General features: G+C 55.1%; 115 protein-coding genes, 3 tRNA genes and 1 riboswitch (1 of these 119 cut by a window edge). Of the genes, 61 read left to right on the top strand and 57 right to left on the bottom strand.

Going from position 1 to position 111769, the window contains the following annotated elements; genetic code table 11:
* On the top strand, positions 1 to 1678 hold the 3' portion of the coding sequence (gene rne / locus F153LOC_RS18980; protein ID WP_102105541.1) for a ribonuclease E. Its footprint begins 1490 nt before the window's first position; only the last 1678 of its 3168 coding nucleotides appear in the window; its start codon lies beyond the left edge, outside the window; it ends in the stop codon at positions 1676 to 1678.
* Positions 1679 to 1731: 53 nt separating this feature from the next.
* Here the strand turns inward: rne and F153LOC_RS18975 are convergent, their stop codons facing one another.
* Positions 1732 to 2664 (bottom strand): LysR family transcriptional regulator, encoded by a 933-nt coding sequence (locus F153LOC_RS18975; protein ID WP_102105542.1) that lies wholly within the window; start codon positions 2662 to 2664, stop codon positions 1732 to 1734.
* A 109-nt stretch (positions 2665 to 2773) separates the two neighbouring features.
* Between F153LOC_RS18975 and F153LOC_RS18970 the strand changes: the two genes are divergently transcribed.
* Positions 2774 to 3988 (top strand): MFS transporter, encoded by a 1215-nt coding sequence (locus F153LOC_RS18970; RefSeq protein ID WP_102105543.1) that lies wholly within the window; start codon positions 2774 to 2776, stop codon positions 3986 to 3988.
* Between the two features lie 80 nt (positions 3989 to 4068).
* Here F153LOC_RS18970 and flgL read toward each other — a convergent pair whose 3' ends face one another.
* From flgL to flgB, 11 genes are all read right to left on the bottom strand, one after another.
* The gene (flgL, locus tag F153LOC_RS18965; protein ID WP_102105544.1) at positions 4069 to 5022 is read right to left on the bottom strand and encodes a flagellar hook-associated protein FlgL; all 954 of its coding nucleotides are present in this window, start codon (positions 5020 to 5022) and stop codon (positions 4069 to 4071) included.
* Positions 5023 to 5036: 14 nt separating this feature from the next.
* Entirely contained in the window at positions 5037 to 6680 is a 1644-nt protein-coding gene (flgK, locus tag F153LOC_RS18960; protein ID WP_100780595.1) for a flagellar hook-associated protein FlgK, read from the bottom strand.
* A gap of 74 nt (positions 6681 to 6754) precedes the next feature.
* Positions 6755 to 7708: a flagellar assembly peptidoglycan hydrolase FlgJ gene (gene flgJ, locus F153LOC_RS18955; protein ID WP_102105545.1), complete on the bottom strand. Its 954-nt coding sequence runs from the start codon at positions 7706 to 7708 to the stop codon at positions 6755 to 6757.
* The gene (locus F153LOC_RS18950; RefSeq protein ID WP_100780597.1) at positions 7708 to 8805 is read right to left on the bottom strand and encodes a flagellar basal body P-ring protein FlgI; all 1098 of its coding nucleotides are present in this window, start codon (positions 8803 to 8805) and stop codon (positions 7708 to 7710) included. The genes flgJ and F153LOC_RS18950 overlap by 1 nt, the downstream gene beginning before the upstream one ends.
* Before the next feature lie 12 nt (positions 8806 to 8817).
* Positions 8818 to 9516 (bottom strand): flagellar basal body L-ring protein FlgH, encoded by a 699-nt coding sequence (gene flgH / locus F153LOC_RS18945; protein WP_100780598.1) that lies wholly within the window; start codon positions 9514 to 9516, stop codon positions 8818 to 8820.
* Between the two features lie 55 nt (positions 9517 to 9571).
* Positions 9572 to 10354 carry a flagellar basal-body rod protein FlgG gene (gene flgG, locus F153LOC_RS18940; protein ID WP_064325681.1) on the bottom strand — a complete coding sequence of 261 codons (783 nt, stop codon included), beginning with the start codon at positions 10352 to 10354 and terminating at the stop codon, positions 9572 to 9574.
* 11 nt (positions 10355 to 10365) lie between these two features.
* Positions 10366 to 11121, bottom strand: a complete 756-nt coding sequence (locus tag F153LOC_RS18935) for a flagellar basal body rod protein FlgF (protein WP_100780599.1) — start codon at positions 11119 to 11121, stop codon at positions 10366 to 10368.
* Between the two features lie 20 nt (positions 11122 to 11141).
* Positions 11142 to 12350, bottom strand: a complete 1209-nt coding sequence (gene flgE / locus F153LOC_RS18930) for a flagellar hook protein FlgE (protein ID WP_100780600.1) — start codon at positions 12348 to 12350, stop codon at positions 11142 to 11144.
* 26 nt (positions 12351 to 12376) lie between these two features.
* On the bottom strand, positions 12377 to 13087 hold the full coding sequence (flgD, locus tag F153LOC_RS18925) for a flagellar hook assembly protein FlgD (RefSeq protein ID WP_100780601.1): 711 nt from the start codon (positions 13085 to 13087) through the stop codon (positions 12377 to 12379).
* A gap of 11 nt (positions 13088 to 13098) precedes the next feature.
* Positions 13099 to 13503: a flagellar basal body rod protein FlgC gene (gene flgC, locus F153LOC_RS18920; protein WP_102105546.1), complete on the bottom strand. Its 405-nt coding sequence runs from the start codon at positions 13501 to 13503 to the stop codon at positions 13099 to 13101.
* Positions 13504 to 13506: 3 nt separating this feature from the next.
* Positions 13507 to 13923 carry a flagellar basal body rod protein FlgB gene (gene flgB, locus F153LOC_RS18915; protein WP_100780603.1) on the bottom strand — a complete coding sequence of 139 codons (417 nt, stop codon included), beginning with the start codon at positions 13921 to 13923 and terminating at the stop codon, positions 13507 to 13509.
* A gap of 158 nt (positions 13924 to 14081) precedes the next feature.
* Here flgB and flgA point away from each other — a divergent pair, with 158 nt between their 5' ends.
* From flgA to flgN, 3 genes are all read left to right on the top strand, one after another.
* Entirely contained in the window at positions 14082 to 14741 is a 660-nt protein-coding gene (flgA, locus tag F153LOC_RS18910; protein ID WP_100780604.1) for a flagellar basal body P-ring formation chaperone FlgA, read from the top strand.
* 92 nt (positions 14742 to 14833) lie between these two features.
* Complete coding sequence (gene flgM, locus F153LOC_RS18905) at positions 14834 to 15127, top strand: flagellar biosynthesis anti-sigma factor FlgM (RefSeq protein ID WP_100780605.1); 294 nt, start codon at positions 14834 to 14836, stop codon at positions 15125 to 15127.
* A 4-nt stretch (positions 15128 to 15131) separates the two neighbouring features.
* Positions 15132 to 15554 carry a flagella biosynthesis chaperone FlgN gene (gene flgN / locus F153LOC_RS18900; RefSeq protein ID WP_100780606.1) on the top strand — a complete coding sequence of 141 codons (423 nt, stop codon included), beginning with the start codon at positions 15132 to 15134 and terminating at the stop codon, positions 15552 to 15554.
* A 64-nt stretch (positions 15555 to 15618) separates the two neighbouring features.
* Here flgN and murJ read toward each other — a convergent pair whose 3' ends face one another.
* The 4 genes from murJ to rimJ form a co-directional block, all read right to left on the bottom strand.
* Positions 15619 to 17154, bottom strand: a complete 1536-nt coding sequence (gene murJ / locus F153LOC_RS18895; protein ID WP_102105547.1) for a murein biosynthesis integral membrane protein MurJ — start codon at positions 17152 to 17154, stop codon at positions 15619 to 15621.
* A 120-nt stretch (positions 17155 to 17274) separates the two neighbouring features.
* Positions 17275 to 18198: a Gfo/Idh/MocA family protein gene (locus F153LOC_RS18890; protein WP_100780608.1), complete on the bottom strand. Its 924-nt coding sequence runs from the start codon at positions 18196 to 18198 to the stop codon at positions 17275 to 17277.
* 2 nt (positions 18199 to 18200) lie between these two features.
* A complete protein-coding gene (locus F153LOC_RS18885) occupies positions 18201 to 18851 on the bottom strand; it encodes a YceH family protein (protein ID WP_100780609.1) in 651 nt (216 codons plus the stop codon).
* A gap of 9 nt (positions 18852 to 18860) precedes the next feature.
* Positions 18861 to 19445, bottom strand: coding sequence for a ribosomal protein S5-alanine N-acetyltransferase (gene rimJ, locus F153LOC_RS18880; protein ID WP_100780610.1), 585 nt, complete (start codon positions 19443 to 19445; stop codon positions 18861 to 18863).
* Between the two features lie 289 nt (positions 19446 to 19734).
* Here rimJ and mdtH point away from each other — a divergent pair, with 289 nt between their 5' ends.
* The 9 genes from mdtH to F153LOC_RS18835 all read left to right on the top strand — a co-directional run bounded on the left by mdtH (position 19735) and on the right by F153LOC_RS18835 (position 26494).
* On the top strand, positions 19735 to 20943 hold the full coding sequence (mdtH, locus tag F153LOC_RS18875; RefSeq protein ID WP_102105548.1) for a multidrug efflux MFS transporter MdtH: 1209 nt from the start codon (positions 19735 to 19737) through the stop codon (positions 20941 to 20943).
* 138 nt (positions 20944 to 21081) lie between these two features.
* Positions 21082 to 21642: a lipoprotein gene (locus tag F153LOC_RS18870; protein WP_100780612.1), complete on the top strand. Its 561-nt coding sequence runs from the start codon at positions 21082 to 21084 to the stop codon at positions 21640 to 21642.
* 142 nt (positions 21643 to 21784) lie between these two features.
* The gene (pyrC, locus tag F153LOC_RS18865) at positions 21785 to 22831 is read left to right on the top strand and encodes a dihydroorotase (RefSeq protein ID WP_102105549.1); all 1047 of its coding nucleotides are present in this window, start codon (positions 21785 to 21787) and stop codon (positions 22829 to 22831) included.
* Between the two features lie 74 nt (positions 22832 to 22905).
* The gene (dinI, locus tag F153LOC_RS18860; RefSeq protein ID WP_100780614.1) at positions 22906 to 23151 is read left to right on the top strand and encodes a DNA damage-inducible protein I; all 246 of its coding nucleotides are present in this window, start codon (positions 22906 to 22908) and stop codon (positions 23149 to 23151) included.
* Between the two features lie 271 nt (positions 23152 to 23422).
* Positions 23423 to 23677, top strand: coding sequence for a biofilm formation regulator BssS (gene bssS, locus F153LOC_RS18855; protein WP_095281565.1), 255 nt, complete (start codon positions 23423 to 23425; stop codon positions 23675 to 23677).
* Positions 23678 to 23794: 117 nt separating this feature from the next.
* A complete protein-coding gene (solA, locus tag F153LOC_RS18850; RefSeq protein WP_102105550.1) occupies positions 23795 to 24913 on the top strand; it encodes an N-methyl-L-tryptophan oxidase in 1119 nt (372 codons plus the stop codon).
* 59 nt (positions 24914 to 24972) lie between these two features.
* Positions 24973 to 25086, top strand: coding sequence for a YceO family protein (locus F153LOC_RS18845; protein ID WP_100780616.1), 114 nt, complete (start codon positions 24973 to 24975; stop codon positions 25084 to 25086).
* Positions 25087 to 25347: 261 nt separating this feature from the next.
* Positions 25348 to 25914, top strand: coding sequence for a cytochrome b (locus F153LOC_RS18840; RefSeq protein WP_102105598.1), 567 nt, complete (start codon positions 25348 to 25350; stop codon positions 25912 to 25914).
* Between the two features lies 1 nt (position 25915).
* On the top strand, positions 25916 to 26494 hold the full coding sequence (locus F153LOC_RS18835) for a YceI family protein (RefSeq protein ID WP_102105551.1): 579 nt from the start codon (positions 25916 to 25918) through the stop codon (positions 26492 to 26494).
* A gap of 40 nt (positions 26495 to 26534) precedes the next feature.
* On the opposite strand, the gene F153LOC_RS18830 is transcribed toward F153LOC_RS18835, so the two are convergent.
* Positions 26535 to 27584, bottom strand: coding sequence for a rhodanese-related sulfurtransferase (locus tag F153LOC_RS18830; RefSeq protein WP_102105552.1), 1050 nt, complete (start codon positions 27582 to 27584; stop codon positions 26535 to 26537).
* A 220-nt stretch (positions 27585 to 27804) separates the two neighbouring features.
* On the opposite strand from F153LOC_RS18830, the gene F153LOC_RS18825 reads away from it, so the two are divergent.
* The 3 genes from F153LOC_RS18825 (at position 27805) to F153LOC_RS18815 (ending at position 30546) form a co-directional block, all read left to right on the top strand.
* Positions 27805 to 28731: a Kdo(2)-lipid IV(A) acyltransferase gene (locus tag F153LOC_RS18825; protein WP_102105553.1), complete on the top strand. Its 927-nt coding sequence runs from the start codon at positions 27805 to 27807 to the stop codon at positions 28729 to 28731.
* Positions 28732 to 28858: 127 nt separating this feature from the next.
* Entirely contained in the window at positions 28859 to 30085 is a 1227-nt protein-coding gene (mdtG, locus tag F153LOC_RS18820; protein ID WP_100780620.1) for a multidrug efflux MFS transporter MdtG, read from the top strand.
* Positions 30086 to 30171: 86 nt separating this feature from the next.
* Positions 30172 to 30546 (top strand): MysB family protein, encoded by a 375-nt coding sequence (locus F153LOC_RS18815; protein WP_100780621.1) that lies wholly within the window; start codon positions 30172 to 30174, stop codon positions 30544 to 30546.
* 6 nt (positions 30547 to 30552) lie between these two features.
* Here the strand turns inward: F153LOC_RS18815 and F153LOC_RS18810 are convergent, their stop codons facing one another.
* The 3 genes from F153LOC_RS18810 to mdoG are packed head-to-tail and all read right to left on the bottom strand — an operon-like array spanning position 30553 to position 34892.
* On the bottom strand, positions 30553 to 30780 hold the full coding sequence (locus F153LOC_RS18810) for a YceK/YidQ family lipoprotein (protein ID WP_100780622.1): 228 nt from the start codon (positions 30778 to 30780) through the stop codon (positions 30553 to 30555).
* Positions 30781 to 30835: 55 nt separating this feature from the next.
* Positions 30836 to 33364: a glucans biosynthesis glucosyltransferase MdoH gene (gene mdoH / locus F153LOC_RS18805; protein WP_102105554.1), complete on the bottom strand. Its 2529-nt coding sequence runs from the start codon at positions 33362 to 33364 to the stop codon at positions 30836 to 30838.
* Entirely contained in the window at positions 33357 to 34892 is a 1536-nt protein-coding gene (mdoG, locus tag F153LOC_RS18800) for a glucans biosynthesis protein MdoG (protein ID WP_100780903.1), read from the bottom strand. The genes mdoH and mdoG overlap by 8 nt, the downstream gene beginning before the upstream one ends.
* Before the next feature lie 272 nt (positions 34893 to 35164).
* Here mdoG and mdoC point away from each other — a divergent pair, with 272 nt between their 5' ends.
* Positions 35165 to 36319: a glucans biosynthesis protein MdoC gene (gene mdoC / locus F153LOC_RS18790; protein WP_102105555.1), complete on the top strand. Its 1155-nt coding sequence runs from the start codon at positions 35165 to 35167 to the stop codon at positions 36317 to 36319.
* Positions 36320 to 36349: 30 nt separating this feature from the next.
* Here the strand turns inward: mdoC and F153LOC_RS18785 are convergent, their stop codons facing one another.
* The 6 genes from F153LOC_RS18785 to csgB form a co-directional block, all read right to left on the bottom strand.
* Complete coding sequence (locus tag F153LOC_RS18785) at positions 36350 to 37834, bottom strand: phospholipase D family protein (RefSeq protein WP_199174681.1); 1485 nt, start codon at positions 37832 to 37834, stop codon at positions 36350 to 36352.
* Positions 37770 to 38312: an O-acetyl-ADP-ribose deacetylase gene (ymdB, locus tag F153LOC_RS18780; protein ID WP_100780626.1), complete on the bottom strand. Its 543-nt coding sequence runs from the start codon at positions 38310 to 38312 to the stop codon at positions 37770 to 37772. Before ymdB ends, F153LOC_RS18785 begins: the two co-directional genes overlap by 65 nt.
* 108 nt (positions 38313 to 38420) lie before the next feature.
* Positions 38421 to 38741 carry a type 1 fimbrial protein gene (locus F153LOC_RS18775; RefSeq protein ID WP_102105557.1) on the bottom strand — a complete coding sequence of 107 codons (321 nt, stop codon included), beginning with the start codon at positions 38739 to 38741 and terminating at the stop codon, positions 38421 to 38423.
* A gap of 114 nt (positions 38742 to 38855) precedes the next feature.
* Complete coding sequence (gene csgC, locus F153LOC_RS18770; protein WP_100780628.1) at positions 38856 to 39179, bottom strand: curli assembly chaperone CsgC; 324 nt, start codon at positions 39177 to 39179, stop codon at positions 38856 to 38858.
* A gap of 60 nt (positions 39180 to 39239) precedes the next feature.
* Positions 39240 to 39692: a curli major subunit CsgA gene (csgA, locus tag F153LOC_RS18765; RefSeq protein ID WP_100780629.1), complete on the bottom strand. Its 453-nt coding sequence runs from the start codon at positions 39690 to 39692 to the stop codon at positions 39240 to 39242.
* A gap of 40 nt (positions 39693 to 39732) precedes the next feature.
* Entirely contained in the window at positions 39733 to 40188 is a 456-nt protein-coding gene (gene csgB / locus F153LOC_RS18760) for a curli minor subunit CsgB (RefSeq protein ID WP_100780630.1), read from the bottom strand.
* Between the two features lie 746 nt (positions 40189 to 40934).
* Between csgB and csgD the strand changes: the two genes are divergently transcribed.
* The 4 genes from csgD to csgG are packed head-to-tail and all read left to right on the top strand — an operon-like array spanning position 40935 to position 43280.
* Complete coding sequence (csgD, locus tag F153LOC_RS18755; RefSeq protein WP_100780631.1) at positions 40935 to 41585, top strand: biofilm master transcriptional regulator CsgD; 651 nt, start codon at positions 40935 to 40937, stop codon at positions 41583 to 41585.
* Positions 41586 to 41589: 4 nt separating this feature from the next.
* The gene (gene csgE / locus F153LOC_RS18750; RefSeq protein WP_100780632.1) at positions 41590 to 41979 is read left to right on the top strand and encodes a curli production assembly/transport protein CsgE; all 390 of its coding nucleotides are present in this window, start codon (positions 41590 to 41592) and stop codon (positions 41977 to 41979) included.
* Between the two features lie 24 nt (positions 41980 to 42003).
* Entirely contained in the window at positions 42004 to 42420 is a 417-nt protein-coding gene (gene csgF, locus F153LOC_RS18745; protein ID WP_102105558.1) for a curli production assembly/transport protein CsgF, read from the top strand.
* 26 nt (positions 42421 to 42446) lie between these two features.
* Positions 42447 to 43280 carry a curli production assembly/transport protein CsgG gene (gene csgG, locus F153LOC_RS18740; protein WP_100780634.1) on the top strand — a complete coding sequence of 278 codons (834 nt, stop codon included), beginning with the start codon at positions 42447 to 42449 and terminating at the stop codon, positions 43278 to 43280.
* 45 nt (positions 43281 to 43325) lie between these two features.
* On the opposite strand, the gene F153LOC_RS18735 is transcribed toward csgG, so the two are convergent.
* From F153LOC_RS18735 to ghrA, 4 genes are all read right to left on the bottom strand, one after another.
* A complete protein-coding gene (locus tag F153LOC_RS18735; protein WP_233210380.1) occupies positions 43326 to 43811 on the bottom strand; it encodes a DUF1097 domain-containing protein in 486 nt (161 codons plus the stop codon).
* A gap of 96 nt (positions 43812 to 43907) precedes the next feature.
* Positions 43908 to 44462 carry a molecular chaperone gene (locus F153LOC_RS18730; RefSeq protein ID WP_102105560.1) on the bottom strand — a complete coding sequence of 185 codons (555 nt, stop codon included), beginning with the start codon at positions 44460 to 44462 and terminating at the stop codon, positions 43908 to 43910.
* 20 nt (positions 44463 to 44482) lie between these two features.
* Positions 44483 to 45220, bottom strand: a complete 738-nt coding sequence (locus F153LOC_RS18725) for a phosphatase (protein WP_102105561.1) — start codon at positions 45218 to 45220, stop codon at positions 44483 to 44485.
* Between the two features lie 85 nt (positions 45221 to 45305).
* On the bottom strand, positions 45306 to 46244 hold the full coding sequence (ghrA, locus tag F153LOC_RS18720) for a glyoxylate/hydroxypyruvate reductase GhrA (RefSeq protein WP_102105562.1): 939 nt from the start codon (positions 46242 to 46244) through the stop codon (positions 45306 to 45308).
* A gap of 232 nt (positions 46245 to 46476) precedes the next feature.
* On the opposite strand from ghrA, the gene F153LOC_RS18715 reads away from it, so the two are divergent.
* Positions 46477 to 46564 (top strand) — tRNA-Ser (locus F153LOC_RS18715).
* Between the two features lie 56 nt (positions 46565 to 46620).
* Here F153LOC_RS18715 and F153LOC_RS18710 read toward each other — a convergent pair.
* Complete coding sequence (locus tag F153LOC_RS18710) at positions 46621 to 47526, bottom strand: LysR family transcriptional regulator (RefSeq protein ID WP_102105563.1); 906 nt, start codon at positions 47524 to 47526, stop codon at positions 46621 to 46623.
* Between the two features lie 111 nt (positions 47527 to 47637).
* Between F153LOC_RS18710 and F153LOC_RS18705 the strand changes: the two genes are divergently transcribed.
* Both F153LOC_RS18705 and F153LOC_RS18700 read left to right on the top strand, forming a co-directional pair.
* Positions 47638 to 48498, top strand: a complete 861-nt coding sequence (locus F153LOC_RS18705) for a pirin family protein (protein WP_102105564.1) — start codon at positions 47638 to 47640, stop codon at positions 48496 to 48498.
* 131 nt (positions 48499 to 48629) lie between these two features.
* Positions 48630 to 48717 (top strand) — tRNA-Ser (locus F153LOC_RS18700).
* Positions 48718 to 48824: 107 nt separating this feature from the next.
* Here F153LOC_RS18700 and phoH read toward each other — a convergent pair.
* The 4 genes from phoH to efeU all read right to left on the bottom strand — a co-directional run bounded on the left by phoH (position 48825) and on the right by efeU (position 53409).
* Positions 48825 to 49616, bottom strand: coding sequence for a phosphate starvation-inducible protein PhoH (gene phoH, locus F153LOC_RS18695; protein WP_174348619.1), 792 nt, complete (start codon positions 49614 to 49616; stop codon positions 48825 to 48827).
* A 498-nt stretch (positions 49617 to 50114) separates the two neighbouring features.
* Positions 50115 to 51398, bottom strand: a complete 1284-nt coding sequence (gene efeB / locus F153LOC_RS18690; protein WP_102105565.1) for an iron uptake transporter deferrochelatase/peroxidase subunit — start codon at positions 51396 to 51398, stop codon at positions 50115 to 50117.
* A 5-nt stretch (positions 51399 to 51403) separates the two neighbouring features.
* Positions 51404 to 52531, bottom strand: a complete 1128-nt coding sequence (efeO, locus tag F153LOC_RS18685) for an iron uptake system protein EfeO (RefSeq protein WP_102105566.1) — start codon at positions 52529 to 52531, stop codon at positions 51404 to 51406.
* Between the two features lie 44 nt (positions 52532 to 52575).
* Positions 52576 to 53409: an iron uptake transporter permease EfeU gene (gene efeU / locus F153LOC_RS18680; RefSeq protein ID WP_100780644.1), complete on the bottom strand. Its 834-nt coding sequence runs from the start codon at positions 53407 to 53409 to the stop codon at positions 52576 to 52578.
* Between the two features lie 251 nt (positions 53410 to 53660).
* Here efeU and F153LOC_RS18670 point away from each other — a divergent pair, with 251 nt between their 5' ends.
* Together F153LOC_RS18670 and F153LOC_RS18665 are read left to right on the top strand one after the other, a co-directional pair.
* Complete coding sequence (locus F153LOC_RS18670; protein WP_100780645.1) at positions 53661 to 54845, top strand: NupC/NupG family nucleoside CNT transporter; 1185 nt, start codon at positions 53661 to 53663, stop codon at positions 54843 to 54845.
* Positions 54846 to 54935: 90 nt separating this feature from the next.
* Positions 54936 to 55355, top strand: a complete 420-nt coding sequence (locus F153LOC_RS18665) for a DUF3574 domain-containing protein (RefSeq protein ID WP_102105567.1) — start codon at positions 54936 to 54938, stop codon at positions 55353 to 55355.
* A gap of 57 nt (positions 55356 to 55412) precedes the next feature.
* Here F153LOC_RS18665 and putP read toward each other — a convergent pair whose 3' ends face one another.
* Positions 55413 to 56921: a sodium/proline symporter PutP gene (putP, locus tag F153LOC_RS18660; protein WP_102105568.1), complete on the bottom strand. Its 1509-nt coding sequence runs from the start codon at positions 56919 to 56921 to the stop codon at positions 55413 to 55415.
* 424 nt (positions 56922 to 57345) lie between these two features.
* Here putP and putA point away from each other — a divergent pair, with 424 nt between their 5' ends.
* Complete coding sequence (gene putA / locus F153LOC_RS18650) at positions 57346 to 61308, top strand: trifunctional transcriptional regulator/proline dehydrogenase/L-glutamate gamma-semialdehyde dehydrogenase (RefSeq protein ID WP_102105569.1); 3963 nt, start codon at positions 57346 to 57348, stop codon at positions 61306 to 61308.
* 70 nt (positions 61309 to 61378) lie between these two features.
* Positions 61379 to 61774, top strand: a complete 396-nt coding sequence (locus F153LOC_RS18645) for a lysozyme inhibitor LprI family protein (protein ID WP_100780649.1) — start codon at positions 61379 to 61381, stop codon at positions 61772 to 61774.
* Here F153LOC_RS18645 and rutR read toward each other — a convergent pair.
* Positions 61771 to 62409: an HTH-type transcriptional regulator RutR gene (gene rutR / locus F153LOC_RS18640; RefSeq protein ID WP_100780650.1), complete on the bottom strand. Its 639-nt coding sequence runs from the start codon at positions 62407 to 62409 to the stop codon at positions 61771 to 61773. The genes F153LOC_RS18645 and rutR overlap by 4 nt on opposite strands.
* A gap of 289 nt (positions 62410 to 62698) precedes the next feature.
* Here rutR and rutA point away from each other — a divergent pair, with 289 nt between their 5' ends.
* The 7 genes from rutA to rutG are packed head-to-tail and all read left to right on the top strand — an operon-like array spanning position 62699 to position 68142.
* Positions 62699 to 63790 (top strand): pyrimidine utilization protein A, encoded by a 1092-nt coding sequence (rutA, locus tag F153LOC_RS18635; RefSeq protein WP_102105570.1) that lies wholly within the window; start codon positions 62699 to 62701, stop codon positions 63788 to 63790.
* Entirely contained in the window at positions 63790 to 64482 is a 693-nt protein-coding gene (rutB, locus tag F153LOC_RS18630; RefSeq protein WP_102105571.1) for a pyrimidine utilization protein B, read from the top strand. The genes rutA and rutB overlap by 1 nt, the downstream gene beginning before the upstream one ends.
* A gap of 11 nt (positions 64483 to 64493) precedes the next feature.
* Entirely contained in the window at positions 64494 to 64880 is a 387-nt protein-coding gene (gene rutC / locus F153LOC_RS18625) for a pyrimidine utilization protein C (RefSeq protein WP_100780653.1), read from the top strand.
* A 7-nt stretch (positions 64881 to 64887) separates the two neighbouring features.
* Complete coding sequence (rutD, locus tag F153LOC_RS18620) at positions 64888 to 65688, top strand: pyrimidine utilization protein D (RefSeq protein WP_102105572.1); 801 nt, start codon at positions 64888 to 64890, stop codon at positions 65686 to 65688.
* Between the two features lie 9 nt (positions 65689 to 65697).
* Positions 65698 to 66288 (top strand): malonic semialdehyde reductase, encoded by a 591-nt coding sequence (locus F153LOC_RS18615; RefSeq protein ID WP_102105573.1) that lies wholly within the window; start codon positions 65698 to 65700, stop codon positions 66286 to 66288.
* 9 nt (positions 66289 to 66297) lie between these two features.
* Positions 66298 to 66792: an NADH-dependent FMN reductase RutF gene (gene rutF, locus F153LOC_RS18610; RefSeq protein WP_102105574.1), complete on the top strand. Its 495-nt coding sequence runs from the start codon at positions 66298 to 66300 to the stop codon at positions 66790 to 66792.
* A gap of 21 nt (positions 66793 to 66813) precedes the next feature.
* Positions 66814 to 68142 carry a pyrimidine utilization transport protein G gene (rutG, locus tag F153LOC_RS18605; protein WP_102105575.1) on the top strand — a complete coding sequence of 443 codons (1329 nt, stop codon included), beginning with the start codon at positions 66814 to 66816 and terminating at the stop codon, positions 68140 to 68142.
* Positions 68143 to 68235: 93 nt separating this feature from the next.
* On the opposite strand, the gene F153LOC_RS18600 is transcribed toward rutG, so the two are convergent.
* Both F153LOC_RS18600 and F153LOC_RS18595 read right to left on the bottom strand, forming a co-directional pair.
* Entirely contained in the window at positions 68236 to 69141 is a 906-nt protein-coding gene (locus tag F153LOC_RS18600; protein ID WP_102105576.1) for a DMT family transporter, read from the bottom strand.
* A 138-nt stretch (positions 69142 to 69279) separates the two neighbouring features.
* Entirely contained in the window at positions 69280 to 69456 is a 177-nt protein-coding gene (locus F153LOC_RS18595) for a general stress protein (RefSeq protein ID WP_100780659.1), read from the bottom strand.
* A gap of 391 nt (positions 69457 to 69847) precedes the next feature.
* Between F153LOC_RS18595 and wrbA the strand changes: the two genes are divergently transcribed.
* Both wrbA and F153LOC_RS18585 read left to right on the top strand, forming a co-directional pair.
* Complete coding sequence (gene wrbA, locus F153LOC_RS18590) at positions 69848 to 70444, top strand: NAD(P)H:quinone oxidoreductase (RefSeq protein WP_100780660.1); 597 nt, start codon at positions 69848 to 69850, stop codon at positions 70442 to 70444.
* Positions 70445 to 70463: 19 nt separating this feature from the next.
* A complete protein-coding gene (locus F153LOC_RS18585; RefSeq protein WP_100780661.1) occupies positions 70464 to 70691 on the top strand; it encodes a YccJ family protein in 228 nt (75 codons plus the stop codon).
* Positions 70692 to 70724: 33 nt separating this feature from the next.
* On the opposite strand, the gene agp is transcribed toward F153LOC_RS18585, so the two are convergent.
* On the bottom strand, positions 70725 to 71966 hold the full coding sequence (gene agp / locus F153LOC_RS18580) for a bifunctional glucose-1-phosphatase/inositol phosphatase (protein ID WP_102105577.1): 1242 nt from the start codon (positions 71964 to 71966) through the stop codon (positions 70725 to 70727).
* Between the two features lie 148 nt (positions 71967 to 72114).
* Here agp and F153LOC_RS18575 point away from each other — a divergent pair, with 148 nt between their 5' ends.
* Together F153LOC_RS18575 and F153LOC_RS18570 are read left to right on the top strand one after the other, a co-directional pair.
* Entirely contained in the window at positions 72115 to 72555 is a 441-nt protein-coding gene (locus tag F153LOC_RS18575; RefSeq protein WP_102105578.1) for a helix-turn-helix domain-containing protein, read from the top strand.
* Between the two features lie 158 nt (positions 72556 to 72713).
* Complete coding sequence (locus tag F153LOC_RS18570; protein ID WP_102105579.1) at positions 72714 to 73508, top strand: SDR family oxidoreductase; 795 nt, start codon at positions 72714 to 72716, stop codon at positions 73506 to 73508.
* Between the two features lies 1 nt (position 73509).
* Here the strand turns inward: F153LOC_RS18570 and F153LOC_RS18565 are convergent, their stop codons facing one another.
* Positions 73510 to 73869 carry a helix-turn-helix domain-containing protein gene (locus F153LOC_RS18565; protein ID WP_100780665.1) on the bottom strand — a complete coding sequence of 120 codons (360 nt, stop codon included), beginning with the start codon at positions 73867 to 73869 and terminating at the stop codon, positions 73510 to 73512.
* 100 nt (positions 73870 to 73969) lie between these two features.
* On the opposite strand from F153LOC_RS18565, the gene F153LOC_RS18560 reads away from it, so the two are divergent.
* Positions 73970 to 74719 carry an SDR family oxidoreductase gene (locus F153LOC_RS18560; protein WP_102105580.1) on the top strand — a complete coding sequence of 250 codons (750 nt, stop codon included), beginning with the start codon at positions 73970 to 73972 and terminating at the stop codon, positions 74717 to 74719.
* Positions 74720 to 74866: 147 nt separating this feature from the next.
* Positions 74867 to 76384, top strand: a complete 1518-nt coding sequence (gene dgcJ, locus F153LOC_RS18555; protein ID WP_233213765.1) for a diguanylate cyclase DgcJ — start codon at positions 74867 to 74869, stop codon at positions 76382 to 76384.
* Between the two features lie 41 nt (positions 76385 to 76425).
* On the opposite strand, the gene F153LOC_RS18550 is transcribed toward dgcJ, so the two are convergent.
* Positions 76426 to 76947 carry a DedA family protein gene (locus F153LOC_RS18550; RefSeq protein WP_102105582.1) on the bottom strand — a complete coding sequence of 174 codons (522 nt, stop codon included), beginning with the start codon at positions 76945 to 76947 and terminating at the stop codon, positions 76426 to 76428.
* Between the two features lie 158 nt (positions 76948 to 77105).
* Positions 77106 to 77275: riboswitch (M-box (ykoK) riboswitch) on the top strand.
* Between the two features lie 60 nt (positions 77276 to 77335).
* On the opposite strand from F153LOC_RS18550, the gene F153LOC_RS18545 reads away from it, so the two are divergent.
* Positions 77336 to 78337, top strand: a complete 1002-nt coding sequence (locus F153LOC_RS18545; protein WP_102105583.1) for a magnesium transporter — start codon at positions 77336 to 77338, stop codon at positions 78335 to 78337.
* Between the two features lie 258 nt (positions 78338 to 78595).
* Here the strand turns inward: F153LOC_RS18545 and F153LOC_RS18540 are convergent.
* Together F153LOC_RS18540 and F153LOC_RS18535 are read right to left on the bottom strand one after the other, a co-directional pair.
* Positions 78596 to 78683: transfer RNA gene (locus F153LOC_RS18540), tRNA-Ser, on the bottom strand.
* 145 nt (positions 78684 to 78828) lie between these two features.
* Complete coding sequence (locus F153LOC_RS18535) at positions 78829 to 80457, bottom strand: ABC transporter substrate-binding protein (RefSeq protein ID WP_102105584.1); 1629 nt, start codon at positions 80455 to 80457, stop codon at positions 78829 to 78831.
* Between the two features lie 266 nt (positions 80458 to 80723).
* On the opposite strand from F153LOC_RS18535, the gene yccA reads away from it, so the two are divergent.
* Complete coding sequence (gene yccA / locus F153LOC_RS18525) at positions 80724 to 81383, top strand: FtsH protease modulator YccA (RefSeq protein ID WP_100780672.1); 660 nt, start codon at positions 80724 to 80726, stop codon at positions 81381 to 81383.
* A gap of 87 nt (positions 81384 to 81470) precedes the next feature.
* Entirely contained in the window at positions 81471 to 81800 is a 330-nt protein-coding gene (gene tusE, locus F153LOC_RS18520) for a sulfurtransferase TusE (protein ID WP_100780673.1), read from the top strand.
* Here the strand turns inward: tusE and yccX are convergent.
* Complete coding sequence (gene yccX / locus F153LOC_RS18515; RefSeq protein ID WP_100780674.1) at positions 81797 to 82078, bottom strand: acylphosphatase; 282 nt, start codon at positions 82076 to 82078, stop codon at positions 81797 to 81799. The two genes, tusE and yccX, sit on opposite strands and share 4 nt — an antisense overlap.
* A 94-nt stretch (positions 82079 to 82172) precedes the next feature.
* Here yccX and rlmI point away from each other — a divergent pair, with 94 nt between their 5' ends.
* Both rlmI and hspQ read left to right on the top strand, forming a co-directional pair.
* Complete coding sequence (rlmI, locus tag F153LOC_RS18510; RefSeq protein ID WP_100780675.1) at positions 82173 to 83363, top strand: 23S rRNA (cytosine(1962)-C(5))-methyltransferase RlmI; 1191 nt, start codon at positions 82173 to 82175, stop codon at positions 83361 to 83363.
* 60 nt (positions 83364 to 83423) lie between these two features.
* Positions 83424 to 83741 carry a heat shock protein HspQ gene (gene hspQ, locus F153LOC_RS18505; RefSeq protein ID WP_102105586.1) on the top strand — a complete coding sequence of 106 codons (318 nt, stop codon included), beginning with the start codon at positions 83424 to 83426 and terminating at the stop codon, positions 83739 to 83741.
* Between the two features lie 35 nt (positions 83742 to 83776).
* Here the strand turns inward: hspQ and F153LOC_RS18500 are convergent, their stop codons facing one another.
* On the bottom strand, positions 83777 to 84190 hold the full coding sequence (locus tag F153LOC_RS18500) for a CoA-binding protein (RefSeq protein WP_100780677.1): 414 nt from the start codon (positions 84188 to 84190) through the stop codon (positions 83777 to 83779).
* 173 nt (positions 84191 to 84363) lie between these two features.
* On the opposite strand from F153LOC_RS18500, the gene F153LOC_RS18495 reads away from it, so the two are divergent.
* Together F153LOC_RS18495 and mgsA are read left to right on the top strand one after the other, a co-directional pair.
* Positions 84364 to 85026: a DUF2057 family protein gene (locus tag F153LOC_RS18495; protein WP_100780678.1), complete on the top strand. Its 663-nt coding sequence runs from the start codon at positions 84364 to 84366 to the stop codon at positions 85024 to 85026.
* 87 nt (positions 85027 to 85113) lie between these two features.
* Positions 85114 to 85572 (top strand): methylglyoxal synthase, encoded by a 459-nt coding sequence (mgsA, locus tag F153LOC_RS18490; protein WP_100780679.1) that lies wholly within the window; start codon positions 85114 to 85116, stop codon positions 85570 to 85572.
* A gap of 42 nt (positions 85573 to 85614) precedes the next feature.
* On the opposite strand, the gene helD is transcribed toward mgsA, so the two are convergent.
* The gene (gene helD / locus F153LOC_RS18485) at positions 85615 to 87669 is read right to left on the bottom strand and encodes a DNA helicase IV (RefSeq protein WP_102105587.1); all 2055 of its coding nucleotides are present in this window, start codon (positions 87667 to 87669) and stop codon (positions 85615 to 85617) included.
* A gap of 123 nt (positions 87670 to 87792) precedes the next feature.
* Between helD and F153LOC_RS18480 the strand changes: the two genes are divergently transcribed.
* Both F153LOC_RS18480 and yccS read left to right on the top strand, forming a co-directional pair.
* On the top strand, positions 87793 to 88239 hold the full coding sequence (locus tag F153LOC_RS18480) for a YccF domain-containing protein (RefSeq protein ID WP_100780681.1): 447 nt from the start codon (positions 87793 to 87795) through the stop codon (positions 88237 to 88239).
* A 19-nt stretch (positions 88240 to 88258) separates the two neighbouring features.
* Positions 88259 to 90418: a YccS family putative transporter gene (yccS, locus tag F153LOC_RS18475; protein WP_102105588.1), complete on the top strand. Its 2160-nt coding sequence runs from the start codon at positions 88259 to 88261 to the stop codon at positions 90416 to 90418.
* Here yccS and F153LOC_RS18470 read toward each other — a convergent pair.
* The gene (locus tag F153LOC_RS18470) at positions 90375 to 91001 is read right to left on the bottom strand and encodes a TfoX/Sxy family DNA transformation protein (RefSeq protein WP_100780904.1); all 627 of its coding nucleotides are present in this window, start codon (positions 90999 to 91001) and stop codon (positions 90375 to 90377) included. The genes yccS and F153LOC_RS18470 overlap by 44 nt on opposite strands.
* A gap of 218 nt (positions 91002 to 91219) precedes the next feature.
* On the opposite strand from F153LOC_RS18470, the gene sulA reads away from it, so the two are divergent.
* On the top strand, positions 91220 to 91729 hold the full coding sequence (gene sulA, locus F153LOC_RS18465) for an SOS-induced cell division inhibitor SulA (protein WP_102105589.1): 510 nt from the start codon (positions 91220 to 91222) through the stop codon (positions 91727 to 91729).
* Between the two features lie 356 nt (positions 91730 to 92085).
* On the top strand, positions 92086 to 93141 hold the full coding sequence (gene ompA / locus F153LOC_RS18455) for a porin OmpA (protein ID WP_123429141.1): 1056 nt from the start codon (positions 92086 to 92088) through the stop codon (positions 93139 to 93141).
* 63 nt (positions 93142 to 93204) lie between these two features.
* On the opposite strand, the gene matP is transcribed toward ompA, so the two are convergent.
* Complete coding sequence (gene matP / locus F153LOC_RS18450; RefSeq protein ID WP_100780685.1) at positions 93205 to 93657, bottom strand: macrodomain Ter protein MatP; 453 nt, start codon at positions 93655 to 93657, stop codon at positions 93205 to 93207.
* 186 nt (positions 93658 to 93843) lie between these two features.
* Between matP and F153LOC_RS18445 the strand changes: the two genes are divergently transcribed.
* Both F153LOC_RS18445 and fabA read left to right on the top strand, forming a co-directional pair.
* Positions 93844 to 95604 (top strand): Lon protease family protein, encoded by a 1761-nt coding sequence (locus F153LOC_RS18445; protein ID WP_100780686.1) that lies wholly within the window; start codon positions 93844 to 93846, stop codon positions 95602 to 95604.
* A gap of 68 nt (positions 95605 to 95672) precedes the next feature.
* Entirely contained in the window at positions 95673 to 96191 is a 519-nt protein-coding gene (fabA, locus tag F153LOC_RS18440; protein ID WP_064325594.1) for a bifunctional 3-hydroxydecanoyl-ACP dehydratase/trans-2-decenoyl-ACP isomerase, read from the top strand.
* 76 nt (positions 96192 to 96267) lie between these two features.
* Here the strand turns inward: fabA and rmf are convergent, their stop codons facing one another.
* The 6 genes from rmf to rlmKL form a co-directional block, all read right to left on the bottom strand.
* Entirely contained in the window at positions 96268 to 96435 is a 168-nt protein-coding gene (gene rmf, locus F153LOC_RS18435; protein WP_100780687.1) for a ribosome modulation factor, read from the bottom strand.
* Between the two features lie 254 nt (positions 96436 to 96689).
* Positions 96690 to 97256, bottom strand: coding sequence for a membrane integrity-associated transporter subunit PqiC (pqiC, locus tag F153LOC_RS18425; protein ID WP_102105591.1), 567 nt, complete (start codon positions 97254 to 97256; stop codon positions 96690 to 96692).
* Entirely contained in the window at positions 97256 to 98893 is a 1638-nt protein-coding gene (gene pqiB, locus F153LOC_RS18420; protein ID WP_100780689.1) for an intermembrane transport protein PqiB, read from the bottom strand. Before pqiB ends, pqiC begins: the two co-directional genes overlap by 1 nt.
* 4 nt (positions 98894 to 98897) lie before the next feature.
* Positions 98898 to 100151 (bottom strand): membrane integrity-associated transporter subunit PqiA, encoded by a 1254-nt coding sequence (gene pqiA, locus F153LOC_RS18415; protein ID WP_102105592.1) that lies wholly within the window; start codon positions 100149 to 100151, stop codon positions 98898 to 98900.
* Positions 100152 to 100164: 13 nt separating this feature from the next.
* Entirely contained in the window at positions 100165 to 102072 is a 1908-nt protein-coding gene (locus F153LOC_RS18410) for an ABC transporter ATP-binding protein (RefSeq protein WP_102105593.1), read from the bottom strand.
* Positions 102073 to 102084: 12 nt separating this feature from the next.
* The gene (rlmKL, locus tag F153LOC_RS18405; protein WP_102105594.1) at positions 102085 to 104193 is read right to left on the bottom strand and encodes a bifunctional 23S rRNA (guanine(2069)-N(7))-methyltransferase RlmK/23S rRNA (guanine(2445)-N(2))-methyltransferase RlmL; all 2109 of its coding nucleotides are present in this window, start codon (positions 104191 to 104193) and stop codon (positions 102085 to 102087) included.
* A gap of 104 nt (positions 104194 to 104297) precedes the next feature.
* On the opposite strand from rlmKL, the gene F153LOC_RS18400 reads away from it, so the two are divergent.
* Positions 104298 to 105407 (top strand): YcbX family protein, encoded by a 1110-nt coding sequence (locus F153LOC_RS18400; protein ID WP_102105595.1) that lies wholly within the window; start codon positions 104298 to 104300, stop codon positions 105405 to 105407.
* On the opposite strand, the gene zapC is transcribed toward F153LOC_RS18400, so the two are convergent.
* Both zapC and pyrD read right to left on the bottom strand, forming a co-directional pair.
* Entirely contained in the window at positions 105404 to 105946 is a 543-nt protein-coding gene (gene zapC, locus F153LOC_RS18395; protein WP_100780694.1) for a cell division protein ZapC, read from the bottom strand. The two genes, F153LOC_RS18400 and zapC, sit on opposite strands and share 4 nt — an antisense overlap.
* Before the next feature lie 165 nt (positions 105947 to 106111).
* The gene (gene pyrD, locus F153LOC_RS18390) at positions 106112 to 107122 is read right to left on the bottom strand and encodes a quinone-dependent dihydroorotate dehydrogenase (RefSeq protein WP_102105596.1); all 1011 of its coding nucleotides are present in this window, start codon (positions 107120 to 107122) and stop codon (positions 106112 to 106114) included.
* A gap of 247 nt (positions 107123 to 107369) precedes the next feature.
* Here pyrD and ssuE point away from each other — a divergent pair, with 247 nt between their 5' ends.
* From ssuE to ssuB, 5 genes are read left to right on the top strand one after another with little or no spacing between them, the layout of a single operon-like run.
* A complete protein-coding gene (ssuE, locus tag F153LOC_RS18385; protein WP_102105597.1) occupies positions 107370 to 107945 on the top strand; it encodes an NADPH-dependent FMN reductase in 576 nt (191 codons plus the stop codon).
* Positions 107938 to 108888, top strand: coding sequence for a sulfonate ABC transporter substrate-binding protein (locus tag F153LOC_RS18380; RefSeq protein ID WP_100780697.1), 951 nt, complete (start codon positions 107938 to 107940; stop codon positions 108886 to 108888). Before ssuE ends, F153LOC_RS18380 begins: the two co-directional genes overlap by 8 nt.
* Complete coding sequence (gene ssuD, locus F153LOC_RS18375) at positions 108885 to 110030, top strand: FMNH2-dependent alkanesulfonate monooxygenase (RefSeq protein ID WP_100780698.1); 1146 nt, start codon at positions 108885 to 108887, stop codon at positions 110028 to 110030. The genes F153LOC_RS18380 and ssuD overlap by 4 nt, the downstream gene beginning before the upstream one ends.
* A 10-nt stretch (positions 110031 to 110040) precedes the next feature.
* Complete coding sequence (gene ssuC / locus F153LOC_RS18370; RefSeq protein ID WP_100780699.1) at positions 110041 to 110832, top strand: aliphatic sulfonate ABC transporter permease SsuC; 792 nt, start codon at positions 110041 to 110043, stop codon at positions 110830 to 110832.
* Entirely contained in the window at positions 110829 to 111596 is a 768-nt protein-coding gene (gene ssuB, locus F153LOC_RS18365; RefSeq protein ID WP_100780700.1) for an aliphatic sulfonates ABC transporter ATP-binding protein, read from the top strand. The genes ssuC and ssuB overlap by 4 nt, the downstream gene beginning before the upstream one ends.
* Positions 111597 to 111769: the final 173 nt, after the last annotated feature.

Below are 111769 nucleotides of genomic sequence, written 5' to 3'. Positions count from 1 at the left end.
CCTGAGCTACCTGCTGCCAAAACTGCATGAAGAAGAGATGGCGATGCCGTCTGATGCAGAACCGGCCGAGCGCAAGCTGCCAGAACAACCGGCGCTGGCCACCTTCATCATGCCAGAAGCCCCACCGGCTCCTGTTCAGGAAAAAGCACCGGCGAAAGCCGCTGCGCAGAAACCTGCTGAAACCAGTGATAAACCTGCTGAACCAGGTCTGCTGGGCCGCTTCTTCAGCGCACTGAAGAAAATGTTCGCCGGTGAAGAGCCTCAGCCGGAGCAGCCAAAAGTTGCGCCGAAAGAAGAGAAACAAGAGCGTCCACAGGATCGTCGTAAGCGTCAGAACAACCGCCGCGATCGTAACGATCGTGACCGTCGTGACAACCGCGATAATCGTGGCGACCGTGACAACCGTGGTGAACGCGATAACCGTTCCGACAACAACGAAGGTCGTGAAGCGCGCGAAGATAATCGTCGCAACCGTCGCGAGAAGCCACAGCAGCAGAATGTGGAAGATCGCGAAATTCGCCAGCAGGCGGGCGATGAGTCTGAAAAAACCAGACAGCGTGACGAGCAGCAGCCACGACGCGAACGCAACCGCCGTCGCAATGACGATAAACGTCAGGCGCAGCAGGAAGCGAAAGTTGTCAACACCGAAGCACCTGTTGAACAGGATGCCGATCAGGAAGAACGCGTTCAGGTGATGCCGCGCCGTAAGCAGCGTCAACTGTCGCAGAAAGTTCGCTTTGCATCTGAACAGGCCGAAGTCGCTACCGTTGCCGCCGCTGAACCGGTTGTTGAAACCGCTCAGAACACGCAGCTGGCGAAACTGGACCTGCCTGCGGTTGTCGATACGGTCGCTGAGCATGATGACAATGGCGAAGCGCGTGATAACAACGGTATGCCGCGTCGTTCCCGTCGCTCTCCGCGTCACCTGCGCGTGAGCGGTCAGCGTCGTCGTCGTTACCGTGACGAGCGCTACCCGACTCAGTCTCCGATGCCTCTGACTGTCGCCTGCGCGTCACCAGAAATGGCGTCCGGCAAAGTCTGGATCCGCTACCCGGTTGCCCGTCCTCAGGAGCAGCAGGTTGAAGAGCAAAACGTCGCTGCAGAAACCGTTGAGCCAGTCGTTGCACCTGTAGCCGCTACCGAAGCCGCCGCCGTGGTCGTTGAAGAAGCACCGCAGATCGTGGCCGAATCTCAGCCAGTTTTTGAAGCCGAGCCAGTCGCGGAACCTCAGCAGGTTGTTGAAACCGCTAAGATCGAGACAACTCATCCGGAAGTGATTGCCGCGCCTGTCGACGAGCAGCCTCAGTTCATCGCACAAGAAGATGTTGTGGTGGCTGAACAGGTTGCAGAAGACGCAGAACCGGCAGCCGAGGTGGTTGAAGAAGAGGTAGTGACTGAAGCGGTTGCTGAGCAACCTGTCGATGTTACCCCGACTCCACAAGCACCGGCACCCGCCCCGGTTGTGAAACCAGAGCCTGTTGTCGCTGTCGTTGCTGAGCATCATCATGCAACCGCACCGATGACTCGCGCGCCGGCACCGGAATACGTGCCAGAAGCACCACGTCATAGCGACTGGGTACGCCCTGCGTTCGATTTCGACGGTCGTGGTTCTGCAGGTGGTCATAGCGCCACTCACCAGGCAACGGCTCCGGCGACTCGCCCGAATCCGGTTGAATAACGCGCCGTTCTGATGAAAAGCCGACCTTCGTGGTCGGCTTTTTTTTGGCTTTTTTACGGGAGGGGTTTTCGCATTCCGACGATTTGTGGCATCACCTCACGCATCATTTCCAGAAAACGCCTCAATCGTGCCGGGTAATAGCGCGACCACGGATAAACCAGGTGCACCGGCAGCGCAGCGGGTTGCCAGCCCGGCAAAAGAGGCACCAGCCTTCCCTCGCGGATGTCCTGTTCCACGGTCCAGCTCGAGACCACCGCCACGCCTAATCCATTCAACGCCATGGTGCGCGTTACATACAGGCTGTCAGTGCTCAGACGCGGCGAAATTGCCACACGCGCAGGCTGCGGCGAAGCTCCGTCAAACAGATCAATATGCTGATGATAAAAGGTATTGAGTGCAATCCAGGGAAGCGCCGTGAGATCGTCGGGGACCTCAGGCATGGCATGACGGGACAGTAGCTCGGGCGCCGCGACCACACAGCGCGGGACTTCGGCCAGCAGCACCGATACCGTATTAGGGTCGATCTCCGCCCCTACGCGGATCGCGCAGTCGATGTTATCACTCAGAAAATCCGCCGATCTGTCATATAGCATCCAGTCGACAGAAAGCTGCGGATAGCGCATTAAAAACTGGCTCAATGGTGCCAGAAGTTGTTCCTGCCCGAACGCATGGGGCGCCCGCACACGCAAGGTGCCGACAGGTTCATCTTCCGATTGCCCCACCTCATCCTCCAGCGCGAGCCAGCTGTCGATCACTTTTCTGGCATGCTGATAGCAGCGCTCGCCGTCATCGGTGAGCTTGGTGGCGTGGGTGGTGCGTAACAGCAAACGCACGCCGAGGAGGGTTTCCAGCGACTGCAGGCGTCGGCTAACGGTCGCCTGCGTGGTCCCCAGCTGCCGTGCTGCGGCAGAGAGCGATCCCGATTCCACGATACGCGCAAAGGTGCGCATTAGTTCCACTCTGTCTATACGCTCTGTTCGCTTCATGATTATTCTGATCATACGTTTAACGTATAACCGTTTTACCACCCCGCTGGCTACCGCTTCAAGCCTGAATGCACAAAAATAGCCTCACTCCATGAATGAGGTACATCAAATGAACACTGCCCCCCTTACCCAGGCTACCAGCCGCTGGGTTATTTTTATCCTTGCCATTGGCGCCGGGTTTAGCGTTGCATCCATCTATTATGCTCAGCCGCTGTTGCCGTTAATGGGCACCGATTTACACCTCAGTATCGAAGGGATGGGACTGGTGCCGACCCTGACGCAGACAGGCTACGCCCTTGGCATCCTTTTCCTGCTGCCGCTCGGCGACCGTCACGATCGCCGAACCTTAATTCTTGTTAAAAGCGCAGCACTGGCACTCTTTCTGCTGGGCTGTAGCCTGACCGGGCAGCTTCACTCGTTACTGCTGGCCAGCCTGCTTATTGGTATGGCGGCGACCATGGCGCAGGACATCGTCCCGGCGGCGGCTATTCTTGCTCCGGAAGGCAAACAGGGAAAAACCGTCGGGACGGTAATGACCGGCCTGCTGCTGGGTATTCTGCTGTCGCGTACTGTCAGCGGTGTGGTGGGTGAAGCGTTCGGCTGGCGGGTGATGTATCAACTTGCCGCCGTCAGCATCGCCTTGATCGGCATGGTGATGTGGGCTGTGTTACCGCGTTTTGCGGTTCACTCTACGCTCAGCTATCCGGCCCTGATGCGCTCGATGGAGCACCTGTGGCGTCGCTACCCGGCCCTGCGACGTGCGGCGCTGGCCCAGGGCTTTCTCTCTATTGCCTTTAGCGCGTTCTGGTCAACGCTGGCGGTGATGCTGCTGGAACGCTACCACCTCGGTAGCGCGGTGGCTGGTGGATTTGGGATTGCCGGTGCCGCAGGTGCGCTGGCCGCCCCGCTAGCCGGAGGCCTGGCAGATAAACTCGGTGCAGGAAGAGTGACCCAACTGGGTGCCGCGCTGGTGACTATTTCGTTTGCGCTGATGTTGTTAATGCCCGCTTTGGGCACCCACGGGCAACTCGTTCTGATCGCGATTTCCGCGATCGGTTTTGACCTTGGGCTACAGTCCAGCCTGGTCGCCCATCAGAACCTGGTCTATAGCCTCGAACCCCAGGCGCGTGGGCGGCTCAATGCGCTGCTGTTTACGGTGGTATTTATTGGGATGGCGCTCGGCTCGGCGCTGGGCAGCAAAGTGTACGCCCTCGCGGGCTGGCAAGGCGTAGTGATGCTGGCAACGGTGTGTGGTGCGGCGGCGGTGCTGATCCGCTTAATAGAAAGCGCGCGGCTGGTCAGCGTGCAGGCACAAAATCGCTAAAAAAAAAGCCCAATCCGGCACGCCGGGTTGGGCAGACAAAACATATCCAGTTTCAAGACATGTTCTAAAAGGTCAAAATGTTACTTGTTCAGCTGGAACAGAGACATCCCCTGCATATCACTGAACGCTTTATAAGAGGCCTGAAGTGCTGCTTGCTGCATGGTGTAAGACGAAATCGCGGCGTTCCAGTCCACGTCCACCAGATCACTCATCTGCTGAGTCTGCCCCAGCGCGCGGTCATCACCCAGTGCATCCAGCTTATCGAGTTCGTTCAGCTTGGTGCCCAGATCGGCACGCACGGTCAGCACGTTATCCAGGGAATTACTCAGTCCACGGTTGGCTTTATCGATATTTGCCACAAGTGCATCTGTCTTAGCCTGGTCGCCGCTTACCGGTGTGTTCAGCGCAGCGATGGCGTTATCCAGAATCTTAAACAGGTTAGTTTCCTGGGCACTGCCGTCAGGCTCTGGCTTGGCATTGCTGGTAAACTTTTCAAACACTTCCGAGCCAGTATGGCTAATCTGCATATCGCGTGCAGAGTCCACCTGCTGAGTGATCGCCGTACTGCCACCGTTATAGCTGCCATCTGTCTGATCAAACGGCGCGGTGTCGGTCTTAAAGCCCGCAAAAATATAACGACCATTGCCATCGGTGCTATTGGCCAGGTTGACCAGCTGATCGCGAATACCCTGCAGATCGGTTGCCACAGACGCCCGGTCGATATCACTCAGGGAGCCGTTGTTCGCATACACGATTTTATCCTGCGCAGACTGAATTGCCGTCGTCACCTGGCTTAACACGCTCTCTTCCAGCGACACGCGCTGCGTCGCAAACGTACGCGCGAGAGCGAACTGGCTATTCTGCGACTGGGCCTGAGACAGTACAACGGCCTGCGACGCGGCAATCGGATCGTCCGACGGACGGTTCACGCGTTTGCCGGTGGACATCTGCTCGCCATACCCCAGCCATTTGCTTTGGGACTCAGTGATCCCACGCATATTTTGCTGGTACATCATTTGGGTGCTAATACGCATCGTTCACCTCGGCCTTAGCGAATATTAATTAACGCATCAAAGAGCGTACTGGCAGTCTGCAGAACCTGCGCATTCGCGAGGTAATACTGCTGGAAACGCTGCAAGTTGCCATATTCTTCGTCGAGGTTAACCCCGGAGATAGACTGCTGCTGATTGCTCAGCTGTGTCACCACATTTGTTTTGGTCGCAGCGCTGGTTTTCAGTGAAGACGTGGTGCTGCCGACGGTACTGACCAGCGAGGCATAAGCATCGTTAAAGGTCTTGTTGCCACCGACCACTTTGCTGCTTTGCAGATTCAGCAGCGCTTTCCCGTTGAGGTTATCACTCTCACCACCCGTCGCCGAACCCGCCATCGCCAGTTTGGATTCATCGCTGATCAGCAGATCCATGTTCACGATTGCGTCAACAACCGGTTTCACCGTAAAACTGTCTTTCGTGGCTGCGCTACCGCTGACATTCACGGTAACACCGTCAAACGTCATGTTGCCGCTGGCATCTGGCGTAGCCGTAAATGAGGTTTTGTCAGCACTACGGGTGACGGTCCAGTCAGTGCCGTTAAATTCAAGCTTATAATCTGTCGCCTGAACTTTAGAGCTGTCCGCGATAGAGGCCGTGACGGCCGCACCTGGCACGCTGTTTTTGCTATTGCCGGTCACCGCTGGAGAGCCGATATCGAACAATTTGCCGCCCGCATCACCATTGGCATCAAAGCCTTTCTCGTGCTGCTGGTTCATGGCGTCAGCAAACGAGAGCGCCAGCTGGTTCAGCGTATTTCGCGCTTTATCCAGGTCTTCTGCGCGGAACGTTAACAGACCGCCCAATGAGCCGGTGTTCAGCACCTTCTCGGGAATTTCGATATTACCGGCGAGGGAATCCACATACGCCACGGTGGTGCGCGCAGGATCGGCGCTCGACGGCACCGCCGCTAACTGGTTAGCCGTGCTGCCCTGAACCAGGGTGTAACCATTACCGAATGAGACGTTGTAGGTGCCGCCGTCCTGTACCGCGACTTCCACACCCACGATCTGATTCAGTTCGCTCACCAGCTGATCGCGCTGATCGAGCAGATTGTTTGGGGAAGCCCCTGCGCCCACGCCGGTCAGACGTGAAATCTGATCGTTCAGATTCGCAATCTGTTTGGCATAGGAGTTAATCTGATCCACGCTGGTCGCAACCGCAGTGTTTACCTGCTTATCCTGATCGCGCAGGTACTGGTCGGTCGTTTTGAACTGATTGACCAGGCCATCCGCTTTGCCGAGAACAGTCTGGCGCGCCGCCGGATCTTCTGCGTTACTCACCAGTGTTTGCAGGCTGGTAAAGAAGCCCTGCAGCGTGGTGGACAGGGAGTTAGTGGTATCAGACAGCACATCGTCGATTTTCGACATCTGCTGATAACGCGTGGTCAGGCCGCTGCTCTGAGTCTGTGCTGCACGCAGCTGGTTGGTGATGAACGCATCATATTCGCGCTGTACGCCCGAAACATAAACACCATTGCCAACCCAACCACCGCCGGTCAATGTACTGTTCGCTGCACCCAGCACCGTGGTCTGACGGGTATACCCGGCCACGTTGTAACTGGAAATATTGTTGCTGACGGTGTTCAGTGCCGACTGTGCCGCACTGAGGCCACTCATAGCGCTGTTAATCAAACTGGACATTGAGGTTCCTTTTTAAACTTTCAGACACGAGTCCTGATTAGGATTATCGACATCGCGCGCGCAAACTTGAGTCCTTAGAACAGATTTTCGATATCGGTGCTGTAAGCCTTGCTGACTTTCTCACCCATCGCTTTAAGCTGTTGAATCATACCGGTCAGTTTGCGGGCATACTGCGGGTCGGTGGCGTAGCCTGCGTTCTGCAACGCCTGCGCGCCCTGCTCCGCCGTCGCGGCCTGCGTGACCGCAGCGTAGCGCGGATTGCGGCTCAACAACCCGACATAATCTGACAAGGCTTCAAGATAGGAGCTGTAAACGCGGAATTTTGCTTTGACCTTCACCGCCGCACCGTTTTCAAATTCGGTGGTGGTGATCTCCGTGGTCGGCCCTTTCCAGCCTGACGACGCTTTGACGCCAAAAATATTAAAGCTCGGCTCGCCGTTTTCACGGCGGATCTGACGCTGCCCCCAGCCGGATTCCAGCGCGGCCTGCGCCAGAATCAGGTGGTGAGGAACCCCACTCTGCTCACTGGCCAGACGCGCCGGGAGCGAAAGCTGAGCGAGGAAGTCTTTACTGTCGCCCGTCAGCGGCTCATCGCTGCTAGCGGTCGGTTTCGGCATGGCTTTACGCACCATCTGCGTCAGCGCCTGGTTCTGATAACTGGTCACCGTTTCAAGATCAAACTTCATCGGCACCTGCTGGGTTTGCTCATCGGGCTGAACACCCTGCGCCGCCTGCATCTGTTTCACGATCATATCGGCGAGGCCAAGCCCCTTACCGGCGGTCATCTGCTGGGCAATCTGTTGGTCATACATGCTGGTGTAGAGTCGCGTCGAGTCGCTGCTGAACATGCCATCTTTCGGCAGCGCTTCTCGCATGCTTTTCAGCATCATCTGCACAAACATCCCTTCCACCTGGCGGGCAACCGGGCGGAGGTTCGCCGCCGGATCGGTGCCTGCTTTGGCTTTCAGATCGTTGAGCGACTGGGCATCCCAGGCCGCACTTGCCATCAGTTTGCTATCGCCGAGCATTAGATGATTTCCAGTTTGGCGCGCAGGCATCCTGCACTTTGCATGGATTGCAGAATCGACATCAGATCCATCGGCGTCGCCCCCAGCGCGTTCAGCGCACGAACCACGTTGTTCAGGTTGGCACTGGAGCGCACGCTTTGCAGCGAGCCGCCGCTCTGGCGCATATCAATCTGCGTCTGTGGCGTCACCACCGTCTGACCGCCACCAAACGGCGTATCCGGCTGGCTAACGTTAGCCGAGCGGTTGACGCTGATGGAGAGGTTGCCCTGCGCCACGGCGCAGCTGTCCAGCGTCACTTCGCGGTTCATCACCACGGACCCGGTACGGGAGTTGATGATCACTTTGGCATCCTGCAGCGGAACGTTGACTTCCATATTCTGGATATCCGCCAGCATGCGCACCTGGTTGCTGCTGCCCGTCGAGGTGCGGATCTGCACGGTACGTGCGTCGAGCGCCGTCGCGCTACCAAAACCACGGCTGCGGTTGATGGTATCGGCAATCTGCTGCGCCATAGTGAAGTCTTCATTATTCAGCTGCAGGTTGATGGTGTTCCCGGCGCCAAACTGCGTTGGCAGTTCACGCTCGATGATCGCCCCGTTGGTGATACGCCCGCCGTTCAGCTGGTTCACCTGCACGCTGCTGCCGCCCGCCGATGCACCCGCACCGCCGACCAGAATGTTACCCTGTGCCAGCGCGTAGACCTGGCTGTCCACCCCTTTTAACGGGGTCATCAGCAGCGTCCCGCCGCGCAGACTTTTGGCGTTACCCATTGACGAAACCACCACATCGATGGTTTGCCCCTGGCGCGCAAAGGCCGGGTAGGATGCGGTGATCATTACCGCCGCCACGTTTTTCAGCTGCATGTTGGTGCCCGTCGGGACGGTGATCCCAAGCTGGGACAGCATGTTGTTCAAACTCTGAGTGGTAAACGGCGTCTGGGTGGTCTGGTCGCCCGTTCCGTCCAGGCCAACCACCAGGCCATAGCCTATCAATGAGTTTTCACGTACGCCCTGTACACTGGTGAGATCGCGAATGCGGTCAGCCTGGGCGCATGTCGCCACCAGGACCAACACCATTGCGAAGAGGGATTTAAACATAGGTCACCTCGCTTACATCGGCGATAAATTAAGGAAGAAGCGTTGCAGCCAGCCCATATTCTGCGCTTCGTTGATGTAGCCGTTACCGACGTACTCAATGCGCGCATCCGCCACCTGGGTGGACGGTACGGTGTTGGTGCCACTGATGGTGCGAGGGTTAACCACACCGGAGAAGCGAATGAATTCAGTGCCCTGATTGATGGCGATCTGTTTTTCACCCACTACGTGTAAATTGCCATTCACCAGAACCTGGTCAACGGTCACCGTCAGCGTACCGCTGAAGGTGTTACTGGCATTGGCGCCGCCTTTGCCGTTAAAGCTGTTACCGCCAGAGGCTTCCACATCGGCACGCGCATTGCCAAACAGGCCCTGCAGATAGCGTGGAACGGTATCGAAACCAAAGTTGGTTTTGCCGTCGCGGCTGGCATTCGCCGAGGAGCTTTTGCTCGCGCTGACGTTCTCCTGCAGCGCAATGGTCAGGGTATCGCCGACGTTACGCGGGCGACGGTCTTCGAACAGCGGTTGATAACCGTAGTTAATCGGCTGTGCGGACTGGAAAATGGAGCCGTTCACCACCGGCGTTGGGCCGGGAACGGGTTGGGCGGTAGTCGCACCCTCTACCAAAGGTTTTGACGGGATCAAGGCGCAACCGCTGAGGGTAACGGCCAGGACAGTCAGTATTGGATAACGAAACGCCGCGTTTTTTTGCATTGCCTTCATCTTCGAAAACAGGGAGCCGGTGCGGTTTACCGCACCGGACTACACCTTAGAGTTGCGTCAGTTTTTGCAGCATCTGGTCGGTCGTCGACACTGCTTTACTGTTAATTTCATACGCGCGCTGAACCTGGATCATGTTCACCAGCTCTTCCGCCACGTTGACGTTAGAGGTTTCGACATAGCCCTGATACAGCAGCCCGGAACCGTTCAGGCCCGGCGTACTTTCATTCGGCGCACCGGAGGACTGGGTTTCGGTGTAGAGGTTCTCACCAATGCTTTCCAGACCGGTATCGTTCATGAACGTCGTCAGGTTCAGCTGTCCAACCTGAACAGGCGCGGCCTGCCCTTGCTGGGTCACGCTGACCACACCGTCACGTCCGATGGTAATGCTCAGGGCGTTAGCCGGAATGGTGATCGCAGGCTGAACCTGGAAACCACCGGCGGTCACCAGCTGACCATTCTGATCCACCTGGAACGAGCCATCGCGGGTATAGGCTGAGGTTCCGTCAGGCAGCTGCACCTGGAAGAAACCCTGGCCTTTGATTGCCACGTCTTTGCTGTTGTTGGTCTGGGACAGGTTGCCCTGGCTGTGCAGACGTTCGGTCGCAACCGGACGCACACCCGTACCAATCTGCAGCCCTGATGGCAGCGTGGTCTGCTCGGACGACTGCGCGCCCGGCTGACGAATGGTTTGATAAAGCAAATCTTCGAACACGGCACGCTGACGCTTAAAACCATTGGTGCTGACGTTCGCCAGGTTGTTGGCGATGACATCCATATTGGTTTGCTGCGCGTCGAGACCCGTTTTCGCGATCCATAAAGAGCTGATCATAAGAAATCCTGTTAACTCATAGACAGCAGTTGGTTAGCACGGCCGGCGTTTTCATCCACGCTGGTGATAACCTTCATTTGCATTTCGAAACGTCGGGCGCTGGCGATCATATCGGTCATGGCTGCAACCGGTTTGACGTTACTGCCTTCCAGCACGCCGGACATCACGCGAATGCTTGGGTCAGCCTGCAAGGTCGGGCCACGCGTTGCCTGTGCTGCCTGGCTCAGACGGAACATCCCGTCATCGCCGCGCGTCACTTCATTGCCTTCCGCTTTGACCAGCTTCAGTCGACCGACCGGGGCAATGGTGTTCGCCGGATCGCCGGGGTTGAGGGCCGAAATGGTCCCGTCCGCCGCGATGGTGATTTCCGAGCCTTCCGGCACCGTAATCGGACCCGCTTCGCCAATCACCGGATGCCCCTGAATGGTCATCTGACCGTTGGCATCCACCTGGATATTACCGTTGCGGGTATAGCCTTCTGAGCCATCAGCCGTTTGCACCGCCAGCCAACCGTCCTGCTGGAGTGCAACGTCCAGCGGACGCGAAGTGTAATCCATCTGACCAGGCGTCATATCGGCACCCGGCGTTGAGGCGATAACCAGCGTACGCGTTGGCAGCGACAGCCCTTCCACCGGCACGGCGCGCAGCGCATTCAGCTGCGCACGAAAGCCCGGTGTTGAGGCGTTCGCCAGGTTACTGGCGGTCACAGCCTGCTGATTCATCGTCTGGCTGGCTGCGCCCATCGCGGTATATATTGCGTGATCCATTACATCATCCCGTTAGACGATTAACGCAGGTTGACCAGCGTGTTGAGGATCTGGTCCTGAGTTTTGATGGTCTGCGCGTTCGACTGATAGTTACGCTGCGCGACAATCATGTTCACCAGTTCTTTACTCAGATCGACGTTGGATGCTTCCAGCGCGCCGTTGGTCAGCGTACCGAAGTTACCGGAACCGGCGGTGCCGAGCAGCGCCACACCAGAGGACTGAGTGGAAGACCAGACGTTATCGCCTTCAGATTTCAGACCTTCGTTGTTGGCGAAGTTCGCCAGCACGATCTGGCCCAGAACCTGGGTCTGTTCGTTGGAGTAGTTACCCACCACAGTGCCGTCATCGTTGATCTGGTAGCTCACCAGGTCGCCCGGCTTGTAACCGTTCTGGTTAGTCGCCACGATGTTGTTCGCACCGGTGTTCTGCTGCATGGAGTTGGTGAAACTCATCGCGAAGGTTGCAGGGGTTGCGCCCGGCATGGTCGCGGTGGTGATGTTGACCTGGCCACCGCCTGTCAGCACGCCGCTGGCATTAAAGGTCAGCGTGGTGGCCAGAGAGGGGGTGCTGCCCGCCACGCTGCCATCCTGCGCATAGACTTTCCAGCTGTTCGCAGCGGTGTCTTTGACGTAGAACAGGTTCATGTTGTGCGCATTACCCTGGCTGTCAAAGACCGTCACGGTCCCTTTTTTGTTATAAGAATCGACGTTTGTCGGGTCGAACGGTGTCACCGTCGGCGTCGCATCGGTGGAGTTCAGGTTGATCTGCTGAGACGCGGTGGTGGTGGACTTCGCCGCCATCAGCGTGTTCGGAATTGAGATCGCCTGCGGGTTCGCACCGGTCTGTACCGTTGGCGGTGTGCCCGCAACCGGATAGCCCGTCAGCTGCAGACCCTGCATGTTGACCAGGTTACGGTTTTCGTCGAGTTTGAACTGACCGTTACGGCTGTAAAAAACAGAACCGTTTTCATCGACCATACGGAAGAAACCGTTCTGGCTGATGGCCACATCCAGCCCACGGCCGGTGTTAGTGGTGGTGCCATCGGTAAAGTCCTGGGTAATACCCGCAACTTTAACGCCCAGACCCACTTTGGAACCTGCGAACATATCTGCGAAAGATGCTGTGCCAGATTTAAAACCGTAGGTCGCGGAGTTGGCAATGTTGTTGCCAATGACGTCCAGGTTGGTGGCCGCAGCATTCAGGCCGCTGACCGCTTGAGAAAAGGCCATGACTTACTCCTGATAAGTGTTAAGGCTTAAATAATCTGCCGAACTTCGTCGAGCGTGGTGGTCCCAGAAGTACCCAAATCCAGTTTGTTACCATCAGAGCCGCGAATCACCCCCTGCACCAGAGCGAATTGCAGCGGCTGAGCCACCAGCTGAGTCGTCCCGTTGCTGGCAGAAATCGCCACTTTGTAAGAACCGTTCGGTGCGGTTGTGCCATCTGTCAGGCTGCCATCCCAGGTAAAGGTATGAACGCCCGCTTTCAGCTCACCAATGTCGATCGTGCGCACCACAACACCGTCTTTGTTGGTGATGGTGGCGGTGACTTTATCGGCCGGTTGCTGCAGCTCAACGCCAAATGGCGTGGTCGTGGTGGTACTGCTTCCGTCGGTGGTGCTGGTCCCTGCCAGGATAGTGGTCCCTGGGATCATCACACCGTGGCCAATGAGATTGGCGGCCTGCAAAGACTGGCTGTTGTCGATTTGACCGGAAACGGAACCCAGCGTGGTATTGAGCTTTTCAATGCCGCTCACGGTACTGATCTGCGCAAGCTGCGTGGTCAGTTCATTGTTCTGCATCGGGTTCGTCGGGTCCTGGTTTTTCAGCTGCGCAACCAGTAACGTCAAAAAGCTGCCCTGTAGATCGGCAGCACTGTTACCGGTCAGCGAGCTGGAGCCAGTGGCCCCACTGGTGCTGGCGACGCCGGAGTTGGTCGGGTCATTCACATTGACGGCGATGGACATTCGTGTCTCCTTTACTGGCCGAGAGTGAGCGTTTTGAGCATCATGCTCTTCACGGTATTGAGCACTTCAACGTTCGCCTGATAGCTGCGCGACGCTGACATGGTGTTCACCATTTCGCCGACCACATCGACGTTTGGCATTTTCACGTAGCCTCTCGCATCCGCCAGCGGGTTGCCTGGCTCATACACCAGTTTGTCCGGGGCTTGGCTCTCAACCACATCGGCCACTTTCACACCGCCGGTTGCCGCGCCCGGCGCAGCATTAACCTGAAAGACCACCTGTTTGGCGCGATAGGGCTGACCATCGGGTCCGGTCACGCTGTCGGCGTTCGCCATGTTACTGGCGGCGACGTTCAGACGCTGAGACTGCGCGGTCAGGGCTGAACCCGCGATATCAAAAATATTCAGTAAGGCCATGAATTAGTTGCCCCCCTGCAGGACGCTCTGCATGCTTTTAATCTGTCCACCGAGCACGGTTAGCCCCATCTGATACTGCAGGCTGTTATCGGCAAACTGGGTGCGCTCCCGGTCCATATCGACGGTGTTACCGTCCAGGGATGGCTGGTCAGGAATGCGATAAAGTAAATCGGTGGACGGCGCAGTCATCGCTTGAGCGGGAATGTGGCGTGAAGAGGTCAGCGCAAGGGCAACACCCGTCCCTTCGGCCCGACCACGCTCCATCACTTTTTTAAGCTCAGTAGAAAAATCAATATCGCGCGCCTGAAACCCTGGGGTGTCGGCATTCGCGATATTGGCGGCCAGGATCTCCTGCCGCTGGGCGCGCAGATTGAGCGCTTCCTGTTGAAAACGTAACGCGGCGTCGAGTTTATCGAGCATGTCTCCTCCGCTGATGGCGAAATTTCAGCATGTAGCTTAAATCTCAACCCGTCTTCCTTATCGAAGGAATAAACGCAAAATGCGTCGCTATTTGTTGCGTTGATGGGAAAGCCTTAGGGGTAGAATCCTGTTAAATCCAGGAACCGCGGGAAAGTGAGATGCTGACGTTCAAAAATGGCCTTGCCGTTACCTTACTGCTGTTCAGTACCCAGTCTTCAGCGCTGGGGCTGAATGTGTTGCTGACCGCTTTTTTTGCTGAGCGTCTGGCGGGGTTAAGCGATGAGGTCAAAGTCGATATTCGAACGCAGCCGAATCTCCTGCCCACTTGCGAACAACCCTCGTTCAGCATCAGCGGCGGTGCCCGGCTGTGGGGTAATGTGAACGTGCTGGCCCGCTGCAATAATGAGAAACGCTTTTTGCAGGTAATGGTTCAGGCGACAGGCAACTACGTTGTCGCCGCTCAGCCCATCGCACGCGGCAGCGTTTTACAGCCCGCTCATGTAGAATTAAAGCGCGGACGCCTGGATCAACTTCCGCCGCGCACCATGCTGGATATTAACCAGGCACAGGATTCGGTGAGCCTGCGCGATCTGGCGCCAGGTCAGGCCATCCAGCTGTCGATGCTGCGCCAGGCGTGGCGCATTAAAGCCGGACAGCGCGTGATGGTGGTGGCGAACGGAGATGGCTTTAGCATTAATAGCGAAGGCCAGGCGCTGAACAACGCTGCGGTCGCCCAAAACGCACGCGTTAGGATGTCTTCAGGTCAGGTGGTTAGCGGAACCGTCGGTTCTGATGGGAATATTCTGATTAACCTATAATCTTTTTAAAGATATCGCGGCAGCTGCCGATAAATAATCATCAGATGATTATATCAGGCGCCAACGCCGCGAACCTCTATGAGGACAACACTATGAGCATTGATCGTACATCGCCCCTGAAGCCGGTTAGCACTGTACAACCTCGCGAAACGAACGACGCGCCAGCCCTTAAAGCGCGTCTGGAAAAATCGTCCACGGCCAACAGCACCAGCGTCACGTTAAGTGATGCACAGTCAAAACTGATGCAGCCAGGCACGAACGATATCAATATGGAACGCGTTGAAGCGCTGAAAACCGCGATTCGTAACGGCGAACTGAAAATGGACACCAGCAAAATTGCTGATGCGCTGATTAACGAAACGCAGAACTTCCTTCAGAGTAAATAACCGTATGAGTCGACTGTCAGAAATATTGGATCAAATGACGGTAGTCCTGAACGATCTGAAGACGGTGATGGATGCCGAGCAACAACAGTTATCCGCAGGCTATGTCAGCGGCAGCGCTCTGCAGCGCATTACTGAAGATAAAAGCTCGCTGCTGGCTACCCTGGACTATCTGGAGCAGCAGCGCCGCGCGGAGCAAGATCCACGTCGCAGCGCGAACGACGATATCGTTGAGCGCTGGCAGACCATCACAGAAAAAACGCAGCACCTTCGCGATCTCAACCAGCACAACGGCTGGCTGTTAGAGGGGCAAATTGAACGCAACCAGCAGGCGCTTGAGGTGTTAAAACCTCATCAGGAGCCGGGGCTGTATGGCGCCAATGGCCAGACATCCAGCTCACGCGGTGGCGGGAAGAAGATTTCGATTTAACGCTTCAGTGAAGAGATGAAGTGGGAAACGGGGAGCACCCTCTGGTGAACTCCCCTTTAGTCGTTTATGCCGTCCGGCGAGCGAACTCTTTCACCTTAAAGCCGAGCACCGCCAGTGTAGCGAAGTAGGCAATAATTCCCACGACCACAACAGCCATCAGGCGCAGCAGACGATACGGCATGGTGCCCAGAGACCATTCCGGCATCACATACATCATCCCGACCAGCGCCGCCGCCATCACCACCACCGCAATGACCAGACGCACCAGGAAACTCATCCAGCCCGGCTGCGGAGTGAAAATTTTCTGCTTACGCAGCTGCCAGTAGAGCAGCCCGGCGTTCAGACAGGCCCCCAGACCGATCGACAGCGACAGACCCGCGTGCTTCAGTGGCCCGATAAACGCGAGGTTCATCAGCTGGGTCATCACCAGCGTCACAATCGCAATTTTGACCGGCGTTTTGATGTCCTGACGCGAATAAAAGCCCGGCGCCAGCACTTTCACCACAATCAGCCCCATCAGGCCGACGGAATACGCCACCAGCGCGCGCTGGGTCATTAATGCATCGAACGCGTTGAATTTGCCGTACTGGAATAATGAAACCGTTAAGGGTTTCGCCAGAATCCCCAGCGCCACAGCGCTTGGCAGCGCCAGCAGGAAGCACAGGCGTAAACCCCAGTCCATCAGTCGACAGTATTCATCATGATTGCTGCTGGCAAAGCTTCGCGACAACGACGGCAGCAGAATCGTCCCCAGCGCCACGCCCAGCACCCCGGACGGGAACTCCATCAAGCGGTCGGCGTAGTACATCCACGACACGGAACCTGACACCAGGAAGGAGGCGAAAATGGTGTTGATAATCAGGGAAATCTGGCTCACGGACACGCCGAGGATCGCCGGACCCATCTGCTTGATCACGCGCATGGCACCCGCATCGCGGAAGTTAATGCGTGGAAGCACCAGCATGCCGATCTTTTTCAGATGCGGAAGCTGATAAGCGAGCTGCAGCACGCCGCCGACGGTGACCGCCCACGCCAGGGCCAGCACCGGCGGATGGAAGTGCGGTGCCGCAAACAGGGCAAAACCGATCATGCTGACGTTTAAAAACGTCGGTGCAAACGCCGGAACGGAGAAGCGGTTCCAGGTGTTGAGGATCGCCCCGACCAGCGACGCCAGCGAAATCAGCAGAATATAAGGAAAGGTAATGCGCAGAAGCTGCGTCGTCAGGGCGAATTTATCCGCCGTGTCGGCAAAGCCCGGCGCGGTCACCATAATCACCCACGGCGCGGCCAGCATCCCGATCACCGTGACAATCGCCAGAGCCAGCGTCAGCAGGCCCGAGACATAGGAGACAAACACGCGGGTCGCGTCTTCGCCCTGCTTGCTTTTGTATTCCGCCAGAATCGGCACGAACGCCTGGGAGAACGCCCCTTCGGCGAAAATTCGGCGCAGTAAGTTCGGCAGTTTGAACGCCACAAAGAAGGCGTCAGTCGCCATCCCCGCGCCAAACACTCTCGCCACAATCGCATCGCGCGCAAAACCCAGCACGCGAGAAAACATGGTCATCGAGCTGACTGCTGCCAGCGATTTTAATAAGTTCATTAACGTGAATTTCCACAACCACACGGCAAAACGCCTGCATAGCAGGCGTGAAAAGTGCGCTTAGTCTACCCGTATTTAAGCGAATTACTATCCGCAGATGTTACAGGGGTTAAACAGTTTCTACTCGCTCATCGCCTCGCGCCAGAGCTTTTCAATGACGCGTTGCGCCAGAATCGCCTGTTCGCCCGAAGTTTCAGGAACCGTCTGATTTTGCACGCACTCAATGAAGTGACGCGCACAACCGGCGAACCCGCGCTGCTCCAGCGTACTTTGCCAGCCAGGGATTGGCCGCGTCACCACCCCGCTCCCTTTTTCCTCACGCCATTCGCGCATATCGGTCACATCAATGAGTGCGCCGTCGGTGACCGCCTGCACGGATTCGCGCTGGCTTCCCGCACGACGATGCATGCTGGTGGTCACCTGAATTGTGTCCACCGCGAAATGGTGTTCGGCATACACCATCTGCCCCTGATCGTTGGTTTGCAGGGTGCCGCTTTTCAGCTGTGCATTACCGTTGGTCAGCCACAGGGCCGTATCGACCACATGCAGATAATCATCCAGCAGCGTAAAGCGCAGATCGTTCGGGCCAATGCTGTCGGTGCGATGCTTATCCATGCGCAGCGATGCCGCCGCGCCAAGCCGGGATTTGAGATCCTGATACAGCGGCGAGAACCGGCGATTGAACCCGACCATCAGCGTCAGATTTTTGCGCGCCGCCAGCTCAACTAGACGCTCGGCGTCCTGTACATTCTCGGCCAGCGGTTTATCGACACAAACGTGAACACCGGCATTGAGCAATTCGCTCACCACCTGATAGTGCGTCGCCGTCGAGGTATGAACGAATACCGCGTCACAGTCGCGCGCCAGATCCGCCATGGAGGCAGCATAAGGAATTCGCCAGGTATCGCAGATTCGCTGCGCTTTTTCCCGCGTCGGGGACCATGCGGTTTGCAGCGTCCAGTCGGTCGCCGCGCCCAGAACCGGCAGCCAGGCTTTCTGCGCGATCCCGCCGAGGCCGACCACGCCAATGCGTAATGTTGTCACCGTTAGTCTCCTAAATGCGCCAGCAGGGAGTCGAGGCGCTGTTTGAGTTCCGCCACTTCGTTTTCCAGCGCGTCGACCCGTGCAGCAAGACTCTCGTCCTCGGCGGGCGAAACCGCTTCAACCACATTGATGAGGGTTTCAACGTCGCCACTGAAAAGATGCATATAGCGGCTTTCGCGTTTGCCCGGCTCACGCGCGAGGCGCAGCACAAACGGGCCATCTTCGCGTGAGGCGAGATTTTCCAGCGTCTGCTCCACTTCCTGCATATCACTGAATTCATGCATTCGTGCGGCGCGGGAACGCAATTCACCCGGCGTTTGCGCCCCGCGCAGCAGCAAGGTGGTGATCACCGCCACTTCGGCGCTGTTCAGTTTCAGATCGCCAAATTCGGAATTGCAAAAACGTTGTTCATATTTAGTGACGCGGTTGCCAAACCCACTGACGGTGCGCAGATAGTGGCGTTTAACCAGCGCATCCAGTTGCTCTTGTACCTCGTGCTCGCTCAGGTTGAGCACCGGCTCACGGTTGGTTTTCTGGTTACAGGCCAGCGTCACCGCATTGACCGACAGGGGATATTGCTCTGGCGTCGTGACCTGTTTTTCCAGCAGGCAGCCAATCACCCGCGCTTCTGTGGCAGTTAACTGATATTTCATGGGTGCTCCTTAGCGACCTGCGGTCCATTCTTTGGTGGTTAACGCCGTCAGCACGTGGTCGCGCCACTCGCCGTCGATCAACAGATAATCTTTCGCGTAGCCTTCTTTTTCAAACCCAAGCCGCGCCAGCAGATCGCCGCTACGCTGATTGTGCGGCATATAGTTGGCCATAATGCGGTGGATGTGCTGAGAGCGCTGCATATAGCGGATCGCGCTGGTCAGGGCTTCAAACATCAGCCCTTGGCCCTGCCATTTCTGGCCGATGGAGTAGCCGAGGTAACAGGCGTGAAACGATCCGCGCACCACGTTCGAGAAATTGGCGATCCCGATGATCTCTTTCTCTTCCGGGTCGAGCAACGCGAAATAATAGGCACTGCCCTGCTTGTGGAATTCGGCAATCATACTCAGGCGGGCCTGCCAGCCGGAGGGATAGCAGTGGCTTTCATCCCGAACGGGTTCCCAGGGCTTTAAAAACTGGCGATTCTCGGCGTAATAATCCGCCAGACGCCAGGCATCACGCTCATGCACCAGACGAACGACCAGTCTGTCTGTTGTCAGGCGCACTTTTGGCACGTTACTGCGATAGCCAAACATCGTTACCACTCCTTCCCGTTACTTCTGCTCTACCTGTTAGCTTTACTATACCTGCGCCGGTGCTTTCTGTGAAAACAGTGACATACCCTTTTTCACAGATTTCACAAAATTCGATTAAAAAGCTGAATCAAACCACCCTTTTGATAAAAAAATATTGTCGCTGGCGGTGTGGGAAAACGCCTCGCAACCACGCAGAATATTAGCGTGCTCATCTTTCTCTACACTTAAGCCTTCAGACTGCCTTTTCGGGGCCGTCAGCAGGATGACGTGATTTTTCCCTGGAGGGAAAATGTCTCGCGTATCGCAAGCCCGGAGCCTGGGCAAATATTTTCTGCTCGTCGATAACATGCTGGTCGTGCTCGGCTTTTTTGTCGTCTTCCCACTGATCTCCATTCGCTTTGTCGATCAAATGGGCTGGGCGGCATTAATGGTCGGTATTGCCCTGGGCTTGCGTCAGTTTGTCCAGCAGGGACTTGGCGTGTTTGGCGGCGCGATTGCCGACCGCTTCGGCGCAAAACCGATGATTGTCACCGGCATGCTGCTGCGGGCCGCCGGATTTGCCACCATGGGCATCGCGCACGATCCCTGGTTGCTGTGGTTCTCCTGTTTCCTCTCCGGGATTGGCGGCACGCTGTTTGATCCGCCGCGTACCGCGCTGGTCGTGAAACTGATTCGCCCACAGCATCGCGGGCGCTTTTTCTCGCTGCTGATGATGCAGGACAGCGCCGGTGCGGTGGTTGGCGCTCTGCTCGGCAGCTGGCTGTTGCAATATGATTTCCGTCTGGTGTGCGCCACCGGCGCGGTGCTGTTTATCCTCTGCGCGGCATTTAACGCCTGGCTGCTGCCCGCCTGGAAACTCTCAACGGTGAAAGCCCCCGTGCGCGAGGGGTTGGGCCGCGTGCTGGCCGATAAACGCTTCGTTACCTACGTGCTGACGCTGACGGGCTATTACATGCTGGCGGTGCAGGTAATGCTGATGCTGCCCATTATGGTTAACGATATTGCCGGTTCGCCTGCGGCCGTCAAATGGATGTATGCCATCGAAGCCTGCCTGTCGCTGACCCTGCTCTACCCTATCGCGCGCTGGAGCGAAAAACGTTTTCGTCTTGAGCATCGCCTGATGGCGGGCCTGCTGCTGATGACGTTAAGCATGATGCCGATTGGTCTGGTCGGCACTCTGCAACAGCTCTTTATTCTGATCTGCACCTTCTATATTGGGTCGATCATTGCCGAACCGGCGCGTGAAACCCTCAGCGCCGGGCTTGCCGATCCGCGTGCGCGCGGCAGCTACATGGGCTTTAGCCGACTGGGGCTGGCCTTTGGCGGTGCGCTCGGATACGCCGGTGGCGGCTGGTTGTTCGATTCAGGGAAAGCGCTGAATCAACCGGAATTGCCGTGGGTGATGCTGGGCGTTGTAGGCTTTATCACCCTCATCGCCCTGTGGTGGCAGTTCAGCCCGAAACGCAGCGCGAGCGGGATGCTCGAACCCGGGGCCTGATGGTCTGAGCACGTATTCCGACGGGCGGAAGGTCCACTTTCGCCCCCGAATATCAGGTTTTTCTGCTGGTAACTGGTATACCCCCCTGACATACTGAGGCGTCAGGACAAGAGCGCCGACATCATGTTGAGGAACCCCATGAAAAAGATTGTCATTGCTGCTGCGTTAGTTATCAGCGGCCTGCTGGTCGGTTGTAACCAGCTTACGCAATACAGCGTTAGTGAGCAGGAAATTAATCAGGCGCTGGAAAAACACAATAACTTCTCCAAAGATATCGGCGTGCCCGGCGTTGCCGATGCCCATATCGTACTCAATCAACTCGTCAGCCAGATTGGCCGCGAAGAGCCGAATAAAGTCACGCTTTCCGGCGACGCCAAACTGGATATGAACTCCCTGTTTGGCAGCCAGAAAGCGAACATTAAGCTGAAACTGAAAGCGCTGCCGGTCTTTAACAAAGAGAAAGGGGCCATCTATCTTCAGGAAATGGAGATCGTGGATGCCGAAGTGACGCCGGAGAAAATGAAACCGGTGCTGCAAACCCTGATGCCGTATCTGAACCAGTCGCTGCGGAACTATTTCAATCAGCAGCCTGCCTATGTGCTGAGCGAAGACAGAAGCAAAGGTGAAGCGCTGGCGAAGAAATACGCCAAGGGGATTGAAGTGAAACCGGGTGAAATTATCATCCCGTTTACGAATTAACCGATAGGGCGCCGTGGGCGCCCTTTTTTTTATACCGTTATTTAACGGAAATGTGTGCAAACGAAAACGTTTCCCCTTATGATTTGTGTCCGGCAAAAACAGCCATCCTTATGACTGATTCCTGATAAGCCGGAGCATATCAATGACTGCACATCCCCAGGTTCTGAAAATCCGCCGCCCTGACGACTGGCATATCCATCTGCGCGATGGCGACATGCTGAAAACCGTTGTCCCTTACACCAGCGAAATCTATGGCCGCGCGATTGTCATGCCTAACCTGGTTCCACCAGTCACCACCGTTGATGCCGCAATTGCCTATCGTCAGCGCATTCTTGATGCCGTTCCGGCAGGTCATGATTTTACCCCGCTGATGACCTGCTACCTCACCGATTCGCTCGACCCGAACGAAGTCGAACGCGGCTTTAATGAAGGCGTGTTCACTGCCGCCAAACTCTACCCGGCCAATGCCACCACCAACTCCAGCCACGGTGTGACCAGCACGGATGCCATTATGCCGGTCCTGGAACGCATGGAAAAACTGGGCATGCCGCTGCTTATCCACGGCGAAGTGACGCATCCCGATATCGATATTTTTGACCGCGAAGCGCGCTTTATCGAGACCGTGATGGAACCGCTGCGCCAGCGTCTGCAGGGGCTGAAAGTGGTCTTTGAGCACATCACCACCAAAGACGCGGCCGAATATGTGCGCGACGGCAACGATCTGCTCGCCGCGACAATCACCCCTCAGCACCTGATGTTCAACCGTAACCACATGCTGGTCGGCGGTGTGCGCCCTCACCTGTACTGCCTGCCGATCCTCAAACGCAATATCCACCAGCAGGCGCTGCGTGAACTGGTCGCCAGCGGTTTTACCCGCGCCTTCCTCGGAACCGACTCCGCCCCGCACGCGCGTCACCGTAAAGAGGCCAGCTGCGGCTGTGCGGGCTGTTTCAACGCCCCAACGGCGCTGGCCAGCTACGCCACGGTATTTGAAGAGATGGGCGCGCTGGAGCACTTCGAAGCCTTCTGTTCCCTGAACGGCCCGCGCTTCTACGGCCTGCCGGTAAATGAAACCTTTATCGAGCTGGAACGCAAACAGAGCCAGGTCGTCGATACTATCGCCCTGACAGACGACACGCTGATCCCGTTCCTGGCCGGTGAAACCGTTAACTGGACGGTTAAACAGTAATTTTTTATCGCCCCCTGTTGTAAGTTCAACATAATGCCTGTATAAATACACAGTATATTACACAGGGGGCAATTATGCGTATCGAAGTGACTATCGCCAAAACAACCACTTTGCCTGCTGGCGCGCTGGATGCGCTGGCCGGAGAACTCTCCCGTCGCATCAACAGCACGTTCCCCGATCAGGAAGGGGCTGTCACCGTCCGTTACGCCTCCGCGAACAATCTTTCCGTCCTCGGTGGGGCAAAAGAGGATAAAGATCGCATTAGCGAAATCCTGCAAGAAACCTGGGAAAGCGCCGACGACTGGTTCATCACCGATTAATTCAAACTCCCTCATTGTCATTTTTTGCCGGGTCGCCCCGGCTTTTTTTATGCCGATTAAATAAGTTCAAATTAATTGCGTATCTTCTTAAAAAAACGTGAATAAGATGGCGTTTTATTGTTCAAACAATCCTAAAAAGCAGAAATTTAGGTTGCAGCCTGTTTATTTTTCCCTTCATATCCCTTATTTATTGATATACTGAAGTTGCTTCAGAAAAACACGCATTGAACCTCACAGTCGTTGTCTTCTCACACGTATTACGGGGGTTATGATGGAAAAGAATAATGAAGTCATCCAGACTCATCCACTTGTCGGATGGGACATCAGTACCGTAGACAGCTACGATGCGCTGATGCTGCGTTTGCACTACCAGACCCCGAATCAGCCTAGCCGTGAAGAAGCGGAAGTTGGACAGACACTGTGGCTGACCACAGATGTCGCGCGTCAGTTTATTTCTATTTTAGAGGCAGGTATTGCCAAAATAGAGTCTGGCGACTACCAGGAAAATGAGTATCGTCGGCATTAATTTTATGCCCTACATTCACTCAACAGGCACCTAAGGGGTGCCTCATTTATTTCTCCCTTGAATAAGCCTTTCATCTTATTTACTCTGCAAACTTAAGTCCTGGTTTAAGAGATTCTCATGAAATACGACTTGATTATTTTAGGCAGCGGCTCCGTCGGCTCTGCTGCGGGTTATTACGCAACCCTCGCTGGCCTGAACGTCCTGATGATTGATTCCCACCTTCCTCCGCATGCTGAGGGGAGCCATCACGGCGACACCCGCCTCATCCGCCATGCGTATGGCGAAGGCGAGCGCTACGTTCCGCTGGTACTGAGGGCGCAACAACTCTGGGATGAATTATCAGCCCTGACCGAAGATAAAATTTTCGAGCGCACGGGCGTGGTGAACCTCGGTCCTGCGCATTCGGAATTCCTGGCGAACGTGGAGCACAGTGCCCGCGAATTCAATCTCGACGTGGAGCGCCTCGACGCCACCGCCGTCATGAAACGCTGGCCAGAGATCACCGTTCCCGAGGATTACATCGGACTCTTTGAAGCCAACTCCGGCGTACTGCATTGCGAAACCGCCATCAAAATCTGGGTCTCCCTCGCTGAAAAAGCGGGCTGCGCTCAGCTCTTTAACTGCCCGGTCACGGCCATCCAGCATAGTGACGACGGTGTAACCGTTGAGACGCCGGAAGGGCCTTATACCGCCTCCCGTCTGCTGGTCAGCGCCGGGACATGGGTTACGAAACTGATGCCTGAGCTGCCGGTTCAGCCGGTGCGTAAAGTCTTCTCCTGGTTCCAGGCCGACGGGCGTTTCAGCACCCAGAATAAATTCCCGGCCTTTACCGGCGAGCTGCCGAATGGCGATCAGTTTTACGGCTTCCCGTCTGAAAAAGACGCGCTCAAGATTGGTAAGCATAACGGCGGGCAGATCATCTCCTCCCCGGAGGAGCGCAAAGCGTTCGGTGCTTTGCCGGGCGATGGTTCCGAGGCGTTCAACTTCCTGCGTAATGTGCTGCCAGGCGTCGGCGGGCTGCTGTACGGTGCCGCCTGTACGTACGACAACACTCCGGATGAAGATTTCATTATCGATACGCTTCCGGGCCACGACAATACGCTGCTGATCACAGGGCTAAGCGGACACGGGTTTAAATTCGCCTCCGTGCTGGGTGAAATCGCCGCGCAGTTTGCGCAGGGTATCACTCCGCAGTTTGATCTGGCCCCCTTCTCTCTCGCGCGTTTTGGCGGATAATCCTCTTTTCAGGCTCCGACCCGTCGGGGCCTTTCTCTTTATATCGTCGGACAGAGATAATGCGCAGGATCTTTGATTATCTGGTAAACAATATTCGCGAGCATTTGATGCTCTATATTTTTCTATGGTCAATGCTTGCCATCATCGATGTTATTTATATTGTATTTTTCTGAAAAGACACGCTGACGATAATTGACAATACTTTATATTACCTTAATCTGGCCGCAAATAATTTGATTACCCCACAACACCCGAAAACCCTTTCCTATCTAAGAACAGCCACTTAAACACGAATGAATTGAATCAGAATCGCGTTACACAATCAAAAATATTGAAATAGAAAAATGAATATTCCTAATGCTTAAATATCAGTTGCAATAAACCTTTTCACAGGCCATTTTTACCCTTCAAATTAATTAGGGATGGTCATCATTATGCAGCTGCGTAATTCTTCTGCACGCTATGGAATAATATCCATGTGCTTGCACTGGTTAATTGCTCTCGCGGTTTATGGCATGTTCGGCTTAGGGTTGTGGATGGTGACGCTTAGCTATTACGATGGCTGGTATCACCAGGCGCCTGAACTGCATAAAAGCATTGGCATCCTGTTGATGATGAGCCTGGTGGTCCGTATCGTCTGGCGTCACATTTCCCCTCCTCCACCGGCGCTAAAAAGCTACAGCAAACTGACGCGACTGAGCGCCATCGCCGCTCACATCGCCCTGTATGGCCTGCTGTTTGCCATTTTAATTAGCGGGTATCTGATTTCGACCGCCGACGGTAAACCGATAAGCGTCTTTGGTCTCTTTGAGGTTCCGGCCACGCTGGCGGATGCCGGTTCTCAGGCCGATCTGGCGGGCCAGGTGCATCTCTGGCTTGCCTGGGGCGTCGTGATTCTTTCTGTCCTGCACGGCCTTGCGGCCCTTAAACATCATTTCATCGATAAAGACGCCACGCTCAAGCGCATGCTGGGCCGATCGTCTGTAGACTCTGGAGCATAAAATGAAAAAACACCTGCTGGGTATCGCGTTAGGTTCTTTGGTATTTGTCACCGGCTCCGCCGTGGCCGCTGATTACAAAATCGATAAAGAGGGCCAGCACGCCTTCGTGAATTTCCGTATTCAGCATCTGGGCTACAGCTGGCTGTACGGCACCTTTAAAGATTTCGACGGCACTTTTACCTTTGACGAGAAAAATCCCGCCGCAGATAAAGTGAATGTGACCATCAATACCAACAGCCTGGACACCAACCACGCAGAGCGTGATAAACATCTGCGCAGCGCGGATTTCCTCAACGTGGCGAAATTCCCGCAGGCGACATTTACCTCAACGGAAGTGAAAAAGGACGGCGATGATCTGGATATTACCGGCAATCTGACCCTGAACGGCGTGACGAAACCTGTCACCCTCGATGCGAAACTCATTGGTCAGGGGGATGATCCATGGGGCGGCAAACGCGCTGGCTTTGAGGCTGAGGGTAAAATCCGTCTGAAAGATTTCAACATCACCACCGATTTAGGCCCGGCATCGCAGGAAGTGGACCTGATTATTTCCGTGGAAGGCGTGCAGCAGAAGTCCTGATAAAAAAATCCCGGCCGCATCGCGCGCCGGGATTTCTCATTTATTCCGGGTCAGGGATGCCCAGTTTGGTATTCAGACGACCACGCGATTTATTGAAAATCTTGTTGCCGTTTTCTCGCCCTGCGCGACGGCGGCGCTGCTCTTCTTCGGGCAGTACGCTCTCTTCGCTACACAGCTCGCTACAGCAGCCTCTGAACTTCTCGGCACAGCTCGGACACTGAATAAACAGCAGATGGCAGCCGTCATTTTTGCAGTTGGTGTGGGTGTCACACGGCGTACCGCACTGATGACAGTGCGCGATCACATCTTCGGAGATGCGCTCGCCCATACGCTCGTCAAAGACGAAGTTCTTACCGATAAAACGCACCGGCAGGCCCTGCTCACGCGCGCGACGGGCGTACTCAATAATCCCGCCTTCGATATGCCAGACTTTATTGAAACCGCTGTGTTTCATAAAGGCGCTGGCTTTTTCACAGCGAATACCGCCGGTGCAGTACATCACAATTTTTTTATCTTTGTGTTCCTGCATCATCTCCACGGCTTTCGGCAGCTGCTCGCGGAATGTGTCCGCCGGGATTTCCAGCGCGTTTTCGAAATGGCCTACTTCATATTCGTAGTGGTTGCGCATATCGATAAACACGGCATCAGGATCGTCCAGCATGGCGTTCACTTCTGCCGCTTTCAGATATTCGCCGACATCAGCGGCGTTGAACGTCGGATCGTCGATGCCATCAGCCACGATGCGCTCACGCACTTTCATGCGCAGCACCCAGAAGGATTTCCCGTCATCATCGAGGGCAACGTTCAAACGAACATTGTTGAGAGCGGGATCAAAACCATAAAGAAAATCGCGGAAGGCGTTTACTTTACTTTCTGGCACGCTGATCTGCGCGTTGATCCCTTCATGAGCCAGATAAATGCGGCCAAACACCTTTAGCGCCTCGAAAGCTTTATAGAGTGCGTCGCGGGTGACCTGCGGCTCTTCAATGGTAAAATATTTGTAGAATGAGATGGTTACACGCGCTTCGGTTTCCGCCAGCATGCGTGCTTTCAAGGTCTCATTCGAAATGCGGTTGTGTAACACTGGCATGGTGTACGGTTCCTGCAATCGTTAAGAGAAAGAAAATCGGCGGCATCATATAGCATACAATGAGAATTTACATCCCCACATTTTGCGCTACATTTCCCTCATCCAGAAAATAAAGTAGCAACAATTGCTGCAAAAGCGTTCATTTGGCGCCCTTTCGTTTTGGTTATGTATTTAAAAAATGCGAGAATGCTGGCATAAGGACGAAAAAGACAGGAAAGACATGACCCGATTACCTCAGTTTTCAACGGCGTTGCTTCATCCACGTTACTGGCCAACCTGGGCCGGCATCGGCCTTTTATGGTTGCTGGTTCAACTTCCCTATCCGGTTATCTATCGCATCGGTTGCGGTCTTGGTCATCTCGCTCAGCGCTTTATGAAACGACGCGTCAAGATTGCGAACCGCAATCTGGAACTTTGTTTTCCAGACATGGGCGAACAGGAGCGCGAGCGGATGCTGCGCAAGAATTTCGAATCTGTCGGCATGGGTCTGATGGAAACCGGAATGGCCTGGTTCTGGCCCGATAAACGTATGGCGCGGTGGTTTGACGTGACTGGAACGGGTATGGAGCCAGTGCATACCCTGCAGGCGGAAAAAACCGGCGTGCTGCTGATTGGCATTCACTTCCTGACGCTCGAAATTGGCGCAAGGATGTTTGGCATGCAGGCTCCCGGCATCGGCGTCTATCGCCCGAACGATAATCCGGTGATCGATCTTCTGCAAACCTGGGGCCGTATGCGCTCCAATAAGAGCATGATCGACCGTAAAGACCTCAAAGGGATGATCCGCGCGCTGAAAAACGGCGAAGTCATCTGGTATGCCCCTGACCACGATTACGGTAAGCAATCCAGCGTGTTCGTCCCTTTCTTTGCCGTTCAGGAAACGGCGACCACCACTGGTACCTGGATGCTGGCCCGTATGTCTAAAGCCGCCGTTGTGCCTTTTGTTCCGCGTCGTAAACCAGACGGAAAAGGCTACGAGCTGATGATGCTTGAGCCAGAGCGCACACCGCCGCTGGATGATGCAGAAACCACGGCCCGCTGGATGAACGGCATCATTGAGCAATGCATCATGCACGCGCCGGAGCAGTATATGTGGCTGCATCGCCGCTTCAAGACACGCCCACAAGGCATGCCTTCCCGCTACTAACTAACCTCCATGCGGTCGTTCAGGCCGCATCGCTTTTAGCTTTAAAAGCCCTTCGCATTGCAGCAATCATCCCCCAGGCGCATAATTAGCAAGCTTACTATCTTCTTTTATCGCAATGCGGAATGCTATGTCGCCCTCAGATGCCCCCATAAACTGGAAACGTAACCTCGTCGTGGCCTGGCTCGGCTGTTTTTTAACCGGAGCCGGATTTAGCCTGGTGATGCCTTTCCTGCCGCTGTATGTCGAGCAACTCGGCGTGACGGGCCATAGCGCACTGAATATGTGGTCCGGTCTGGTTTTCAGTATCACTTTCCTGTTCTCAGCCATTGCCTCCCCTTTCTGGGGCGGGCTTGCCGACCGCAAGGGGCGCAAGATCATGCTGCTGCGTTCTGCGCTCGGGATGGCGATTATCATGGTGCTGATGGGGATGGCGCAGAATATCTGGCAGTTCCTGATCTTGCGTGCGCTGCTGGGCCTGTTAGGTGGATTTGTCCCTAACGCTAACGCCCTTATCGCCACGCAAATCCCTCGCCATAAAAGCGGTTGGGCGCTCGGCACCTTATCGACCGGCGGCGTCAGCGGCGCACTGTTAGGCCCGCTCGCCGGGGGGCTGATGGCCGATACCTACGGATTGCGTCCCGTGTTTTTCATCACCGCCAGCGTGCTCTTTGCCTGCTTCCTGCTGACGGCGTTCTTTATTCGCGAAAACTTCACGCCGGTGTCGAAAAAAGAGATGCTGCATGCGCGCGATGTCATCGGCTCGCTGAAAAACCCGAAGCTGGTGTTGAGCCTGTTCGTGACGACGATGATTATCCAGGTGGCGACCGGATCGATCGCCCCGATTTTGACGCTGTATGTGCGCGAACTGGCCGGGAATGTCAGCAATATCGCGTTTATTAGCGGCATGATAGCTTCCGTGCCGGGCGTTGCGGCGCTGCTGAGCGCACCGCGTCTCGGGAAGCTTGGCGATCGTATCGGCCCGGAGAAAATCCTGATTGCCGCGCTGGTGATCTCGGTTCTGCTGCTGATCCCGATGTCCTTCGTGCAAACCCCGTGGCAACTCGGCGTGCTGCGCTTTTTACTGGGCGCCGCTGACGGCGCACTGCTTCCGGCAGTGCAAACCCTGCTGGTCTACAATTCGACAAACCAAATCGCCGGGCGAATCTTCAGCTATAACCAGTCGTTTCGCGATATTGGTAACGTCACCGGCCCACTGGTCGGCGCCGGGATCTCCGCCAGCTTTGGCTTCCGCGCGGTCTTTATTGTGACAGCAAGCGTCGTGCTCTTTAATGCCATTTACTCCTGGTGGAGCCTGGCACGCGCCTCGCGGCCTGCCCTTAATGCATCCTCCTGACAACTTATTGCCCCATTCATACTTGCAAAATCAGAGAATCAGCTATTCTTTCCCTGAACACCACTGCGAATCACAGGGAGAAACCGATGACCATGTATGCCACGCTGGAAGAAGCGATTGATGCCGCCCGTGAAGAATTCCTCGCCGACAACACCAACGTCGAGGAAGAGGATGCGGACATCCAACAACTCAATATCCAAAAATATGTCCTGCAGGATGGCGATATCATGTGGCAGGCCGAATTCTTTGCAGACGAGGGGGAAGACGGTGAATGCCTGCCCGTGCTGAGTGGTCAAGCGGCTCAGGCGGTGTTCGACGGTGATTATGAAGAGATCGAGCTGCGTCAGGAGTGGCAGGAAGAAAACACCCTCCATGAATGGGATGAGGGTGAGTTTCAGCTTGAGCCGCCGCTGGATACCGAAGAGGGGCAAACCGCAGCGGATGAGTGGGACGAGCGTTAATCAGCCCTATTCGTAAGGGCCGTGCTGGGCGTCGATGGGCAGTAACAGCGTGTCGAAGACCAGCGAGAACGGCAGATCGATAATCGTGACATAACGCCATGCGGAGTCACGAACGTCCCATTGCACTCCGGGATAATACTGGTTGCCATGGCCCTGACCGGGAATGGTACGGCTGATAATGCTGCCGCAGCCGCTCAGCAGCAGCGCCATCATCACCACGATGAGTATTCGCATTCAAACCTCATATAAAAAATACCGGCCTTGGCCGGTATTTTTATTTTCGTTCGGCTTACTTCGCCTTCAGGGCCAGCGGGTTCAGCTTTATCGTCGAGTAGTAGTTCACCCACGAAGAGTATCTCTCCGGAGAGGACCATACGCGGTAGTGCAAACGCGCCATCGTCACAGGATCGCTTAACAGCACCAGACGGCGGTCGCGGTTCAGTTTTTCCGGCGTTTCGTTGAGCGCCTGCTCGATGTGGCGATCGCGGGCGATCTCCAGCACCTGGCTTGCACGGTGACGCGCCGTTGCCATTGCGGTGGCCAGGGCGTTAAACGACGGGTTAAACACCGCGTGAATAAAGCCATCATCCAGCGAGCGGCTGCGGTTCATTGCCAGATACTTGTCGGTATCCACCAGCACCTGCGGCGGGGAGTACTCTTCCGGGATCAGGAACAGTTTCCAGCGTTTGGTACGTAACCCCACCGTAGAACGGCTGGAAATCACGGAGACAAACGGCGACAGGATCAGCGAGAACACAATCGGCGCCAGCCAGAACAGGAAGCGTAAATCCAGCCACGCCATTCCGGCAGCCCACACCAGACCCAGCAGCATCTGCGAGCCATGACGCATAAAGGCTTCGCTCCACGGCGTGGAGTCATCATCACGCTGCGGCGAGTTCCAGACCACTTCCCAACCGAGGAACGCGCTGACCACAAACACCGTGTGGAACAACATTCGTACCGGGGCCAGCAGCACGGAGAACAGCACTTCGAGCAGCAGGGAAAGCGTCACGCGACAGAAGCCACCAAACTCTTTCGAGCCTTTGCACCAGATAAGAATGATACTCAGCAGCTTAGGCAGGAACAGCAGCACCATGGTTGACGCAAACAGCGCAATCGCCAGTTCAGGACGCCACTGCGGCCACACCGGGAACAGCTGGCGCGGTTGCAGGAAGTACTGCGGTTCGGTCAGGGCATGGACAACCTGAAGTGCGGTCGACAGGGCCAGGAACATAAACCACAGCGGCGCAGACAGATAAGACATGACCCCTGTCAGGAACACGGCGCGGTGAACCGGGTGCATCCCTTTAACCAGGAACAGACGGAAGTTCATCAGGTTGCCGTGACACCAGCGGCGGTCACGTTTTAACTCATCCAGCAGGTTCGGCGGCAGCTCTTCATAGGAGCCAGGCAGATCGTAGGCAATCCACACGCCCCAGCCTGCGCGGCGCATCAGCGCAGCTTCCACGAAGTCGTGAGACAAAATGGAACCCGCAAACGAGCCTTCGCCCGGCAGCGGTGCCAGCGCACAGTGTTCGATGAACGGCTGCACACGAATAATGGCGTTGTGGCCCCAGTAGTGGGATTCACCTAGCTGCCAGAAGTGGAGACCGGCGGTAAACAGCGGGCCGTAAACGCGGGTAGCAAACTGCTGACAGCGCGCATACAGCGTGTCCATACCGGAGGCTTTCGGCGATGACTGAATGATCCCGGCGTTCGGGTTCGCTTCCATCAGGCGCACCAGGCCAGTCAGACACTCACCGGTCATCACGGAGTCGGCGTCCAGCACCACCATGTAGCTGTACTGATTACCCCAGCGGCGGCAGAAGTCATCGATGTTACCGCTTTTACGCTTCACACGACGACGGCGGCGACGGTAGAAAATCTGCCCTTCGCCCTGCACTTCCGCGATGAGTTCCATCCACGCTTTTTGCTCAGCCACGCAGATGTCCGGGTTGTAGCTGTCGCTCAGGATGTAGACGTCAAAATGCTCGGCGTTGCCGGTCGCCTTTACAGACTCCCAGGTCGCGCGCAGGCCCGCGAATACGCGGTCAACGTCTTCGTTACAGATAGGCATGATCAGCGCAGTGCGGTGCTCGGGATTTAAGGCTTCATCCCCGACCGTCGACGCTGAAATGCTGTATTTGTCACGCCCCATCAGCAGTTGCAGGAAGCCCATCAGCGCGGTCCAGAAACCGGCGGAGACCCAGCAGAACAACACCGCAAACAGCAGGAGGATCCCACTCTGCAGAATGTACGGCAGGAGCTGCATGAAGGAGACCCACAGATCCTGTCCAACCATGTCGGCCGGATTGATCAGCGCCCAGCCCTGATAAGGCAGGATGGTTTTCATGTACCAGGTGGCGACCACGGTTTGCGCCAGGGTCAGAACCAGCAGGGTGTAACGACGAAGGGTGCCGACGGTACGCCACTTCTGCTCAGACGCCTGCTGTTCTTTGGTCAGGCGAGACAAATAGCGCGGCGCCACATCGCGACCGCGAAGACGATCCCAGAAGCGGCCCACCGGGTTGGTGCGCCACGGGTCCGGGAACATGGAAGAGCGCGTCGCTTTCGGCATAGCCTGCAGCTGGGTGCGCCCCTCATCGTCTTTAACCAGCTGCCCTTCTGCCAGCGAATCCGGCCAGGCCTGCTCCAGACGCGCCTTGACGGAACCCAGTGGCGTATCGTCATCACGGGTAAATTCGTGATGCTCGCCATCCAGCGCGGTATGAACCGCGCGGATGTCGCTCTTAGGCAGCGCCGCTTTCTCAATATCTGTCAGCGGCATGGCATCGATATATTCAGATGTATTATTCATTGGCAGGTAGCTGATAGCTCCAGGTTTCACTCAGCGGCTGATCGGCATTGACCAGCGCAGCGCGCATTTCAGTGGTCTGTTTAGGATCTTTCACTTTTACGCGCAGGGTTAAACGCCACCCTTTGGTTACCGGGTTGTAACGCACGGTGCTCTCAACGATTTCACCATTGTCACCGATGCTGGTTTGCGCCGTGACAGGCGTATCCGGCGTCAGTTTTTTCATATCCTGACCGGCGAAGTCGACCACAAACGCCACGGTGCCATCAGGCTGGCGAATGAGATTCGACTGCTTCACATCGCCCGTTGAGCGACGCGTCTGCATCACATACGCGTTGTCCGGCGCATGCAGTTTGTCTTCATCGCGGCTGAAGGTGATGGTGTACTTGAAGTTCATCTCTTTGCCGGCTTCCGGCAGTTGATCCGGCGTCCAGTAAGCGACGATATTGTCGTTGGTTTCATCGTTGGTTGGAATTTCAACCAGCTCGACTTTCCCTTTACCCCAGTCCCCTTTCGGTGTGACCCAGGCGCTTGGACGCAGATCGTAACGATCGTCGAGATCTTCAAAGCGAGAGAACTGACGACCGCGCTGGAGCAGACCAAAGCCCTGCGGGTTTTCCATCGCAAAGCTGCTGACCGCCAGGTGTTTAGGGTTGTTCAGCGGACGCCAGATCCACTCGCCGTTGCCCGCAAGAATAGACAGGCCGTTGGAGTCGTGCAGTTCCGGGCGGAAGTTGGTCGCCGGAGACGGCTGGTTCGGCCCGAACAGGAACATACTGGTCAGTGGCGCAACGCCCAGTTTGCCCACCTTGTCGCGCAGGTAAACTTTGGACTGCACGTCGATAACCGAGTCACGACCTGGAATGATCACAAAACGGTAGGCACCGGTCGCACGCGGGGAGTCCAGCAGTGCGTAGATAGTCAGGCGTTTGTCCGTCGGTTTTGGACGCTCGATCCAGAACTCACGAAAACGCGGGAATTCTTCACCAGACGGCAGCGCCGTGTCGATTGCCAGACCACGCGCAGAGAGACCGTAAACCTGGCCGGAACCGATCACGCGGAAATAGCTGGCCCCCAGCATGCTGACAATTTCGTCGTTTTTATCTTTGCTGTTGATGGGGTAAAGCACTTTAAAGCCTGCAAATCCCAGGTCTTTAACGGTGTCTTTATCGTGTTTCACATCGCCAAAATTAAAATAATCCGGGTTGTACTTGATCTTACGCACCGCAGTAGCCGTCACCTCATTGATGGCAACCGGGGTGTCGAAATACATACCCTGATGATAAAACTCAAGCTTGAACGGGGTTTTAATGTTGTTCCAGTACGCTTTATCGTGATTGAACTGGATCTGCTGATAGTCCGCATATTTCATGTCGCGGAAAACGGAGGGCAGGTTACTTTTTGGCGCCTCATAGCCTTTGTCGGCCAGCGATTTTGCCTGTTTTGCGACATCATCGATGGAAAAAGACCATGCAGAAGAGGTATACAGTGACAACAATACTGCTGCACCTAACCAACGCATTTTCATCATTTGTGGTTTATGTTTCATAATAAGTAAGCACTTCCCCCTTTGTGTGCTTAATTCGATCCGATCCATTTTACTGGAAATTCAGGCAATCCGACAACATTATCACTGCTTTGTTCAGCGGCTGGCTCATGGATTAAGCAACGAGAAGAACCCACTCTTCACTTTGCGTGCTTATCCTGGAGACAGGGTGTCGGTCTTGGTGTAGGGTTGGCTTCGAATGTAACCACTATTAGCCTTATGGATAAGGCGAAAAGTCTGAGAATGCACAAAGTTATATGACCACTGTACCTGTACAACGTGAATATTTCCTCGACTCGATCCGGGCATGGCTGATGCTATTGGGGATCCCATTTCACATCTCACTGATTTACTCCAGCCACACCTGGCACGTTAACAGTATAGAGCCATCATGGTGGCTGACACTGTTTAACGATTTTATTCACTCCTTCCGCATGCAGGTGTTCTTCGTCATTTCTGGCTATTTCTCCTACATGCTGTTTATGCGCTATCCGATGAAGCGCTGGTGGAAAGTGCGCGTCGAGCGCGTCGGCATTCCGATGTTGACCGCCATCCCGCTGCTGACACTGCCCCAGTTCATCATGTTGCAGTACGTAAAAGGCAAAGCGGATAACTGGCAAAACCTGTCGCTGTATGAAAAATACAACACCCTGGTCTGGGAGCTGGTTTCGCACCTGTGGTTCCTGCTGGTGCTGGTAGTGATGACGACCGTGAGCCTGTGGATTTTCAGCAAGTTGCGCCGCCATCTTAGCCGCCATCACGAATCGCATTTCCCCCACCTCACCTATGGCAAGCTCTCCCTGCTCTTCCTGGTGCTGGGTATCGCTTACGGGGCGATTCGCCGTATTCTGTTTATGGTTTATCCGCCGGTACTGAGCGATGGGCTGTTTAACTTCGTCGTGATGCAAACCCTGTTCTACATCCCCTTCTTTATGCTGGGTGCGCTGGCATTCATCTCGCCGAAGCTCAAAGCGCTGTTCACCACGCCATCGCCATGGTGCGCCGTAGGTTCAGCCCTCGCCTTTGCGGCCTATCTGCTCAATCAGCGTTATGGGAGTGGCGATGCGTGGATGTACGAAACAGAAAGCGTGATTACGATGCTGCTGGGGCTGTGGATGGTGAACGTGGTGTTTGCGCTGGGGCATCGCCTCCTGAACTTCAAATCCGCGCGGGTGACCTATTTCGTCAACGCGTCGCTGTTTATCTACCTGGTTCACCACCCGCTGACGCTCTTTTTTGGTGCATATATCACCCCGCACATTCGTTCTAACGCATTAGGCTTTTTCACCGGTCTGGTGTTTGTGGTGGGGATTGCCATCCTGCTGTACGAAATTCATCTGCGAATTCCCCTGCTGCGTTTCCTATTTTCCGGTAAACCGCAAAACAAAGCGGAGAGCGTCAAAGCCGCTTAACGCCCCTGTCGCGCCGGGCCTCCGGCGCGTCTACAGCAGCCATTCCACCGGCAGCCACCAGGCGAGCCGCACCAGCACCCGCTGCCAGAAGCGCGTTTTCGGCTCTTTCTTGAGGACAATCTCCTCGCCCTCTTTTTGCTCCACCCAGTTTAAACGCCCGAATTTATCCAGCCGGATTTGCCACGCCTCATGCTGACGGCTTTTCAGAAAACGTCGGTGGATCAGGCGCGCCAGGGTTTCGCTTTCAATGACAAACCCCATTTCGGTATTCAGCATCGTCGAGCGCGGATCAAAATTCAGCGAGCCGATAAACACTTTTTCGTTATCAATGCTGAAGGTTTTAGCATGTAAGCTAGAGCCGGAATTCCCGGTCAGGCCGCGATCCCGAAGGCCTGGGACAAAATCCTGCGTCGGTTTCAGTTCGTAGAGTTCAATCCCATGACGCAACAGTTTTTTGCGCCAGCGGGCATACCCCGCATGCACCACCGCCACATCGTTTGCTGCCAGCGAATTGGTGAGAATCGCGATTTTGACGCCCTTGCGCACCATTTGCAGCAGTAACGCGACGCCGGCGCGGGTCGGGACAAAATAGGACGAGATAATATCGATCTGTTCAACCGGCGAGCCCATAACATCCAGCAGACGTTGTGGCAGCAGGGAATGACGTTTCGCCCGCCCTAGCCCCTTACGCGGATCATCGCTGAGCAGACGAGTTTTCGCCCAGATAAGCGGCAGATTGCGCGCTTCAAGCCGGGTGATGAACTGGCTGGATTCGAGTTTATCCAGGTACCGCTGGGTGATGTCATTCTGATACCACTCTTCCGGCGGATGGAGACGCATTTCAATCTCCTCCTCCGACAGCTCAAGCACCTGCTTCAGGGGCGAGACGCAGGCGCTGTTCCAGTAGCGTTCGAAATCGTCCGTGACATCCGCCACCACAGGCCCGATGGCCATCACATCCAGATCGGAAAAGAGCGGCGCCTCCCCTGCCCCAAAATAGGCATCCCCGACATTTCGGCCCCCCACAATGGTCGCTTCACCGTCGACGGTGAAACTTTTATTGTGCATTCGGCGGTTAAGTCGGGCGAAATCGGTGAGATAACCCAGCGCGCGCAGGGTGCGGAAAGAGAAAGGGTTAAACAGCCGGACGTCGATATTGGGATGGGAATCAAGCAGGCGCAGGATAGTATCCAGCCCCTGCGTATTGTTGTCGTCAAGCAAGAGCCTGACCCGCACGCCGCGCGATGCCGCAGCGAGTAGCACGGAAAACAGCAGACGCCCCGACATATCGTCTTCCCAGATGTAGTACTGCACATCCAGCGTCTTCTCGGCCATTTCCGCAAGCCTGTAGCGGCAGGCAAACGCGTCCAGGCTGTCATCCAGAGGAAGCAGCCCACACATTCCCGGATGTTCGGCATTGACGGGCGCGATAGCACGCCCGAGTCGCGTGTTATGCGTCGAGATCCTCTCCTCGCTGGGTAAGGAGTCGTTGGTAAAGTCGGGCATTTTCGTCATCATAGCAAACAAAGTATACCCGTTCCGGTAACGGCTTGCGGGTGAGATAGTCTGAAACCGTCGTCACCGCGATGGCCGCCGCAGCAGCCTTGGGAAAACCGTAGACACCGGTGCTGATCGCCGGGAAGGCGATAGTTTGATAGCCATTGGCGGCCGCCAGGCGCAGACAATTCAGATAGGCATCTTCCAGGCTTCGCGCCTCATGATGCTCTCCGCCCTGCCAGATCGGGCCTACCGCATGAATAACTGCTTTAGCAGGCAGATCGCCTGCAATCGTAATCACCGCATGTCCTGGCGCTAACTCACCCTGCTGCTGACGAACAATTTTACAGGCTTCCAGCAGCTGTGGCCCGGCGGCGCGATGAATGGCACCGTCGACGCCGCCACCGCCCATCAGCGATGGATTGGCGGCATTGACAATGACATCAACGTGCTGCGTGGTGATGTCCCCGAGGACAACTTCAATGTGCGGTCTCATATCTAACCCTCTACTACCCATCTCTTTGTTAAGTGTATAGCAGCGGTCAGTTGGGAAGAAGTAATTGATAAGAAAAGCCCTCCGGTCGTGAAACGGGAGGGCTTTGTTTTAGCGATAACTGACTTGCAAAACAGCCAGCGTTTTTTCCGGATTGATATATTTCATACTTACCGTGGCGACATCTGGGTAAGGGTTGTGTCCCCGCAGGGCATCACCGTAACTTACCTGGGTGGTTTGCACGCGTCCTTCGTGCGGGCATGACAGCGCAAACTGATTATTGTGTGGTGAAATCTCACAGGGGTCTTCCACAATTGCCCCGCGAAAATGAATCACACCGCCGTTAACCGTTGTCGCAGCTAATGCTGGAGTCAGTGCCGATAAAACAACAATACCTGCTGAAATAATACTTTTTACTATGGACGCTGCCATGGTTGGCTCCTCAATGAGAAATCATCCTTGAGGGGTCACGCATTCCTTATTCAAATCATAGAAACATTCATTGGGAACCGCCAAATTATCCAATATATTGATTTCGTGAATATTTCATTCAGAACCCGGCCATTGTTGCGATAAATGAAGCGATTGCCCGTCAGAGACATTAACGACAATTCTCACGGAATCTTTAGGGTTAATATTCAGACTCAGACGGGTTAAATCGATCGGTTGATTCGCGGGAATAGAAAGGGTGCTGCGCTGGCTAGACGTACTTTGACCCCCAAGCCCTTCCCGAGAAGAAATAATTTGCACCTGACACACGCAGGGTTCAGTCAAAATAACCTGAGGAATGATGGTGGTCATATCCCCGTCGTGGGTGGTTTTAAAGGTGATCTGGCTCGAGAGCGCAGCAAGGAGTAATAAGGTGTGCATGATAAACTCCCGAAAAAAAACAGGGCAAATGCCCTGTTTTTTTGTAGTACAGATTCGAAATTAATACTGATGCGCAGTCGCGTTGTTGCCGAAGCCAACCTGATGCACAGTTACAGTTGACCCGGAAGCGGTCTGGTCCACTGCCGCGCCGTTGCCGCCGCCGAACTGTTTAACACTGATGGTGGAGTCTTTACTGTTCCACTGATCGAGGGTTGCGCTGTTACCAAAGCCTTTCTGCAGCAGGTCAATGGAACTGTCATCAGAACCTTGTCCTACATCAGCACCGTTACCGCCGCCGTGCTGAGTAATAGTCAGGTCAGAATTTTTAGCGTCAGTTTGCAAGGCAACAGCTGAGTTGCCGCCACCGTACTGGTAAATGCTCAGAGTTGAGTTCGGGCCGCTATTACCGCCACCCCAACCACCACCGCCGCCGCCATATTGTGGAACCGCACCAGCCAGAGCACTGCCAGAAACTACGATTGCTGCAATTGCTGCCACTTTGAAAAGTTTCATGGTAAACCCCCATCGGATTGATTTAAGTCGTCGTAAATAGTCAGCGTTGGATAACGCGAATTGCCATTTGCGACTGTCTCTGTACTACAACTGCTGTTTTTTGCGTACCATACTGGGTAATATTCGCTTTGTTACCCGAGCCTTTCTGGATAATCATCGCGGTATTACCAAAAGCCCCTTGCTTAATACTCGCATCATTGCCGTTACCGGACTGATCGATATAAGCGAGGTTATAAGTCCCTGATTGATCAACTTTCGCTCGGTTGTTCCCGCCATCCTGAGAAACAACGGACAGTAATTTAGAACCGCCCTGGCGAACGTCAGCATTATTACCTGAACCTTGTTGACCAATAATGGCTGCCTGATTATATGAAGACTTGCTTAATTCATTAATCGCGAAGTTATATTCCGAGACTGCCAAATCCGGACCTGCCGCGATCGCTAACCCAGGCGCACCCAGTAATGTAAACATCATAAATAACGTTCTGTTTTTCATGTTGTCACCTGGACCTGGTAATAAATAAATGGCTTGGTGTTAACGCGATTCGTTTTTTGTTAACGCCGCGTTACGATGAAGAGTATGTCTACCGAAACAATTTAAATATCTCACCCGCGAGTGTTATTTTTATTTAATGGGTCACCTCAAAGTATTAATTAATGCCAAAATTACCAGTCAACAGCGTAAGTTAGTTTTTTAAATATTATTTTGACAGCCTGTTTGCGCTTCGTTAAGGAAGCGCTTATCGCCCCCGTCGCGTCTGCCATTTGCGCTTCGTCGACAACATTCCGCGACACCTCTGTCACAAGACGTACGATTTCTTAAGAGCTTTCTGTTAGCATGCAAAGTCTTAGACTTTTCATCTCACTCATACCTGTCACGAGTAAACACAAAATAATCAATTGATATTAAAAACAACTGATTGCAATAATTTGTATGATTTTTAAAATGTGTGCAGCATTATTATCATGTACAACTTTTTTATCATTACTGAACTTTTAAAGCGCCTTAAATTCACAAATTAATATTGATTTTTACATTCTGTTACACCATTAACACTTGATTTAAAAATCGTAATAGCTAGATTGAAATCAGCAGTACGAATTATTTTTAATATTTACCTCCTCCTGGAGGTTATGGTCTGATTCTACACACAGCAGTGCAACATCTGTCAGTACTTCTGGTGTCCCCCGAATATATCGGGGGACAGCTGCCAGGTGTTATAAAAAAAGTGGGGTTTCATCATGTTTAATGAAGTCCATAGTTTACATGGTCATACATTACTGTTGATCACAAAGCCTTCTTTACAAGCGACAGCCTTATTACAACATTTGAAGCAGTCTCTGTCATTGAACGGGAAATTGCACAATATTCAACGTTCTTATGATGATATTGCTCCTGGCAGCATCATTCTCTTCGATATGATGGAAGCTGATAAAAAGCTTATCCATTACTGGCAAGATAACTTAAGCAGGAAAAACAATAATATCCGCGTGTTATTATTGAATACACCTGATGAGTATCCTTTCCGGGATATTGAAAGCTGGCCGCATATCAACGGCGTCTTTTACGTCACTGAAGACGAGACGCGTGTGGTGGAAGGGTTGCAGGGTATTTTACGTGGAGAGTGTTACTTTTCACAAAAACTGGCCAGCTACCTCATCACTCACTCCGGAAATTATCGCTATAACAGTTCAGAGTCGGCTTTGCTGACGCATCGCGAAAAAGAGATTCTGAATAAATTACGCATTGGTTCTTCAAATATTGAAATCGCCCGTTCGTTATTTATCAGCGAAAATACAGTGAAGACACATCTCTATAATCTTTTCAAGAAGATAGCTGTTAAAAACAGGACTCAGGCTGTTTCATGGGCAAACGATAACCTCAGGCGTTAATAACATGAAACGCACGTCGAGTTGGATCGCGGCAGTCGGCTTTCTGCTCGCTGCCGGAAATCTTCACGCTGTTGAAGTGGAAGTGCCCGGATTATTAACTGACCACACCGTCTCATCTATCGGCCACGATTTTTATCGGGCATTTAGCGACAAATGGGAAAGTGATTATCCAGGCAACTTAACAATCAATGAGCGGCCCAGTGCTCGATGGGGAAGCTGGATCACCATAACGGTTAATCAGGACGTGGTGTACCAGACATTTTTATTCCCAACGAAAAGAGACTTTGACAAAAACATCAGTTTTGCACTGGCACAAACTGAAGAAGCGGTAAATCGTCTGCAAATCGATAAGGCTCTGCTGAGCACTGGCGATTTAGCAAAAGATGAATTCTAGCGATATTAATCTCCGGAGGCTGTAATGCGTCTCGCACACACAGTGATTTCGTTAATGCTGATTGCACCGTTAAGCTGGGCCGGGAATATGACTTTCCAGTTCCGTAACCCAAACTTTGGTGGCAATCCAAATAACGGGGCTTTTATGCTCAATGAAGCCCAGGCCCAAAACTCCTATAAAGACCCCAGCTATAACGATGACTTTGGTATTGAAACACCGTCTGCACTGGATAACTTTACGCAGGCTATTCAGTCGCAAATATTAGGTGGCTTGCTCACGAATATTAATACCGGCAAACCTGGCCGCATGGTGACCAACGATTTTATTGTCGATATTGCCAATAAAGACGGGCAACTGCAGCTGAATGTGACCGACCGGAAAACGGGCAAAACGTCCACCATTCAGGTATCGGGTCTCGCAACCGATTCAACTGATTTTTAAACAACCACGAAATAAGGACAACAATCATGCAGCGCTTACTGATTCTTGTTGCAGTGTGCTTATTGAGCGGTTGTTTAACTGCTCCACCTAAAGAAGCCGCTAAACCCACGCTGATGCCCCGGGCGCAAAGCTATCGCGACCTGACGCATCTGCCGGCGCCAACCGGTAAGATATTTGTCTCGGTTTATAACATTCAGGATGAAACGGGCCAGTTCAAACCGTATCCGGCAAGTAACTTCTCGACGGCTGTTCCACAAAGTGCCACCGCCATGCTGGTGACTGCGCTCAAGGATTCACGCTGGTTTATTCCTCTGGAACGCCAGGGGCTGCAAAACCTGCTGAACGAACGCAAAATCATTCGTGCGGCTCAGGAAAACGGCACCGTTGAGGTTAATAACCGCGTACCGTTGCAGTCGCTGGTTGCCGCAAACGTCATGGTTGAAGGCTCGATTATCGGCTACGAAAGTAACGTGAAATCGGGCGGTGTCGGGGCGCGTTATTTCGGTATCGGCGCGGACACGCAGTACCAGCTCGACCAGATTGCCGTCAACCTGCGCGTGGTTAACGTGAGCACCGGTGAAGTGCTGTCGTCGGTCACCACCAGCAAAACGATTCTCTCCTATGAAGTTCAGGCCGGTGTCTTCCGCTTCATCGACTACCAGCGTCTGCTGGAAGGTGAAATCGGCTACACCTCGAATGAACCGGTGATGATGTGTCTGATGTCGGCCATCGAAACAGGGGTTATTTTCCTGATTAACGACGGGATCGATCGCGGACTGTGGGATCTGCAGAATAAAAATGACGTGAAAAATGAGGTCCTGGTGAAATACCGCGAAATGTCGGTGCCTCCAGAATCCTGATACAGAAAGCCCAACGAAAAAGCGAGGCGCTAAGGCCTCGCTTTTTTATTTGCTCAATACCGTGCCGTTTTCCTGCGCCCGCTCTCGCCGGGCCGCCAGCCACAGTCCGCTGTTTTTCATCGCGTAGCCAAACACCAGTCCCAGAAGGAGCGACGGGATAATCATTTTCCAGTCGCCTTGCCCGGCAAAGGTCGCGCATGCGCCAATGAAAGTTCCAGGAACAAAAGAGAGCAGCAGGTGTTTTGCCTGAATGCACATCAAAAAAGCCACTACGCCAGTCATCATATAGCCGACGATCTCAAGATGCGGCGCAAGCGCGCTGCCGTGCATGATAATCAATGCCCAGACAACGCCGCTCATCATGGTGCAGCCCGAGATAAACAGCCCTTTCAGTCCGCCCTGCGGGCAGGCGAAGTAAGCGGTACAGCCGAGGAAACCCGCCCAGCTGAGCAGTCCCAAAGTCACGGCAACCCATCCCCAGATTCCGGAGAGGATCCCTGTCGTAATGGCAATGGAAAGTAATATATTCATGGCGCGCATTTTATCAGATACGCGCCAGTGAAATGAGATCACGAGCACATTTTGTTCAAATCAAAATGTATCGTTACATTGAATATGTGATTTAAATCACTCTTCGTTCTCTTCCTGTAATTCGTCCCACATGGCGGAGATCGCTTCACGGGTCAGCGGCGCCATGGTGCGCCAGAAAGGAGATGTGGCATGGGCTTCAATCTTACCGAGGAAAGCGCCGCACCAGGGGAGAATGTAATCGCCAAACAGCGTTTCCAGAGCTTCGCTTTCATCGTCACCGGCGTGATCTTCAATCCACGATGCCGCCAGCAGCAGCGTGCCGATATGGTCGGCAGGCGCATCGCTCAGGGGCATACCGCGCTCGGAAAGGAACGCGCGCACTTCAGATTCCGTCGCCCCCTCTTCCCAGGAAGAGCGATACGGTGAAACGCTCCCCTCTTCGCCCACAAACAGGGCGTTATAATCCGCCGAAATCTGCTGCATATCGCAGCTCTTTTGCAGGCGTTGCAGTAGCTCGTCCTGCTCCAGCGGCCAGTTGTCCGCAAGCTTACCTTCGCGAATCAGCGTAAAGAGCGGAACCAGCAGCGGATCTTGCGGCTGGCGATAGTACAAGGTGCCCAGTACGCGGCAAAGGATTGAAAACTCGTTCATTTATTTATTCCATGACTGTATTAAAGTTCAGCAAATTCAGCGATCGGTGGCATGCCACGCGATTCGAGGAAGTCCAGCATCCGACGCGGGGTAACGTTAAGAATACGCTCTTCCGGGAACCCGACTTCATCTAACACTTTCCGGCACTCGCCAAATTCCCCCAGCGTAAAGGCGGTGTGGGAATCAGAGCCCAGCGCCACCATTCCGCCAGCATCACGCACCGCCGCCGCCACTGCGCGACAGTTGGCTTCGCTGCCAATACGCGAATGGGTAAAGGAGGAGTTATTGATTTCCAGCGCCACGCGGTGTTTTGCCGCCGCCTGGGCGACCGCCTGAATGTCGATTGGGAATTTCGGGTTGCCAGGGTGGCTGATAATGTGGACGTTACCGCTGGCAATCGTCGCGATCATCGCCTGAGTGTGGGTCTTTTTATCCTGAGGAGCAAACACCGGTTCATGAAAACCGGCGATAATCAGATCCAGAGAGGTGAGCATCGGGCCAGTACAGTCGATCTCGCCGTCCGTATTTTTAATGTTCGCCTCAATGCCGCGCAGTATCCCGACGCCATCCACCAGACGAGGCCAGATGCGCATATTTACAAAGTGCCAGTAGTGCGGCGCATCAGCCATATCCGGGCCGTGATCGGTGATCGCAAAAAGCGTAATCCCTCTCAGTTTGGCTTGTGCGATGTAGTCATGAAGGGTGCTGTACGCGTGGGTGCTGGCGACGGTGTGCATATGCAGGTCTACGGGATACATCTCTCTCTCCTCTGATGTTTTACCCCAAGGATAGCAGGTATACCCGGCGAATATCAGCAAAAACCCGGCAAAAGCCGGGTTGCGGTTAGTAGCCTCGCTGCCTGTCGACCTGTCCGGTCGCTGCTTTCCCCTGCTCCAGCAGCGCTATCGTGCGAGCGATGTAATCCACGGCTTCTGCCGGGCGGGTGACAGCGGCAATATGCGGCGTCATCGCCACGCGCGGATGCGCCCAAAGCGGGCTCTCTTCCGGCAACGGTTCACGGCTGTAGACATCCAGCATCGCCCCTTTCAGCTTACCGCTGTCGAGCGCTTTAAGCAGATCCGCTTCCACCAGATGCACGCCGCGCGCCAGGTTCATCACATAGCTTTGATCCGGCAGTTGGTTCAGCAGATCCTGATTGATAATCCCGACCGTCTCCGCCGTATTCGGCAGCAGGTTGATCAGCACGCGCGTGCCTTTCAGGAAGGCCGGCAGTTCGTCATGACCGGCAAAACTCTCCACGCCAGGATAGGTCTTTCGCGTGCGACTCCAGCAGCGCAGCGGGAATCCCCACGGCGCGAGGGCTTCCGCCACTTTTGAACCCAGCACGCCCGCACCCAACAGCCCGACGGTAAAATCTTCGCGCTGATAATCGGCTAACGGCTCCCAGCGCGATTGTTGCTTCAGCGCCTGATAGTCGTCAAAACGGCGGAACCAGTGCAGAACCTGACTCACCGCGTATTCCTGCATTTGCTGGCCCATACCGGTATCTTCGAGGCGGAACAGGGGAATATGTTCTGGCAACATTTCCGGATGCGCTTTTAATTTGCTCAGGATGGAATCCACGCCCGCGCCGAGGGCAAAGACCGCTTTCAGATTGCGCCCCTGCAACATCTCCACCGGCGGATGCCAGACGAGCGCATAATCCGCATGTTCGTTATCGCCCCGCTTCCATTCACGCACGCGCGCGCCCGGAATGGCTGTCGACAGCGCCTTAATCCAGTAAGGGGTATCAAAAGTCGGGTGGTAAAAGATGATATCCATAAATGACTCCTGCTTTTTATTGCGATGTTTTATATGTGTTTTCAAGAGGATTATCAGGATAACAAATATTGCGCAGGGTGTGTTGATGATAAAAAAAGCGCTTTCAGCACATTCAGGAATCACATTGCTGAAACTTTATCTAAACACGCCAAATAACTGAAAAAGTTGATTGACGGCGATGCCCCTTTTACTTACATTAGCGCCCGTCCCAGCAACAACGGGATGACAATACGGTGAGGTGTCCGAGTGGCTGAAGGAGCACGCCTGGAAAGTGTGTATACGGCAACGTATCGAGGGTTCGAACCCCTCTCTCACCGCCATATTTGAAGAAGAGCTCGCATGAAAATGCGGGCTTTTTTTCGTCTGTCGTTTGGGTCTACTCCTCGACAATCCGCGCGTATTCTTCGGCCAGAAAATCCACCAGCGTGCGCACAGAAGGCAACAGTCCGCGCCGCGAAGGATACACGGCGTGAATGACTTCCCGCTGCGGCTCCCACTCGCTCAGAACCCTGACCAGCTCACCGCGCGCCAGCTGCTCCTTGACCATTAAAACAGGCAACTGGACCACGCCGACGCCAGCCGATGCCGCTTCGCGCAGCGCCAGCATATCGGAGGTGATATAACGCGGCGTAAAGTGGATCTCCGCCTTCGCGCCCGCAGGCCCGGTCAGCGCCCATTTGTGAACCTGCTTGCCCGCCCCCATGCTCAGTCCGGGCCACTGGCTGATTTCAGCAGGCGCTGTCGGTGTACCCAGCCGTTCAATCAGCTGCGGGCTCGCCACCAGACAGTGACCGCGATCGGCGAGCACACGCAGGACCAGATCGCTATCGTCAAAAGGACGTGGCCTTACGCGAATTGCCACATCAATCCCCTCCGCCACCACATCCACGCGCCGGTTGGTGGCTTCCAGCTGCAGATTCACGCCCGGATAGCGGACCATAAATCGCGCCAGCATCGGGCCAATATGGACATGCAGCAGCGTTACCGGACAGGTTATGCGCACCATTCCGCGCGGCTCTGCCTGTAGAGCGGCAACGGCCTCCTGCGCCGCCTCGGCTTCTACCAGCATCGCTTTGCAGTGCTGATAAAAGGTATGGCCAATGTCGGTGACCGTAAACTGCCGCGTGGTGCGCTGTATTAATCGCACGCCCAGCCGCTCCTCAAGCTGCGCAATACGACGGCTGAGGCGGGATTTCGGCAAATCACAGGCCCGCCCTGCCGCGGCAAATCCGCCGTGGTCCACCACTTTCACAAACCACGCAAAATCATTGAGATCCTGCATTTCTACTCCATCGTCCTGTTTATGGAACAGTGAGTATTAATTTAACACTCTACCGGGATATTAATGTCGAATATAAGCTAATACACATCAACCGAACAGCAGGAGAAAAACATGAAACAGGTTACTGGCGTCTATACCGCACCGCGTCCCCACTGGGTAGGCGACGGTTTCCCGGTACGCTCAATGTTCTCTTACCAGACTCACGGCGAAGCCCTCAGCCCTTTCCTGCTGCTGGACTATGCAGGCCCGCACGTTTTCCCTGGCGACGGCGTGAAACGCGGTGTGGGTGAGCATCCCCATCGCGGCTTTGAAACGGTGACCATTGTCTATTCGGGCGACGTGGAGCATCGCGATTCAACCGGTAAAGGTGGCGTAATTGGTCCGGGCGATGTGCAATGGATGACAGCCGGTGCGGGCATTTTGCATGAAGAGTTTCACGCCGATGCTTTCTCGCGCCAGGGCGGTGAGCTGAAGATGATGCAGCTGTGGGTCAACCTTCCGGCGAAGAACAAAATGGCCACACCGGGTTACCAGAGCATCACCAAAGCGGCGATCCCGGTCGTGGCGCTGCCCGATAACAGCGGCGAGCTGCGGGTGATTGCCGGTCAGTATGGCGATACACAAGGTCCAGCGCACACCTTCTCGCCCCTGAACGTGTGGGACATTGCCCTGCATCAGGGCGGTCACCTGAGCCTGAACCAGCCGGATGGCTGGAGCACGGCGCTGGTGGTGGTCGAAGGCAGTATCACAGTGAATGGCACCACCGAAGCCGGTGAAGCCCAGCTGGTGGTGATGAGTCAGAGCGGGGATAAACTGCACCTTGAGGCCACCCGTGACGCAAAAGTGCTGCTGATGTCCGGCGAGCCGTTAAACGAGCCGATTGTCGGTTACGGTCCGTTCGTGATGAACACTAAAACCGAAATCGCAGAGGCGATCGGTGATTTTAATTCCGGTCGTTTTGGTCAGATGTGAGCGTAAACCGGCAGAGGTGATTATTGCTTAACCGAACAGCCACTCGGGCATAAAATTTGCTTGACCGTTTTAGCGCAACTCCCTATAGTAGCGCCCCGTTGCCCCCGAGAGGTCAGGCAGCGAAACAATACGGTGAGGTGTCCGAGTGGCTGAAGGAGCACGCCTGGAAAGTGTGTATACGGCAACGTATCGAGGGTTCGAACCCCTCTCTCACCGCCATATTTAGAGAAGAGCTCGCATGAAAATGCGGGCTTTTTTTTCGTCTGTCGTTTGGGTTCCTCAGAAAGCAAAGCCCGGTTTCCCGGGCTTTGTCATCAGCAGCAAATTCAGTCGTAGGCAAGCAGTGCGCGCTGGCACAGAACCGAGCGTACGCAATCATCTTTGTTGAAACGCACCACCCCAACCATGTCATCCTCCACAAAACGTGCCAGCGCATCGCTCAGGCCCGATTTGACACCCGACGGCAGGTCGCACTGGGTGATATCGCCGTTGACGATAACGGTCACGTTTTCCCCGAGGCGCGTTAAAAACATCTTCATTTGCGCTGCGGTCACGTTCTGAGCCTCGTCGAGAATGACGACCGCATTTTCAAATGTACGTCCGCGCATATAGGCGAACGGCGCGATTTCCACCTTACCAATCTCTGGTCGCAGGCAGTACTGCATAAAAGAAGCCCCCAGGCGTTTCACCAGCACGTCATAGACAGGCCGGAAATACGGGGCGAACTTCTCTGACATATCGCCGGGCAAGAAGCCGAGATCTTCATCGGCCTGCAATACCGGACGGGTGACGATAATTCTGTCCACATCCTTATGAATCAGAGCCTCCGCCGCCTTGGCAGCACTTATCCACGTTTTCCCGCATCCGGCTTCACCGGTTGCGAAGATCAGCTGTTTACTCTCGATAGCATTCAGGTAGTGCGCCTGAGCTTCATTGCGGGCGGCAATTGGGGAGTTATCACGGCTGTCTCGCGCCATGCCAATTGCTTCTACGCCGCCACTCATCTGCACAAGCGAGGTGACCGACTCTTCTTCACGCTGTTTATGGCTACGTGAATCCCGTCTCAGCACACGTTTTGCTTCGCGACGAGCTTTGATCACTGCTTTTTGTCTTCCCATGGATAGCACCTTGAGTTGTTGGTATTCATCACACGCGCCGTTGGCAGCGCGATTATGCGCACGAACATCTGAGGTTTGGCTTCCTTGTAAGCCCTTGCTTGCCTTTTGGAATGACGATGCAAAACGGCTACGCGCACCGTTCTGCACGCCGGATAAGTTCTTTTGAGGTATTGGGGAGGAGAATTTTGTGGTGAAGAAATCGCTGCCGGAGTCAGAGCCTCCGCGCCGGGTGCTGCGGTTGTTATGTTTAACTTGTCCAGTACAGGACCCAACCATTCGCGATCTCCATAGTGAATCGTTATCACTGCCGGGAACTACCGCTGTCTTATATTAAGTACATCAGGATTTATCACAAATGCAACATATTTTTTACCTGAACGCAACTTTTTCAGACTCGCCCTGCAGCTGAGTTCAGTCTCATACAGAAATATGACAGAAATATAACAGTGAGGGTCATAGGAAAAAATAATCTCCCCGCGCGGGTGGCGGGGAGAATAATCAGGCTTCGATCAGCCCTTGGGCGAGATACGCGGTGTTATCGCGCACGCCCGGCAGAGCAAAGAAATAGCCGCCGCCGATAGGTTTTATGTACTCTTCCAGCGCCTCGCCGTTTAACCGCTTCTGCACGGTTAAAAAGCCCTTCTCCAGATCGTGCTGATAGCAGACAAACAGCAGGCCCATATCCAGCTGCCCGGAGTTGGTCACCCCCAGCGAATAGCTGTAGCCGCGACGCATCATCAGGCTGGACTGGGTTTCCGGCGTTCGCGGGTTCGCCAGACGAATATGGCTGTCGAGCGCGATGGTATCGCCGTCCGGATCGTTTGCGTAATCCGGCACATCGTGTTCGTTTTTCATACCCAGCGGCGCACCGCTCTGCTTGTCACGACCGAAAATGGTTTGCTGCTCTTTCAGCGGCGTGCGATCCCAGAACTCCACGTGGAACTGGATAATGCGCACCGCCTGATAAGTGCCGCCCACCGCCCACGCCGGTTCGCCCTGATCCGCCGTGGTCCAGACCACGTTTTTCATCAGCGCCGCATCGCGGCTGTCCGGGTTGGCCGTTCCGTCTTTAAAGCCGAGCAGGTTGACCGGCGTCTCTTTTCCCTGACTGCGCGCCGCGTGATCGGAGATAAACCCTTCCCGCTTCCAGCGCACGCTGAGCAGATCCGGCGTGTGCTTGATGATATCGCGCAGGGCGTGTATCACCGTATCCTGGGTATTGGCGCAGATCTGGATCAGCAGATCGCCATGACAGAGCGCGGCGTCGAGAGAATCATTTGGAAAACGCGTCATCTTTTGCAGCGTTTTCGGTTTCTGTTTCTCAAGCCCGTAGCGGCCGTCAAACAGCGACTCGCCAACGGAAACCGTGACCGTCAGATTATCCGGGGCGATAAACGGCCCCAGAATACCCGAATCCATCGGCGGCATCCGCGGGTTCGTCGTTTCCGGCGCCGGGCCGCCTGCCGTCAGAAACGCAATCCGCTTCGTCAGCAAACGGAACAGACGTTCCAGATCCGATTTATCGCTCGCCAGCGAATCAAACGCCACCACCATCATCGCCGCCTGCTGTGGCGTCAGGATCCCGGCCTGATGTTCACCGTAGAACGGCTGCGTCTCCATGCGTGCATTCGGGGAGAGGGTTCCCGGCGCGCTTTGCGGTTTGCCCGCATGCGCCACCGGGCAACCTCCCGCCAGAGCGAGCGCGCCGCCAAGCGCCCCCACCCCTTTTAACAATCGACGGCGCGACGGTTCTGCGACGTCGATTTCGTGATGTTTACTCATAATGCTTAGTCCAGACCCAGTACGCCACGCAGCTGTGCCAGATCTTCCGCCAGCGTCGTGATTGGCCCTTTCAGCGCATTCCGGTCGGCGTCCGTCAATTTGTCGTAAGTCTCATACCCGTCTTTGGTACGGTACTTCGCCAGAATGGTATTCACTTTCTTGAAGTTGGCATCCACTTTCGCCAGCAGTTCGCTGTTGTCTTTCTGCAGCTGCGGACGCAGCAGGTCTACAATCTTCTGCGCGCCGTCAACGTTCGCCTGGAAGTCCCACAGGTCGGTGTGGCTGTAACGATCTTCTTCGCCACTGATTTTGCTGGCCGCCACTTCTTCAATCAGGCCAGCCGCGCCGCCCACCACTTTTGACGGCGGGAAAGCCAGCTCGCTAATGCGTTTTTGCAGATCCAGCACGTCGGTATTCAGCTGCTCCGCGTACTCCTCCATCCCTTTGGTGGAGTTGTCGCCAAACAGCGCTTTCTCCAGACGGTGGAAGCCGGTGAATTTCGGATCGGCGGCTTTCTGCTCGTAATCATCTTCACGGGCGTCGATGCTGCCGTCGAGGTCAGAGAACAGCTCGGCAATCGGTTCGATACGCTCGTAGTGCTGGCGCGTTGGCGCGTACAGAGATTTGGCTTTCTCGATATCACCCGCTTTTACCGCGTCGGTAAAGGCTTTGGTACCAGCAACCAGGTCTGCGGTCTCTTTGGTCACGTAGGCTTTATAGGCGGTGATCGCCTCGCCCAGACTCAGCAGCGCTTCGCCTTTCGCCGCATCCGCCGTGGCTTCGCCTTTGACGATCAGCTTGCCTTTCGGGTTGGTCAGCAGGCCGCAGGTCATGTCATATTCGCCCGGCTGCAGGTTAGCCGTCATTTTCTGGGTAAAGCCCGGCGCGATGTTTTCACGCTCTTCCACCACCATCACGCCTTTGAGGATTTCCCACTCCAGCGCCTTCTGGCTATGGTTCTGAATGATAAACTGGGTTTTACCGCTGTTGACCGTGATGGTCATCGGCTCACACTGTTTATCGTTCACAGTGACTTTCACCTGTGGAACATCTGCCGCGCCCGCTGAGAATGCATATGCAAACAGCGCTGCCACACCTGCCTGTAATGCAGTACGTCGAAATTGAATTGCCATGACCCTTCCCTTTCTAAAAGTATGTATAAACAACACGAAGCACTTCAGGGCGCAGTACGCGACGGCTGAGTACTGGGGCGTGATGGCATAAAGAACAGCACCAGCGCCGGAATGAGATAGATGAAATACATCGCCACTTCGCTGACGCTCGGCGTTTCCTGATAGCCGAAGATGCCTTCGAGCAGGGTGCCGGTCAGAGAGTGGGTGGAGAGCGTATTACTGAAATCGAACGCAACGTCCTGGAAGTGGTTCCACAGGCCCGCCTCGTGGAAGGCGCGAATCGCCCCTGCCGCCAGCCCGGCGGCGACCAGCAGAATGAACAGGCTGGTCCATTTGAAGAACGCGCCAAGGTTCAGGCGAATGCCGCCCCAGTAGAGCATGAATCCCAGCACAATCGCGGTGGCGAGCCCCAGCATCGCGCCGAGCGGCGGCCAGATCCCTACGTCCTGCTGGAACGCCGCCAGCAGGAAGAAGACCGACTCCAGCCCTTCGCGGGCGACGGCGAAAAAGACCATCCCAATCAGCGCCCAGCCGTGGTGGTTACCCTTTTGCAGCGCGTGATCGACCGCCTGCTCCAGCTGCACTTTGACGTTACGCGACACTTTGCGCATCCAGAATACCATCCAGGTGAGGATCACCACGGCAATCACCGCCACGATCCCTTCGAACAGCTCCTGCTCTTTTTGCGGGAATTCACCGGTGGTTTCGTTAATCAGGATCCCAAGACCTAAACAGAGTGCGGCGGCGAGAATAACGCCAATCCACATCACACCAATCCAGCGGCCGCGCTGGGTGCGCTTCAGGTAGCTGGCAATCAGACTGACAATTAAGGCCGCTTCAAGCCCTTCACGTAACATAATGAGAAATGGAACAAACATGCCGACACCTTAAATGTTTATCGCGGTCAACTGGTGCAAAGAAAGGTAAATAACTGTGATAGTGATTATCATTACGGCAGAAAGAAAAACAAGCGAATTGTGTCAGGTTTTGATGACCAGTTGTAAATCCATCGCCGGTTAATAGTTACGATCGTTACCGTTATGTATATAACTTATAACGTAAATGCCCATTTACGGTTTCCCTGCCCTATGGCTAAATAAGCGCTTCGTTTACCTGCTGAAAATTCAAAATGTATAACTTTGTTCATTTCCTGCTGGCGCTGGTCATTATTCTTGCGCTCGCCTGGCTGGTGAGTTTCGACCGCCGAAAAATTCGTATTCGTTATGTTTTACAGCTTATTGTGATTGAAATTGCGCTGGCGTTCTTTTTCCTGCACGCCGAAAGCGGTCTCTTCGTGATTAAATATGTCTCCGGTTTCTTTGAATCCCTGCTGAAATTTGCCGCGGAGGGCACCAATTTTGTCTTTGGCGGAATGGGTGAAAAAGGGCTGGCGTTCATTTTCCTCGGCGTGTTGTGTCCGATTATCTTTATTTCTGCCCTGATCGGTATTCTCCAGCACTGGCGAATTCTGCCGATTTTTATTCGTCTGATCGGCACCCTGCTGTCAAAACTGAATGGCATGGGCAAGCTGGAATCCTTTAACGCCGTCAGCTCACTGATTCTCGGCCAGTCGGAAAACTTCATTGCTTACAAAGGGGTGCTCGGCGATCTCTCGTCTCGTCGCCTGTTCACCATGGCGGCGACGGCGATGTCCACCGTTTCCCTGTCGATCGTCGGCGCTTATATGACCATGCTCGATGCGAAATTCGTGGTCGCGGCGCTGATCCTCAATATGTTCAGCACCTTTATTATTCTGTCGGTCATTAACCCGGCAAGCCCGGAAGCTGAGCCGGAAATCAAACTGGAAAAACTGCACGAATCCCAGAGCTTCTTTGAGATGCTGGGCGAGTATATTCTGGCCGGTTTTAAAGTAGCGATGATTATTCTGGCGATGCTGATTGGCTTTATTGCCCTTATTAGCGCCGTCAACGCCCTCTTCTCCAGCCTGTTTGGAATGAGCTTCCAGCAGATCCTTGGCTATGTGTTTTATCCGCTGGCGTGGCTGGTGGGCATTCCCCTGAGTGATGCGCTGAACGCGGGCAGTATTATGGCGACCAAACTGGTGGCGAATGAATTTGTGGCGATGATTGAGCTGCAAAAAATTGCCGGTCAAATGACACCGCGCGGGCTGGGCATTCTCTCTATCTTCCTGGTGTCGTTCGCCAACTTTGCCTCTATCGGCATCGTGGCCGGGGCGATCAAAGGGCTGAACGAGAAGCAAGGCAACGTGGTGTCTCGCTTTGGTCTGCGTCTGGTGTATGGCGCGACGCTGGTGAGCTTGCTGTCGGCAAGTTTTGCGGGGCTGGTGCTTTAACACCGTTGTCGAACAGATGATATGCAGGCCGGGTCAGCGTTAGCGCCACCCGGCTTTTTCTTGCAACAATAACAATGAGGATAGCGAACAATGACCATCAAAACAGGGCTTATGGTTGCCGCACTTTTCATGCTGGCCGGCTGCAACGCCCCCTCGCATACGGCTCCTGACGCCACCTGCAAAGTGGATAACCAGATGCAGCAAACCACGCTCTATTTCGGTCTGAATCGTCCGGCGGGTGCCGCCATCACCGGGCAGGAGTGGCAGCAGTTTGTCGATCAGGACGTGACGCCGCGTTTTCGCGATGGCTTAACGGTGTTTGATGCGCGCGGACAGTGGCTGGGCAATGACGGGAAAGTGGCGCGTGAGCCAAGTAAAGCGTTAATGCTGATCCACGGAAAAGATGCCCAGAGCGAGAGCAATATCGAAGCATTACGCGGGATCTACAAATCACGGTTTGCACAGGAGTCGGTGATGCGCGTTGATCAGCCGGTCTGCGTGCAGTTCTGACAGAAAAAAAGCCGGGCGGCGACGACGCCTTACCCGGCTTTGAACACCTGTTAACGCTTATTCAGGCTGTAACTTTACCGGTGGTGCCGTGTGGTAATGCGCATCCGCTTCGGCAAAACGTTCCTGCATAGCCGTCGACGGCGCTTTACCCAGCAGGCTGAACACCACAATCCCGATGCTGCCAAAGATAAAGCCTGGAATGATTTCATACAGGCCCAGCCACGCGAACTGTTTCCAGACGATAACCGTCACTGCACCGATGATCATCCCCGCCAGCGCGCCGTTTCGGGTCATGCGTGACCAGAGTACAGAGAACAGCACCACCGGACCAAAGGCCGCACCAAAGCCCGCCCAGGCGTAGCTCACCAGTCCCAGCACGCGGTTTTCCGGGTTTGCGGCCAGCGCGATAGAGACCAGCGCCACCGCCAGCACCATAAAGCGTCCGACCCACACCAGCTCTTTCTGGCTCGCGCCTTTACGCAGGAAGGCCTTGTACAGATCTTCTGTAATGGCGCTTGAGCAGACCAGCAGCTGACAGCTCAGCGTCGACATCACCGCCGCCAGAATCGCCGACAGTAAAATCCCGGCAATCCACGGGTTAAACAGAATCTGCGCCAGCTCGATAAACACGCGCTCGGCGTTCTGGTTCACCGCCCCCGCCTGCGCCGGGTTGTTATTGAAGTACGCAATGCCGAAGAAGCCGACCGCGACCGCACCCGCCAGGCACAGGATCATCCACGTCATACTGATACGACGCGCATGCACGATGCTGTGGTGAGAGTCCGCCGCCATGAAACGCGCCAGAATGTGCGGCTGGCCGAAGTAGCCCAGGCCCCAGCCCATCAGTGAGATGATGGCCACGAAGTTCAGCCCTTTGAGCATATCGATGTTTTCAATGCTCTTTTGCTTGATCACTTCCAGCGAATCGCCAAACCCGCCGACGGTGATAATTACAATCACCGGGGTGAGGATCAGGGCGAAAATCATCAGGCTCGCCTGCACGGTATCCGTCCAGCTCACAGCCAGGAAGCCACCGACGAAGGTGTAAAGGATGGTGGCTGCAGCACCGGCCCACAGTGCGGTTTCATAGCTCATGCCGAAAGTGCTTTCGAACAGACGAGCCCCGGCGACAATCCCGGACGCACAGTAGATGGTGAAGAACAGCAGGATCACCAGCGCGGAGATAATACGCAGTACGCGGCTTTTATCTTCGAAACGGCTGGTGAAATAGTCCGGAAGCGTCAGCGCGTTGTTGTTCACTTCGGTGTGAACACGCAAACGACCGGCCACCAGTTTCCAGTTAATCCATGCCCCGATACACAGGCCGATGGCAATCCAGCTTTCGGAAATCCCGGAGATGAAAATCGCGCCCGGTAACCCCATCAGCAGCCAGCCGCTCATGTCGGATGCGCCCGCTGACAGCGCGGTCACGAAGGGCCCTAAACTACGCCCACCTAAAATATAGTCGTCAAAGTTTTTGGTCGAACGCCATGCAATAAACCCTATCAGGATCATGCCAAAAATATAAACGAGAAATGTCACCAGCATCGGTGTGCTAATAGCCATTTAAAATCTCCAAAAATATCGAGCGACAGCCGTCCGGACTGCCTTATTATTCGATTATCGGAACGTGATAATCATGAGTGTATTTCGGTTGGGCGCGCGTATCCTGCCGTAAGCGCTCCACATGCACAAATGATTTAACACTGCATTTACATCAAATTCATCCCTGGATTTATAGGTCTTTCGTATAGGTTGCACTCGCTCACGCTTTTACGGGTTGCACCTTTTAAAAGTGTTAAGTGCCGCATAAAAACGGGCTTCACACGCAGAATCTCATCGTATTTACCAGCTTACTTATCGTTAACAATCCATTCATTTTTCAGCTTGCAGCCCAGGTCACATTTAACACGGTTGCACAAAGTTGCAACATGGTGGATATTTCACGCTAACGAACGAACATCACTAAAGATCAACAGGAGTTACTGGCATGGGCATGACCACCATGGGGGTTAAGCTGGATGACGCGACCCGCGAACGGATTAAGAGCGCTGCAACCCGCATTGACCGCACGCCGCACTGGCTGATTAAACAGGCCATTTTTAATTATCTGGAACGTCTGGAAAACGAAGACGACTTACCGGAACTGCCTGCCCTGCTGGCGGGTGCCGCCAACGAAAGCGAAGACGCCGCCGCCATCGCCGAAGAGAACCACCAGCCGTTCCTCGACTTTGCCGAGCAGATCCTGCCGCAGTCCGTGAGCCGCGCCGCGATCACCGCCGCGTATCGTCGCGCCGAAACCGACGCCGTGCCGATGCTGCTGGAGCAGGCCCGTCTGCCGGAGCCGATTGCGTCCCAGGCGCATAGCCTGGCATATCAGCTCGCCGACAAACTGCGTAATCAGAAATCTGCCAGTGGTCGCGCCGGTATGGTGCAAGGGCTGCTGCAGGAGTTCTCCCTCTCCTCGCTGGAAGGCGTGGCGCTGATGTGCCTCGCGGAAGCGCTGCTGCGTATTCCGGACAAAGCCACTCGCGATGCATTAATCCGCGACAAAATCAGCAACGGTAACTGGCACTCGCACATTGGCCGCAGCCCGTCGCTGTTCGTCAACGCTGCCACCTGGGGCCTGCTGTTTACCGGCAAACTGGTCTCCACCCATAACGAAGCCAACCTTTCCCGCTCCCTGAACCGCATTATCGGTAAGAGCGGCGAACCGCTGATCCGCAAAGGTGTGGACATGGCGATGCGTCTGATGGGCGAACAGTTCGTCACCGGTGAAACCATCTCCGAAGCGCTGGCCAACGCCCGCAAGCTGGAAGAGAAAGGCTTCCGCTACTCTTACGACATGCTCGGCGAAGCGGCCCTGACCGCCGCCGATGCGCAGGCTTATATGGTCTCGTACCAGCAGGCGATCCACGCGATTGGTAAAGCCTCGAACGGTCGCGGCATTTACGAAGGGCCGGGGATTTCCATCAAGCTCTCTGCCCTGCACCCACGCTACAGCCGCGCTCAGTACGATCGCGTAATGGATGAACTCTACCCGCGCCTGAAATCCCTGACCCTGCTGGCGCGCCAGTACGATATCGGGATTAACATCGATGCCGAAGAGGCCGACCGCCTGGAGATCTCCCTCGATCTGCTGGAAAAACTGTGCTTCGAGCCAGAGCTGGCGGGCTGGAACGGTATCGGCTTCGTCATTCAGGCCTATCAGAAACGCTGTCCGTTTGTGATTGATTATCTTATCGACCTCGCCTCCCGCAGCCGCCGTCGCCTGATGATCCGTCTGGTAAAAGGCGCCTACTGGGACAGCGAAATCAAACGTGCGCAGATGGAGGGGCTGGAAGGCTATCCGGTCTACACCCGTAAGGTCTACACCGACGTTTCTTACCTCGCCTGTGCGAAAAAACTGCTTAACGTGCCGAACCTGATTTACCCGCAGTTCGCCACCCACAACGCCCATACGCTGGCGGCGATCTACAGCCTGGCCGGGCAAAACTACTATCCGGGCCAGTACGAGTTCCAGTGCCTGCACGGTATGGGTGAACCGCTGTACGAACAGGTCACCGGTAAAGTGGCGGAAGGCAAACTGAACCGACCGTGCCGTATTTATGCTCCGGTTGGCACACACGAAACGCTGCTTGCCTATCTGGTGCGTCGTCTGCTGGAAAACGGCGCGAACACTTCCTTCGTCAACCGTATTGCCGATACCACACTGCCGCTTGATGAACTGGTTGCCGATCCGGTGCAGGCCGTGGAAAAAATGGCAGCTCAGGAGGGCCAGCTCGGCCTGCCGCATCCGAAAATTGCCCTGCCGCGTGAGCTGTACGGCAGCGATCGCACCAACTCAGCGGGTCTGGATCTGGCGAACGAACACCGTCTGGCCTCCCTCTCCTCCGCCCTGCTCAACAGCGCCCTGCAGAAATGGCAGGCGAAGCCGATTCTCGAACAGCCCGTTGACGCAGGCGACATGCAGCCGGTGATCAACCCGGCCGAACCGAAAGATATTGTCGGTTTTGCCCGCGAAGCCACCGCCCAGGAAGTCGAGCTGGCGCTGGAAAACGCCGTCAACAATGCACCAATCTGGTTCGCAACGCCGCCGCAGGAGCGTGCCGCGATCCTCGAACGCGCCGCCGTGCTGATGGAAGGCCAGATGCAACAGCTGATTGGCATCCTGGTGCGCGAAGCCGGGAAAACCTTCAGTAACGCCATCGCCGAAGTGCGCGAAGCGGTCGACTTCCTGCACTACTACGCCGGTCAGGTACGCAACGACTTCGATAATGAAACTCACCGCCCGCTGGGTCCGGTGGTCTGTATCAGCCCGTGGAACTTCCCGCTGGCGATCTTTACCGGCCAGATTGCTGCCGCGCTTGCCGCCGGTAACAGCGTGCTGGCGAAACCCGCTGAACAGACGCCGCTGATTGCCGCTCAGGGTATTCAGATCTTACTCGAAGCCGGTGTTCCGGCAGGCGTGGTACAACTTCTGCCGGGTCGCGGTGAAACCGTCGGCGCTCAGCTGACCTCTGACAACCGCGTGCGTGGTGTGATGTTTACCGGTTCCACGGAAGTGGCAACGCTGCTGCAACGCAACATCGCCACCCGTCTCGATCCGCAGGGGCGTCCGACGCCGCTGATCGCCGAAACGGGCGGGATGAACGCGATGATCGTCGACTCCTCCGCCCTGACCGAACAGGTGGTGGTGGACGTGCTGGCCTCGGCCTTCGACAGCGCCGGACAACGTTGCTCCGCCCTGCGCGTGCTATGCCTGCAGGATGATATCGCCGACCACACGCTGAAAATGCTGCGCGGTGCGATGGCAGAATGCCGGATGGGTAACCCAGGCCGACTGACCACTGACATTGGCCCGGTGATTGACGCCGAAGCCAAAGCCAATATCGAACAGCACATTCAGGCGATGCGTGCCAAAGGCCGTCCGGTCTTCCAGGCGGTTCGCGAGAACAGCGAAGACGCCCGCGAATGGAACACCGGCACCTTTATTGCGCCGACGCTGATTGAGCTTTCCAGCTTTGACGAGCTGAAAAAAGAGGTCTTCGGCCCGGTGCTGCACGTGGTGCGCTACAGCCGCAACAACCTCGAGGCGCTGGTCGATCAGATTAACGCCTCCGGCTACGGTCTGACCCTCGGCGTGCATACCCGTATCGACGAAACCATCGCTCAGGTGACGGGCAGCGCCAAAGTCGGCAACCTCTACGTCAACCGCAACATGGTGGGCGCGGTGGTCGGCGTGCAACCGTTCGGCGGCGAAGGCTTGTCCGGCACCGGTCCGAAAGCCGGTGGCCCGCTCTATCTCTATCGTCTGCTGGCGAACCGTCCGGAGAACGCCCTCGGCGTGACCCTGGCACGTCAGGATGCGGAACGTCCGGTGGATGCGCAGCTGAAAACGCTGCTGACTCAGCCGCTGGAGGCGCTGACCAAATGGGCGGAAAAACGCCCGGAACTGCACGCCCTGTGCCAGCAGTATGGCGAACAGGCGCAGGCCGGTACTCAGCGTCTGCTCCCCGGCCCAACCGGTGAGCGCAACACCTGGACGCTGATGCCGCGCGAGCGCGTGCTGTGCATCGCCGACAACGAACAGGATGCGCTGGTCCAGCTGGCTGCCGCTGCGGCAACGGGCTGTGAAGTGCTGTGGCCGGAGGATGGTCTGCACCGCGATCTCGCCAAACAGCTGCCGAAAGAGGTGTCTGCGCGCATCACCTTCGCGAAACCGGACGTGATCACCACACAGGCCTTCGACGCCGTGATTTACCACGGCGATTCCGATCAGCTGCGTGAGCTGTGCGAGCAGGTAGCGGCGCGCGACGGCGCGATTGTGTCGGTGCAGGGCTTCGCGCGCGGTGAAACCAATTTGCTGCTGGAGCGTCTGTACGTTGAGCACTCTCTTAGCGTCAACACGGCGGCCGCAGGCGGTAACGCCAGCCTGATGACAATCGGCTAATCGTATAGCTACAATGAACCCGTAGGCCGGATAAGCGTAGCGCGTCCGGCTTTTTTATACGGAGGGTAAAATGAAACGAGTATTGATTGCCGGCGCGGTATTGCTCTTCAGCGCTAACGCGCTGGCCGATGAGTGTGCCAGTGCGACCACCCAGACCGATCTGAACACCTGCACCGCCCAGCAATATCAGGCGGCAGATAAAAAACTGAATCAGACGTACCAGGCCGTGATGAAGCGTGCTGCCGTGCCCCAGCGTGATTTACTGAAAAAGGCCCAGCAGGCGTGGATTGGACTGCGTGATGCCGACTGTGCCTTTGCCGGTTCCGGCACCGAAGGCGGCAGCATCCAGCCGATGATCATTAATCAGTGCATGACGGAAAAAACCGTCGAGCGCGAGGCGTTTCTGGCCTCGCTGATGCAGTGCGAAGAAGGCGATTTAAGCTGCCCGCTGCCGCCAGGCAATTAACGCAGGCGAATCCCTTCAATAATCAGACGCTGCACGTTATCCACCGCACTCTGGAAAAACGCTTCATCCTGGAGCGTTTTTCCGGTCACGGCTTCAACCTGGCTGGCAAAGTCAGCGTAGTGTTGGGTCGAGGCCCAAATCATGAAAATCAGGTGCTGCGGATCGATTGGCGCCAGCTTTCCGCTCGCCACCCAGCCCGCAATGATGGCCGATTTGTCGTCGATCAGCTGCTTTAAATCCCCCGTCAGTTCCGCCTGCAATAGCGGCGCACCCTGCAGCATCTCCATGCAGAACAGCTTCGACGCCTGCGGATGGTCGCGGGAGACCTCCAGCTTGAGGCGAATGTACTCTTTGATCGCCACCAGCGGCGTCAGTTCTTCGCGAAACGCTTTCAGCGGCGCCAGCCAGATATCGAGAATTTGCTGCAGAACGGCGACATAGAGCGCTTCTTTCGACGGGTAGTAGTAGAGCAGATTGGTTTTCGACACGCCGGACAGCTCCGCCACCTGCTCCAGACGCGTGCCGTGAATGCCGAACCGGGAAAAGGTCTCCAGTGCGGCTTTCAGAATGGCCTGCTTCTTGGCGCTCACCGCCCGCGAACGTTTACCTGCTGTTTGCACTGCGCCTTGTGTCATGCCTGCTCTCCTTGTTGATGTGCGTTCAGCATAGCAAAACCCCTCGCTTCTCACGACATTCTGCACCTCAATCGCGCATAACTGCCTGATTTGTGTGCATCGCTTTTGACCAGTTAGTCCACTTTTACCGGCATCTTTTTAACAACCATCAGTTAACACACTAATAACAAAGCCATTTTCAAAACTGGCATTCCCTTTGCAAAACCTATCTCACGAGGCTGAACAGGAAATGCAGGATGCAGCGCCACGTCTGACTTTCACCCCACACTGAGTTGAAGAGAGGTTCGTGATGAAAATTGGCGTATTCGTCCCTATCGGCAATAACGGCTGGCTAATCTCCTCCCACGCGCCGCAGTACATGCCGACCTTCGAACTGAACAAAGCCATTGTGCAAAAGGCGGAGCATTACCATTTCGATTTTGCGCTCTCGATGATCAAGCTGCGCGGTTTCGGCGGTAAAACCGAATTCTGGGATCACAATCTGGAGTCCTTCACCCTGATGGCGGGCCTGGCGGCGGTAACGTCGCGCATTCAGATTTACGCAACGGCCGCCACCCTCACCCTGCCCCCGGCGATTGTGGCGCGTATGGCGTCGACCATTGACTCTATCTCCGGCGGTCGTTTCGGCGTGAATCTGGTGACCGGCTGGCAAAAACCAGAATACGAGCAGATGGGGCTGTGGCCGGGCGATGAGTATTTCTCGCGCCGCTATGACTATCTTACCGAGTACGTGCAGGTCCTGCGCGATCTGTGGGGCACCGGCAAGAGCGATTTCAAGGGCGATTACTTCACCATGAACGACTGCCGCGTCAGCCCGCAGCCCTCCACGCCGATGAAAGTGATCTGCGCCGGACAAAGCGACGCAGGCATGGCGTTCTCGGCGCAGCACGCAGATTTCAATTTCTGCTTCGGCAAAGGCGTCAACACCCCGGCCGCTTTCGCGCCGACTGCAGCGCGGATGAAAGAAGCGGCGGAAGTAACCGGGCGCGAGGTCGGTTCTTATGTGCTGTTTATGGTGATCGCCGACGAAACCGACGAGGCCGCACGGGCGAAATGGGAGCATTACAAAGCCGGTGCCGATGAAGAAGCCCTGAGCTGGTTGACGGAACAGAGCCAGAAAGACACGCGTTCCGGGTCGGACACCAACGTGCGCCAGATGGCGGACCCGACCTCCGCGGTCAACATCAACATGGGCACGCTGGTCGGCTCTTACGCCAATGTGGCGCGAATGCTCGATGAAGTTGCCAGCGTGCCCGGTGCCGAAGGCGTGTTGCTGACCTTTGACGATTTCCTTACCGGCGTGGAGACCTTTGGCGAGCGCATTCAGCCGCTAATGCAGTGCCGCGCACATATTCCCGCCGTCACCAGGGAGGTCGCGTAATGACGACGTTACACGCACGCCCGGAAGCCATCACCTTTGCGCCTGAGCAGAGCGCGCTGATCGTAGTGGATATGCAAAACGCCTACGCAAGCCAGGGCGGTTATCTGGATCTGGCCGGATTTGACGTCTCGGCCACCCGTCCGGTAATCGACAATATTAACACCGCCGTTGCCGCCGCCCGTGCGGCGGGCATGCTGATTATCTGGTTTCAGAACGGCTGGGACGATCAGTACGTGGAAGCCGGTGGCCCCGGCTCGCCTAACTTCCACAAATCCAACGCGCTGAAAACCATGCGTAAGCAGCCGGAGCTACAGGGAAAACTGCTGGCAAAAGGTGGCTGGGATTACCAGCTGGTGGATGAACTGGTGCCACAGCCCGGCGATATCGTGCTGCCGAAACCGCGTTACAGCGGCTTTTTCAACACCCCGCTCGACAGCCTGCTGCGCAGTCGAGGCATTCGCCATCTGGTCTTCACCGGGATCGCCACCAACGTCTGCGTGGAATCGACCCTGCGCGACGGCTTTTTCCTGGAGTATTTCGGCGTGGTGTTGGCAGACGCAACGCACCAGGCCGGGCCGGAGTTCGCGCAGCAGGCCGCCCTGTTCAATATCGAAACCTTTTTTGGCTGGGTCAGCACCGTCGCCGAGTTTTGCGATGCCGTCTCCCCGCCATCGTTAGCCCGTATCGCCTGAGGAGCCACACTATGCCGAAATCCGTGATCATTCCCGCAGGCACCAGCACGCCGATTGCGCCCTTTGTACCCGGCACGCTCGCTGACGGCGTGGTGTATGTCTCCGGCACGCTGCCGTTTGATAAGCACAACAACGTGGTTTATCCCGACGACCCAAAGGCGCAAACCCGCCACGTTCTCGAGACCATCAGGAGCGTTATCGAAACGGCGGGTGGAACGATGGAGGACGTGACCTTCAACAGCATTTTTATCACCGACTGGAAAAACTACGCCGCGATTAACGAAATTTACGCCGAGTTTTTCCCCGGCGACAAACCGGCACGGTTCTGTATCCAGTGCGGACTGGTAAAGCCCGAGGCGCTGGTCGAAATCGCGACCGTTGCGCATATCGGAAAATGAGGTTGCCATGAAAATATCCGTTTCACCGCCCCCGTACGCCGGTGCGCCGGTGGTGGTTCTCATTGCCGGGCTGGGCGGCGCGGGTGGCTACTGGCTGCCGCAGTTGGCAGTGCTGGAGCAAGAGTATCAGGTGGTGTGCTACGACCAGCGTGGGACCGGGAATAATCCCGAGGCGTTGCCCGAGGGCTATTCTCTCGCGCAGATGGCGCAGGAGCTGTATCTGGCGCTGGCAGAGGCAGGCATTCTGCGCTTTTGCGTGGTGGGCCACGCGCTGGGGGCGCTGGTCGGCCTGCAGTTAGCTCTCGATCACCCTGATGCGCTCACCGCGCTGGTGTCCGTCAACGGCTGGCTAACGTTAAACGCCCATACCCGCCGCTGCTTTCAGATCCGCGAGCGTCTGCTGCATGCGGGCGGCGCGCAGGCCTGGGTGGAGGCGCAGCCCCTGTTTCTCTATCCCGCAGACTGGATGGCGGCCCGTGGCCCGCGCATGGAGGCCGAAGAGGCCCTGGCGCTCGCCCACTTCCAGGGGAAAGCGAATCTGCTGCGTCGGCTTCAGGCCCTGAAACAGGCGGATTTTAGCCGGGATGCGGCGCGGATTCGTTGCCCGGTGCAGGTGATCTGCTCCGCAGACGATCTGCTGGTGCCCGCCGTCTGTTCGTCTGCGCTGCACGCCGCGCTGCCCCACAGCGAAAAAGTGGTGATGCGCCAGGGCGGACACGCCTGCAACGTCACCGATCCCGATACGTTTAATACGCTATTGCTGAACGGGCTTGCCAGCCTGCTGCATACGCGTGAAAAAGTGCTATAAGGAGCCGCCATGAGCGAAGCCATCAACCCGAGCGCGCTGAAAACGCTCTTTACCGACGCCCGAACGCACAACGGCTGGCAGGATATTCCGGTCAGCGATGAGACGCTGCGTGAGATTTACGACCTGATGAAATGGGGACCGACCTCCGCCAACTGTTCCCCCGCGCGGATCGTGTTTGTTCGCACGCCCGAAGGCAAAGAAAAACTGGCGCCGGCCCTCTCCAGCGGCAACCTGGCAAAAACCCTTGCCGCTCCCGTCACGGCGATCGTGGCGTGGGACAGCGAATTTTATGAGCGTTTACCTGAACTGTTCCCCCACGGCGATGCCCGCAGCTGGTTTACCACCAGCCCGGAACTCGCCCAGGAGACGGCGTTTCGCAATAGCTCCCTGCAGGCAGCCTATCTGATCTTCGCCTGTCGCGCTCTGGGGCTGGATACCGGGCCGATGTCCGGCTTTGATCCGCAAAAAGTGGATGCAGCCTTTTTCACCGGCACCGGTCTGAAAAGCAATCTGCTGATCAATATCGGGTATGGCGATGCGAGCAAAGTCTATGCCCGGTTGCCGCGTCTGACCTTTGAAGATGCCTGCGGACTGGCGTAAGGAGCAAACATGAGCGTACCGGATCAACAAACCTTTCGCGACGCGATGGCCTGCGTCGGCGCGGCGGTGAATATCATCACCACCGATGGCCCTGCCGGACAGGCGGGATTTACCGCCAGCGCCGTGTGCAGCGTGACCGACTCACCGCCCACGCTGCTGGTGTGCCTGAATCGCGGCGCGTCCGTCTGGCCGACGTTTAGCGAAAACCGCACCTTGTGCGTCAATACCCTCTGCGCCGGACAAGAGCCGCTGTCTAACCTGTTCGGCGGGAAAACGCCGATGGCGGAACGCTTCGCGGCGGCAAACTGGCAGATCGGTGAAACGGGCTGCCCACGGCTGGAGGAGGCCCTGGCGTCGTTCGACTGCCGCATCAGCCAGGTGGTCAGCGTCGGTACCCACGACATTCTGTTTTGCGACATTGTCTCCATTACCCGCCACCCCGCGCCGCAGGGACTGGTGTGGTTTGATCGCGGCTATCACGCACTCCTGCGACCCGCCTGTTAACCCTCCTTAAGGAGACAGCTCATGGCCTTGTTCAGTTTTCCCCACTGGCAGTTAACCTCGACCTCCACTGAACGCGGCGTGGTCGCGCCGGATGAGAGGCTTCCCGTCCTACCCACCGTGGTGATGGGGGTTCAGCATGCGGTCGCTATGTTTGGCGCGACGGTGCTGATGCCCATTCTGATGGGGCTTGATCCGAATCTGTCGATCCTGATGTCGGGGATTGGCACGCTGCTGTTCTTTTTCATCACCGGCGGGCGCGTGCCGAGCTACCTTGGCTCAAGTGCCGCTTTTGTCGGTGTAGTGATCGCCGCCACGGGCTATAACGGCCAGGGCATCAACCCCAATCTCAGCATCGCCCTCGGCGGCATTATCGCCTGCGGGTTTATCTACACCCTTATTGGGCTGGTGGTGATGAAGGTCGGCACCCGCTGGATCGAACGCCTGATGCCGCCGGTCGTGACCGGGGCGGTGGTGATGGCGATTGGCCTGAATCTTGCGCCTATCGCGGTGAAAAGCGTCTCCGGCTCGTCTTTTGATAGCTGGATGGCGGCGGTGACGGTGCTGTGTATTGGTCTGGTCGCGGTATTTACCCGAGGAATGATTCAGCGGCTGTTGATCCTGGTGGGGCTGATTGCGGCCTGCCTGGTGTATGCCCTGATGACCAGCGTGCTGGGGCTGGGCAAACCGGTCGATTTTACGCTGGTGCAAAACGCCGCCTGGTTTGGTCTGCCGCACCTCACCTCCCCCACCTTTAGCGGGCAGGCGATGATGCTTATCGCACCGGTCGCGGTGATTCTGGTGGCGGAAAACTTAGGCCATCTCAAAGCGGTTGCTGGAATGACCGGGCGTACCATGGACCCGTACATGGGGCGCGCGTTCGTGGGTGACGGGCTGGCCACGATGCTCTCTGGCGCCGTGGGCGGCAGCGGCGTGACGACATACGCGGAGAATATCGGCGTGATGGCGGTGACCAAGGTTTACTCCACGCTGGTGTTTGTCGCCGCGGCGGTGATTGCCCTGCTGCTGGGCTTTTCTCCGAAATTCGGGGCGCTGATCCACACCATTCCGGCGCCGGTGATTGGCGGAGCGTCGATTGTGGTGTTTGGTCTGATTGCCGTGGCAGGCGCTCGCATCTGGGTGCAGAACCGTGTGGATCTCAACCAGAATGGCAACCTGATAATGGTCGCCGTAACGCTGGTGCTCGGTGCAGGGGATTTCGCCCTGACGCTCGGCGGCTTTACTCTGGGCGGGATTGGGACGGCGACCTTTGGCGCAATTTTACTGAATGCGCTGCTGAGCCGGCGCACGGCTGAGGTTACTCAGGCTGAAGTAGTGCGTCAGGATTCCTGACAGAAGGTTTGTGCCGGGTAATGGCACGTCGCCTTACCCGGCACAGGATAGCGCTGGCAGAGTGAATGGCCGCGCTTCAGGTGCAATACCGCGTTATTCGAGGGTCAGATCGGCCGCTTCACGACGTCTCTTTTTTAGCTTTAACTCACTGACCAGCACACCCAGCACGATAAACGCCGCACCTAACAGCGCCAGCAGTGGCAGGCGTTCGCCCGCCAGACGGCCAAAAATACCGGCCCAGACCGGTTCACCGGTGTAGATGACGGTTGCGCGCGTGGGCGAAACGCTGCGCTGCGCCCAGTTCATTGTCACCTGAATAATGGCGCTGAAAATCCCCAGACCGAGCGCCACAACCACCAGGCCGGTGGACATTGGCGGCACCGATTCGCCCGCAGGCACCATCGCGATAAAGGCCACTATTGAGGCTGTTGCCAGCTGCACGACGGTCACCCGTTTAACGTCGACCTTTCCGGCCCAGGCGCTGATCAGAATAATTTCTGCCGCGATCGCCACCGCGCCAATCAGCGTAATGATTTCGCCCGGCCCCATCGCCAGCAGGTTGTCACCCGGTCCTGCAAGCAGGATCAGGCCAATAAACGCCAGCACAATACCCACGCAGGACATCAGCCCCGGCATTCTGCCCAGACACAGCCACTGCAGCAGCGGCACCAGCGGAACATACATCGCGGTAATAAACGCCGATTTGCTGCTGGGGATGGTCTGTAAACCCCAGGTTTGCAGGCTGTAGCCCATCGCGATAGCAACGCCGATCGCCACTCCAGCCTGTAGCTCTTTCAGGGTCAGACCGCGCAGGGTTTTCAGTGAAATCAGCGCCACCGCAATCGCCGCCGTGGCAAAACGTAGCCCGACGAAGAAAAAGGGATCGCTGAGCGTCACCGCGTATTGCACCGCGAGGAACGTACCGCCCCAGAACATGGTGATCAGAATCAGGATCGCTTCCTGGGGTTTGATGGAAAAGGCGTAACGAGAGGAGGACATGAGCTACCTGCAACAAGAGTCAATCCGCTAGTGTGCGATGGCTTTAGTTACAGTTCAATGTCATGAAACGAAAAAACCGCCGGGAAACCCGGCGGCAGGGGGATATTTCAGGTTGGGTGACACTGAAATGGGGAGACGCTAACTCTTATTACTGCTCCCATGACTGTTTTTGCCCCCTTTTTTGCCAGCTTCAGATGCACGCTGCGGGTCATTCTTGAAGTTGCCCCCGCTCTGCTGGCCACCTTTACGACCTGCTTCTGATGCTCTGTCACGGTCTTCAGCGAAATTACCTGACCCACCACGATGGTTTGCCATCTCGAACCTCCAGAATATGAAACATTAGACATCATACTGCATTCAGTAAAAGAGGATTCTTTCACCTGACGACACAAGGTCAGTACCTTTGTCTGCGTCGCGTGAAACTAAGCTTAGTGGAATGAGCCGATCCAGCCAGTAAACGGTAATATTCTGCAACATGAAATCAGCCATTCGTGTGAGATCGCGAAAGCGAGACCAATAAGCTCCTCTTATCATTCAGGAAACGCGATTTCTTAAAAATGTTTCATTTTGCTACAAGGAATCGTCTTAGATATCTTGTTATAAATCAAAGAAATGGCTTTCAGGTTTGCAGTCTGGCCGTGGCGTCTTATCTTTAAAAGAACGCAGCGATTCGCTGCCAGAAACCACAATCGAGGAGTGATGCAAGATGGCAAAAGTTCTGGTGCTCTATTATTCCATGTATGGACACATTGAAACCATGGCTCATGCGGTGGCGGAAGGCGCAAGTAAAGTGGATGGTGTTGAGGTCGTGGTAAAACGCGTACCGGAAACCATGAACGCCGAGGCGTTTCTAAAAGCAGGCGGTAAAACACAGAATGCGCCGCAGGCAACCCCGCAAGAGCTGGCCGACTATGACGCCATCATCTTTGGTACCCCAACGCGCTTTGGCAACATGTCCGGGCAGATGCGTACCTTCCTGGATCAGACCGGTGGGCTGTGGGCGTCAGGCGCACTGTACGGCAAACTGGCCAGCGTCTTTAGCTCAACCGGGACCGGCGGCGGCCAGGAGCAGACGATCACCTCCACCTGGACTACCCTTGCCCATCACGGGATGGTGATTGTGCCGATTGGCTACGGTGCGCAAGAATTGTTTGATGTTTCACAGGTGCGCGGCGGGACACCGTACGGGGCGACCACCATTGCTGGCGGCGACGGTTCGCGTCAGCCAAGCCAGGAAGAGCTGGCCATCGCCCGTTATCAGGGTGAGCACGTCGCGGGCCTCGCGAAAAAACTGAACGGTTAACCTCAACAGGAGGACAAGCATGCCAACTCAACAATCCAAAGCTCATCACGTCGGTGAGTGGGCAAGTTTACGCAATACCTCTCCAGAAATTGCCGAGGCGATCTTTGAAGTCGCGGAATATGACGAGAAGCTGGCGGAGAAAATCTGGGAGGACGGGAGCGATGAAGTGCTGGTCCGTGCCTTCGACAAAACAGACAAAGACTCGCTCTTCTGGGGCGAGCAAACCATCGAACGTAAAAACGTCTGACCGTTGCCCCCCGCCGAAGCGGGGGGTTTTTACTTATTTCGCCGCGTCGTTCATCAGCGTATTAAATTTATCAATCGGGCAGAAACCGTTGGTATCCACCGGACAGTCTTTCAGTTCGAGCGTCACACGCTGCGCCGGAGATTTCAGCGACAGCACATCGGCGTTTCGCAACTGCTCTGAGCTTTGATAGACATACTCAATTTTCATCAGGTCACGATTCGCACTCTTATCATGCCAGCGCTGGAAGACAATTTTCCCGCCAATCGGCGTGCGTTCGTGCTGGTCATGCAGCTGATAAGGTTTGAAATCCAGCGCCGTCAGCAGCGATGCGATGTTGGAGTCATGCCCCACCAGCACGGTGATTTTCGGTGCTTTCGCTTGATCGGTGACCAGTGCCTTATCGATATATTTCACCAGCGGTTTGGCGACGTTCCGCGCCACTTCTGTGGAGGTGAAAAGAGAATCCTGATAGCCATTTTTCAGCTGTGACAGGACGCGCCACTGCTGGTCCGTTTTGATTTCGCCCCACGCCACCTGATCCAGCGGGAAACCTTCGTAATACTGCAGCGTAAAGGCATCCACCAGCGAGTTGCCCACTTTAAGCGGACCAGAGACGCTCGGCTCTTTTTCATAATCGGCGGTGAAAGTGTCTTTAGCCTCGGTCAGAGAGCACTCTTTTTTCTCTTTGCAGGACGGGGAATCCGTGTATTTGGTGATCTGCTCCAGCAGCTTGTAGCTCTCATCCAGCTTCATGCCCTGACGCTCGGTCTCCATCGCTTTGACCGCTTTTTCGCGGAACTCCGGCGAATTATCGGTGATCACCGGGTTAAAGGTTGGGTCCATGGTGCCCATTTTTTCCTGATGATGCACCGGCACATCACAGCCCGGGAAAGCCCCGGTGATAAAGAACTGCGCGGTCGCGACGGTACGTTGCAGACTGTTGGCATAGGTATAGACTGCGTCAGCTGGTGGGCATTCGCCAGTGGTCACCATCCCCTGCTCCGCCAGCCATTCACGCATGTAATGGCCCATATAGACTTCGAGCACGCCGCCTTTGGTGGTGAGCTGCCCGCCCGGCACCTCCCATTCCGGCCATTTGCCCGGCGTGGACTGCTCCAGCACGCTGCCGTTATTCGCCAGCGGCGCGCGCAGGTTGTGGCGGCTCATGATTAAAACCTGCTGCAACTGATAGCCTTCCGGGGCCGGTTGCGCCTGAACGCCAGAGGTCAGTGTTACAGTGCCAGCCACTGCAATAGCGAGTAGTGTTTTTCTCATCCCTTGTTCCTCACGTATTATTATCGTCGATGTGATTGTGACAGATTGATGACATATTTCCGGGAACCATTTCTCAAACTGATAGTTATCTCTTTTTACGCGGGCGAAAAAAGGTTTTATAATAAAACTATCAACCTCAGGAGTGACTGTGAAACGAACCCGTCTTGAAGAGAGTACCTGCCCCGTCGCCCGTTCGCTCGATATTATCGGCGACTGGTGGTCGCTGCTGATTGTGCGCGACGCCCTGCGCGGGCTGAAGCGCTTTGGAGAGTTCCAGAAAAGCCTCGGCATCGCCAAAAATATGCTTGCCACGCGCCTCAAGCTGCTGGTGGAAGAAGAGATTCTGGTATTGCAGCCCGCCTCCGACGGCAGCGCCTGGCAGGAGTATGTCCTGACCGATAAAGGCCGTGCCTTGCAGACGGTGCTGGTGGCGTTGTCCCAGTGGGGCAACGAATTTCTGTTTGCGGAAAACGAGCTGGGAAGCGTGCTGGTGGATGCCGAACATCGTCAGCCGCTGCGTAAGCTGGCGCTTATCGCGCACGATGGTCGCGAACTGACGCCGGACGAAGTGGTCCCAAAACTGCCTTAGTCCTTATTTTCAATACATTAGCCGTACCTCCGCCCTCCTTCTGACCGCAGAATAAAAATAATCTCCGCAAATTAGTTGCATTATAAAACCAAATATCTCACAGTTGATTCAGTTTCATATTGAAACCATTAACCCACTCCGCTTTGAGGTAACACGCAATGACAACTCAACACTCGACCGCGTTGATCACAGGGGCATCATCCGGTATTGGCGCGGTGTACGCCGATCGTTTCGCTGCGCGGGGCATCAACCTGGTGCTGGTCGCCCGCCGGGAAGATCGTCTGAACGCGCTGGCATCGCAACTGCGTGAACGCTATGGCGTTAACGTCGAGATTCTGGTTGCTGACCTGACACAAGAGACGGGGATCCGCGCCGTCGAGGAAGTGCTGCACAGTAATACCGCCATCGACACGCTGGTCAATAATGCAGGCACGGCGCAAATGGCGCCGTTCCTCGCCAGTGATGCCGCATCGCATCAGGCCATCAATACTCTCAACACGACTGCGCTGATGCGTTTGACGCTCGCGGTTCTTCCACGTCTGGCGGAAAACCGTCGCGGTACGCTGATCAATATCGCCTCGGTGCTGTCGATCCACGCCCGTGCGGGCAGCGCGCTCTATAGTGCCACCAAAGCGTGGGTGCTCAATTTTACGCGCGGATTGCAGGAAGAGTTTGCCGACAGCGGCGTGCGGATTCAGGCCGTGTTACCTGCCGCCACCGCGACTGAAATCTGGGAGATTTCGGGTGTCTCGATGAACGATCTGCCGGAAGGATCGGTGATGACCACCGACAATATGGTCGATGCGGCACTGGCCGGGCTGGATCAGGGTGAACTGATTACTATCCCGCCAATGCACGATGTGCAGCTGTGGGAGGGCTATGAAGAGGCGCGTCTGGCCCTGTTCAACAGCGCGCGCACCGGCGTCCCGGCCCCGCGTTATTTCAGTCGTTAAACTAGCGCTCCAGCTGGTCGCCGTACTCCCGCATCCAGGCGGCCAGCGGAGAGAGCGCACTCTGCAGCGTCAACCCTAACGCCGTTATCTGATATTCCACTCGCGGCGGGATTTCCGGATAAATGGTGCGCGACACCAGCCCACGCTGTTCAAATAATCGCAGCTGTTTGGTCAGCTCTTTTTGAGTGATGGGCGCGGCGGCGCGCAGCAAATCGCCAAAACGCACCGGGCTGTTCAGCACAATCAAACGATAGAGAATGGGGATCGCCCATTTGCCGGAAATCAGATTGACGAACTGCGTCATCGGACAGGATTCCGTCGCAGAATTTTTTTCGCAGGTTAGTTCGCCTGTTTGCGCCATAGCACACCCTTCGCCTCATTAGTATCCAAATGGTACCTGGTTTCTTTTGGATACTAACGTTTCTATAGTGCTTTCTCCAGTGACATTTCAGGAGATAACCATGGGTCGTTTAGCAGGTAAATATACGCTTATTACCGGGGGTACCAGCGGCATCGGTCTGGCGACAGCGCAGGCGTTCATCGCCGAAGGAGCACACGTCGCGGTGACCGGACGTAACCCGGACACTCTGGCCGAGGCCCAGCGCGTGCTGGGGGACAACGCCTGGGTGATCGCCACCGACGCGGGGAATATTGCGGAACAGAAACAGCTGGCAGATACCCTCGCCGCACGCTGGCCGCGACTGGATGCGGTGTTTATCAACGCCGGTGATGTGACGCACGGGCTGCTGGAAGAGTGGCGCGAAGAGGCGTGGGATCGGTTGATGGGCATTAACCTCAAAGGCCCGTTCTTTCTGGTACAGGCCCTGCTGCCGCTGTTGAATAACCCCTCTTCGGTGATCCTGTGCGGATCGGTGAGCGCGCGGATCGGCTTACCCACCAGCAGCGTGTACGCGGCCAGTAAAGCAGGTCTGCTGTCGCTGGCGCGGACGCTTTCAGCGGAACTTCTGCCACGTGGCATTCGCGTGAACGGCTTAAGCCCTGGTCCGGTAGAAACCCCGGCGCTGAACAAACTGGGGCTGAGCGCAGAGGCACAGAAAGCGCTGCAGGGGGATATCGCAAGCCTGGTCCCGCTTGGGCGTATGGGTACGCCGCAGGAACTGGCGAAAGCGGCGCTCTATCTCGCCTCCGATGAGTCCAGCTATACCGTGGGTATTGATCTGCTGGTGGATGGCGGAACCGGGAGTCTGTAATTTCACAGGCGCAATATAGCGGAATTCGTGCCGGTATATTGCGCCTGATTTAATTAAGCATTCAAATATAACTTCACTGAATAATAGTCTGTTTCAATGTTATACTTACGAATAGTCTTAGGTGGTATTGCAAAGGAATTAACCTTCTTGTCACAACGTAAATATATCACTGCAACGATAATTATCATTGCCTGCACAACGTCAATATTCGCAACGTTAATTTCACATGAAGTAAAGAATCTTCATGGTTATATGGGTTACATTGCCGAGAACGGGAAATCAGCCCTTTTCCATGAAGAATTTATTAATGAGGATATCGCCTATCGTTTATCTCGCGCGTTTTCTAAACAAGCGGCCTCAGGCGTGAATACTAAAGAAAAAGCCAAATCGCTCTGCAAGAAAGTTGAAACTGTTGGCGAGATCAAAGGCTTTAATCTGGTGGCGAGAACGACCATTCTTCTGGAGGGGACCCTTCAGACGCGAAATTCCGCCTGCGAAACCTGGGGGCAGGATGTACCCGCCCTGCCCGTCATTAATATGACGGAGACTGTAGCCTCGTCAAAATACACTTTTTCCAACTACACGGGCTACGCGTTTAATAGCACCAGATATTATATTGACCTCGTAAACAACTATATTTACATCAACCATCTGGTGAACACGTTTGATTACACCTTTGGTAACTGGCTGGTGGCCGACGGGGACAGAATCAATCTCGCAAACAACCCGAACACCATTACGATAGATGATAACGCGCTGGAAGATCTGATCCAGGGCGAAAATATTGTGACGCACATTTATAAAGATGCCTATACCAGGCGAAATATTATTAGCATGATCAAGCCGGTATTTTTTGATGGAAAAATAAAAGGTCTGCTGATCACCGACATTAATATTCACGATCTGGCCACATCATTTATTACCCCTGACCGTCCAATATTGTGGAAATTCCTCTCCCTGTATGTCACGGATAATACCACCGGGGGGAATATCATTTTCCATAAGCCGATCCTTAGGTCGCTGAATCTGATTAATTATAAAGATGAAATGACGCAGTACTATACCCTGCACGTTAAGCTCGATGCGATTTACGTGGTGATTTTGACTTTCTGGCTGGTGCTGCTTTACGTCCTGGCTACCGTGATGCTGCTGCGCTATGCCCGCAAACAGTTTATCCGTCAGAAATTACTCTCCCGCGACAATATTACCGATGTGTTAACCGGGCTGTATAACCGCAAAGTGATCACGCCAGAACTCAACCAAAAAATTCAGTTACTGGTGGAGAGAGATATTCCGGTCACGGTGATGGCTATCGATAGCGATGGACTCAAAAGAATCAATGACACATTAGGTCATCATATGGGCGATAAGGCGATTCAGTCCCTGGGGCTGGCGCTGGCTCAGTCGATTCGCAAAAGCGATTACGGAATCCGGCTCGGCGGCGATGAGTTTTGTTTAATTCTGATCGACAATAATATTGACCGCTCCCGGGATATGATTGAACGCATACAAGGTTATTTGCAGACCATTGATACGGAAAAAATGGTGGCGTTCTCCTGGGGGAGTTACCAGATGCGCGAGGGTGATACTCTGGAGGAGGCAATGCTGAAGGCGGACGCGCTGCTATATCAGCATAAACGGGCAAAATACGCAGATCGCCAGTAAACGGATGACGTGGCTGGAATACGTGTGATTCGCGTGGACGGCTAAAGCCCTCCGGGAGAAAACCCGGCGCTGATGCCGATCACCGCGCCGACATACAGCGCCGCCCAGACGGCGGCAGAGATCAGGCTCACCGCGTAAACCTTCCCGACATTCACTCTGAGCATCCCCGCCGCCAGCGGTACGATGTAGCGCAGCACCGCCAGAAAACGGGCGGTGAATAACACTGCCACGCTGTTTTTCTCTAACTGATGCTGGATGCGTAAAAAGCGATCGGCATGTTTTGCACTCAGGCGCATCATCATCCGCGTATTGCCCATGAGCTGCCCCAGATGGTAATTCAACACTGAGCCGCACGTCGCACCCGTCACCACGGCAAGCCAGGCCAGCACGGGCGAAAGCGTTGTCTGACTGACGGTAATCCCACCAAGCAACATCAGCGACGCGGGCGGAAGAATGGAGGAGACAAACACCGTTGATTTGCAGAACGCCATTACCGCCAGCAAGGCGAACAGCTGCGCCGGATAGTGTGCAAAATGATTAAGCAAATTATTGAGCCATTCCATCGCAGCGCCTCTTTAGAAAGGGGAATCTGCTATTTAAAGTGAAATGAATTAAATAAAACCTCAACGCGGATTAAATATATTTAACTTAAACCGTTCGTCAACATTATTGATATTTTAAAGCAGCATTTAAAAACTGGCGTATTATCCCTACCGCTTTACTACGATCTCGTTATGGCGAGGCTCCTGTACAAATACACGTTATCGCTCTGGTGGTTTCGAGAGAAACAACACAGGGTAAAACAGGCACTGTCGAATCAAGGCTTTGTCAGTATAACTTCCCTTCGGGGATACGGTGTACAGTGCTGAACCCAGGACGTGGGGATCTCCTCTTCGACATGCCCTGTCTTGCTCGCCCCTGAGAGATAATTATATTCAAAGGGAATTCACTATGTCTTACACCATCCATAATTCACTTCCGGCATTTAACGACAGCGCCATCGCGCAATATATGAATACGGATTTTATTGTCCTCGACGCCTCATTATGTGTCGCGCTGGCGCGTGAACATTTCTTCGCACAATTAAAAGATGACGATATTCCAACGCATATTTTTATTGAAAATAATGGCCGATTGGCCGGAATGATTTCGGTCAGAACGTTATTACAGGAAGCCAATACCGTTCAGGCCGTTAGCGCGCTGATGGTCTCTCAGTTTTTGCAGGTTAAACCCGACGATGAGCGTGCAGAAGTGGCCGCCCTGCTGAGCCATGCCGGTGTTGACGTTGTACCGGTGGTCACCCACGGGAAACTGGTGGGTTGTCTCACCGAACGTGAAATTGCGCATTTGCTGGAAGATGACGTGACGGAAGATGCGCAGCGCCAGGGGGCAACGCTGCCGCTGGAGCGGCCTTACCTCGAAACCAGCGCCGTGCAGCTTTGGAAAAAACGTGCCGTATGGCTGCTGCTGCTGTTCGTCGCAGAGGCCTACACCAGCACCGTGCTTCAGCATTTTGAAGATGCTCTCGAATCCGCGATCGCCCTGGCGTTCTTTATTCCGTTGCTCATTGGCACCGGCGGCAACAGCGGCACGCAGATTACCTCCACGCTGGTTCGTGCGATGGCGCTGGGTGAGGTTGGGCTGAAAGACCTGGGACGCGTGCTGCGTAAAGAGATGACCACCTCGGTGATGATTGCCGTTACGCTCGGGCTGGCAGGCTGTGTGCGCGCCTGGATGATGGGCATTGGAATGGACATTACGCTTATCGTGAGCTTGACGCTGGTGTGCATCACCCTCTGGAGCGCCATTGTCTCGTCAGTGATCCCGATGGTGCTAAAACGCTGCGGCATCGACCCTGCCGTGGTATCCGCGCCGTTTATCGCCACCTTTATCGACGGAACAGGCCTGATTATCTATTTCAAAATCGCGCAGTACACGCTGGGACTGGAGTGACAGGCGCCTAGTCTAAACATAAGCCTCGTGAGAGCCGGGAATGCCCCCCCGGCTCTCGCAACATCTTTCGTCGTGTAGTGATCAACATTCCCATCATTCAACCACATCGGTAACGTCCGGCCCTTCATCGGGCTAAAACTCTCCTTTCCGTGAGTCGCTGGCAATGTCTGAACAGGCTATGGATTGAGCCAAAGAAGATTCTGATGAAAAGAGAGCAAAAAAAAGGGGTTACCTTTCGGTAACCCCTTTTTTCGTATTTGGCGGAAGCGTAGAGATTCGAACTCTAGAACCCTTTCGGGTCGCCGGTTTTCAAGACCGGTGCCTTCAACCGCTCGGCCACGCTTCCGGTATGGGGCGCACTATAAACACCTCCGTACTTCGTGTAAAGCATCAATGTGTTCGTTTGCTTCAAAAATAGCCAAAACGATGTTAATCGGTTGAAATAACAACGCATTGACTATTTTGTCAGCACAAAATAGCCCATTTCTGGCTTAATGCTTTTTGAGGTACATGTCCTTCGTGAAGTAATAACCCAGTTTATCCGGCGTAAATCCACCCACCCAAGGTTTAATTAAATGCGTACGGACGTAGTGATACACCGGAATAGCGGGCACATCCTGGCCCAACAGGTCTTCCGCCTGCTGGTAGAACTTGCCACGCTCCTCGGTAGTTTTTGCTTTCGCCGCATCCACCAGCGCTTTGTCATAGGCCGGGTTGCTGTACTGGCTGGTATTTTCGCTGTCGCTGGTGCGGAAATTGTTCAGGAAGGTTGCGGCGTCATCGTAGTCGGCAATCCAGGCGTAGCGCACGGCATCAAAATTGTGCGTGTGCATGGTGTCCAGCATGGTTTTCCACTCCTGGTTTTGCAGCTTCGCTTCCACGCCAAGATTTTTCTTCCACATGGAACTGGCGGCGATGGCGATACGCTGATGGGATTCCGACGTGTTATAGAGCAAATTGAAACTGAGCGGATGGCTGTCGTTGAATCCCGCTTCGCTGAGCAGTTTTTTCGCTTCAGCGATGCGTTTGTCGATTGGCCAGCTCGCGTACTCCGGCGCCTTAAGTTTCACGCCGCCGATATCCGGCTGACTGATCACCCACGCCGGGCGCTGCCCCTGCCCTAATACTTTCTCGGCGATGATGTCCTTATCCAGAGCCATGTTTAACGCTTTACGCACGCGCACGTCGTTGAACGGCGGTCGGGTGGTGTTGAATTCGTAGTAATAGGTGGCAAGCTGCGGGGAGACATCCAGCTCTGCGCCCAGCGTTTTCTTCAGCTGGGCAAACTGGTTGATGGGCACCGTATAGACGATATCAATCTCACCCGCTTTGTAGCGATTCACGTCCGAGGCTTCAGAGGTGATCGGCAGATACGTCACTTTATTGATCACGGTGTGGGCGTTATCCCAGTAGCGCGGGTTACGCTCAGCAACGATGCGTTCGTTGACCACCCACTGTGAGAGTTTGTACGCGCCGCTGCTGACAAAGTGCTCGGGTTTGGTCCACTTGTCGCCGAAGCGGCTTATCAGCACTTTATCGACCGGCACCAGCGACGGGTGCGCCAGCATAGCGAGGAACGCCGCATTCGGCTGTGTCAGCGTCACTTCGAGGGTGGTATCGTTAATCGCCTTCACGCCCAGCGTGTCTGGCTTTTGCTTGCCCTGCGCGATATCGGTCGCATTCACAATATGCATGTTGCCAGGGTAGCTGGCGTAGGGTGACGCGGTGTTAGGATCAACCAGACGCTGCCAGCTCCAGACAATATCCTGAGCGGTGATAGCAGAGCCGTCACTCCAGGTGATGCCAGGACGCAAGTGGAAGGTCCAGACGGTGTTGTCTTTATTCTCCCATTTCTCTGCCAGGCGCGGCTGAACTTCCCCCGCCGGTGAGACACTCACCAGCCCTTCGAACAAATCACTGATAATATTGAATTCGACATCGCTTTCGACTTTGTGGGGATCGAGCGATGCCGGCTCGCTGCCGTTATTCCTGACCAGTTCCTGTTTCTCTGCCAGCTGCGTTCCTGCTGGTACACTGGCCGCCCAGGCCGTTGTGCTGGCGCACAAGATCCCTGCCGTCAGTAAAGAGAGTGTAAAGTGAGTGCGTGATGCTGATTTCATTGTTTCGCCTTATTGTGGGTTTTTGACGATGCGTATTCACTCTTAGCGCTCAAAGATAAATAAGGCAATATTTTTCAGTAACCTATAAGATGTTGATCTGATTAAATTCGTCAAACCGATATTCATTCTGTTGAAATGGATTTCTTTGAAACAAAGTACCAGCGCAGGCCCTAAGGTGCTGAGTAAAGATGGGTAAAACCACTTTGTAACTGGCAAGACCTTTCTTATTCTTGCCGTTAATTACATCTGTCATAAGAGAGTGACTCATGGATCGTATTATTAGTTCTTCACGCGACCGCACATCGCTACTCAGCACCCACAAAGTGCTGCGCAATACCTATTTCATGCTCAGCTTGACCCTGGCGTTTTCCGCCATTACCGCAACGGCCAGCACCGTGCTGATGCTGCCGTCTCCGGGCCTGATTCTGACGCTGGTGGGCATGTATGGTCTGATGTTCCTGACCTATAAAACCGCTGACAAACCGATTGGTATTCTGTCTGCGTTCGCTTTCACCGGCTTCCTGGGTTATATCCTGGGACCAATCCTCAACGCCTATCTGTCTGCGGGCATGGGTGATGTGATTGGCATGGCGCTGGGTGGTACGGCACTGGTGTTCTTCTGCTGCTCCGCTTACGTCCTGACGACCCGTAAAGACATGTCTTTCCTCGGCGGAATGCTGATGGCGGGTATCGTGATTGTACTGGTCGGCATGGTGGCAAACATCTTCCTGCAGCTGCCTGCCCTGCACCTGGCGATTAGCGCGGTGTTCATCCTGATCTCCTCCGGGGCGATCCTGTATGAAACCAGCAACATCATTCACGGCGGCGAAACGAACTACATTCGCGCTACCGTGAGCCTGTATGTGTCGCTGTACAACATCTTCGTCAGCCTGTTGAGCATCCTGGGCTTCGCCAGCCGCGATTAACAGACAGTGCGTCGAATCAAGCCCCGCTTATGCGGGGCTTTGTTTTTTGGTACACTGCGCGGGTTTTCGATTGACGTGTGAATGACTATGTTAAGCTTTGAAGGTAAAGAGATAGAAACCGATAACGACGGCTATCTGAAAGAGAGCAGTCAGTGGAGCGAAGGCCTTGCCGAGGTGATTGCCGAGAAAGAGGCTATTACCCTGACGCCGGAGCACTGGGAAGTGGTGCGCTTTGTGCGCGACTTCTATCTGGAATTCAACACCTCTCCCGCCATCCGTATGCTGGTGAAGGCAATGGCCAACAAGTTTGGCGAAGAGAAAGGCAATAGCCGCTATCTGTATCGCCTGTTCCCGAAAGGGCCAGCGAAACAGGCGACCAAAATCGCCGGTTTGCCCAAGCCCGTGAAGTGTATTTAATAGCGAATACCGAAATCCACATAGTCGCGGCCGGGTTGATGCGGTTCGGTTAATACCTTTTCAACCCGCGCGCTGCGTGGCCCGCCCGCTTTCAGCCAGGCGACCAGTTTTTCGACTTGCTCTGCGTCACCACAGGCCACCACCTCCACGCTGCCGTCATCCATATTGCGCGCATAGCCCGTCAGCCCAAGCTGTAACGCTTCGCGCTGCGTGCTGTAGCGAAACCCGACGCCCTGAACGGTGCCGTGAACCCAGGCGATTGTGCAGACTTTTGACATCATCGTTCCCCTTAATCCTGTCTGGCGCGTTGCATTTCCCCACTGAACTCGGGAAAATGGCCGCCAATTCATTGAATCAACAGAATAGCAAATTATGAGTGTACGTTTAGTGTTAGCCAAAGGGCGCGAGAAATCATTATTGCGCCGTCATCCCTGGGTGTTTTCTGGTGCCGTTGCCCGCATGGAAGGGAAAGCCAGCCTCGGTGAAACCATCGATATTGTTGACCATCAGGGGAAATGGTTAGCGCGCGGCGCATACTCGCCTGCTTCACAGATCCGTGCGCGCGTCTGGAGCTTTGATAAAGACGAAACTATCGATATCGCCTTCTTCACTCGCCGTTTACAGCAGGCGCAGGAGTGGCGTGACTGGCTGGCGAAACGTGACGGGCTGGACAGCTATCGACTGATCGCCGGTGAGTCCGACGGTCTGCCGGGCGTGACCATCGACCGATTCGGCAACTTCCTGGTGCTTCAGCTCCTGAGCGCGGGCGCAGAGTATCAGCGCGCCGCGTTAATCAGTGCCCTGCAGGGCCTTTACCCAGACTGCGCTATTTACGATCGCAGCGATGTCGCGGTGCGCAAAAAAGAGGGGATGGAGCTGACGCAAGGTCCGGTCACTGGTGAACTGCCGCCTGCCCTGCTGCCCATTGAAGAGCATGGTATGAAGCTTTATGTCGACATCCAGGGTGGCCATAAAACCGGCTATTACCTCGATCAGCGCGACAGCCGCCTGGCGACGCGCCAGTACGTTGCGAATAAACGCGTGCTGAACTGCTTCTCCTACACCGGTGGATTTGCCGTTTCGGCACTGATGGGCGGGTGCAGCCAGGTGGTCAGCGTCGACACCTCGCAGGAAGCGCTGGACGTGGCGAAACAGAACGTTGAACTGAACAAGCTGGACCTGAGCAAAGCCGAATTTGTCCGCGACGACGTATTCAAACTGCTGCGCAAATACCGCGATCAGGGGGAGAAATTCGATGTCATCGTGATGGACCCGCCGAAGTTCGTGGAAAATAAAAGCCAGCTGATGGGCGCCTGCCGTGGCTATAAAGACATCAACATGCTTGCCATTCAGCTGCTCAATCCAGGCGGCATTTTGCTGACCTTCTCCTGCTCTGGCCTGATGACCACCGATTTATTTCAGAAACTGATCGCAGATGCCGCTGTAGATGCGGGCCGTGATGTACAATTTATAGAGCAGTTCCGTCAGGCGGCCGATCACCCGGTGATCGCTACCTACCCGGAAGGGCTGTATCTGAAAGGGTTTGCCTGTCGCGTCATGTAGCTTGAAAAGTGGAATGTTGCCCATACATCTGATGTAAGTAACATTTCCCGGGAGGTGACTATGATTGCCAGCAAATACGGTATCGGCCAGCAGGTGCGCCACTCCCTGTTAGGGTATCTGGGTGTGGTGGTGGATATTGACCCGGAATACTCCCTTGATGAACCGTCAGCGGATGAGCTGGCGGTAAACGCCGAGCTTCGCGCCGCACCCTGGTACCATGTGGTCATGGAAGACGACGATGGCCAGCCGGTTCACACTTATCTCGCCGAAGCGCAGTTAAGCAGTGAGCTGCAAAATGAACATCCGGAGCAGCCTTCAATGGATGAACTGGCCCAGACCATCCGCAAACAGCTCCAGGCCCCGCGCCTGCGGAACTAACCTGAAAAAAGCCCGAATCGCTCGGGCTTTTTTTATTACTTCGCCAGACCCAGACGCGGAATATCGATCGCCGGGCAGCGATCCATCACCACGTTTAATCCCGCATCGCGCGCCAGCACAGCCGCCTGTTCGTTAATTACCCCAAGCTGCATCCACAGGGTTTTCGCACCAATGGCAATCGCCTCTTGCGCCACACCCCAGGCCGCCTCGGAGTTACGGAACACATCCACCATATCCACCTTTTCAGGCACATCCGCAAGGGTGGCGTACCCCTGCTGCCCCAGCAGAGTTTTACCCGCGACTTTTGGTGACACGGGGATGACGTGATAGCCCTGGTCGAGAAGATATTTCATCACCCGATAGCTCGGGCGATCGGGTTTATCACTGGCGCCCACCAGCGCGATGGTATGGGTCGAGGTCAGAATGCCGACAATATCGTTCTCTTTCATAATGTTTCTCCTGGCTTTTTTTTAAGTGTACGTCAAAGCACATCAGGCAACCATTCATCCCATACATCTGTATGAGGGCAAAACCCGGGAATATGTCTATATGTTAGTAAACGTGTTTATCGAAAAATTTAGATACATTATTACGACGAAAGACTTTTCGACAGGAGCATCCTATGAAGACCGGCATTGCCTCTGCTGTGATTGCATTATTGATGCCGGTCTGCGTATATGCCACGACGCTGCGATTATCTACCGACATCGATCTGCTGGTGCTGGACGGTAAAAAAGTGTCCAGCTCTCTCCTGCGCGGTGCCGACAGTATTGAGCTGGATAATGGGCCGCACCAGATCGTCTTTCGCGTCGAAAAAAACATTCGCCTCTCCAACCACGAACAACGTCTCTATATCTCCCCGCCGCTGGTGGTGAGCTTCAACACGCAGAAGATCAGTCAGGTTAATTTTAATCTACCGCGGCTGGAAACGGAAAAAGAGTCCGACGCTTTTGAGGCCGCACCGAAACTGGAATTACTCGACGGCGATGCGATGCCCATTCCGGTGAAACTGGATATTCTGGCCCTCACTAAAACGCCGAAGGGGCTGGATTACGAAGCGGATACGGAGCGCTATAACAAAGCGGGAAAAACAGCGTCACTGCCGAAATTTGCAACCATGATGGCGGATGACAGCACGCTGCTGTCCGGTGTTTCGGAGCTGGACGTGATTCCGCCGCAGTCGCAGACGCTTACCGAGCAGCGCCTCAAATTCTGGTTCCAGCAGGCCGATCCCGACACCCGCACGCGATTTTTACAGTGGGCAAAGCAACAACCTTCGTCTTAAGCCGCATTTTTTTGCCCTTTCTCTTGCAGCCTCAGGCGGTTCCCGTCATCGTGTAGCCAGTTAACCTGAACCTGACGGAAAGAGATTATGGAACTGACGACACGTACCCTGCCAGAGCGCAAACACATTGCTCTGGTCGCGCACGATCACTGCAAAAAAATGCTGCTGAACTGGGTTCAGCGCCACCAGGCCCTGCTTGAAAAGCACACCCTTTCGGCAACGGGCACCACCGGCAATCTGATCCAACGTGAAACCGGCTTGAACGTGAACGCCATGCTGAGCGGCCCGATGGGCGGCGACCAGCAGGTAGGCGCGCAGATTTCGGAAGGAAAAATTGATGTGCTGATTTTCTTCTGGGACCCGCTGAACGCGGTGCCGCACGATCCGGATGTGAAGGCCTTGCTGCGTCTGGCAACCGTCTGGAATATCCCGGTCGCCACTAACCTCTCTACTGCGGACTTTATTATTGAGTCACCGCAGTTCAACGCGCCGATTGAGATCCTGATTCCGGATTATCCGCGCTATCTGGCTGAGCGCTTGAAGTAAGTGTTTGCCGGGCGGCGGCTCCGCCTGTCCCGGCTTTTATCCTTAAGGCTTCTTCGCCACCGGCACATCGATACTCTTCAGAATCTCCACGAAGCGTGAGGGTTCGTCTTTGTTAAACAACAGCCAGACGCGATGCCGTGCGCGCGTGATGGCCACATACAGAAGACGTCGCTCTTCTGCATCCGGGAAATCCTCTACCACAGGCAGCAGCGCCTGCTCCATCACCGATTCCCGAGCCGGTGCCGGGAAGCCGTCACTCCCCTCCTGTAGCCCAAGGACAATCACGTAATCCGCCTGTTGCCCCTTGCTGGCATGGATGGTCATGAAATCGAGCGTGAGCTTAGGCCAGCGCGTGGCGGCTTTCTCGAGGATCGCCGGTTTCAGATGGTGATAACGCGCCAGCACCAAAATCCGCTCCTCGGCTTTGACATACCCACTCATCTTATCCAGCAAGGGTTCCAGCTGATCCTGCGGCAACAGCGTCACCGCTTTTTTATCCCCGGCGGAGAGACTGTTCAGGGGTTTCACCAGCTGATGGGGGTTCTGCTGAATAAAGCGGTTGGCGATTTCGCCGATGCGCGAGTTAAAACGGTACGTGGTGTCGAGATCGCTGCGGTCACCCTCGCCAAAATAGTGGTGGAACGCCGTGGTCAGCGACAGCTGTGCACCGCTAAAGCGGTAAATTGCCTGCCAGTCATCGCCCACCGCGAAGAGTGAGGTGTGTTTATTTTGCGCGCGCAGCGCCGCCAGCAGCGCCGCACGCTGCGGAGAGATATCCTGAAACTCGTCCACCAGAATATGCTTCCACGGACTCACGAAACGCCCTTTTTCGAGGATGATAATCGCCTGATGAATCAGACCCGAGAAATCCACAGCATTCTCTTCTTTCAGCGCTGATTTCCAGGCTTTGAGAAGCGGAGCCAGCAGTTTGACGCGTTTGGAAAACAGCGCCCGCACCTCTTCTGGCGCATTCTCAATCATCTCCGCTTGCGAGCCACCATGCATGCGCATCAGGCTTACCCAGCGATCGAGGCGCGAACCGAGACGGCGCGCCAGTTTCTCATCCTGCCAGAAGCTGCCTTCCGGCACAGTCCAGTTCAACTCTTCTTCCAGCCACTGCCGCCACCCTTTTGCCTGCGCCTTTTTCTCACTGCATTGCTGCTGCCATGTGGTGACAAACAGCGACAGCCTGGCCTGGGTGTCGTTTTCCAGCTGACTGATAACCGGCACTTTTTTGCTGCCCTGCTGAATAATATGCAGTGCCAGCGCATGGAAGGTTCGCGCGCTGATATCGCGCGTGTGCAAACGTTCCTGAATGCGCTCGTCCATCTCCTGCGCCGCCTTGCGGCCAAAGGCCAGGAGCAAAATCTGATCCGCCGTTGCTTCACCCCGTGCGAGCAACCATCCGGCTCGCGCCACCAGCACAGAGGTCTTACCGCTGCCCGCGCCCGCAAGTACCAACAGCGAGTGTTCTCCGTTCACCACCGCACGCGCCTGAGCCGGATTCAGCGGCGACGATTCGATATTTTTGAAAAACTCAGCGTGCTGGGTCAGCATCTCATCCGTCCAGGCCTGGTTGTGCGCCAGTCGGCTTCGATCGATATCCGTCAGCCATGCTTTGCATTTGCGCCACGGTTCGCGGCAATTTTCAAACTCATCAAGACGAGAAACAGGCAGTGGCAGCGCGGTCAGCGCCTGCTGAATGCGCTGCTGCATCCCCGCCGTCTGGGCGCGGGTCAGCCATTTTTTTTGCTCCTGACTCAGAGCGATATCCGCCAAAACCTGCTGCAATACCTGCTCGGCCACCTGACTCATCTCTGTGCTCCACTGCTGCCAGAGGGTATTCAGATGATGATGAAAGCGCTGAGTTTCAGCCCATTCCGTACCGTGCAGACGCACGACTTTATCGGCAGGCAGGACGAACTCCAGCTCGCCCCACACCAGGCCGCGCTTGCAGTGAATGGCCAGTAACTGATTGAATGGAATAAGATATTCGTGGCGTTCGCCGGAAACTTTCACCCCGGCGTTGAGTAGGACAACCTTGTCGTACGGATGTTGCGCCAGGCGCTTGCCTAATGATGTTGCTTTTAGTTCCATGTCCAGCCTGATCCACGAAGTGATAGTTTGCTCATTAGTTTAACCGCCAGTTTTCAGGTGCTCCAGCCTAAAAAAACGTTACAATCATCAGGCTTTAATCATATCGAAAGGAAGTGAGGGTTTATGCGTACCGTTCTGAATATTTTGAATTTTGTCCTTGGCGGTTTTGCCACCACTCTTTCCTGGCTTTTCGCCACTCTGGTCAGCATCGTGCTGATCTTCACGCTCCCCCTGACGCGTTCGTGCTGGGAGATCACCAAACTTTCCCTGGTGCCCTACGGAAATGAAGCGGTTCACGTTGATGAACTCAATCCGGACAGCAAAAGTGTGCTGATGAATACGGGCGGCACGCTGCTTAATATTTTATGGCTGATCTTCTTTGGCTGGTGGTTGTGCCTGATGCACATCGCGGTCGGGATTACCCAGTGTATTACGATTATTGGTATCCCGGTTGGTATCGCCAACTTCAAGATTGCCGCGATTGCGCTCTGGCCCGTCGGTCGCCGCGTGGTTCCCGTGGAAGTCGCCCAGGCCGCACGCGAAGCCAATGCCCGTCGTCGTTTTCAGTAAATAAGGATACGCCGCCTTTATGCTAAGCCCTTTGCTTCGCAGATACACATGGAACAGTGCCTGGCTCTATAACGTCAGGATTTTTATTGCGCTTTGCGGCGCGGCTGCCGTGCCGTGGTGGCTCGGTGAGATTAAGCTCACGATCCCACTCACTCTGGGCGTGGTAGCTGGAGCACTGGCCGATCTGGACGATCGTCTGGCCGGGCGGCTGCGTAACCTGGTGATTACGCTGATCTGCTTTTTCATCGCCTCCGCATCTGTAGAACTGCTCTTCCCGTGGCCCTGGCTGTTTGCCCTTGGGCTGATGATCTCCACCAGCGGTTTTATTTTGCTGGGCGGGCTGGGGCAGCGCTACGCCACCATTGCCTTTGGCGCGTTGCTGATTGCCATCTATACCATGCTGGGCGTTTCCCTTTACGACCAGTGGTATCAGCAGCCCCTGCTGCTGCTGGTGGGCGCAATCTGGTATAACCTGCTGACCTTAACCGGGCACCTTATCTTTCCGATTCGCCCTTTGCAGGATAACCTCGCCCGCAGCTATGAACAGCTGGCGCACTACCTGGAACTTAAATCCAGGCTCTTCGATCCCGACATTGAAGAGAGCCAGGCGCCGCTTTACGATCTGGCGCTGGCTAACGGCCAGTTGGTTACCACGCTGAATCAAACCAAAGCCTCTCTGCTGACGCGTCTTCGTGGCGATCGCGGCCAGCGCGGCACGCGGCAAACGCTGCATTACTACTTCGTCGCCCAGGATATACATGAGCGCGCCAGCTCATCGCATATCCAGTACGCAGCGCTGCGCGAGAAGTTTCGCTATAGCGACGTGATGTTCCGCTTCCAGCGGATGCTGTCGATGCAGTCTCAGGCCTGCCAGCAACTTGCGCGATCGATTCTGCTGCGTACCCCCTACCAGCACGATCCTCGCTTCGAGCGTGCGTTCAGCCATCTTGATGCGGCGCTCGATCGGGTGCAGGCCAGCGGCACATCGCCAGAACAGATGAAAGCGCTGGGGTTCTTGCTCAGCAATTTACGCGCCATCGATGCGCAGCTCGCGACAATTCAGTCTGAACAGGCGCTGTCAGTGCCGGGTAGTGAGGTCGAAAATCAGCTTGCCGATGACAGTCCGCACGGCTTCGCGGATATGTGGCTGCGGTTAAGCCGCAACTTCACACCGGAATCGGCGCTGTTCCGCCATGCCGTGAGAATGTCTGCCGTGCTGTGCGTCGGTTACGCCTTTATCCAGATAACCGGCCTGCATCACGGCTACTGGATTTTGCTCACCAGCCTGTTTGTTTGCCAGCCGAACTATAACGCCACCCGCCATCGACTGGCGCTACGCGTGATTGGCACACTGGTCGGCGTCGCAATCGGCCTGCCGGTACTGTACTTTGTTCCTTCCGTTGAAGGGCAACTAATCCTGATAGTCATTACGGGCGTGCTGTTCTTCGCCTTCCGTAATGTTCAGTATGCCCATGCCACCATGTTTATTACCCTGCTGGTGCTGCTGTGCTTTAACCTGCTGGGCGAAGGGTTCGAAGTCGCCCTGCCACGCGTGATCGATACGTTGATTGGCTGCGCGATTGCCTGGGCCGCAGTCAGTTTTATCTGGCCGGACTGGCGTTTTCGCAATCTGCCACGCGCCCTGGATCTCGCCATGAATGCGAACTGTCGCTATCTGGATGCGATCCTTGAGCAATATCATCAGGGCCGCGATAACCGTCTGGCGTATCGCATTGCCCGACGGGATGCCCATAACCGCGATGCAGAACTGGCGTCGGTGGTGTCAAACATGTCAACGGAGCCGCGTGCTACCGCAGAAATCCGGGAAGTCGCCTTTCGTCTGCTGTGTCTGAACCACACCTTCACCAGTTACATTTCAACGTTGGGCGCGCATCGTGAGCAACTAACCGATCCAAACATCCTCGCACTGTTGGATGACGCGGTATGTTACGTTGACGATGCTCTCCATCATCGTCCCGCAGACGAACCGCGCGTGCAGAGTGCCATAGACGAACTGAGCCAGCGCATTGCGCATTGCGATCCTGGTACGGATAACAAGGCGCCACTCATACTCCAACAAATCGGTCTGCTCATTGCACTTCTGCCCGAAATCTGCCGGTTGCAGCAGCAGATTGCTACCTATCGGAATGACTATCCGGCAGTACAGGAAGCGCATTAAACCACTCCGTTAGCTCCCGGCGTCTGACCGTCGGGAGCGCAGCTTCATGCGTTCCTTCTATTGCCCCTGCGAGCGCAAACAACACTCTGATCCCCAGGTTCTTATTTCTGGCCCTGATTTTCAGCCAGCACTCCTCTGCCCCTAGCGCCCTCAGCATGGTTTCACTGGTGACACCAGCTTCGCAGAGAAGCACTTCAATTTGAAACGTCAGGTTGGGCAAATCTTTGAGTCGCCGCCTCTGATGCCGTAGAGAGCGCTCCTGACGGGCGGCTTCAAGTGCAAAACTGGAAAGTTGCAATAACCTTTCCCTGTCCTGCCATAGCCCGTCATCCACCCGGTAATAGTTCAGCAGTACAGGCCTGCCCCGTTTCAATAGGGTTAAAAATGAAGAGGACTGTTTTACACAGTACTGAGCGCTTTGTTCACAGGCACGCAGGTAAAGCTCGCCATCAGAGACCATCGCAAACACGGCTTCATTCACTGCCAGGGTATACCCGCCGAAAAGGGCACGATGATGGATTTCACCCAACGGAGAGAGGTATTCCTGGGACTTATAGATCCGTTCATAAGATATCTTTTTCATGATATTCACCATATAAATCAAACATTAACGATGTGTTTTTCTTACTACCGGATCCGTTAGCAGGAAAATAGAAAACTTATTGTCACTCGGCAAGATTATTTTGCAGGACACGCCAATATCGAACCAATTTTGCGAGACGCTTTCCGAAAATGAGGTTGATCTTTAGACGTACAGGGGTTACTGTATATTCATACAGTAACTACAGGGCTGGAATGATTATGCACACTTCAGACTATGCAAATCGCTTAACCTCTTTTTCTTCTTCCGCGGGTAATGGCGCGCAGAAAACCTCCGGGCGTGTGTCTACCGGTTTGATCAGTGAAATCGTATATCGCGAAGACCAGCCCTTGATGACGCAGCTGCTTTTATTGCCGCTTTTACAACAACTTGGTCAGCAGTCACGCTGGCAGCTGTGGCTAACCCCGCAGCAGAAATTGAGCCGCGAATGGGTGCAGTCGGCGGGTCTGCCGCTCACCAAAATGATGCAGAGCAGCCTGGTTTCGCCATGTCATACGGTTGATTCGATGGTTCGCGCTTTGCGCACCGGAAACTACAGTGTGGTAATCGGTTGGTTGTCAGAGGAATTGACGGAGGAAGAGCATTTTCGTCTGGCTGAAGCTGCTGAAGAAGGTGATGCGATCGGGTTCATTATGCGCCCAATTCGTCTTGATTCTCTCGGCAGAGGACACCTGTCCGGGCTAAAAATTCACTCTAATTTGTATCATTGAGTAAATTTAAGAGTATTCCTGGAACTTTTTTTGACAGTCGTAAGTGCAAATAGTTCCCTGACTAAAAACTTCGACAACGCTTGTCTGGCGCGGTTTCCGTTAATTTTACTGCATAAAATACTCGCAAAAAATGTTAAATATTTTGTATACGGAACTTTTTTTTTCATATGCCTGACAGAGTTCACACTTGTAAGTTTTCAACTACGTTGTAGACTTTACATCGCCAGGGGTGCTCGGTCTAAGCCGAAGATATCGGTAGAGTTACTAGTTTGAGCTCGCCCCCCGGTGAAGGATTTAACCGTGATTTCTCGACGAGATCTTCATGGCGATTTTTGGATGATAACGAGGCGCAAAAAATGAAAAAGACAGCTATCGCGATTGCAGTGGCACTGGCTGGCTTCGCTACCGTAGCGCAGGCCGCTCCGAAAGATAATACCTGGTATGCAGGTGGCAAACTGGGCTGGTCTCAGTTCCACGACACTGGCTGGTACAACAGCTCCCTGAACAACGATGGCCCAACTCACGAAAGCCAGCTCGGTGCAGGTGCGTTTGGTGGCTATCAGGTTAACCCGTATGTTGGCTTTGAAATGGGTTACGACTGGTTAGGTCGTATGCCATACAAAGGCGACAACGTTAACGGCGCATTCAAAGCTCAAGGCGTACAGCTGACCGCTAAACTGGGTTACCCAGTGACTGACGATCTGGACGTTTATACTCGTCTGGGCGGCATGGTATGGCGCGCTGACTCCAGCAACAGCGTTGCTGGCGACGACCACGACACTGGTGTTTCTCCAGTATTCGCTGGTGGCGTAGAGTGGGCAATGACCCGTGACATCGCTACCCGTCTGGAATACCAGTGGGTTAACAACATCGGCGACGGTAACACCGTTGGCGTTCGTCCTGACAACGGCATGCTGAGCGTAGGTGTTTCCTACCGTTTCGGCCAGCAGGAAGATGCAGCTCCGATCGTTGCTCCAGCTCCGGCTCCAGCTCCAGAAGTACAGACCAAGCACTTCACTCTGAAGTCTGACGTTCTGTTCAACTTCAACAAAGCAACTCTGAAACCAGAAGGTCAGCAGGCACTGGATCAGCTGTACACCCAGCTGAGCAACCTCGACCCTAAAGACGGTTCTGTAGTTGTTCTGGGCTTCACCGACCGTATCGGTTCTGACGCATACAACCAGAACCTGTCCGAGAAACGTGCTCAGTCTGTAGTTGATTACCTTGTATCTAAAGGTATCCCAGCTAACAAGATCTCCCCACGTGGTATGGGCGAATCTAACCCAGTGACTGGCAATACCTGTGACAACGTGAAAGCTCGCGCTGCACTGATCGACTGCCTGGCACCAGATCGTCGCGTTGAGATCGAAGTTAAAGGTATCAAAGACGTTGTAACTCAGCCTGCGGCATAAGTTATCGTCTTATAAAAAAACCCCGCTATGCGGGGTTTTTTATTGGCTAAAGAAAATGAGAAATTATTTTTTACCCAGCATCGCCTGAAGGTCATTTTTAAGCGTAGACATCTGGCTCGCGTATTTCTCTTTATGCTCCGCATCTTCAATGAGCTGCACGATCGTTTCCGACAAGGTTTTCCCGCGCCGTTGAGCAAGCCCCGCTAATCGCTGCCAGACCATAAATTCCAGGTCGATAGACTTCTTACGCGTGTGCTGATGCTCCGCGTTAAAATGGCGTTTGCGGCGCGCACGAATGGTCTGCTTCATGCGGTTTAACAGAGCAGGATTGATGTGTTTCTCGATCCAGCCGTTGACCTGCACCGGCTCATTTTCGAGGGTCAGCAATAAATCTACCGCTTCTTTTGCAGCACTGGCTTCGATGTAGCAGGTGATCAGCTCGCCTTCTCGATGCTTTTTGACCAGATACTTCCATTTCCAGCCGCTTTCGAGATTTTCCAGTTGTTGATATTTCATCGCGATCTCAGTGTTACCTCGTAACTATGTTCAGAATATCAGTTTTTTGGCAATCTGCTGAAAAGAAATCATATCCTGTGACCCCTTACCGCGCATTCCCCGCCTGAAATCCCTAATACCACGTGGGAATGGGTCAAGGCTTGCGGTATAATCCACCGTTTTACATCTAACTAAAAAACATCAACTTTGACCATTACGAAACTAGCATGGCGTGACCTGGTTCCTGATACTGAAAGCTATCAGGAACTGTTTGCACAGCCAGACCTCGCAAAAGAACACGACTTCATCCTTAGCGATACGCAACCGCGTTTACATTACGCGCTTGAGCAGACGTTAAGCCCATGGACAACCTCCCCCTTCATGTTACTGAAGGCGCCAGAAGAAGCTGAATACCTGGCTCTGATGGCCGATGCCGTGCGTCAATTGCAACCAGAAACGGACACCGTTTTTGGCGGACAATATCGTATCGTGGGAAGTGATGTCACTTTCGAACCCGCCACCCAGGCTGATGATAATTTTGCCGCTACCGGCGAGGTCATTACCGCCGAGTGGGCCGAAGCGGAGCAATTGTTTGGCTGTCTTCGTCACTTTAACGGTCAGCTCAGTATCCAGCCGGGACTGGTGCACAAAGCCAACGGCGGTGTCCTGATCATCTCTCTGCGAACGCTGCTTGCACAGCCGTTGCTGTGGATGCGTCTGAAGAACATTGTGGCGCATCAGCGTTTCGACTGGATTGCCTATGATGAGTCCCGCCCGCTGCCTGTCGCTATTCCATCGATGCCCCTGTCACTGAAAGTAATTTTGACAGGCGATCGTGAGTCTCTGGCGGATTTTCAGGAGATGGAGCCGGAACTTGCCGATCAGGCCGTTTACACCGAATTTGAAGATAACATCCAGATCGCCGATGCAGACGACGTGACACAATGGTGCCAATGGGTGCTGGCCGTCGCGGCACGTTATGCTCTTCCGATCCCTGCCGCAGATGCCTGGACAGGTCTTATTCGTGAAGCTGCACGTGACACGGGCGATCAGGAAACCCTGCCGCTCTGTCCGCTGTGGATCAGTAAACAACTGCGCGAAACGGGCGTCATTAGCGGGCCGGGGACTTTTACCGGTGAGCAATTCGCCCAGATGCTGGCACAGCGCGAATGGCGGGAAGGGTATCTCGCGGATCGTATGCAGGACGAAATCCTGCTGGAACAGATCCTCGTGGAAACCGAAGGCGAGCGTGTGGGGCAAATCAACGCCCTGTCCGTCATTGAATTCCCTGGTCATCCGCGTGCCTTTGGCGAACCTTCACGTATCAGCTGCGTCATCCACATTGGCGACGGCGAATTTACTGACGTTGAGCGCAAAGCCGAGCTGGGCGGCAACATTCATGCTAAAGGCATGATGATTATGCAGGCCTTCCTGATGTCACAGCTTCAGCTGGAGCAACAGCTGCCCTTCTCCGCCTCACTGACCTTTGAGCAGTCTTACAGTGAAGTGGATGGCGACAGCGCGTCTATGGCTGAGCTTTGTGCTGTCATCAGTGCGCTTGCGGATGTGCCAGTTAATCAAAGCATCGCTATCACCGGCTCTGTCGATCAGTTTGGTCGCGCTCAGCCGGTTGGCGGCCTGAATGAGAAAATCGAAGGCTTCTTCTCTATTTGCCAGCAGCGTGGATTGAGTGGCAAACAGGGCGTGATTATTCCTGCGCCAAACGCACGCCATCTGAGCCTGAGCCAGGCGGTACTGGATGCGGTGGATGCAGAGCAATTCAGTATCTGGGCCATCGACGATGTCACGGATGCGCTACCCTTACTGACAAATCAGGTCTGGGATGGCGAAGTGCAAACAACGCTGATGCAAACTATCCAGGAGCGTATCGCTCAGGCGATGCAACAGGATGCTCGTCATCGTTATCCATGGCCGTTACGCTGGTTAAGCTGGTTTAGCCCGAACTGATCGGACTTGTTCAGCGTACACGTGTTAGCTATCCTGCGTGCTTCACTAAAATAAGGCTTACTGAGAACATGGTAGATAAACGCGAATCCTATACAAAAGAAGATCTTCTTGCCTCTGGTCGTGGTGAACTGTTCGGCGCTAAAGGCCCGCAGTTACCGGCACCTAGCATGCTGATGATGGACCGTGTCGTGAAAATGACCGAAACCGGCGGCAACTTTGACAAGGGTTACGTGGAAGCGGAACTCGATATCAATCCAGACCTGTGGTTCTTCGGTTGCCACTTTATCGGCGATCCGGTAATGCCTGGCTGTTTAGGCCTGGATGCGATGTGGCAGCTGGTTGGCTTCTATCTCGGCTGGCTGGGCGGCGAAGGCAAAGGCCGCGCGCTGGGCGTGGGTGAAGTGAAATTCACCGGTCAGGTTCTGCCTTCCGCGAAGAAAGTTACCTACCGTATTCACTTCAAACGCATTGTGAACCGTCGTCTGGTGATGGGTCTGGCAGACGGTGAAGTGCTGGTTGATGGCCGTGTGATCTATACCGCCAGTGACCTGAAAGTCGGTCTGTTCCAGGACACTTCTGCGTTCTGATTTTGCTTAAGTAGTGCTTGAGCAACTAAGGCGAAACCTCCGCATGGCGGAGGTTTCTGTTTTTAAAGAGACGTTATCAAGCAAGAAGTACCCTGTCTCCGATGGCTTCTCGCCAGCCTCCCAGCCATTGTGACCTTTGATTTATCGTCTGATAAGGACACATTTCTTTTGAGCGTCCAGCGATGCCAGCCTGATAACCACGTTGATGAGCCCTTTCCAGGCGATCTCGTTTCTGTCTCTTCATGCCTCGTTTCCCTCATTCTTTGGTCTGGTGGAAAGAAAACAGTGTATGCAAAACGTGCAAACACAGATAACGAATAACCCGAATCACGCCATGCGTCAATGCGCAAAATTCACGCCAGTGTCATATTTGTGAGCTACACAGAAGATCATTTGTACAAAAATTGTGAGCTGGAACAAGTAACAGCCTGAACAAAAACCGAAAAAAAAGCCGCCATCAGCGAAACGCGGATGGCGGCTTAACATCATGAATTTTGCTTATGGCAGGCGAGAAATCTCCTGGGCGATGCTGGCAGATTCCTGTGCCCAGCCCTGGGCCAGGGCTTTCACCATAGCGTCGTAACCATCCTCCTGCTGTTTCAGCTCAAGATGGAACGGGCGCTTAATCAGCTGCCCCTGATGGTTCAGCAGCCACTCACCGCTGATCACCACCCTGCCATCGTAGCGTCCATGGAAACCCGTCACATTGACGTTGAGGGTATCCTGGTCGCTGCCCAGAGGCTGTGAGGCAACAACCCATCCCGGAAGCTGGCTGCTCAGGTTCGCCACCAGCGTATTGCGCAGTTGTTGATCCAACGGGCTGGCCCACAGATTGTTATTCGCAATCACATACTGCACGTCGCTGGTCTGATACACCACGCCGTTGCCGGCGAGGGAATCCGGGATCGTGACCTGCTCAACCCACAGCAGGCGATGCCCCTGGCTGGCGCTGCTTTGCCCGCCCGTCTGAGCCCCCATCGGCAACTGGTAGTAACTCTTGGTATCGCTTCCTGAACTACAGGCCGTTAAAACCAGTGCTCCGACGATTAATAGCCATTTTTTCATTATTTTGCCCTCTTCGGCTCAGGATCTTTTTTGTCCTTCGCTTCAAATACCAGCGCGTTGCTCTTCTCATTCAGCGTTTTCAGAACCGGCTGCAGTTCGCGCAGGACCTGATCCAGGCGCTGCATATCCGCTACCATCTTGTTATACGCCGCCGAACCTGGCTGGAAGCCTTGCATACTACGGTTAAGCTCACGCAACGTTTTCTGCATATCCTGCGGAAGCTGTTGCATCGACTGGTTAGCCGTAATTTTGTTGATGTTATCCAGTGTGGTTTGCAGACGACGCATCGTGGCCTGGCTTTCAGTCAGGCTGTTGGTCGCTTGCTCAAGCATCGGATTCAACGGCAGATTGTTAATCTTATCCAGAGTCTCCATCAGGCGCTGCTGAATCTGCGCCAGACCGCTGCTGACGGTTGGGATAATGGTGTAGCCACCGAATTCACGCGCACCGGTAATCGCTGGCGCTTTCGGATAGAAGTCCATATCCACATACAGGGCGCCCGTCACCAGGTTGCCGGTTTTCAGCGAGCCACGTAACCCGCGACTCAACAGCTGATTAATATGCGTGCCGATATCCTGGTTCTGACCAATCTGGGCCAGTAACCGTTCTGGTTCAATGCGGATCAACACCGGGATACGATAGTCGTCATCCAGTACCTGATTCAGACCCGGCACAAAGTACGGCACCTGACCTACTGTACCCAGGCGGATACCGCGGAATTCCACCGGCGCACCTGGCTGCAGGCCGCGAACAGAGTCCTTGAAGAACATCAGATAGTCGACATGATCGGTATAGAGCGCATCCTGAATGCTTTTCTGATCGTCAAACAGTCTGAACGCGGTTTTCGGTGCGACCGGCTGCCCCAGATCCATCCCCTCAGGCACGTCAAAACTCACCCCGCCGCCAAACAGCGTGGTCAGAGAACCCATTTCGACACGCATCCCCGCCGACGTCAGATCTACCGCAATACCGCTGTCTTTCCAGAAGCGCACGTTGCTGGTCACCAGACGGTCGTTTGGCGCATTGATAAACAGCTGATAGCTGATGGTGCGTTTTTGCGCATCGAAGGTACTGGTTTCCACGGAGCCCACGCGGTAACCACGGAACAGCACTGGATCCCCAGGGCTAAGTTGCCCCGCTTTCTTGCTGTCGAGAGTCACCCGGATACCTTTCGCGTCTGGCGGCGCAAGCGGCGGTGCATCCAGCAGTTGATAATGTCCAGGCTGGCTGCCTTTCGCGCCGGGCTGAAGCTCAATGTAAGCCCCGGAAAGCAGCGTCCCCAGGCCACTGATCCCTTCGCGCCCGACCTGCGGTTTGACCACCCAGAAGACGGAATCGCCATGCAGCAGCTTCTCCATGCCGGAATGAAGGCGCGCTTTGATTTCAACGTGTGTGAGATCGTCAGTCAGCGTCGCACTCTCAACGACACCCACGTCAACGCTGCGGCTCTTGATGGTGGTTTTGCCCCCTTCAATGCCTTCGGCGTTGGTCGTGATCAGCGTCACTTCCGGCCCTTGATGGCTGTAATGATAAAACAGGATCCAGGCTCCGATCAGCGCTGTGACGATGGGGAAGATCCACACCGGCGACCAGTTCTTGACCTTCTGCACTTTCGCCTCTCCACTCTTATTTTCCATGCTTTCACTCTTCCTCATGGCTTGACTCTGGCTCACGATCCCAGGATAAACGCGGGTCGAAAGTCAGGGCCGCAAACATCGTCATGACAACGACCAACGCAAACATCAGCGCGCCCATAGCGGGATAAATACTCATCAGTCCACCCATGCGCACCAGCGCGGAGAGAACGGCAATCACAAACACGTCGATCATTGACCAGCGGCCAACGAATTCGACGACTTCATAAATCAGATGCATGCGTTCGCTGTCGCGCTTTCCATGGCCTTTGGCATCCCAGCACAGCCAGGCAATCGCGATCATCTTTAAGGTGGGAACCATAATACTGGCAATGAAAATCACCATCGCCACCGGATAAGATCCCTCGCCCCACAGCAACACCACCCCGGCCAGGATCGTCGAAGGCATTTTATCTCCCAGCAGATCGGTGATCATGATGGGTAAAATATTGGCCGGCAGATAAAGCATGATGGAGGTGACCAGTAAGGCCATCGTCCATTGCAGACTGTTTTTGCGCCGCACATGCCCCTTGGTGCCACAACGCGGGCACTCTTCCACATCAGCAGGCAGAATGGCGGTGCAGCACGTACAGGAGCGCAATCCCTGGCGAATTCCGGGCACGCCCACTTTAACGGTCTGGTTTAGCGTTGGCGCAGGCGCAATATCATCCCAGGCCCAGCGGCGGTCGACACACTGGAAGGCGCGCAGCTGTAGCATGCAGTACAGACACCAGGGAACAAAACTGCTGCCGATGCCAACGTCGCCATAGGCCATCAGCTTCACAAAACTGACCAGAATCCCCGCGAGGAAAATCTCCGCCATCCCCCAGCTTTTCAGCTGGAAAAGAATTCGGGTAAGCAGGATTTTGACTTTGATGGGCATCCGGACGCGGTTTACCAGCAGTAAAATCACGACCAGGCAAAACGCCGGAACGATTTGTACAAAGAGAAGAAAGAAGGTGCCAAGGCTGGCGTAATCTTCCGAGAACATGACGCCTGGGATCTCCAGCAAATTGACTTCGCTGGTCATCCCGCCGACTTTCATATAGATGAACGGAAAAAGATTCGAGAGCAGCAGCATAAACAGCGCCGCAAGCGCATAAGCAGTGGGACGCTGCCTTGGCGCGTCCCACTCTGTCGTCAGCGTTGCCCCACAACGGGGGCATGCCGCCTTATGTCCGTGACCCATCTCAGGCAGCGCCACGAGCATATCGCATTGCGAGCATAAAATATGCCGGTCGGCATGGTGCTGATCACACATCGGGTATCCCTGTTTATGCGCCGTTTTTGAGTGCCTCAAGGTACTCCCAGCGCTCAAATGCCTCTTCCAACGCCTTTTCGGCCTGGGAAAGCTCTGCCAATATTTTCTGAGTATAGTCGTGTGGCTGGCTAAAGAAGGATGCATCAGCAACTTGAGCCTGTAATGATTCCAGTTGCGTTTCCAGCTCTTCAAGACGCTGCGGCAACCCTTCCAGTTCGCGCTGCAGGTTATAGCTCATTTTAACCGTCGGCTTTTTGACAGTTTCTGCTTTTGCGACAAGCGGTTGCGATCCCGTTTTAGATTTGGACTGTTTATGCGCTAAGGATTGCGCCTGTTGCCCTCGCGCGTCCTGATAACCGCCCACATACTGACCAATACGACCTTCGCCTTCAAAAATCCAGCATTCGGTGACGGTGTTGTCCACAAACTGACGGTCATGGCTTACCAGCATTACGGTGCCCTGATAGCCGTCGATCAGCTCTTCGAGCAGTTCCAGGGTTTCGACATCCAGATCGTTCGTCGGTTCATCGAGAATCAACAGGTTGCTGGGTTTCAGGAACAAACGCGCCAGCAGAAGTCGGTTACGTTCCCCGCCGGAGAGCGCGCGAACAGGCGTCATGGCGCGTTTTGGATGGAACAGGAAGTCCTGCAGATAGCCCAGCACATGGCGCGGTTTCCCGTTAACCATTACCTCTTGCTTGCCCTCTGCCAGGTTATCCATCACCGTTCTTTCAGGATCAAGCTCAGTACGGTGCTGATCGAAATAGGCCACTTCCAGTTTAGTCCCGCAGTGAACACGGCCGCTGTCAGCCTGTAGCTGGCCCAGCATCAGTTTCAGCAGCGTGGATTTACCGCAGCCGTTCGGGCCGATCAGTGCAATTTTATCGCCGCGCTGAACCTGCGCGGAGAAATCGGTCACCAGCACTTTGCCGTCGACCTGGTAGTTCACGTTTTCCATTTCGAAGACAATTTTGCCGGAACGAGAGGCCTCTTCGACCTGCATCTTCGCGCTGCCCATCACTTCACGGCGCTGGCTGCGTTCGTTACGCATCGCTTTGAGGGCACGCACGCGGCCTTCGTTACGGGTACGACGCGCTTTGATGCCCTGACGGATCCACACCTCTTCCTGCGCCAGTTTGCGGTCAAACTCGGCGTTTTGCAGCTCTTCAACGCGCAGGTTCTCTTCTTTTTCCAGCAGATAGGTGTCGTAATCGCCCGGATACGTGACCAGCTTGCCGCGATCGAGATCGACAATACGGGTGGCCATATTGCGGATAAACGAACGGTCGTGCGAGATAAAGATAATGGTGCCATTGAAGGTTTTCAGGAACCCTTCCAGCCAGTCGATGGTTTCGATATCCAGGTGGTTCGTCGGTTCATCGAGCAGTAGCACTTTTGGCCCGCAGACCAGCGCGCGGCCCAGCGCCGCTTTACGCAGCCAGCCACCAGACAGAGAAGCCAGCGCCATATCGGCTTCAAGGCCAAGCTGCTCCAGCACTTCATTGATGCGGTCTTCCAGCTGCCACAGGCCGTGGTGATCCAGCAAATCCTGCAGGCGCGCCATCTCGTTGAGGTTTTTTTCGCTCGGATCGGTCATCACCAGATGCGAAATATCGTGATACCCCTTCAGGTATTCGGCCTGCTCGGAGATCCCTTCAGCGACAAAATCATAGACGCTGCCCGCGACGTTGCGCGGCGGATCCTGTTGCAGACGAGAAACGATCAGATCCTGCTCATAAACGATACGCCCGTCGTCCAGACCCTGCTCACGGTTGAGAATCTTCATCAGCGTGGATTTACCCGCGCCGTTACGGCCCACCAGACAGACGCGTTCGTTGTCTTCGATGTGCAGTTCTGTATCGTCGAGAAGTGGCGCATCGCTGAAGGACAGCCATGCGCCGTGCATGCTAATTAATGACATTTAAATTTCCTTTCAGACTGCGGTAATCAACCAGCAGTTGTGAATTTGACGGTTACGGGCGAAGTCCTGAGACAGCGTTTTTTGACTGATTTCTTGTGCTTTCAGCCCCAGTTTTTCCAGCCCGTCATTGTCCATGCGGAAGCCGCGTTTGTTGTTCGAGAACATAATGGTGCCGCCTTTACGCAGCAGACGTTTCAGGTCGGTCATCAGACGCAGGTGATCGCGTTGAACGTCGAAGGTATCTTCCATACGCTTGGAGTTGGAGAAGGTCGGCGGATCGATGAAGATCAGATCGAACTGTTCATCCGTATCGCGCAGCCAGCCCAGTACGTCGGCCTGCAGCAGACGATGCTGACGACCGGTCAGGCCGTTGAGACGCAGGTTGCGCTCAGCCCACTCCAGATAGGTACGCGACATGTCGACCGTGGTGGTGCTACGCGCACCGCCCAGGCCCGCATGAACGCTGGCGCTGCCGGTATAAGCGAACAGGTTCAGGAAATCTTTCCCTTTGCTCATCTGGCCCAGCATACGACGCGCGATACGGTGATCGAGGAACAGACCGGTGTCGAGATAGTCTGTCAGGTTCACCCACAGGCGCGCATTGTATTCGCCCACCTCGATAAAGTCGCCCTTATCGCCCATTTTCTGATACTGATTGGTCCCTTTCTGACGCTCACGGGTCTTCAGGATCAGTTTGTTCGGCGCAATGCCCATCACGCCAATTGTCGCCGCGATGATGTCCAGCAAACGCTGGCGCGCTTTTTGGGCATCAATGGTTTTCGGCGCAGCGTATTCCTGCACCACGACCCAGTCCGCATAGCGGTCAACCGCAACGTTATATTCCGGCAGATCGGCATCGTAAATGCGATAGCATTCAATGCCTTCCTGTTTCGCCCATTTTTCGAATTTCTTCAGATTCTTACGCAGACGGTTAGCGTAGTCTTCTGCCACCGTCGATGGCTTGCTGTCGCCATCTTTCTCGGTCAGATGGTAGTTTTTCTGTACGCAGTCCAGCGGGCCGTTTTTGGCTTTGAACTGACGCTCGGCGCGGAGCTGGAGGCAGCTCAGCAGCTCAGGAGAACCGCTAAACAGCGACAGATTCCAGCCGCCGAAATAATCCTTCATGGTGCGACCCAGCAGGCTGTGCAGCGCAATCAGCGCCGGTTCGCTATCGAGACGTTCGCCGTACGGCGGGTTACTGATCACCGTACCGTAAGGGCCTTTCGGCAGCGGGTTGGTTAACTGGGAGACGTCTTTCACCTCGAAGTCGATCAGTTCGCCGATACCGGCGCGGCGGGCGTTGCTGCGCGCGCGTTCAATTACGCGAGCGTCGCTGTCCGAGCCGTAGAAACGGGAGGTGTAATCAGCCAGGCCTTTCCGTGCACGAACCTGTGCTTCGGCTTTGACCTCTTTCCAGATGGCGTCATCATGCTGTGCCCAGCCACTAAAGCCCCACTGCCCGCGATGCAATCCTGGCGCGCGGTCGGTGGCCAGCATGGCCGCTTCAATCAGCAAGGTGCCGGAACCGCACATTGGGTCGATCATCGGCGTGCCCGGCAGCCAGCCAGAGCGCATCACAATGGCCGCAGCCAGGTTTTCTTTGATCGGCGCAATACCGGCGCGATCGCGATAACCGCGCTGGTGCAGGCCTTCGCCGCAGAGATCCAGAGAAATATTGGCGGTCTCTTTATTGAGCCACACGTTGATGCGCAGATCGGGATTTTCACGATCGACGTTCGGGCGCTCAAGATTTTTACGCGTGAAGCTGTCGACGATGGCGTCTTTCACTTTCAGCGCACCGTACTGGCTATTACGGATTTCGTCGTTCAGCCCGCTGAAATGCACGGCAAAGGTCGCACCCGGGGCGAAAATCTCTGTCCAGTCGATCGCTTGCACGCCGAGATACAGATCAAGGTCGCTGTAGACCTTGCAGGCACCCAGCGGCAACATGATGCGCGACGCCAGGCGACTCCACATCAGGCTCTGGTAAATAAGCCGTGTGTCGCCCTCAAAGTGGACACCACCCTGAACCACCTGACACTCAAGCGCGCCAAGGCTTTCCAGTTCAGTTTTTAACAGCTCTTCCAGCCCACGGGCCGTACTGGCAAACAGAGAATTCATATCGTCACTTATTACTCGTAGAAAATTGCTGCGCATTATAGCTAATATGCGCTCTATGTCATAAAGTTGAAGGCTTATTTTCAAATCGTTCGAGGGCGTGAACAGTGGCGACGTTATCCAGGCTTTTTATTCATCCGGTCAAATCCATGCGTGGTATTGGCCTGACCCACGCGCTTGCTGACGTCAGCGGCTTTGCCTTCGATCGCATTTTTATGATTACCGAACCGGACGGCACCTTCATCACCGCCCGCCAGTTCCCGCAGATGGTGCGTTTTATCCCGGCTCCGCTGCACGACGGCCTGCATTTGACGGCGCCGGATGGCTCAAGCGTGATTGCACGCTTTACTGATTTTGCCCCCGTTGATGCCCCGACAGAAGTGTGGGGTAACCATTTCACCGCCCGCATCGCCCCGGATGAGATTAACACCTGGCTGAGCGGTTTCTTCTCCCGCGCGGTGCAGCTGCGCTGGGTCGGCCCGGAGCTTACGCGCCGCGTGAAGCGTTTTGAAGCAGTTCCCCTCTCCTTTGCCGACGGTTTTCCCTATCTGCTGACGAATGACGCCTCCCTGCGCGATCTGCAAAACCGCTGTTCCGCCAGCGTGCAGATGGAGCAGTTCCGCCCGAATCTGGTCGTGACGGGCGCACAGGCCTGGGAAGAAGATACCTGGAAAGTGATCCGTATCGGCAGCGTGATCTTTGATGTGGTGAAGCCGTGCAGCCGCTGTATTTTCACCACCATCAGCCCGGAGAGAGGGCAAAAACACCCTTCCGGCGAGCCGCTGAAAACCTTGCAGTCTTTCCGCACCGCACAGGATAACGGCGATGTCGATTTTGGTCAGAACCTGATCCCACGCTCCAGCGGCGTGATTCGCGTCGGCGACGAGATTGAGATCCTCGCAACGGGTCCTGCCCGAGTTTACGGCCCAGGGCCGGAAGAAGAAGAGATTGAAGCCGAAACACAGCCTGTCACAAAGTTGACGCTTCAGTGGGAGGGGCAAACGTTACAGGGGAATAATCAGCAGCTACTGCTTGAACAGCTGGAACAAGCGGGGATCCGCGTGCCCTATTCGTGTCGTGCGGGGATCTGTGGAAGCTGTCGCATCACTCTGGTCGATGGCGAAGTGACGGCACTCAAGAAATCAGCCGTAAGCGAAGATGGTACGATTCTGTGCTGTAGCTGCATTCCGAAAACGTCGTTGCAGCTAGAGCGCTAAACAGCCTGTTCGAGGCTAAAGGAATCCATACGCAGTTGCGGTTTAAGCCGGTCGTTCATCACTTTAATCGCATCACCCAATTGCATTGTGCGCCCGGCAATCACCACGCCGGGTTGCGCCAGCAAACAGAGCGCGGCGTTTTCGCCCGGCTCAACCACCAGCAAACTCACCTCTTCCGAAGTATCGCTGAGATTGACGCAGGCCGCATCGCCGGTGACCGGGGACCATGCTTGCCCGTGAGCAAGAAAGTGCCAGCTTTTTGGCATCTGCGGTTTCAGGAAGCGAATCGCCACCAGCGCATTCAGCACCAGCTCGGCACGCTGCTCTTTAGAGAGAATAAGATCGCGACATTTCTCTTCAAAAGAGAAAAACAGGGCTGCATCGTCAACACAAAAGCCTGACGGTGCAAACGCATCCGGGGTCAGCATTCGGCGAGCAAAACGAGAGCGAAATAACATACCATTGGCTAAATCGAGCATCATTCGATCGTGCTCTTCGCAAAAATACCAGCGCCAGTTATCGTCAGGTTTTATTCGCATTTTCCTCTCCTTCCCCACAACGTCCTGTTCTTAAAATGTCCAAATTATCGCTTCGTTTATAACATCAATAATAAAAGACCATAATGTCTAAATAAGCAACAAAGACGGAATATAAAACAACCAGGGCTGGAAATAAAGCCCTGGTTGTCTGATATGGAGAAAAGATTAGATATGATTAACGATTTCTTTAATCAATTGTGGGCCTTTAAAAATAAAGCCGGAATAGATTTGCACCAGTGAGGCACCTGCCGCCATCTTCTCGCGAGCCGCGATGACTGAGTCGATCCCGCCAACGCCGATGATCGGTAAGCGACCTTTTAATTCCGCCGACAAGGCACGAATAATTTCGGTGCTTTTTAATTGTACCGGACGACCACTTAAGCCACCCATTTCGTCGCAGTTTTTCATTCCCTGCACGAGGGCGCGATCGAGCGTAGTATTGGTGGCAATAACACCATCAATATTATGGCGAACCAAACTGTCGGCAACCTGGATCAATTCTTCGACAGAAAGATCCGGGGCGATCTTAACCGCGATCGGAACATATTTATGATGGGTCGCCTGGAGTTCATTCTGTTTATTTTTAATCGCACTTAACAGATCGTCCAGCGCTTCACCATATTGCAGCGTACGCAAGCCAGGGGTATTTGGCGAAGAGATATTTATCGCGATATAACCGGCATAGGCATAGACTTTTTCCATACAAATCAGATAGTCATCTTTACCCTGCTCAACCGGCGTATCTTTATTTTTGCCGATATTAATTCCCAGCACACCGTCAAAATGGGCTTTTTTAACGTTCTCTACCAGATGATCAACACCGTGGTTATTGAAGCCCATTCGGTTGATCAACCCTTCTGCTTCAACCAGGCGGAACAGGCGCGGCTTGTCGTTCCCGTCCTGCGCGCGCGGCGTCACTGTGCCCACTTCGATGGAGCCAAACCCCATCGCGCCAAGGGCGTCAATGCACTCACCATTTTTGTCGAGACCTGCTGCCAGACCCAGTGGGTTCTTAAACGTCAGGCCCATGCACTGGACAGGTTTTTCCTGCACTTTCTGGCGCACCAGCGCCTCAAGAGGCGTTCCTGTAATGCGGCGTAACTGCTGGAATGTCAATTCATGAGCGCGCTCTGGATCGAGCTGAAAAAGGGCTTTACGAACGAAGGGGTAGTACATGAACTCTCCTGGATTCCGGTATGCAAACCGGACACGGATTATCAGCGATCGCGCCAGGAAAGGGAATTGACCTGTGGCAAAAAATCATCGTAAAGCGCAATCGTTTTCCTTTCTGCCTCTTTCTTATGCAATTTTCGGCATTTTAATTTCAGATAAATCATTTAGTGGAATAACCGTGCAATGTCACACTCGTGAAAATTGTTATGAATGTTAGATAAAAGCAAACAAATAGTTATAAGGAGCAAACATGCGCGTCATCACGTTGGCCGGAAGTCCGCGTTTTCCTTCTCGCTCCAGCGCCCTGCTGGAATACGCCCGCGAACAGCTCAACTCGCTGAACGTCGAGGTGTGCCACTGGAACTTGCAAAACTTTGAGCCGGAAGACCTTCTCTATGCCCGCTTTGACAGCCCGGCATTACAGACGCTGATCGAACAGCTCAAAGGAGCCGACGGGCTGATCGTGGCGACACCGATCTATAAAGCCTCTTTCTCTGGCGCGCTGAAAACCCTGCTCGATCTTCTGCCTGAACGTGCGCTGGAGGGAAAAGTGGTTCTTCCGCTGGCGACCGGCGGCACCGTTGCGCACATGCTGGCGGTGGATTACGCCCTCAAACCAGTCCTGAATGCGCTCAAAGCCCAGGAGATCCTGCACGGGGTGTTTGCCGATGACTCTCAGGTGATCGATTACCAGCATAAACCGCAGTTCACCCCGAACCTGCACCTGCGCCTTGATAGCGCGCTGGAAACTTTCTGGCAGGCGTTGCATCGCCGCGATGTGCAAGCCCCTGCCTTTGGCCGTCTGAAAGGAGTCGCCCATGTTTAAATATCTTCTGACCGCCCTGTTCGCTGTTTCTGCGCTTGCACAGGCGGCGGAACCGGCGCCTGAAAGCCTGCGTATCGGATACCAGAAAGGCAGCGTCAGCATGGTGCTGGCGAAAAGCCATCAGTTGCTGGAGAAGCGCTACCCGGACACGAAATTCTCATGGATCGAGTTCCCGGCCGGGCCGCAGATGCTGGAGGCGTTGAACGTCGGCAGTATTGATTTGGGCAGTACCGGCGACATCCCCCCTATTTTTGCCCAAGCTGCCGGAGCGGATCTGGTTTATGTCGGCGTCGAGCCGCCAAAGCCGAAAGCGGAAGTGATTCTGGTGCCTGAAAACAGCCCGATCAAAACCGTCGCCGATCTGAAAGGCCACAAAGTCGCCTTCCAGAAAGGTTCAAGCTCCCACAACCTGCTCTTGCGCGCCCTTCAACAGGCGGGTCTGACGTTCAAGGATATTCAGCCTGTCTACTTAACCCCGGCAGACGCCCGCGCGGCGTTCCAGCAAAATAATGTTGATGCCTGGGCGATCTGGGACCCGTACTATTCTGCCGCCTTATTGCAGGGCGGCGTTCGGGTGCTGAAAGATGGCGAAACGCTGAAGCAGACCGGTTCGTTCTATCTTGCCGCGCGCCCGTATGCGGAAAAGAACGGCGACTTTGTTCAGGGTGTGCTGCAGACCTTTAGCGAGGCGGATGCGCTCACTCAGAGTCAGCGTCAGGAAAGCATCGCCCTGCTCGCCAAAACCATGGGCCTGCCGGAGCCGGTGATCGCCAGCTATCTGGATCATCGCCCGACGACGGTGATTAAGCCCGTCGACGCTAAAACCGCTGTCCTGCAGCAGCAAACCGCAGATCTGTTCTACGAGAACCGTCTCGTGCCGAAAAAAATCGATATTCGCGACCGTATCTGGCAACCCTCTGACAAAGAAGGATCGAAATCATGAGTCTGAATCTGTTCTGGTTTTTACCGACCCACGGTGATGGGCATTATCTTGGCACCGAAGAGGGCGCTCGCCCGGTAGACTACGGCTATCTGCAGCAAATCGCGCAGGCCGCCGACAGAATCGGTTTTACCGGCGTGCTGATCCCGACAGGGCGCTCCTGCGAGGATGCATGGCTGGTAGCCGCCTCGATGATACCGGTCACGCAGCGTCTGAAATTCCTGGTGGCCCTGCGCCCGAGCGTGGTCTCCCCAACCGTTGCCGCCCGTCAGGCCGCAACGCTGGATCGCCTTTCCAATGGCCGCGCCCTGTTTAACCTGGTGACCGGCAGCGATCCGCAGGAGCTGGCCGCCGACGGCGTGTTCCTCGATCACACGGAGCGCTACGAGGCTTCCGCGGAATTTACCCGCGTCTGGCGCCGTCTGCTGGAGGGCGAAACCGTCACCTACGAGGGCAAACATATCCACGTTCGCGATGCGAAACTGCTGTTTGCGCCGGTGCAACAGCCGCGTCCCCCACTCTACTTTGGCGGATCGTCAGATGTCGCGCAGGATCTGGCTGCTGAACAGGTTGATCTCTATCTGACCTGGGGCGAGCCGCCTGAGCTGGTGAAAGAGAAAATTGAGCAGGTGCGCGCCAAAGCCGCCGCGCATGGGCGCAAAGTGCGCTTCGGCATTCGCCTGCACGTCATCGTGCGAGAAACGAACGCCGAAGCCTGGCAGGCCGCCGACCGGCTGATTTCTCATCTGGACGATGACACCATTGCCAAAGCGCAGGCAGCCTTTGCGAAGACTGATTCCGTAGGACAGCACCGAATGGCCTCCCTGCATAAAGGCAACAAGGACAATCTCGAAATCAGCCCGAATCTGTGGGCAGGTGTTGGCCTGGTTCGCGGCGGCGCGGGTACGGCGCTGGTGGGCGATGGCCCTACGGTCGCGGCGCGGATCAACGAGTATGCCGATCTGGGTATCGACAGCTTTATCTTGTCTGGCTATCCGCATCTGGAAGAAGCATACAACGTCGGCGAGCTGCTGTTCCCGCATCTGGATGTGGCAATCCCGGAAATCCCGCAGCCGCGCGCGCTCCAGCTTCAGGGCGAAGCCGTAGCGAATGAGTTTATCCCGCGAAAAGTCGCGCAGAGCTAACGAGGTACGTATGGCAAATCCATCCCAAAAATGGCTGCTGCGTCTGGCCCCCTGGTTTCTGCCCGTCGGCATTGTGATTGTCTGGCAAATCGCCTCGTCCGTGGGATGGTTGTCGAGCCGTATTCTGCCCTCTCCTGAGGGCGTGGTGGAGGCGTTCTGGTCGCTCAGTTCGAGCGGTGAGCTGTGGCAGCATCTGGCGATCAGCTCCTGGCGCGCGCTAATAGGCTTTTCAATCGGCGGCTCGATTGGCCTGACGCTGGGGCTTATCAGTGGCCTCTCCCGCTGGGGCGAGCGTTTGCTGGATACGTCAATTCAGATGCTGCGTAACGTCCCGCATTTAGCGTTAATCCCGCTGGTAATTCTGTGGTTTGGCATCGACGAGAGCGCCAAGATTTTCCTGGTGGCCCTCGGCACGCTGTTCCCGATTTACATCAACACCTGGCACGGCATTCGTAATATCGACCGTGGGCTGGTGGAGATGGCGCGCAGTTACGGATTGTCCGGCTTTGCGCTGTTTGTCCACGTGATCCTGCCGGGCGCGCTGCCGTCGATTATGGTCGGCGTGCGTTTCGCCCTCGGTCTGATGTGGCTGACGCTGATTGTGGCGGAGACCATCTCGGCCAACTCCGGGATCGGCTATCTGGCGATGAACGCCCGCGAATTTTTGCAAACCGACGTGGTGGTGGTGGCCATCATTCTTTACGCCCTGCTCGGCAAACTCGCCGACGTCAGCGCCCAGTGGCTTGAGCGAAGCTGGCTGCGCTGGAACCCGGCCTATTCCACGAAGGAGGCAAACGCATGAATACGGCTCGTTTAACTCAGGGGACACCGCTGCTGCTTAACGGCGTCACCAAACGCTACGGGGATAACACTATCCTGAACGCGCTGGATCTGCATGTCCCTGCCGGACAATTTGTTGCGGTTGTCGGGCGCAGCGGCGGGGGCAAAAGCACCCTGCTGCGGCTGCTTGCCGGGCTGGAGGCACCGAACGGCGGAGAATTGCTGGCGGGCAATACGCCGTTGGCGGATATTCAGGACGATACCCGCATGATGTTTCAGGATGCGCGCCTGCTGCCATGGAAAACGGTTATCGACAACGTGGGGCTGGGGCTGAAAGGTAACTGGCGGGATAACGCACGTCAGGCGCTGCGCGCCGTCGGCCTCGAAAACCGTGCGGACGAGTGGCCTGCTGCCCTCTCCGGCGGCCAAAAACAGCGTGTGGCACTGGCGCGCGCGTTGATCCATCGGCCAGGCCTGCTGCTGCTGGACGAACCGCTCGGGGCGCTTGATGCCCTGACGCGCATCGAAATGCAGGATCTGATCGCCTCCCTATGGCAGGAGCACGGTTTTACCGTACTGTTGGTGACGCATGATGTGAGCGAGGCCGTGGCGATGGCGGATCGGGTGCTGTTAATTGAAGAAGGCAAAATCGGCCTGGATCTGGCAGTGGATATTCCTCGTCCACGGCGGCTCGGTTCTGTAAGACTGGCAGAGCTGGAAGCAGAAGTGCTGGAGAGAGTGATGAAGCGTGGGGCAACTGAAGAGAAGGCCCGGCGTCATGGATAAAGAAGGCGATGCCTGAAAGCCTCTTATACAAGAAACGGTTAAACCCGTAAAAAACCACCTGCATAGCAGGTGGCATTGATAACGCCCCATAGGGGCGTACTAAGTCCAGACTCTGAGAGCCTTCCCTTCACACCTCTTTTAGTGGAAGCTGGCTCTCTTCAACTTCATGCTTT

Source organism: Lelliottia sp. F153 (assembly GCF_002870005.1).
GTDB classification, from domain to species: domain Bacteria; phylum Pseudomonadota; class Gammaproteobacteria; order Enterobacterales; family Enterobacteriaceae; genus Enterobacter; species Enterobacter nimipressuralis.
Note: the sequence above shows the minus strand (reverse complement) of the source record. Positions and strands in the feature narration are given on the sequence as shown.

Bases quoted from the DNA above. Each gene is read 5' to 3' on its own strand.
- F153LOC_RS18975 (WP_102105542.1), bottom strand. From the start codon at position 2,664: ATGAAGCGAACAGAGCGTATAGACAGAGTGGAACTAATGCGCACCTTT.
- F153LOC_RS18970 (WP_102105543.1), top strand. From the start codon at position 2,774: ATGAACACTGCCCCCCTTACCCAGGCTACCAGCCGCTGGGTTATTTTT.
- flgL (WP_102105544.1), bottom strand. From the start codon at position 5,022: ATGCGTATTAGCACCCAAATGATGTACCAGCAAAATATGCGTGGGATC.
- flgK (WP_100780595.1), bottom strand. From the start codon at position 6,680: ATGTCCAGTTTGATTAACAGCGCTATGAGTGGCCTCAGTGCGGCACAG.
- flgJ (WP_102105545.1), bottom strand. From the start codon at position 7,708: ATGCTCGGCGATAGCAAACTGATGGCAAGTGCGGCCTGGGATGCCCAG.
- F153LOC_RS18950 (WP_100780597.1), bottom strand. From the start codon at position 8,805: ATGTTTAAATCCCTCTTCGCAATGGTGTTGGTCCTGGTGGCGACATGC.
- flgH (WP_100780598.1), bottom strand. From the start codon at position 9,516: ATGCAAAAAAACGCGGCGTTTCGTTATCCAATACTGACTGTCCTGGCC.
- flgG (WP_064325681.1), bottom strand. From the start codon at position 10,354: ATGATCAGCTCTTTATGGATCGCGAAAACGGGTCTCGACGCGCAGCAA.
- F153LOC_RS18935 (WP_100780599.1), bottom strand. From the start codon at position 11,121: ATGGATCACGCAATATATACCGCGATGGGCGCAGCCAGCCAGACGATG.
- flgE (WP_100780600.1), bottom strand. From the start codon at position 12,350: ATGGCCTTTTCTCAAGCGGTCAGCGGCCTGAATGCTGCGGCCACCAAC.
- flgD (WP_100780601.1), bottom strand. From the start codon at position 13,087: ATGTCCATCGCCGTCAATGTGAATGACCCGACCAACTCCGGCGTCGCC.
- flgC (WP_102105546.1), bottom strand. From the start codon at position 13,503: ATGGCCTTACTGAATATTTTTGATATCGCGGGTTCAGCCCTGACCGCG.
- flgB (WP_100780603.1), bottom strand. From the start codon at position 13,923: ATGCTCGATAAACTCGACGCCGCGTTACGTTTTCAACAGGAAGCGCTC.
- flgA (WP_100780604.1), top strand. From the start codon at position 14,082: ATGCTGACGTTCAAAAATGGCCTTGCCGTTACCTTACTGCTGTTCAGT.
- flgM (WP_100780605.1), top strand. From the start codon at position 14,834: ATGAGCATTGATCGTACATCGCCCCTGAAGCCGGTTAGCACTGTACAA.
- flgN (WP_100780606.1), top strand. From the start codon at position 15,132: ATGAGTCGACTGTCAGAAATATTGGATCAAATGACGGTAGTCCTGAAC.
- murJ (WP_102105547.1), bottom strand. From the start codon at position 17,154: ATGAACTTATTAAAATCGCTGGCAGCAGTCAGCTCGATGACCATGTTT.
- F153LOC_RS18885 (WP_100780609.1), bottom strand. From the start codon at position 18,851: ATGAAATATCAGTTAACTGCCACAGAAGCGCGGGTGATTGGCTGCCTG.
- rimJ (WP_100780610.1), bottom strand. From the start codon at position 19,445: ATGTTTGGCTATCGCAGTAACGTGCCAAAAGTGCGCCTGACAACAGAC.
- mdtH (WP_102105548.1), top strand. From the start codon at position 19,735: ATGTCTCGCGTATCGCAAGCCCGGAGCCTGGGCAAATATTTTCTGCTC.
- F153LOC_RS18870 (WP_100780612.1), top strand. From the start codon at position 21,082: ATGAAAAAGATTGTCATTGCTGCTGCGTTAGTTATCAGCGGCCTGCTG.
- pyrC (WP_102105549.1), top strand. From the start codon at position 21,785: ATGACTGCACATCCCCAGGTTCTGAAAATCCGCCGCCCTGACGACTGG.
- dinI (WP_100780614.1), top strand. From the start codon at position 22,906: ATGCGTATCGAAGTGACTATCGCCAAAACAACCACTTTGCCTGCTGGC.
- bssS (WP_095281565.1), top strand. From the start codon at position 23,423: ATGGAAAAGAATAATGAAGTCATCCAGACTCATCCACTTGTCGGATGG.
- solA (WP_102105550.1), top strand. From the start codon at position 23,795: ATGAAATACGACTTGATTATTTTAGGCAGCGGCTCCGTCGGCTCTGCT.
- F153LOC_RS18845 (WP_100780616.1), top strand. From the start codon at position 24,973: ATGCGCAGGATCTTTGATTATCTGGTAAACAATATTCGCGAGCATTTG.
- F153LOC_RS18840 (WP_102105598.1), top strand. From the start codon at position 25,348: ATGCAGCTGCGTAATTCTTCTGCACGCTATGGAATAATATCCATGTGC.
- F153LOC_RS18835 (WP_102105551.1), top strand. From the start codon at position 25,916: ATGAAAAAACACCTGCTGGGTATCGCGTTAGGTTCTTTGGTATTTGTC.
- F153LOC_RS18830 (WP_102105552.1), bottom strand. From the start codon at position 27,584: ATGCCAGTGTTACACAACCGCATTTCGAATGAGACCTTGAAAGCACGC.
- F153LOC_RS18825 (WP_102105553.1), top strand. From the start codon at position 27,805: ATGACCCGATTACCTCAGTTTTCAACGGCGTTGCTTCATCCACGTTAC.
- mdtG (WP_100780620.1), top strand. From the start codon at position 28,859: ATGTCGCCCTCAGATGCCCCCATAAACTGGAAACGTAACCTCGTCGTG.
- F153LOC_RS18815 (WP_100780621.1), top strand. From the start codon at position 30,172: ATGACCATGTATGCCACGCTGGAAGAAGCGATTGATGCCGCCCGTGAA.
- F153LOC_RS18810 (WP_100780622.1), bottom strand. From the start codon at position 30,780: ATGCGAATACTCATCGTGGTGATGATGGCGCTGCTGCTGAGCGGCTGC.
- mdoH (WP_102105554.1), bottom strand. From the start codon at position 33,364: ATGAATAATACATCTGAATATATCGATGCCATGCCGCTGACAGATATT.
- mdoG (WP_100780903.1), bottom strand. From the start codon at position 34,892: ATGATGAAAATGCGTTGGTTAGGTGCAGCAGTATTGTTGTCACTGTAT.
- mdoC (WP_102105555.1), top strand. From the start codon at position 35,165: ATGACCACTGTACCTGTACAACGTGAATATTTCCTCGACTCGATCCGG.
- F153LOC_RS18785 (WP_199174681.1), bottom strand. From the start codon at position 37,834: ATGACGAAAATGCCCGACTTTACCAACGACTCCTTACCCAGCGAGGAG.
- ymdB (WP_100780626.1), bottom strand. From the start codon at position 38,312: ATGAGACCGCACATTGAAGTTGTCCTCGGGGACATCACCACGCAGCAC.
- F153LOC_RS18775 (WP_102105557.1), bottom strand. From the start codon at position 38,741: ATGGCAGCGTCCATAGTAAAAAGTATTATTTCAGCAGGTATTGTTGTT.
- csgC (WP_100780628.1), bottom strand. From the start codon at position 39,179: ATGCACACCTTATTACTCCTTGCTGCGCTCTCGAGCCAGATCACCTTT.
- csgA (WP_100780629.1), bottom strand. From the start codon at position 39,692: ATGAAACTTTTCAAAGTGGCAGCAATTGCAGCAATCGTAGTTTCTGGC.
- csgB (WP_100780630.1), bottom strand. From the start codon at position 40,188: ATGAAAAACAGAACGTTATTTATGATGTTTACATTACTGGGTGCGCCT.
- csgD (WP_100780631.1), top strand. From the start codon at position 40,935: ATGTTTAATGAAGTCCATAGTTTACATGGTCATACATTACTGTTGATC.
- csgE (WP_100780632.1), top strand. From the start codon at position 41,590: ATGAAACGCACGTCGAGTTGGATCGCGGCAGTCGGCTTTCTGCTCGCT.
- csgF (WP_102105558.1), top strand. From the start codon at position 42,004: ATGCGTCTCGCACACACAGTGATTTCGTTAATGCTGATTGCACCGTTA.
- csgG (WP_100780634.1), top strand. From the start codon at position 42,447: ATGCAGCGCTTACTGATTCTTGTTGCAGTGTGCTTATTGAGCGGTTGT.
- F153LOC_RS18735 (WP_233210380.1), bottom strand. From the start codon at position 43,811: ATGAATATATTACTTTCCATTGCCATTACGACAGGGATCCTCTCCGGA.
- F153LOC_RS18730 (WP_102105560.1), bottom strand. From the start codon at position 44,462: ATGAACGAGTTTTCAATCCTTTGCCGCGTACTGGGCACCTTGTACTAT.
- F153LOC_RS18725 (WP_102105561.1), bottom strand. From the start codon at position 45,220: ATGTATCCCGTAGACCTGCATATGCACACCGTCGCCAGCACCCACGCG.
- ghrA (WP_102105562.1), bottom strand. From the start codon at position 46,244: ATGGATATCATCTTTTACCACCCGACTTTTGATACCCCTTACTGGATT.
- F153LOC_RS18710 (WP_102105563.1), bottom strand. From the start codon at position 47,526: ATGCAGGATCTCAATGATTTTGCGTGGTTTGTGAAAGTGGTGGACCAC.
- F153LOC_RS18705 (WP_102105564.1), top strand. From the start codon at position 47,638: ATGAAACAGGTTACTGGCGTCTATACCGCACCGCGTCCCCACTGGGTA.
- phoH (WP_174348619.1), bottom strand. From the start codon at position 49,616: ATGGGAAGACAAAAAGCAGTGATCAAAGCTCGTCGCGAAGCAAAACGT.
- efeB (WP_102105565.1), bottom strand. From the start codon at position 51,398: ATGAGTAAACATCACGAAATCGACGTCGCAGAACCGTCGCGCCGTCGA.
- efeO (WP_102105566.1), bottom strand. From the start codon at position 52,531: ATGGCAATTCAATTTCGACGTACTGCATTACAGGCAGGTGTGGCAGCG.
- efeU (WP_100780644.1), bottom strand. From the start codon at position 53,409: ATGTTTGTTCCATTTCTCATTATGTTACGTGAAGGGCTTGAAGCGGCC.
- F153LOC_RS18670 (WP_100780645.1), top strand. From the start codon at position 53,661: ATGTATAACTTTGTTCATTTCCTGCTGGCGCTGGTCATTATTCTTGCG.
- F153LOC_RS18665 (WP_102105567.1), top strand. From the start codon at position 54,936: ATGACCATCAAAACAGGGCTTATGGTTGCCGCACTTTTCATGCTGGCC.
- putP (WP_102105568.1), bottom strand. From the start codon at position 56,921: ATGGCTATTAGCACACCGATGCTGGTGACATTTCTCGTTTATATTTTT.
- putA (WP_102105569.1), top strand. From the start codon at position 57,346: ATGGGCATGACCACCATGGGGGTTAAGCTGGATGACGCGACCCGCGAA.
- F153LOC_RS18645 (WP_100780649.1), top strand. From the start codon at position 61,379: ATGAAACGAGTATTGATTGCCGGCGCGGTATTGCTCTTCAGCGCTAAC.
- rutR (WP_100780650.1), bottom strand. From the start codon at position 62,409: ATGACACAAGGCGCAGTGCAAACAGCAGGTAAACGTTCGCGGGCGGTG.
- rutA (WP_102105570.1), top strand. From the start codon at position 62,699: ATGAAAATTGGCGTATTCGTCCCTATCGGCAATAACGGCTGGCTAATC.
- rutB (WP_102105571.1), top strand. From the start codon at position 63,790: ATGACGACGTTACACGCACGCCCGGAAGCCATCACCTTTGCGCCTGAG.
- rutC (WP_100780653.1), top strand. From the start codon at position 64,494: ATGCCGAAATCCGTGATCATTCCCGCAGGCACCAGCACGCCGATTGCG.
- rutD (WP_102105572.1), top strand. From the start codon at position 64,888: ATGAAAATATCCGTTTCACCGCCCCCGTACGCCGGTGCGCCGGTGGTG.
- F153LOC_RS18615 (WP_102105573.1), top strand. From the start codon at position 65,698: ATGAGCGAAGCCATCAACCCGAGCGCGCTGAAAACGCTCTTTACCGAC.
- rutF (WP_102105574.1), top strand. From the start codon at position 66,298: ATGAGCGTACCGGATCAACAAACCTTTCGCGACGCGATGGCCTGCGTC.
- rutG (WP_102105575.1), top strand. From the start codon at position 66,814: ATGGCCTTGTTCAGTTTTCCCCACTGGCAGTTAACCTCGACCTCCACT.
- F153LOC_RS18600 (WP_102105576.1), bottom strand. From the start codon at position 69,141: ATGTCCTCCTCTCGTTACGCCTTTTCCATCAAACCCCAGGAAGCGATC.
- F153LOC_RS18595 (WP_100780659.1), bottom strand. From the start codon at position 69,456: ATGGCAAACCATCGTGGTGGGTCAGGTAATTTCGCTGAAGACCGTGAC.
- wrbA (WP_100780660.1), top strand. From the start codon at position 69,848: ATGGCAAAAGTTCTGGTGCTCTATTATTCCATGTATGGACACATTGAA.
- F153LOC_RS18585 (WP_100780661.1), top strand. From the start codon at position 70,464: ATGCCAACTCAACAATCCAAAGCTCATCACGTCGGTGAGTGGGCAAGT.
- agp (WP_102105577.1), bottom strand. From the start codon at position 71,966: ATGAGAAAAACACTACTCGCTATTGCAGTGGCTGGCACTGTAACACTG.
- F153LOC_RS18570 (WP_102105579.1), top strand. From the start codon at position 72,714: ATGACAACTCAACACTCGACCGCGTTGATCACAGGGGCATCATCCGGT.
- F153LOC_RS18565 (WP_100780665.1), bottom strand. From the start codon at position 73,869: ATGGCGCAAACAGGCGAACTAACCTGCGAAAAAAATTCTGCGACGGAA.
- F153LOC_RS18560 (WP_102105580.1), top strand. From the start codon at position 73,970: ATGGGTCGTTTAGCAGGTAAATATACGCTTATTACCGGGGGTACCAGC.
- F153LOC_RS18550 (WP_102105582.1), bottom strand. From the start codon at position 76,947: ATGGAATGGCTCAATAATTTGCTTAATCATTTTGCACACTATCCGGCG.
- F153LOC_RS18545 (WP_102105583.1), top strand. From the start codon at position 77,336: ATGTCTTACACCATCCATAATTCACTTCCGGCATTTAACGACAGCGCC.
- F153LOC_RS18535 (WP_102105584.1), bottom strand. From the start codon at position 80,457: ATGAAATCAGCATCACGCACTCACTTTACACTCTCTTTACTGACGGCA.
- yccA (WP_100780672.1), top strand. From the start codon at position 80,724: ATGGATCGTATTATTAGTTCTTCACGCGACCGCACATCGCTACTCAGC.
- tusE (WP_100780673.1), top strand. From the start codon at position 81,471: ATGTTAAGCTTTGAAGGTAAAGAGATAGAAACCGATAACGACGGCTAT.
- yccX (WP_100780674.1), bottom strand. From the start codon at position 82,078: ATGTCAAAAGTCTGCACAATCGCCTGGGTTCACGGCACCGTTCAGGGC.
- rlmI (WP_100780675.1), top strand. From the start codon at position 82,173: ATGAGTGTACGTTTAGTGTTAGCCAAAGGGCGCGAGAAATCATTATTG.
- hspQ (WP_102105586.1), top strand. From the start codon at position 83,424: ATGATTGCCAGCAAATACGGTATCGGCCAGCAGGTGCGCCACTCCCTG.
- F153LOC_RS18500 (WP_100780677.1), bottom strand. From the start codon at position 84,190: ATGAAAGAGAACGATATTGTCGGCATTCTGACCTCGACCCATACCATC.
- F153LOC_RS18495 (WP_100780678.1), top strand. From the start codon at position 84,364: ATGAAGACCGGCATTGCCTCTGCTGTGATTGCATTATTGATGCCGGTC.
- mgsA (WP_100780679.1), top strand. From the start codon at position 85,114: ATGGAACTGACGACACGTACCCTGCCAGAGCGCAAACACATTGCTCTG.
- helD (WP_102105587.1), bottom strand. From the start codon at position 87,669: ATGGAACTAAAAGCAACATCATTAGGCAAGCGCCTGGCGCAACATCCG.
- F153LOC_RS18480 (WP_100780681.1), top strand. From the start codon at position 87,793: ATGCGTACCGTTCTGAATATTTTGAATTTTGTCCTTGGCGGTTTTGCC.
- yccS (WP_102105588.1), top strand. From the start codon at position 88,259: ATGCTAAGCCCTTTGCTTCGCAGATACACATGGAACAGTGCCTGGCTC.
- F153LOC_RS18470 (WP_100780904.1), bottom strand. From the start codon at position 91,001: ATGAAAAAGATATCTTATGAACGGATCTATAAGTCCCAGGAATACCTC.
- sulA (WP_102105589.1), top strand. From the start codon at position 91,220: ATGCACACTTCAGACTATGCAAATCGCTTAACCTCTTTTTCTTCTTCC.
- ompA (WP_123429141.1), top strand. From the start codon at position 92,086: ATGAAAAAGACAGCTATCGCGATTGCAGTGGCACTGGCTGGCTTCGCT.
- matP (WP_100780685.1), bottom strand. From the start codon at position 93,657: ATGAAATATCAACAACTGGAAAATCTCGAAAGCGGCTGGAAATGGAAG.
- fabA (WP_064325594.1), top strand. From the start codon at position 95,673: ATGGTAGATAAACGCGAATCCTATACAAAAGAAGATCTTCTTGCCTCT.
- rmf (WP_100780687.1), bottom strand. From the start codon at position 96,435: ATGAAGAGACAGAAACGAGATCGCCTGGAAAGGGCTCATCAACGTGGT.
- pqiC (WP_102105591.1), bottom strand. From the start codon at position 97,256: ATGAAAAAATGGCTATTAATCGTCGGAGCACTGGTTTTAACGGCCTGT.
- pqiB (WP_100780689.1), bottom strand. From the start codon at position 98,893: ATGGAAAATAAGAGTGGAGAGGCGAAAGTGCAGAAGGTCAAGAACTGG.
- pqiA (WP_102105592.1), bottom strand. From the start codon at position 100,151: ATGTGTGATCAGCACCATGCCGACCGGCATATTTTATGCTCGCAATGC.
- F153LOC_RS18410 (WP_102105593.1), bottom strand. From the start codon at position 102,072: ATGTCATTAATTAGCATGCACGGCGCATGGCTGTCCTTCAGCGATGCG.
- rlmKL (WP_102105594.1), bottom strand. From the start codon at position 104,193: ATGAATTCTCTGTTTGCCAGTACGGCCCGTGGGCTGGAAGAGCTGTTA.
- zapC (WP_100780694.1), bottom strand. From the start codon at position 105,946: ATGCGAATAAAACCTGACGATAACTGGCGCTGGTATTTTTGCGAAGAG.
- pyrD (WP_102105596.1), bottom strand. From the start codon at position 107,122: ATGTACTACCCCTTCGTTCGTAAAGCCCTTTTTCAGCTCGATCCAGAG.
- ssuE (WP_102105597.1), top strand. From the start codon at position 107,370: ATGCGCGTCATCACGTTGGCCGGAAGTCCGCGTTTTCCTTCTCGCTCC.
- F153LOC_RS18380 (WP_100780697.1), top strand. From the start codon at position 107,938: ATGTTTAAATATCTTCTGACCGCCCTGTTCGCTGTTTCTGCGCTTGCA.
- ssuD (WP_100780698.1), top strand. From the start codon at position 108,885: ATGAGTCTGAATCTGTTCTGGTTTTTACCGACCCACGGTGATGGGCAT.
- ssuC (WP_100780699.1), top strand. From the start codon at position 110,041: ATGGCAAATCCATCCCAAAAATGGCTGCTGCGTCTGGCCCCCTGGTTT.
- ssuB (WP_100780700.1), top strand. From the start codon at position 110,829: ATGAATACGGCTCGTTTAACTCAGGGGACACCGCTGCTGCTTAACGGC.